We start from the raw sequence: 115,343 nt of genomic DNA, 5'->3' as shown, positions 1-115,343 counted from the left end.
TACCAATGCAATTTCACCATTCAATGTCAATTTCTTTTCGCTCGCCAAATTAAATGACAATCCAAACGTATTTTGTTGCAACGATTCCAAACCATTCAATTGATTTTCTTTGTTTTGGTGTTCATAAAAAACATCCAAACTGGCATTCTTATTGAACAAATACGAAATTTTCGATTCCAACTGTTTCCCTTCGATACTGAAATTACGTGAAGCATAATTTTCTGAAGAATTCCCAGATCTGAAGCTTTTCCCTGCAGCAGAAATCAACCATGTTTTTCGCAATAAATGAAGGTATTGCAACTGATGCGAACTATTTTCTGCTTCTTGAATTCCCGAAGTCTGTAAACTCTGAATTGAATTGGCGATATAAGTATAGGTAACGGAATGCTTTTGTTTCCCTCGATTGAAAAAAAAACTGTTTCGGAAACTCGAATTCAATCCTAGCAAGTCGTCGTCGTTTTTTTGAAACGGATTCAAATCAAAATTATCAGCATCTCTTCTAATTTTTCTTTCAATAAGATACGACGTCTGATTATAGAAGTGCGAAACCAACTTTTTAAATCCTTTTTTATTTTGCCATACTATCGGACTTAAAGTTATCGATTGTGAAAATTTATTCTGATGTGTCTTTACAAAAATCTGATTGGGCAAAAACACTTTGACATATTTTGCCTGATCCGGAAACAAAGCCACTTCAAATTCTTGAATTTCCTGTATTCCATTATTGTTATAGTCATTCCAAGCATATACACCTCGACCAGGCTCTACTTCCAAAAAAGTAAACTCCTGTTGTGGTAAGGTGCCAGAAGTGGTCTCATACGCCGTCGTAGTTTGCAAGAATTGGTTAAAAAAACGATCGTTGTATAAAATTCTGGAATTTAAAGACGGTTCATCACCTCGTTGATCTTTGAATTTTAAGTTGCGATAATTTACAAAAACAGACAAATCACTTTTATCGGTTTGAATCAATTTCGACTTAATATAATACGATTGTGACGTGTTTACCCGTTTCAATTCACCTAGTTGCAAACTATCATTCACTCTATTTAGAAATCCCAGTTCCATATATACTTTGGTTGAATCACCACGTCCTATGAATGCTCCCATTTCGGTGAATTTCTGACTCAAGTCTGACAACAGCTGTGTGTTTTTATCTTTTTGCTGATTGTCTTCTAATCGAAGACTTCCTCCTACCCAATTTTTTTTAAAATGAAATTTGGTTACAGTCTGATTGCGAAGAAAATTGGATTTCATCTGATTGCTCTCACTATTCATCCAGCTACCATCATTCGTGAAAATCCAGTTTTTAGTCTTATAAAAACCTCCAACCACGTGACGCTTACCGGAAAAATTTTCGGAAAAATCCAATTGCTCCAATTGGTATTTCCAATTCGACCTTCCTTCTAATGAAAACTGCAATCCTGTTACAGCCAAACTCTGATTGCCTAATGGATTAAGCAGATTCCAGTCTCTGTCAAATTCAATCGTAAATAAACGTTCAATAGTTTTAAAATTTTTCTGTATCCACTGGTAATTTCCAAAAGCATCCAATGTCCATTTTTTGGTCCATAGCCGTTGCCTGAAGTTAATTTTCCCAGCCAAACCTCGGTTGTCATCATCATCAATTTCAGAGAATAAGTTTTTATCGTTATTACTTACTCCAATTTCAAAATCAGCCATAGTTTTTTCATTGGGATTATATTTGCCCATTACCGTTGCTATCTGAATTTTTGTAGGAGCAATTAAACGAACAACAGGTTCATAATTTCCCTGAGGAACACCAGCGACGGGAGTAACAAATTCGAATACTCGACCGTTGGTTGTCGAATTGGAAATAATATAATTGCCTAAATTATTGCCGACATTACTAAATTTCAAATTGAAAAGCTGATCATTCGGATTGGTAGAATACTCAAAAGCATCTATGCCATCGATAACCACTTTTCGATACAATATTTTATTTTCCGAATACGATTCCTCAATGGCTGAAGATGCCGTCATTAAAGCACTATCATCTCCGGCAGCCGCTAAAATTTGAGCTTGTTCAGAAGATAAATTTTGTTGCACCGGCTGATTCTTGACATCATTTTCTGAATACACATAACCTGCCAAACTCCATTTTTCCTGTTCATGATTCACTCCGGCATAGGTAACAAATCGGGTGTAATTTCGATCCGAATATTGGTATTCGATACTGATTCGCATCTCGGAAGTAATAGGAAATAACGAAGTAAAGATGATTTCACCAGCATTGTAATCGATTACATAATCATTATTTTCACCCCGTTTAAGTAGGATTCCATTCACAAAAACCCGTTCCGAACCCGAAATTACGAGTATGTACAACTCTCCGTTCGGCCCTTTAAGTTTGTACGGTCCTTGATTCCCTTCTTGACCAACAAATGTACTTTTGGCGTATTGGCCTCTCACCAATGCTCCAGAAGCAAAAACTTCTGTCTTTTTTTCTTGCGGTCCAAACACAAAATGGGAAGCTAACCCTTGCACTTTTTTGTTAAAATTGAGGAACTTTGATTTTCTGTTTTCAAGAAACAAATCTCCGGCTCGAATATTCCATCGGTCCGAAAACAATTCAATAAAAATCTGGTCGAATTCATCCAAACGTTGGGAATAGCCTCCTTCCTGTAGCGGAATATTGCTATCCTGAATGGATGCTCTCAAACTCACTTTATCCGATAACTTACCAGTAATTTGCAAATCAAGGTTCGAATTTACCGATGCATTTTGATTGTTCCCAATAGTAATTCCTCTGGAAATACTTCCCGATGTGTTCAGCCCGTCAAAAGGAGTTGATTTGTTCAGCGATCCATTCGACACTTGATACAGCTGACCAATATTGTCTGCTGTGGTAACTACTCGACTTTTATCGTAAATGGTGTATTCTTTGGTTAAAAACTCAGGAAATTTCAAATAACGTACCGTCAATGTATCCGTTGATTTGAAATTGTTTTTAAAAACAAGGAGACCTTTTTGAAAATCCATTCTATAAAAAGTCGTATCAACAATTGCACCTTTGCCGTCCAACAGCTTAAAAAAACTTTGGTTGATACTTACTGTGTCAATTCGAATACTGTCTTTTATCGCTACTATTTTTTTGGAATGGTACGGAGTTTCTTGTGCCAATAGAGGTATCGACCATAAAAAGAAAATAAAAAACGCATAAAAAGCAGGCTTTTTAATCATATAAAAAAAACTCCAAAGAGTCAAAGATATTGCAATTCAGGATAAAAAGCTATTGCGTGGTCTAATTAGAGAGTGCGATATGTTCAATTTTGGAATTCTTTTTGTCAAAGGAAACAATCAACGAACAAGTTCCATTAGTACAAGAATTATTAGAAATAATTTTCTTTGAGGTTTGAGCACTGTTTACTCCGTTTTCTGAAATTCCCCATGAAAGTGAGAAAATATTCGATTCAAAATCCTCTTTGGCAAATGAATTAACCGTAAAATTGGAAAGTAAAAAAGGTTGATAATCTCGTTTATGCAAAGGAACTATTGTCTTATCCTTATTGACAAGTACGGGCTGTAGTATAACCAATGTGTTTTGAGGCAATTCTTCCCAGTCATTCCAATTTACTTCTTTAACAATCCACGATTTTTGATTATTAATTTCAATAAAAAGTAACTTTTCCTGAGCAGGAAAAAGTAACAGATGTTCATTAACCATACTCATCTTATCCATTTCGTTTCCCACTTTGCGCCCAAAAATCTTAATATTCCTATTATTGATTTGAGCGGAAACCATAAAACAACCGGATAACAGAAAAACAAACAACCAACCGAATGTGAATTTAAACCCCATAATTCTCTCGGAATAAGTATTTTGCATTCTAAATGTAAGAAAAATTAAAGAAAGAAGGCTCAAAAAGAGTAATTATTTGACAAAACGAAAAAATCCCCAGAAGATAAAATTGGTATTCAAATCTTCTGAGAATTTAAGGTATCCTGAATTACACTTTATTTCAGGAGAATTTATGTTCTGATATTGCCTTTACTTTGGACACAAAGCTTGGCCTTGAATGCCTACTCTTTGGTAACCACCTGAAGTGTTTCACGACTCATTTGACGCAACAAAACCGTTTTATTTTGCTCCACCATTTTCATCGCTTTGTCATCAAAATGACGAATGGTGTACAAAGACACATTCTCATTGTAAGACACTTTGAATTTTTTAGCCAGGATTTTGTGCATTTCTTTGAAGTTGCCGAATTTATCTTCTACACAAACAGAAAAACTAATTGCCGAATTCTGAATCAAACTCACTTTGATTTTGAATTGATGCAACAATCCGAAAATTTCACTGATATTTTCTTCCATAATAAATGAAAAATCAATCGATGACAACGAAATTAACAATTGGTCTTTCTTAACGATAAAACACGGTAACTTTGGTTCTAAATCTTCTCCTTTGGCAACACTGGTTCCCGGCAATAAAGGATTGATAAATGATTTCACAAACAGAGGAATTTCTTTTCTTTGAAGTGGTTGCAATGTTTTCGGGTGAATCACACTTGCTCCGTAAAAAGCCAATTCAATAGCTTCGCGATACGAAATCTGATTCAGTAACGTAGCATTTTCAAAATAACGTGGATCCGCATTCATTACTCCGGGAACGTCTTTCCAAATGGTTACACTTTCCGCATTCAAACAATAGGCAAAAATAGCCGCCGTATAATCCGAACCTTCACGTCCTAAAGTTGTCGTGAAACCATTCTCATCGGCACCAACGAAACCTTGTGTAACAAACAGCGATTTCTTTTTCGCAATTTTTCCAATCGTCTTTTGGGTAACTTCCCAATTCACATTGGCATCACGATAGGTATTATCCGTTTTAATATAGTTTCGAACATCTATCCACTCTGTTTTTATTCCTTGAGAACTCATATAATGACTTACAATCGTAGTAGAAATAATCTCACCAAAACTCACAATCTGATCGTATACGAAGTTATAATTTGGCGATTTATTACTGCGTAGGAAATATTCCAAATCTGCAAAATGATCACGAACATCCAAAAACACTTCATGCTCTTCATCTTCAAACAAATCAAGTAGAATTTCGTTATGGTATTTCTTAATTTCCTGTACCGAGGCATTCAATTCTGAAGATTTTTCGAAATAGTGCTTTATCACTACCTCTAATGCATTCGTTGATTTACCCATGGCAGATACCACTAACAAAACATCTTCATAACCTACTTTTTGCAAAACGTCAAAAACGTTTCTCACACCGGCAGCATCTTTAACAGACGCACCACCAAATTTAAAAATTCTCATAGTTGTTCAAATTTCAAAGCATACTGACTTTGATTGTTGTTATTAATTATAATTTATTGATGAATACATTAATTCCTTCCTCACTCATTTGGACTACACGCCAGTCGTCCAATATTTTTGCACCCGATTTTTCATAAAAATCAATAGCATTCTGATTCCAATCCAACACATTCCATTCGATGCGGCGCACATTGTCTTTCTTACCTTGTTGGATAATTTCCTTATACAATGCAAAACCGGCACCAGTACCGCGTTTATTTTCTTTAACAATTAAATCTTCCAAATGAATGGTCTTCCCTTTCCAGGTAGAATAACGATAATAGTACAACGCCATTCCTATAATTTCACCCTCATCTTCTGCAATGAAAGTATGAAACAATGGATGCGCTCCAAAACCATCACGTTCCAAATCGGCCACCGTTACCACCACTGCTTCCGGTTCTTTTTCAAAAATAGCTAGCTCTCGAATGAGTTCCAGCACTTCTGTCATGTCATTTTGAGTTCCTTTACGGATAATCATATTATTTTTTCTTTTTAGCCGTTGTTTTTTTCTTCGTTGCTTTCACATACGGTTTATACAAACCTTCCGCCATTGCTCTTTCTTTTGCTTTCAAAGCTCTGTCCTTTGGATCAGGGTGCGAACTCATCATTTTGGTAATAACATTCGACTCTGCTCCTTCATTGAGTTTCGCCAAAATCGTAAATGCAGATTCCACAGCATTCACATTATACTTATTTCGCTTCATGAATTCATACGAATACATATCGGCATCACTTTCCTGTTTACGGCTATGTGCATTGGACAATAAAGCACTTCCAATTTTACCCAATTGCCCATCAGTCACTTTAGCTACTTTATCAGATTGTGAGCCAACTGCATCCATTAAGGCTTCATTACGATACGCAGCCTTAATTGCATCACGCGAATCGTGATTCACCACGTGGCCAATTTCGTGACCAATAACCGCTAATAACTCATTATCATCCATGATATCCATCAAGCCCGAAAAAACTCTCACACTACCATCAGCCGTTGCAAAAGCATTTACTTCTTTTATCTTGTACACTTTGTAATTCAAGACTAATCCATTCTCGTTTTTATGTTTTCCAAACAATTTATTCAAACGAATGGTATACGGATCCTTAGGACCAGCTACAACATTTTCCTTATCCATCTTGTCTACAGCTTCTTTCGATAATTTAGCCGCATCTTCATCACTAAAGGTGAAACTGGTTACCCCTTTTTGTAAAGCTCCAAGTGCCTTATCTCCTAAATTAATCTGAGCCTGTACCGAACAAACTCCAAGCAGTAACAATGAACAAAATAGCGTTTTAGTTTTCATAATCGTCTTTTTTATTGATTAACAAAGATAAAATAACTTAAGGTGATAAAAATAACCTATTTACAAGTTTTTTGTTATTTCACCTCCTATTTTCAGAACGATGAAATTAGAAATCAAGTATGGCTAATCTTTGAAAATAAATTAGGATATTTGTGCCACTAACTACAACGATTTCTTACATGGAAGAACGCAATAAAACCCTTGGTGAATTTATTATTGAAAAACAAAACGATTTTCAATATTCCTCGGGAGAATTATCAAGAATCATCAACTCAATCCGTTTGGCTGCCAAAGTAGTCAATTACAAAGTAAACAAAGCTGGCCTTGTAGATATCGTAGGTGCCGCAGGCGACCAAAACATTCAAGGGGAAGATCAACAAAAATTAGACGTTTACGCTAACGAAGTGTTCATTCAAACCCTAATCAACAGAGAAATTGTTTGCGGAATCGCTTCTGAAGAAAACGACGATTTCATCACCGTAGCCGGATCAGACAACAGCCACAACAACAAATATGTAGTATTAATGGATCCTTTGGACGGTTCATCTAATATTGATGTAAATGTATCCGTAGGAACCATTTTCTCTGTATTCAGAAGAGTTACACCTATCGGCACTCCAGTACAATTGGAGGATTTCTTACAACCCGGTGTAAACCAAGTAGCAGCCGGTTATGTTATTTACGGAACATCTACCATGCTGGTATACACTACCGGACATGGTGTAAACGGATTTACATTGAACCCTGCCATCGGTACTTTTTACCTTTCACATCCCAACATGCAATATTCAGAAGATGGCAACATCTATTCCATTAACGAAGGTAACTATGTCCACTTCCCACAAGGCGTGAAAGATTACATCAAATATTGCCAGCTAGAGGAAGGCGATCGCCCATACACCTCAAGATACATTGGAAGTTTGGTTTCCGATTTCCACAGAAACATGATTAAAGGCGGTATTTACCTATACCCAACCAGCTCAAAAGCACCAAAAGGAAAACTTCGTCTGCTTTACGAATGCAATCCAATGGCTTTTATCGCCGAGCAAGCCGGAGGGAAAGCATCCGACGGATACCAACGTATCATGGAAATTCAACCCACCGAATTACACCAACGCGTTCCTTTCTTCTGCGGAAGCCGCAATATGGTTGAAAAAGCGGAAGAGTTTATGAAAAACAGCAAATAAAGACAAAAGCCGGAAGAAATTCCGGCTTTTTTTATATCCCATGCAAAAAGTAGTAAAAACAAAAAAGCCCTGATTGCTCAGAGCTTTGTTTGTTGGTCCACTAGGACTCGAACCTAGAAAGACGGCACCAAAAACCGTAGTGTTACCATTACACCATGGACCATTTTTTTTTGCTTAATTCTTCAACACCGTCGGCGTTAATTCCTTATTGCGAGTGCAAATTTACGACGTTTTTTTAATCACGCAAGTTTTTTTTCAAAAAAAATTAAAAAAATGTTTTTTAACCTTTTCTTTAGATAAAAAAATAGTTTCTTTGTGTAGCAAATTACAAACCGATACAGGATCATATGTCATTCAATTTCAACAAGTGGAACACCATTCTCGGGTGGATTTCCTTCTTTATTTCTCTTTTAGTTTACTCTTTAACCGTTGAACCTACCATGAGTTTTTGGGATTGTGGCGAATATATTGCTACAGCTGCCAACCTTGAAGTAGGTCACCCACCAGGAGCACCACTATTCCAAATGATAGGTGCCTTCTTCTCTATGTTTGCCATAGGAAAAGAAAACGTCGCTTTGATGGTTAATATGATGTCGGTATTTTCAAGCGCCTTTACCATCTTGTTTATGTTCTGGTCATCCACCATTATTATTAGAAAAATAATTACACCTTACACCGATTTAAACAAAAATAATTCAATTGCCATTTTAGGAAGTGCTTTTGTTGGCGTTATGGCTTTCACATTTTCAGACAGCTTTTGGTTTAATGCAGTAGAAGCCGAAGTATACGCTATGGCAACCTTCTTAATCGCTCTTTTATTTTGGCTTGGATTACGCTGGGAACAGGAAATGGACTCACCAAGAGGCAATAAATGGCTTTTAGTTATTGCATTGGTAGTAGGACTTTCTTTTGGAGTTCACTTTATGGCTTTACTAACCATTCCATCTATAGGATTTTTATATTATTTCAAACACTACAAAAAAATCACCGTAAAAAACTTTATTATAGCCAATGTGGTGGTGGTTTCTGTTTTGATGTTCATCTTCAAACTATTACTACCTTGGATCATGACATTTTTCGGAGCTACGGAAGTCTTCATGGTAAACAGCCTTGGACTCCCTTTTAACTCCGGAACTATTTTCGTTACCATTGTGTTGGTTGCTTTCTTCTATTTCGGATTGAAATACACACACGAAAAAGGAAAAGTTTTCTTCAATACATTGCTATTGTCTGTTTTATTCATATTAATTGGATTCTCAACTTGGTTAATGTTACCAATTCGTGCCAATGCCCAAACTCCTATCAACGAAAATAAACCTTCAGATGCGCGTGAAGTATTAGCCTATTACAACCGTGAACAATACGGCGAGCAAAAACTATTCTACGGACCACAGTTTTCAGATACGTATGCCGGTTTGGACGAAAACAATCCTTATAGCGATGAGAAACCCAACTACGAACGTGATGAAGCTACAGGAAAATATGTAATCGTTAATAATTTCAAAAACGGAAAACAAAATACTGACGATAACCACAAAGCATTCTTGCCTCGTTTATGGAGCAGTGAACACAATGTAAATTATATGCGCTTCACCAAGCCTTTAGAATTTACCATCAATCACCAAGCTTTTGAAGACGAAAGTGAAATGGAACAAATGACACAAATTGTTTCTGAATTCAGAGCTGCATACGCTTCAGGTAAATTAGATATTGAAGATTACGACAAGTTCCTACGATCTTACGGCCAATACCTAATCGTGGAAAAACCATCCACTTGGGACAACTTACAATTCATGTTCGAATACCAATTCGGATACATGTACTGGAGATACTTGATGTGGAATTTTACCGGAAGACAAAACGACAAACAAGGAGAATACGACCTTAAAGACGGTAACTGGATTAGCGGAATCAACGCGATCGATTCGATTCGCTTAGGTTCTCAAGACAACCTACCAGCCGACTGGAAGAACAACAAAGGAAGAAACACTTACTTCTTTTTGCCTTTCATCCTAGGCTTAATCGGTTTCTTCTTCCATGCTAAAAAAGATTTAAAAAGCTTCTATGTTCTTTTGGCTTTATTCTTATTTACGGGTTTAGCATTAAAAATATACTTGAACGAAAGACCTTTCGAACCACGCGAGCGTGATTATGCATTGGTCGGCTCATTTTATGTTTTCGCAATTTGGATCGGAATCGGTGTCTATGCCATTTATGATAGCATCAAAAAATACATCACACCAAATATTGCTGGACCACTTGCTATTGGTGTTTGCTTCTTGGCAGCGCCGGTTTTAATGGCATCTCAAAACTGGGACGATCATGATCGTTCTAACAAATACACAGCAACCTCTTCAGCAAAAGCGTATTTAGATTCATGTGCACCTAATGCCATTTTATTTACCATTGGAGACAACGACACTTTCCCATTGTGGTACTTACAGGAAATAGAAGGCTACAGAACTGACGTCCGCATTGTAAACACCAGTTTATTAATGACCGACTGGTATATTGACGCTATGAAACGTAAAGCCTACGATTCAGATCCGGTACCAATTTCTTTCGAACACAAAGACTACGTGGGCGAAAAACGCGACTATTTGATTTTTGACAAAGCAACCGATGAGCGAATGGACGTGAATGCCTTTTTTAACTTCATTTCCAGCGACGACCCAAGAACATTGGTAGAAATGCGTAACGGACATAAAATTCAATTTTATCCAACAAATAAAATCCGCATTCCTGTTGATAAAAAAGCAGTATTGGCAAACAAAGTGGTCAACCCAACTTTAAGCGACTCAATCGTTCCGTACATTGACTTAGACATCAAAGGTGATGCGATTTACAAAAACCGATTAATGATGTTGGATATCGTTAGAAATAATAACTGGAAAAGACCTATCTATTTCTCACCAGGCGCTTTCGGCGATGACGATTATATCTGGATGAAAGACTTCTTACAATTGGACGGCATCATTTACAGACTAATCCCTGTAAAAACGCCATTGGATAAAGACGCTTACAGCTTTGAAATGGGAAGAATCGATACGGATGTAATGTACAAAAATGTAATGAAATGGACATGGGGTAACGGAGAAAGAAGCGATATCTATCACGATCCTGAAACTAGAAAAAACAGCATTTCATACAGAACCAACTTTACCCGTTTAGCAAACGCACTTATTGCAGAAGGCAAAACAGAAAAAGCAGAGAAAGTGGTAGACTTAGCCATTGCTAAACTGCCTCTCGATTATTACGAATTCTATAGCTTGGTAGATCCGTTGGCCGACAATTATTACAAACTGAACAGAAAAGAAAAAGCACGTAAAGTTTTGAAAGACTTGGTAGCAAAATATCAGGATGAACTAAAATATTTCACCGCTCTAAATCCTTCAGAACAAAATGATTTCGCTGTAGATATCGTTACAGACATCGAAAGATACCGCGGCCTATTAGAAATTGCCAAGGAAAATAAAGACCAGGCTTTCTACAATGAGTTAAAACCAACATTCAACAGTTTTGCGCAACGATTTGAGCGTTACGGTGTTGAATTAGAATAAAACAATCCATAAATTTCACTATAAAGCTTTCGGAAGTTCTTTCGAAAGCTTTATTTTTACATTATGTTTTACTGGATAAAAACCCCCGGAATAGTAAAATGGTTATTTCATAATCAAACGTGGTCTATTCCAAACATCCACAATAAAATCTACCTGACATTTGATGACGGACCAACACCGGGGGTCACAGAATGGGTTTTGGATTTATTAAAAAAAGAGAACATCAAAGCTACTTTTTTCTGCATAGGCAAAAACATCGAGCTATACCCTAACCTTTTTCAAAAAATACAACAGCATGGCCACAACATCGGTAATCATACGTTCAATCACCAAAACGGTTGGAAAACCAAAACCTCTGACTATTTACAAAATATCGAGCAATGCAAAGAAGCGATTGAAACATTTGAAAACACCAAAACAACAACCAAATTATTCCGTCCTCCTTATGGCAAGATAACCACAAAGCAATCTGGAAAACTGCGAAAATTAGGTTATAAAATTATCATGTGGGACGTTCTAACTGCAGATTTCGATACCACAATCACACCAGAAAAATGTTTAGAAAATGCCATTCAAAAAGTGGAACCCGGAAGTATAATTGTTTTCCACGATAGCATAAAAGCAAGAAACAACCTTGAGTATGCCCTACCCAAAGCTATTCGTTTTTTAAAAGAAAAAGGATATGTGTTTGAATTGATTGGATCGGATTAAAGCTGATCTTGAACCAAAGTGATTAAGGTGTTCGCATCCAATTCACCAGATTGACGCCATTTCATCTGACCTTCTTTATAAATCATCAACGTAGGCAATCCTTTAATACGAAGTGCTTCCGCCAATTCTTGATTTTTATCCACATCAATTTTAATGACTTTAGCTTTATCTCCTAACGCCGCTGCCACATCTTTGATAACAGGATGCATGGATTGTGATGATTCGTTCCAATCGGTATAAAAATCGATTAAAACAGGAACATGGGCGTTAATAAGCTCTCCAAATTTTGACATAAGTTTATTATTTTAATTAAACTTTGTTATACAAATATAGTGTTTTTACTAAATTACACTGTATTTTGACCTTTTTTTAACCTAATAACCGTAATTTCCGGCATAATACCAACGCGCCCTGGATAAGCATGATAGCCAAAACCTCGGTTCACATACACATATCTACCCAAATATTCATAACATCCTGCCCATTGTTTGTACATGTATTGGGCTAAACTCCATTTGAAAAAACCCGGTATCTCTATCCCAAATTGCATCCCATGAGTATGACCGCTTAATGTCAACTGATAATGCTTATCGTCATGTTTTACAATTTCTTCCCAGTGACTAGGATCATGACTCATCAACACTTTAAAATCAGATTTAGATAAGCCTTCGGAAGCCTTGACCACATCACCCATAGATCCAAAATGCTTACCCCAATTTTCCACACCAACAATAGCAATCTCCTGATCGTCTTTCGTCAACTTAATATGCTCATTCAGCAATAACTTAAAGTCAATCTGACGATGCAAATCTTTAATCTCCTCAAAATTCTTTGCTTTTTCCTCTTCCGATTTCCAATCCAAATACGCACCGTAATCATGGTTCCCTAAAATAGAATACTTCCCGAACTTAGGCTGTTCCAAACGATTAAAAGTAGCAATCCACGGATGCATTTCTTCTGCTTTTGCATTCACAATATCTCCCGTAAACAAAAGTACATCCGACTGTTGCTCGTTGATCAAATCAATAGCATAATTGATTTTTTCAGCATTGTCAAAACTACCCGAATGAATATCGGAAATATGCGTAATCGTAAAACCATCAAAAGCATCGGGTAAATCAGGAAAGAACAAATTCTGCTTGATTACTTTATAATTGTATCTTCCAACGGTCACTCCATAAATCAAAGACAAAAAAGGCACCGAAGCCAAACCCAATGCAATCTGACTTACAAACTTTCTGCGCGAAGGCAAAAATTCAGTAGCCACTTGATTGTTTTTGGAAAAAAACTGCACTACACCAAAAAACAATCGAAAGACATCTTCAACGAACAATGTGGTCACAATGACCAACTTTGGCAGCAAGAACATCAAAAGCAAACCTAAGGTAAATAAAGAACTTCGCGTTTGTCCAACGCTTCTGTCAAATTTAGCCAGTCCATAAACTATCAATACAAAACTGACTATGGAAACAATCCAATAGGCATAAATCAATAACTTATTCTGAAAAACAGTCTTGAATATTAAAAAAGAAGAATATTCTATAATAAAATAGATTTTTACCACAATCAATACTGTCCCAATTACATAAAACAGCTGAAATACATTTGACAATTCCCGTAGTGAGGGAAAAAATCGCCCTGTAACAATCACTAAAAAAAATAAAGCCGAAGTCGCAAAATAACCAACCAACAACCCTTTGTTATTAAACAATGCTTTGAACGCATTGTAGGCATACACCTCAACCAACAACAATAATACTATATAGATGAATTTAGACATTTTAGAAAAATTTAGACAAAATAACGAAGAAAGTCAACACAATAGGTCTTTGTTAATCAAAATTTAACTATTGAAAAACAAAACAATGGAAAACCACAACACCATTCTTGACACATCCTACACACAACCAACACCAAACTGCTCTACTTTTTTTAAAAAACAGATAGATCTAGCACTGTTGTAGTACTGCAAAGTGTTGCTCAAAGGTTAGACCATTTGATTTTTAATCTTCCCTAAGTTGAGCTTCTTTACCGAATAATTTTCAAACAATCAACATTCAAACAGGACAAACAAGTAGCCATAAACTACAAACGGCAAACCCTATCCAACTTAATAAAAGTTTTGTACTTTTGAATGCTTACAAAATAACAATCATGTCAGATCAAAAACGCCTATTCTTACTTGATGCATACGCCTTAATCTTCAGAGGTTATTACGCTTTTATTAAAAACCCTCGTATCAATTCCAAAGGAATGGACACCTCGGCTATCCTGGGTTTCATGAACTCTCTAATTGATATTATCCGAAGAGAAAAACCCAATCACCTAGCGGTAGCATTTGACAAAGGCGGAAGCGATTACCGACTTGAAATGTATACCGAATACAAAGCTAACCGTGATGAAACTCCCGAAGCCATCAAAATTGCTGTTCCCTATATTCAGGAATTGCTTAGAGCCATGCATATTCCCATTATCGAAAAAGCCGGCTTCGAAGCCGATGACTTAATCGGAACATTATCCAAACAAGCAGAAAAAGAAGGCTATCAAGTGTTCATGGTAACTCCCGATAAGGATTTCGGCCAATTGGTTTCCGAAAACATCTTTATGTACCGCCCTGCCCGTTTAGGGAACGATATTGAAATCTGGGGTGTAGAAGAAGTAAAAGCAAAGTTTGAAGTACAAGATCCGTTGCAAGTAATCGATTTCTTGGCTATGATGGGCGATGCCGTAGACAACATTCCCGGATTACCTGGTGTTGGGGAAAAAACAGCTAAAAAATTCATCGCCGAATACGGTTCTATCGAAAATTTATTAGCCAATACACACCAATTGAAAGGTGCGATCAAAGATAAAATTGAAGCCAACAAAGAACAAGGTATTTTATCTAAGAAATTAGCCACTATCCTACTGGATTGCCCGGTTACTTTTGATGCTGAAGACTATGAATTATCCAAACCGGATGTTGAGAAAACAGATGCTATCTTTCAAGAACTGGAATTCCGTCAACTCAAAGCACAGTTCGACAAATTGTTTGGTTCCGGTAAAGAATACGACGAAATTGACACCAACGGTAATGGAGACTCTTCTAAACCCGCTAAAAAAACAGCTCCTAAAAACGAAAACCAATTCGACTTGTTCGGTTTTTCAGATGAAGACTCCGACGCTCCTGTTTCCCACTCTGCTTATGCTACTTTAGAGAATACGCCGCATTTGTACCAAATCGTTCAAGGTGATTTACCTATCAAATTATTAATTCAAAACTTAACGAATCAACCTTCTGTATGTTTTGATACTGAAACTACAGGAATTGATGCCTTAAATGCCGAATTGGTTGGTATGTCTTTCTCTTACGAAAAAGGAAAAGGTTTCTATGTACCTTGTCCCGAAAACCAAGAAGAAGCAAAAGCTTTAGTTGAAAAGTTCCGACCGTTCTTCGAAAACGAAGCCATAGAAAAAATCGGTCAGAACATGAAATACGACTTGAAGGTTTTAGCGAATTACGGCATTGAAGTCAAAGGAAATCTATTCGATACCATGATTGCACATTACCTGATCAATCCGGATATGCGTCACAACATGGATGTATTATCGGAAACCTATCTGAAATACGCACCCAAGTCTATCGAAACATTAATTGGCAAGAAAGGAAAGAACCAATTATCCATGCGTGATGTCGCTTTAGAAGACATCAAAGAATACGCTACCGAAGATGCCGATGTGACTTTACAACTGAAAGAACATTTCCAGCCTATTCTAGAAAAGGTAGGTACTAAAAAATTATTCGACGAAATTGAAATTCCATTGGTAAAGGTTTTGGCCGACATGGAACGCGAAGGAATCAACCTAGACGAAAACTTCCTAAAAAACATGGCGATTGACATGGAAAAAGAAATTGCCATTTTTGAAGAGAAAATATACGAAACAGCTGGGGAGAAATTCAACCTGGCTTCTCCAAAACAATTGGGTGATATTCTATTTGACAAATTAAAAATTGGTGGTGCCAAACAAAAGAAAACCAAAACAGGTCAATATGCCACTGGTGAAGAGATACTATCCTATCTAGCCAATGACCATGAAATTGTTCGTGATATCCTGGAGTGGCGTCAACTGGTAAAATTAAAAAGTACATATGTAGATGCCTTACCAACACAGGTAGATAAAAAAACCCAACGCGTACACACCGACTATATGCAAACGGTTGCCGCTACAGGTCGTTTGAGTTCCAACAACCCGAACTTACAGAATATTCCAATCCGTACCGAAAGAGGTCGTCAAATCAGAAAGGCTTTTATCGCCCGAGATGAAAACTACACCCTGCTTTCTGCCGATTACTCGCAAATTGAATTGCGCATTATTGCGGCACTTTCTGGAGAAGAGAACATGATTGCAGCTTTCCAAAATAACGAAGATATTCACCGCAGTACAGCTGCCAAAGTGTTCAACGTAGCTTTGGAAGAAGTTACCAAAGAACAACGTAGCAATGCCAAAACTGTAAACTTCGGAATCATATACGGGGTTTCCGCTTTCGGATTATCCAACCAAACGAATTTATCCCGCAAAGAAAGCGCCGACTTGATCGATGCCTATTACAAAACCTATCCGAAGCTAAAATCCTACATGGCCAACCAAGTGGATTTCGCCAGAGAGAACGGTTATGTGGAAACCATTTCCGGAAGAAGACGTTATTTGAAAGATATCAATTCCGCCAATGCCATTGTCCGTGGTGGCGCTGAACGTAATGCCGTGAATGCTCCTATTCAGGGAAGTGCCGCCGATATCATCAAAATCGCTATGATTAACATCCATAAAAAACTGAAAGAAGAAAACTGGCAGTCAAAGATGTTGCTACAGGTACATGATGAATTGGTGTTTGATGTTCACAATTCCGAACTGGAGAAAATCCAACCCATGATCAAACACGAAATGGAAAACGCCTTCAAAATGGCTGTACCGTTAGAAGTGGAAGTTGGACTGGGAAGAGATTGGCTTGAAGCACATTGATATTTATTCACAAACAAATCATGGAACCGGAAGACAACTTCAAACCTCCCATAAAATCGAGAACAACAAGAGATTTAATAGAAATAGCTGCTTATCCTGAAAAATGGAACAAAGCAGCTTTTCAATTGGCTCAAGAAGAATTAAAGTTAAGAGAAGTAGATCCTGATAAAATAAAAAGAAGAAGACGTAGTCTCAAAAAAATGGAAAGAAATGAAAGGCGCAGCATTGCAAACGAACCTTTCTGTTTCTTCTCATTAAATTTTCTTGAAGGTTTTATAGAATGGAGCGAAGTATTCACTTTTCTTTTTTCTTGGGGATTGGAAGAGGACGGGTTAACAAGAAAAGCAGAATTCCAACGCACATATAGGCCGTTTGTGATTGTAATTTTTCTAATTACAATCTTTATACTTTTTTTAGGAAAATTATAGCTTAGGCTTCCTAACCGAATCACGGTAACGCAACTCAGTTTTTATTATAGTCGTTTTATAAACATTTTTCTCCGCTTTTTTCTCAATACGGTCAATGAGGAGTTTAGCGGCTTCGGCACCAATCTGTGGTCCGTGCTGACTGATAGTCGCTAAGCTTGGTGTTAACCTTCTCGACCATGCACCATCGGCAAAACCAACCATTGATAATTCATCCGGTATTTTGATTCCTTTCTTCACGGCCAATTTCATGGCTAAAGTCGAAGCATGTTCATCCAACGCAAAGATGCCGTCCACTTTAATAGTATCAATTAAGTTAGCCAGCTTTTCATCGTATTCTTTTACAGAATTTACCGCTATGATTAAATCTTCATCTCTGGCAATATCATTTGATTTTAACGTATCCAAATACCCATTGATACGCAATTGCGATACACTCAGATTGGCTTCACAAGTTAATAAAGCAATACGTCGGCAACCGGTGGTAATCAAATGCTGTGTGGCATGTACCGCCGAATCATAATCGTCCACCACCACTTTGTCACAATCCACTATATCCGAGATACGGTCAAACATCACAATAGGCACACCTTCTTTAATCACTTCCTTGAAATGGGAAATCTCATTTTTCTTTTGAGTTTCTTCGGCAATCGACAAGATAAAACCGTCCACCGTACCGTTACTCAACAAATCAATTGCCTGTTGCTCTTTGGCAAAAGATTCATTCGATATATAAGTAATCACATTATACCCTTTAGTATTGGCATACTTTTCAATACCACTAAAAACCTTCGCAAAAAAAGGATTCAAAATATTCGGGATAATTACACCTATTGTATTGGTACGCTGTCTTTTTAAGTTTTGCGCCATGCTGTTCGGTTTGTAATTACGGATGGCCGCATATTCTTTGATGCGTATTTTTGAAGCTTCGCTAATTTCCGGGCTGTCACTTAGTGCCTTTGATACTGTTGATACTGAAACTCCTAAGTCTTTTGCTATTTCTTTTAAGGTCGCTTTTGGCTTCATAGACTACATATATATGATGTAAAAGTAACAAATTAATCATTATTGCCTCATTAATAAAACCTATTGAAAAGCAAGGCAGTTTATTCAAAATAATCCAAAACACCTAACCGATTGAAAAGCAAGGAAGAAAGAATTTTTAAAATGCTATTTGCTTTATAAATAAATAATTGTACTTTTGCACTCCCTTAATTGGGAATGGAATGTTTAATTAAAAAGTAATTATTGTGAACACATTAAGCTACAAGACAATTTCGGCAAACAAAGCTACTGCAGATAAACAGTGGATTGTTGTTGATGCTGAAGGTCATAACTTAGGTCGTCTTGCTTCAAAAGTTGCGATGCTTTTAAGAGGTAAGTACAAACCAAGTTATACACCGCACGTGGACTGTGGAGATAACGTAATTGTTATCAACGCAGAGAAAATCAACCTAACTGGAAACAAATTAGATGACAAAACTTACGTTCGTCACACAGGTTACCCAGGAGGTCAAAGATTTTTAACAGCTAAAGTAATGCAACAAAAAAACCCTGCATTATTAGTAGAAAAAGCTGTAAAAGGAATGTTACCTAAAAACAAATTAGGTGCTCAATTATTCCGTAATTTGAATGTAAATGTAGGTCCAGAGCACAAACATGCTGCTCAAACACCTAAAACCGTTAATTTAAACGATCTTAAGTAATGGCAGTTATTCACAAAATCGGTAGAAGAAAATGTGCCGTGGCACGTGTTTACGTATCAGAAGGTACAGGAAACATCACTGTAAACAAAAAAGCATTTAATGCTTACTTCCCTACTGCAACTTTACAGTACAAAGTAATGCAACCTCTTGCTATGACTGAAAACGCTTCTAACTATGATGTAAAAATCAATGTTTATGGAGGTGGTACAACTGGTCAAGCAGAAGCTGTACGTATGGCTATTGCAAGAGCAATGTGCGAAGTTGGAGAAGGAAACAGAGCAATCTTAAAACCAGAAGGATTATTAACACGTGACCCTCGTATGGTTGAGCGTAAGAAATTCGGTCAGAAGAAAGCTCGTAAGAGATTCCAATTCTCTAAACGTTAATATTTATTATTATTTATTAAAACTAAGTTATTGTTGCTTTTCCGCGCTGAGGCCGGAGACTAGTTTAGCATCTAAATGGTTCAGACCGAGACAATCGCTACTCAACCATTGCTAATTCAACAGAACGTAAACTATTACAAAATGGCAAATAAAGTAGAAGTTAAAGACTTACTAGAAGCAGGTGTTCATTTCGGACACATGACTAGAAAATGGGACCCAAACATGGCTCCTTACATCTATATGGAGCGTAATGGTATCCACATTATCAATCTATATAAAACTGCAGCTAAAATTGAAGAAGCTAACGAAGCTTTGAAAAAAATCGCTGCATCTGGTAGAAAAGTACTTTTCGTAGCTACCAAAAAACAAGCTAAAGACATCGTTGCTGAAAAAGCAGCGGCTGCAAACATGCCTTACATCACTGAAAGATGGCCAGGTGGTATGTTAACCAACTTCGTTACTATCCGTAAAGCTGTTAAAAAAATGGCTTCAATCGACAGAATGAAGAAAGACGGTACATTTGATACTCTTTCTAAAAAAGAGAAATTACAAATTGAGCGTCTACGTGCAAAATTAGAGAAGAACTTAGGTTCTATCGCTGATATGTCAAGATTACCTGCTGCATTATTCGTAGTAGATATCAAAGCTGAACACATCGCAGTAAAAGAAGCTCAAAAATTAAACATTCCTGTTTTCGCAATGGTAGATACAAACTCTGACCCACGTCAAGTTGACTATGTAATCCCTGCGAACGATGATGCTTCAAAATCAATTGACAAAGTATTATCATTAGTTACTGCTGCTATTACTGAAGGTTTATCAAACAGAACTTCAGATAAAGAAGTAGAAGCTACTGAAGAAGCAAAAGTTGAAACTCCAACTGCAGCTTCAGAAGAATAAATAAAATAGATTCCAATCTCAATTCCAAGTTCCAACGAATTGTCAAATTTGACGATTTATTAAAATTGGAATTTGGAATTTGAAGATTGGAATTTTTTACTTTTAAAAAAATTTAAAAATTTAAAACACTATGGCAACAATTACTGCTGCAGACGTAAATAAATTAAGACAAACTACAGGTGCCGGAATGATGGACTGTAAAAAAGCTTTAGTTGAAGCTGATGGAGATTTCGACAAAGCAATTCAAGTTCTAAGAGAAAAAGGACAAAAAGTGGCTGCTAACCGTTCTGACCGTGAGTCTTCTGAAGGTGCTGCTGTTTCTTTTATCAATGCAGACAACACTAAAGGAGCTATCATCACTTTAAACTGTGAGACTGACTTCGTAGGAAAGAATGAAGCTTTCGTAGCTTTAGCTAAAGATTTAGTTGAAAGAGCTATCAACTTTTCTTCTAAAGAAGAATTTTTAGCATCTGACTTCAACGGAATTACTGTTGCTGAAAAACTAATCGAGCAAACTGGTGTTATCGGTGAAAAAATCGAAATCGGTGGTTTTGAAATTTTAGAAGGTGCTTTCGTTGGATCTTATGTTCACGTAAACAAAATTGCTGCTTTAACAGCTATTTCTTCTCCAATTGCCAATGCTGATGTTTTAACTAAAGACATCTCTATGCAAGTTGCTTCTATGGGAGCTGATACTTTATCTTACAAAGATTTTGATCCTGCTTTTGTTGATTCAGAACTTGCTGCTCGTATTGCTGTAATTGAAAAAGAAAATGAAGAAGCACAACGTTTAGGAAAAACATTGAAAAATGTTCCTAAATATATTTCTTACTCTCAATTAACTGAAGAAGTTTTAAAACAAGCTGAAGAAGATGCTAAAGCTGAATTAAAAGCTGAAGGCAAACCAGAACAAATTTGGGATAAAATTATTCCTGGAAAAATTCAACGTTTTATCTCTGACAATACTACTTTAGATCAAGAGAAAGCTTTATTAGATCAAAACTTCATCAAAGATGACAGTAAAAAAGTAAGCGATTACGTTAAAGAATTCAATGTTGAAATCACAGGTTTCAAAAGAGTTACTTTAGGATAATTAATATCTTAAAATCATACAAAACCTCAGTCCTCGACTGAGGTTTTTTTATTTCCATAAATCTGCTATCTTTGATAAAAACCTCCTATATGTTCAAAACCAAAAAAGACATAGTTTTTATCATTCTTACCGGAATTTTCATTACGAATGCAATCGTTGCAGAACTAATCGGAGGAAAACTAATTCAAATTGGCCCATTTATAATGAGCATCGGCATACTACCATGGCCTGTAGTTTTTCTCACTACCGATTTAATCAACGAACACTTCGGAAAAGATGGCGTTAAAAAATTATCCTTTATCACAGCTGGACTAATTGCCTACTGCATCCTACTTTTATTCATTGGAACTAAAATCCCAGCATTTGAAACAGGCCAAACCGTGAACGATTCCCAATTTTATGCCGTGTTCGGACAGGGTTTGTTCATTATGATTGCAAGTATTATCGCGTTTTTAGTTTCGCAATTGATTGACGTTTCTGTTTTTTGGATGCTCAGAAATAAAACCGGCAAAAAAATGATCTGGTTACGCAGTACCGGCTCAACTATTGTTTCACAACTAATAGATAGCTTCATCGTATCTGGAATTGCATTTTGGCTTACGGGAAAAGTTACAACAAAAGACTACATCAACATGTCATTCTCTGGATATACATTCAAATTAATTATAGCCATCGCATTGACACCAATGATATACTTAGGACATTTTCTAATTGAAAAATATTTACATTCTGAAGAAAAAAGTACCTAAAAACAGTATTTCTAAAATCACAGATTATCTCTATATTTGCAGGGCAAAATAAACAATCATGAAATACAAAAGAATACTTTTGAAACTAAGTGGCGAAGCACTTATGGGTGAACGTCAATATGGAATTGATCCTAAAAGATTAGGCGAATATGCTGACGAAATCAAACAAATTCATGATTTAGGCGTTGAAATTGCCATTGTAATTGGAGGTGGAAACATCTTTAGGGGTGTAGCCGGAGCTAGTAACGGAATGGACAGAGTGCAAGGTGATTATATGGGAATGCTTGCAACTGTAATCAACGGAATGGCGTTACAAGGCGCATTGGAAGAAAAAGGAATGCTTACACGTTTGCAAACCGCTTTAAAAATTGAAGCTATTGCTGAACCTTACATCAAACGCCGAGCAGTTCGCCATTTGGAAAAAGGTAGAATTGTTATCTTTGGTGCAGGAACCGGAAATCCTTACTTCACTACAGATACCGCTGCTGTTTTGAGAGGTATCGAAGTAGATGCAGATGTTATTTTAAAAGGCACACGTGTTGACGGTGTTTACAATGCAGATCCTGAAAAAAATGCGGATGCCGTAAAATTTGATTATATTTCATTCGAAGATGTATTAAAAAAAGGCTTAAACGTAATGGATACGACAGCATTCACATTAAGCCAAGAAAACAAATTGCCAATCGTGGTTTTCGACATGAACAAAGAAGGCAATTTGCTTAAAATTTGCAAAGGCGAAAACATAGGAACAGTAGTTAATATTTAATGTTTATAGTTTATAGTTCTTCGTTAGGAATTAACTAAAAACAATAAACCAGAAACAATAAACTTATAAAAAATGACTGAAGAAATTAATTTTATACTGGACAGCACAAAGGAATCTATGGAAGGTTCAATTGCCCATTTAGAAAAAGAATTTTTAAACATTCGCGCAGGAAAGGCGTCACCACAGATGTTAGGTGGTGTTTTTGTAGATTATTACGGATCTCAAACACCTTTATCACAAGTAGCAAACATTAACATTCCCGATGCTAGAACCATCACGGTAACACCTTGGGAAAAAAACATGCTACAACCTATCGAAAAAGCGATCATGATTGCAAACATTGGCTTCAACCCAATGAACAATGGTGACAACATTATTATATCTGTACCACCATTAACAGAAGAGCGCCGTAAAGACTTAGTTAAACAAGCAAAATCAGAAGCAGAAGATGCTAAAATCGGTATCCGTAATGCTCGTAAAGATGCTAATACAGATATTAAAAAGTTAGAAAAAGACGGCACTTCAGAAGATATTTGTAAAACTGCTGAAGAGAACGTTCAAAAGTTAACTGATGCTTTCATCAAAAAAATTGACGAGCATTTAGCTATCAAAGAAGCTGAAATCATGAAAGTTTAAGTGTCTTCCGACATACAATGTTAAAAAATCCGCATTTTGCGGATTTTTTTGTTGTTGTATAAATTAATTACTATTATTAACAAAATTTTAATAATTTTGATAGCCTTACAAATGAACCAATAATAAACTGAAAACCCAATGAAAAAGACCAAATTACAGCTATTAACCGTATTTTTACTTGTTTTCCAAACCTACCTATTCGCTCAAGAAAACTTATTTGCAGGAATAGAAATTGGAAGTAAAGGAATAAAAATGTCGGTTTTGGACGTGTATAACATCAAAAAAGGGAGTTATAACATCAAGTCCTATTGGACAGAAAATATTGGAATTGCGAAAGGAATTTCAATCGACGGTAATTTATCCAAAGAAGACATCGACAAAGCTGGAGCTGTCGTATTGGAAAATTACAAAAAATTCAAAAATGAAATCAATGTTCCCGACTCCAACATTTTTATTGTAGGATCATCAGGAGTTGCAATGGCTAAAAACACACAAGAATTAGTCGACAAAGTAAAACTTCTCACCAACAAAGATTTAGAATTCATTGACGCTCAAACAGAAGGGCGAATGTTACTAAAAGGATGTATCCCGCCAGTTGATTATGAAAAATCGATGGTATTGGACATCGGAGGCGGAAATACCAAAGGCGGCTATGTAGATGTTTTTAACAGTGATAATTTTGTTTTCTTTCCATTAAGCTTAAACTACGGAACCGTAACGCTAACGGAGGCTGTTATCAAAAAAACACGAAATGACGAAATTGGAGAATTCAACATCAAATCATTCGGATTCTTACCTACTTTAAGAGAACAAGTAAACGCAATGTATGGCTCTAAACCAGTTGCTTTGGAAAAAGAAAAAGTCTTTATGTCAGGTGGTGCCGTATGGGCTTTCTATACTCTTGCCAATGGTGAAGCCAAAGAACACTTCAACGAGTTCAAATTAGAAGATGTAATCAATTACGACGCTGTATTGAAAAACAATTTCAAACGTTTTGAAGAATTGGCAAAAACAGATAAAAATGTGGATAAAGTATTGAAAACGTATTCTCAAAAATACCTTATCTCTGCCAGCAATATCTTATTGGTTTGTTTAGAAGCCATTCCAGATATCAATGACAAAAAACTATACTTTGCTAAAGAAGGACAAATTGCATGGTTGGTATCTTACATTGCCGATCGTTCTAAAAAAGTAAAAAAGATATACTAAATACAATCTACCATTGCTCATGGTTCCCCCAAGCCATGAGCAATACAAAACCTACGGCATGAAAAAGTACTTAAACTCATACTTTGATAATTTCAAAGGGTTCTCAAGAGAGGTTTGGGTACTCACGCTGATTACTTATATCAACCGAACCGGAGCAATGGTTATGCCGTTTCTCACCAAATACCTCAGCGAAAATTTTTATTTCGACATCACAGAAATAGGCTGGATGCTTGCTTGTATTGGTGGTGGATCATTAGCAGGCTCATGGTTAAGCGGGAAATTGACTGACAAAATTGGCTTTTACACAATCATGCTATCAAGTCTATTTCTCACAGGCTTCGGCATCATCGCATTGATGTTCCTATACGATTTTACAGAACTCTGTATCGGTTTATTTGTTATCACTGCTATAGCTGATATGTACAAACCAGCAATGTATGTTGCGGTTTCTCATTTCACAACCGACGAAACCAGAACTAGAGCATTGACTTTAATTCGATTGGCCGTTAATCTAGGAATCGTGTCCGGTCCAATGATTGCCGGTTTGTTAATTCGAGATAGAAATTACGACCTGCTTTTTTGGATTGATGGTCTGACATGTGTTATCGCCATCTCCACTTTTATGTTACTGATAGATGAAAGCAAAATATACAAAGCGAGAAAGAAAATTCAAAGAAGCAAAAAGCAAAAAGAAATTATCTTAGAAAACAACAAGTATGACAGTAACTTCATCTTGTTCCTTTTTGCTAGTTTCATCACTGCTTTTTTGTTTTTCCAATTGTTTACAACCATTCCGCTTTACAATACACAGAAATTAAATCTAAGCGAGTTTCAGATAGGAATGCTCTTATCCTTAAATGGTTTATTGATTTTCCTTTTCGAGATGCCTCTCATTGGTTATCTTGAAAAAATGAAATACGAAGCAACAAAAATTATTTTGGCCGGATCTATTTTCATGACAACAGGCTTTTTTTGTCTACTCATCTCAAAATCCATTGGGGTTATGGCTATAAGTATTACCTTTATTACCATGGGACAAATTCTTTTGTTTTCCTTTTCAAATACTTTTGCCTTTACCAGAGCCTTAAAAGGGCATGAAGGAAAATACATGGCCTTATATACTATGAGTTTTAGTGTAGCGCAAATTACGAGCCCAAAAATAGGTCTTACTGTCATCAAATCTTTCAGTTATTTTTCCAATTGGCTGTTGATGGGTGTAGTGGGACTAATCGGGATTTCACTCTATTATCTTCTGGATAAAAAAGTAAAAATGGAAGCTATTCAAAAAAATATAACCTAAATTGCACAGCGGTAAAATCACCATAAACCATGTCAAAGAAAACAAGGAAACAAATCAACAATAGTTTCAAGATTATCATTATTCTGTTAACCACTACACTCTTAGGCAGTTTTTTTTACATCTATAAAATATCTGACCGTACGAGAAATATGGTTATTTCCCTAAGAGAACAAAAAATGGAGATTTTAAAGGATTTGGAAAAATCAGAAACGGTACTCAACCAAACTTTGACTTCCAACCATTCGCTTTCCCAAAAATTGGAATCGGAAAAAGCAAAAGTCAAGAAGCTTATCGCCGACTTAAAAAACAAAGACGCTACTGAAAAAACCATCATTGTTTACCAAAAAAATGCCAATGACATTGATGGAAGAATTCAGTTGTTGACCAACGAAATTGAAGAATACAAAAAGAAAATAGACAGCACCAAAACGGCACTTAAAATAGAAAAAATAAAAGCTGACACCTTGGTTAAGGTCAACAAAAAACTGGAAACCAAGCTAACCTCTGCTTCCAAATTGTATTACTATAACTTACAAACAGCTACTTTAAAAGTTAAAAGCTCGGGGAAAAATATAGAAACTCAAAAAGCAAGAAGAGTAGATCTTCTAAAAATTAGTTTTATGATTGCTGAAAATGAATTTGCCAAACCGTCAAAAAAAGACATTTACATTCAAATCATAGACACGAAAAACAACGTCATCGGCACAAAAAAAACAGAAAAATTCGGTAAGGACATCCTAACCTATAGCGCTTATAGCAGTGTAAAATACGAAAGTAAGACTACAAAAATAGAACAAGAAATACCTGTTTCCGAATTGGAAGAAGGCACTTACTTCGTCAATGTTTTCGACAGATCAAAATTAGTTCTCAAAACCTCATTTGTCCTAGAGTAACCCGAAACGTTAAATAATCTGAAATACAAAAGGTTATTTCCTGCAAATACCGTTATATTTGCTCTATAATCCCACATTTTTAATGAGCGTTAAGAATACTACATTTTTTTGGGTACTGCTTGTGCTGGCTTCCTGCCAGATTTCTTTCGCTCAGGAAAGTAAAATTTCCCCAGAGAACATCATTAAAAAATGCATTCTTTCCACCAACCAAAACAACCATAATTTTGAAATACTAGCGTATACCAAACTTATTATTACAGCCGATCCCGAAAAGGTTGAAGGAAAAATTGACTCTATTTTCAAAACGAAAAGAGGAAAGAAAGTCTTGGTTGAACTTGACTCTTCCGATTATAATTTCAAACGAAAAATTAGCAAACAACACCTTTACCAAACCGAAAAACTTTCACGTTTTTACCACGAAAAAAACAAAAACAAAGAAAAGGTTTTAGCCACCAAAATGGCTGGTTTTCAAGAACCCATATACGAATATTTCGCATTACAGCTTCAGCCGTTTTCACCCTATGAAAACAAGTTCACTTTGGCTGAAAAGGATTTTGCCAGTCCAATTTCAAGATCTGGCTTAAAGCAATACGACTATACCTTCGAAGAACTCACCCAATTTAGCGATCGAAAAGTCATCGCCATTAATTTCAAACCCAAATCCGGAAAGAAAAACAATATGCTTACCGGAAAACTATACATTGATGCCGAAAAATTCAGTATTGCCAAAATGCAACTACAATCGGTAGGCATCATCAATGTATACTCGGTTCATGACTATTTTTTCGATACTCAAACTAATAATTGGTTTCCGCTAAAATCATCCTTAACCATCAAAAAAGGAAAAAGCAAAAATCCGGTAAAAATATTAGGCGAAACCATCACTTTTGAAGGCAACAACCCTTTGTTTCTTGCGGAAAACAAAAAAAACGCATCCGATTTTATTGAAATACGTTTCAAGACCAAATTTTACGGCCTTAAAACTGACCATCTTCAACCATTGAAAACCAAAGGAATTTCAGTAGAAATCAGTGAAAGAGCTATTGGTAAAAAAGAAAATCTATGGTACGCCCATCTCAACGACACTATTGATTTGCGCAGCAATCCGACTTATGTCTCAGTAGACAGTTTAGTAGAAGCTAAAAAAATTGAGCGTAAAATTAGAATTGGTCGAAAAATAATAAAAGGATACTACCCGGTTTCCTTTTTTGATTTCGATTTACGTTACCTATTCAAATACAACAACTACGAAGGCATTAGAATAGGTTTAGGCGGCGTTACAAATGAAAAACTATCGAAGTACTATAAATTGGAAGGCTATGCTGCTTACGGAACAAAGGATGGCTATTTCAAAGGAATGCTATCCAATTCTGTTAAACTCAACAAAAAAACTGAAACATGGCTGGGCATTTCTTACAAAGACGACGTTTCCGAAATCGCTAATACGGGTTTTGAAATCGACAAAAAAGTATTCAAAATATACGACCCTAGACCCTTCAACATTAGTACGTTCTACAACCATGAAACCTGGAAAGCATTCATAGAAACTAAATTCGTACCCAAAACCGAAAGTATCTTTCAGATTACACAAAGTTATATCGAACCTAAATTCAATTATCAGTTCGAAAATAACAACCAACTTTATACCGATTTCCGAGCGACAATTTTTACCGCATCCCTACAATGGAATCCTTTCAGCAAGTACATGCAAACACCGAATGGCAAGATTGAAATTGAAAAAAAATATCCTAAATTTACTATTCAGTTTTCGAAATCGATTCCAGGTTTATGGAGAAATAACTTTGATTTTGGAAAAATCGATGTACGATTCGATTTACAGAAAAAATTCAATTCGAACCACAAATTGCTTTTCTTGGCCGAAGCCCAATATACTTTTGGTGATGTTCCTCTAACTCATCTTTACAATCATTCACCAAACAATTTGACCAAAGAAAGACTTTTGCAAAGACTTACTTTTGCAGGGCGTGATAGTTTTGAAACCATGTATTTTAATGAATTTTTCTCTAACAAGCTTGCTTTTTTCCAACTGGAACATCAATTTCCAAAAATAGAAATCAGTCGGCAGGTAAAACCCGTTTTCTCACTCGTAAGCCGATATGGAATAGGAACATTAGACAACAAAGAAAAACATTTGAATATCGCCTTCAAAACACTTGAAAAAGGATATATGGAATCCGGATTTGAATTGAATCAAATCTTTAAAGGAATTGGATTTAATGCTTTTTACCGCTATGGTCCAAATCAACTCCCCAACTTCGAAGACAACTTAGCCATAAAACTAAGTGTTCAAATTAATTTAGGGTTTAATAATTAAGACCGAAGGCAAATTGTCCAGCCACTCACTTTGCGAATCCACTAAATTTTTCCAACTGTCCAAGCTAATCACCATTAAATCTTGTTTGATTAAAAATGGCTTTGATACATTTTCTTCATGTACTAGCGTAATATTATCAGGGTGTTTTTGCTCCAAAGTATCGATAGCACTTTTAATTAAAAAAGTGTTTTCTATCTGATTTTTCACATCCACAACATTCACCTTGGAATTATTATTGAATATAAACTTCTGTATATAATCCACCAGAAAGGCGTCTTCTGATGTAAAGAAAGGCACAAAAACTTTATCTGCGTTGTGAAGATCATTATCCACCAAAATACCAAGTGGCGTTTTATTTTTGGCAATAATCTGACGCGTACGTTCATCAAATATCGAATTGGCAAACAAACCCTCTTTACCAGTCAGTTTATCCAACAAACGATCCGGATTTATAATTCTTGTGGTAAACCCGATAACCTTACCTAAGATAGATCCTTCGAAGATGGATTTCCCTAAACCAACTAAAAGTAAATCATAATCCCCTTTGGAGGCAATTTCGGCAATATCATTTTCAATATCAGTTGTAGCTTTGAAAATAGTACTTATTGGTTGATTCAATGCTACCGATTCTTCGATGATAGGTACAAATGTTTCTTCTTCATACTCTTCAATATTATACCCATGCATTTCATCACTCACCGACAAGTGCATCGCTGTAATTGTAGAAGCCTCTTTTTGCTTTTTCACCATACTATTGGCTAATTTCAACAACGATTTACCCTTTTCGTAATTCCCGAAGGAAATCAAAATTTTGTACTTATTATTTTCGCTGGTAACCTCTTCCGGCAGCACTACTTCTTCCGATCTAAAAATCCAATTGATCAAATCCAAAGCCGGACCTGTCATAAATGTCGTCACTAAGGCCATTATAACCATCATAGTAAAGATCTCCGAAGTTAACACACCTAAATCGTATCCGATATTCAACACCACCAACTCCATCAATCCACGGGTATTCATCAATGCACCAATTGTCAAACTTTCTTTCCAGTTTTGGCCCACAAATTTAGCAGCCAAAGCACTACCTATAAATTTTCCAACAACAGCAACTAGAATAATAAATCCTGTTATTTTCATAAGATACGGATCGTTAATCAACCCGATTTGGGTACGCAATCCCGTAAAAACAAAGAACAACGGTAACAATAAAATCACCGCCACGTCTTCTACTTTTTCGATAAATATATTTCTGAATTTCGAGATATCAGGCATTATTGCTCCCGTCATAAAAGCACCAAACAAAGCATGAATCCCAATAATCTCAGTAGCATACGAGGACATAATTAACGTCAGAAAGAATATCGCCACAACCGGCTTACTCAAATTACCATTGTTCGAATACAAATCCCCTACTCTTTTCAAGAACGGTTTTACCAAGAAAAGCATCGCCACCACATAAATAATAGCCAAGCCAATTACATAAAGCGAACTCACAAAGCTTCCCGCCTTTACGATGGCGATTACAGCCGCCAGTAAGCACCAAGCTGTAATATCATCGGCTGCTGCGCAGGTGATAACGATTGTTCCTAATCGGGTTTTATGAATTCCACGTTCCTGGACAATTCGAGCTAAAACCGGAAAAGCAGTAATACTCATCGCGATTCCCATAAACAAACTGAACGAAAGAAACTCAACACCTTCAGGCGCAAATTGATGGTATATAAAATAAGCAAGACTAATTCCCAATGCAAAAGGAAATACAATACTCGCATGACTAATCACAACAGCGTCGTTCGCTTTATTTTTCAACACTTTCAAATCGAGTTCCATTCCGATAACGAACATAAACAAGATTAATCCTATTTGGCTTAGAAATTGTAAATTCCCCAAAGATTCCTTCGGAAATAATGCCTGTGAAAACTCAGGAAAATAAAGACCAATAAGTGATGGCCCCAAAAAAATACCTGCTATAATTTCACCGATTACAGAAGGTTGGCCTATTTTTTTAAATATCCAGCCAAAGAAACGAGCAACAATAATAATGGTAATAATTTGCGCCAGCAAAATAGCCAATGGATGATGCACATTATGCATCAACGACTCTAAAAATTGATGCCATTCCGTATTTCTGGAAGTCGGTGCAATCACTTTACGTCCTATTTCAAGAGATTTCCCCTGTCCTACAATCCAATACATTAGAGCAATGAATCCACCAGTGAAAACAAAATAAAAGATGGCGTTTTTTAACTTTTTCATAGTTGTGTCAAGTCGAGTCTATTGACAACAAAGATGGCAAAATAACCATTGAAATAAAAACAATCTATTAAATATTCATTATAATTTAAAAAGCATATTCATAGCATTGGAAAAAATCCACTTCAACTTCTTAATTCTTTAGGTTTTACTTACCTTTGTCAACCACTTTGGTTATATGAAAAAATTACTCAGCATAGGTTTTTGGGAACTAATTGCCCGAATCATTTTAAGAAACAGAATTATTATTTTACTTGGTGTTCTTTTGATCACGTTCCTTTTTGCTACACAGTGGAACAAGATTCGATTTACCCAATCGGAAGCCAATCTAATCCCCGCAGACGACAAAGTTAATGTAGACTACGATAAATTTCTGGACAAATTTGGCGAGGAAGGCAACCTAATTGTTATTGCTACTAAAGACCCCAACTTATTTACCCCAAAAGTATTTAAAGCTTGGAACGAATTAATGCAGAGCATCAACAGCCATAAAGAAGTAGATTTAATCATATCGGTAGATAATCTTAAAACACTGACCAAAAACGACACACTCAAATCGTTTCAGTTAACTAATTTAGTCGACTCTAATAAAATCAATGACCCGAACTATTTACAAGAAGTTCGAAAAGAATTACTCAACAACCTTCCCTTTTACGAAGGACTGCTTTTCAACAAAAAATCAGGAGCCATTCGCTCGGCCATTTACATCAACAAGAAAATTGTCAACACCAAAGCTAGAAAAGAATACATTCTAAACTCGTTGATTCCTGAAATAAAAAATTTCAAAGACAAGACCAATATAGAGCTTCATGTCTCTGGAATGCCTTACATCCGAACATTGAATGCCAAAACAATCATTGACGAAATCGGATTGTTTATTGGTGCCGCATTACTTATAACCGGACTAATATTCTTTTTCTTTTTCCGATCGGTAAGAGCCACTATTATCTCTTTAATCATAGTAATTATTGGTGTAATGTGGTCTTTTGGGCTTTTAGGATTACTAGGTTATGAGATAACTGTTTTAACCGCCTTGGTTCCTACTTTGGTAATCGTAATCGGAATTCCAAATTGTATTTTCCTGATCAACAAATACCATCAAGAATACCAAAAGCATTCCAACAAAGCCAAAGCACTTCAACGTGTAATTACCAAAACCGGAACGGCAACCCTAATGACCAACCTAACAACAGCATTAGGTTTTGCTACTTTTATAGCCACCAACAATGTATTATTAACAGAGTTTGGTGTCGTAACATCAGTGAACATCATTACGCTGTATTTATTGTGCTTGGTCATTATCCCTATCTTCTTTAGCTATATCCCAGCACCTATCCCAAGACATTTAGGACACTTGGAAAGAGAATATCTAACCTCATTTTTCAAATGGATTGTCAATACTGTAAAATACAACCGTGTAGGCGTGTATATCGTAGCTATTTCGTTATTGATTATCGGAATGATCGGCATCCACCGCATGAGAATATCCGGAAGCATCATTGAGGATATGCCCAAAAAGACTGCCTTTTTCGAAGACATCCGTTTTTTCGAAAAAGAATTCGATGGCGTAATGCCTTTAGAAATCATGATTGACACCAAACGTAAAAAAGGGGTTATGAAATTATCAACCCTGAAGCGTATGGAAGAATTGGAAGAAACCATCATGGAAATTCCTGAGTTGTCCAAACCACTTTCGGTAGTGAATTTGGTAAAATATTCCAAACAGGCTTACTACAACAATAATCCTGATTTTTACGAATTGCCAACAGCACAAGAACAAGCTTTTATCTTATCTTATGCTAAAAACGCAACGCAGAATTCAAAGGAAAACCTAATGAAAAGCTACGTCGATTCTACTGGACAATATGCTAGAATCACGACTTTCATCAAAGACGAAAATGGCGAAAAAATGGAAGCAATCGAAGCGCAAATTCGCGCCAAGGCAAGCAAACTATTCCCATCACCTCGTTACGAAGTAATCATCACAGGAAAACCATCGGTATTCCACAAAGGCACTAAATACTTGCTAGACAATCTTCTTTCCTCTTTGCTTATGGCTTTTGGATTGACCGCAGCTTTGGTTGCCATCATGTTCCGTTCTTTTAAAATGGTTCTGGTATCAATCATACCGAATCTATTACCACTATTAATGACAGCCGGTTTAATGGGCTTTTTGAACATTCCTTTAAAACCTTCTACTATTTTGGTTTTCGGTATCGCTTTTGGAATGTCTGTAGACGACACACTCCGTTTCTTAGCACAATACCGTCTCGAATTATCGCGTAACGACTGGAAGATAAAAAAATCGGTATTCGCCACTTTCGATGATGCCGGCATTAGCATGTTCTATACATCAATTGTACTGTTTTTCGGATTCTCAGTATTTATGCTCTCTAGCTTTGGAGGAACAGTCGCACTTGGAGGATTAGTTGCGTTAACGCTATTCTTCGGAATGCTTTCTAATCTGGTTTTATTACCTTCGTTAGTCCTTTCACTAAACAGAACTTTAGCCAACGAACAAGAATTCATCAAACCAACCATAGACATTCTCGAACCTAGCGACGAAGAAGTCGAAGCAATAGAAAAGAAAGAGAAGTAAAAAATCTATACTTGTTCAAATAATAAAAAAGCACCAAATATTTTGGTGCTTTTTTATCTAAATTATATTCTTACAATACGATTAAACTAGATATTTGACACGACTATATTTCAAAAAAAACGAGAAACAACAATTGAAGCCAAACTATCGTGATGAACAAAAACCAACATTACAACCAAACAAATTGAAACAAAAAAAACACCGATGCTATCGGTGCTTTTTTCTATATTAAAAACTATTAATTGAAAAACGAGGCGTCTAATTCATACTTGAATACTCCATTATTCAATTGAAATGGTCCTACTAATTCATTTCCGCTCTCAACCATATAACTAAAAGCAAATGTCCCTTTTACAATCTTAGTAGCCAGATCAAATTCGGTTATTGTCAAAGTTCCGGAAACAGACTTGGTTTTCTTACCTTCACCAATGTGAACCAAACCCGCAACAATATCAGTTCCGTTAATTCCGGTTGTAGTCTCATCATAAATTGAGTACGTTCCTACTGCCCATTTCGACTGAGGTATTCTGATATTGATTACAACCGAATTACTCGATGGAGTATCTGCTAGAGTGATATCCGAACCCTGAAGCAATAAATAATTATAATCTAAAGTTGGATTCTTTTTGTAATTTTCAACAACAGTCTGAAAAGAATTGGCATCAACATACGTTTGAGGCTTCAAATTGGTATAAGCAACATTGTTAATATCTCCCGACATAAAGGTAGGTTCAACTATGTTTTGGTCATCCGCAGGTTCAGGACTACATGATGATAGCAATACTATCATTGAGGTAAAAATTAGGGCTAAATTTTTCATTTGTAGACGTTTATATTTTTTTTACAAAGATAAAGTCCAAACTCCGCTAGAGATATTTTCTATTTGTTAAAAAAACGTTAATCGATGAATAATTATCAATAACGTAACGAAAAATCGCATTTACTTTAAATAAAATTCATAATAATTTTTTATTTATTAAACATTATTTAACAAAAGTGCAAAGTTTACTCAAAATAGAACAATTCAATATTCTTTATGTTTTTTCATAATTCGCTGACAAATAATCAATTAAATCCAAACTAGGATGCAAAAAAAACACACAAAAATCACAACTATCTGAAAATCAATTTTTTAGTGTTTTGCATTCCAAATCAGAAAAGAGCATAAAAATACATCTGTAGCTCTTTCATTTCTACCTTTCACTTTTCACACAAATCCACTATATTTGCTGATTATTAAGAAATTGTTTTTTAGATTCAGCCTCCTGAATTCTAATTTTTTAAATTCCTATTTTAAATGAGACATACAAAAGTTAAAGACTTACTAAACAGTACGAAGACATTACAAGAAGTAACAGCTAAAGGATGGGTAAGAACTTTTAGAAATAATCAATTTATTGCGTTGAATGACGGTTCAACAATTCATAATATTCAGTGTGTAGTCGATTTTGAAAACACACCAGAAACCACGCTAAAAAGAATTACAACCGGTGCAGCAATTTGCGTAAGCGGTGAGCTTGTAGAAAGCCAAGGCGCAGGTCAGAAATACGAAATCCAAGTAAAAAAATTGGAAATCCTAGGAGATTCTGACGCAGAAAAATTCCCGATGCAACCCAAAAAACACTCATTGGAATTCTTACGCGAAAATGCACACTTACGCGTTCGCACCAACGCTTTTGGCGCGATCATGCGTGTACGTTCCGTATTATCGTTTGCTGTACATCAGTATTTCCAACAAAAAGGGTTTGTTTACGTTAACACACCAATCATAACAGGTTCGGATGCTGAAGGTGCAGGGGAAATGTTCAAAGTTAGCGCATTACCGTTTGATAATACGCCACGAACTGAAGACGGAAAAGTAAACTTCAAAGAAGATTTCTTTGGAAAAGAAACTAACTTAACCGTATCAGGCCAGTTAGAAGCTGAAACCTATGCTATGGCTTTAGGTCAGGTATATACCTTCGGACCAACATTCCGTGCTGAAAACTCCAACACTTCACGCCACTTGGCGGAATTCTGGATGATCGAACCGGAAGTTGCTTTCAATGATTTGGCAGACAACATGGACTTAGCCGAAGATTTCATTAAATATGTAATCAAATACGCTGTAGAGAACTGTGCAGACGACTTAAAATTCTTAGAAGGTCGTTTGGCAGACGAGGAAAAACAAAAACCTCAAGCGGAACGCAGTGAAATGAGCTTGTTAGAGAAATTAAACTTCGTATTAGACAACAACTTCAAACGTGTTTCTTATACTGAAGCTATCGATATTCTAAAAGACTCAACACCGAATAAAAAGAAAAAATTCCAATACCTTATTGAAGAATGGGGTGCCGATTTACAAAGTGAGCACGAACGATTCTTAGTGGAAAAGCATTTCAAATGCCCAGTAATTTTATTTGATTACCCAGCTAAAATTAAAGCGTTCTACATGCGCCTGAACGACAATACCGAACCAGGAAAAGAAACCGTACGCGCTATGGACATCTTGTTCCCTGGAATTGGTGAGATCGTTGGTGGCTCACAAAGAGAGGAACGCCTTGATGTATTAATTGAAAAAATGAAAGCATTAGGTATTGACGAAGAAGAATTATGGTGGTACTTAGACACACGCCGATTCGGTAGTGCAGTTCACTCTGGATTCGGACTAGGTTTTGAGCGTTTGGTTTTATTTGTTACAGGTATGGGTAATATCCGTGACGTAATTCCTTTCCCAAGAACACCACAAAACGCAGAATTTTAATAGTACCGTTCAATGTTTACAGTTTTTTGTTAGTGGTTCTTCCACTAACAAAAAACACAAAACAACAAACACAATAGAATGCTTAAACAAAACTTACAATTCAAATTATCACAGAAGCTTTCTCCACAACAAATTCAGTTGATGAAGCTCATTCAATTGCCTACTCAGGCTTTTGAACAACGCTTGATGGAGGAAATGAATGAGAATCCGGCATTGGAAGGTGGTGATATCGATAGCGAAGACAAGTTTGAGAAAGACGAATTCGACAACAATGATGAGTACGATGATTTTGATGATAGCGACAGCATTGACGCCAACGAAATCAATATCGACGAATACTTAAGCAACGACGAAACACCTGATTACAAAACACAGTCCAACAACTATAGTGACGATGACGAAGACCGCGACACGCCTTTTGCAGCACCGGTTAGTTTCCATCAAGACCTAATCAATCAGCTGAACACGTTCATCCTAACCGATGAACAAAGAGATATCGCCGAGTTTTTAGTCGGAAGTATCGACGACATGGGCTACATTCGCCGCAGCATACAGGATATTGTGGATGATATGGCGTTTACTCAAGGCATTTATACCGACGAGAAAACCGTCAATAAAATTCTATCCATTGTTCACGAATTGGAACCTTCAGGTGTAGGCGCACGTGATTTACAGGAATGTTTACTGCTGCAGTTGAAACATAAAACACCGACAGAATCTGTAGAATTGGCCATTAAAGTCATCGAAGATCAATTTGATGCCTTTACCAAAAAACACTACGATAAACTATTGCAAAAGTTCTCGATTACCAAAGAACAATTGAAGAAAGCGATTGATGAAATCGAAAAACTCAACCCAAAACCGGGTGGCTCTTTTGCAGGTAGTTCCAAAATAACCGAACACGTAGTTCCTGATTTCGCCATCAGAATCGTAGAAGACGAACTGGAATTAACCCTTAACGGACGTAACGCTCCAGAGCTTCACGTTTCCAAGGATTACCAGGACATGATGAAAACCTACAAGGACTCGAAAGACAAATCGAATGCCCAACGTGATGCAGTACAATTCATCAAACAAAAACTGGATTCGGCAAAATGGTTCATCGACGCAATTAAACAACGCCAGGAGACGTTATTTGTTACCATGAATGCCATCATGCACTTCCAACAGGAATATTTCCTTGACGGCGATGAAACCAAGCTAAAACCAATGATCTTAAAAGACATTGCCGATATGATTGGTCTGGATATCTCTACTGTTTCTCGTGTAGCCAACAGCAAATATGTAGACACGCCTTACGGAACCAAGTTATTGAAAGACTTTTTCAGCGAAGCCATGGTCAACGATCAAGGTGAAGAAGTATCCACAATCGAAATCAAAAAGATACTGGAACAGGTTATTGCCGAAGAAGACAAAAACAAACCATTGCCCGACGATCAGTTGGCAGATATGTTAAAAGAACGTGGTTACCCAATTGCCAGAAGAACAGTAGCCAAATACCGCGAACAACTGGACATACCGGTAGCAAGGATGCGGAAGAAAATATAATAGCTAAAAAGCCCTGCAAATGCAGGGCTTTTTAGCTATTTCTATTTACAGCCTTTTAAATCCTTATACTAACGGTAAATCACCACTAATAATTGACTACTCTTACCAAGGACTAAGGACTTGCAGCTATAATTACCGCTTCAATGCAAAATGTCCTTTCAAAATACGGCCATCAGTCAATTCTACGGTATACCAGTAGTCGGCAGCCGGTAATGGATTCCCAAGGTAAGTCCCATCCCAACCTTGACTTTGCGGGCTGATTTGTTTGATAAGCTTACCAAAGCGGTCAAAGATTAGGATCTTAGCATTCGTTCGCTGTCCAAGTCCTTCCATATTCCAGTAGTCATGATAACCGTCACCGTTTGGTGTAAAGTAATTCGGAATGCCCAACACACTGATTTCCATAGTCGCCGTACCGCAGCCGTTCAAGTCCTGAACATACAAAGTATACACATCAGCCGGGACATGATCAAAGGTAGCGGAGGTTTGGAAATTTACACCATCCAAACTATAAACATAATTCCCATTGCCCGACACAGTCACTACAACGGAATTGTTGGCAGACAAATCACGCACTTCTACATTGGTAATAGCAGCCAAATCAGAAGCCACTACAGTAATCGTTCTCGTTCGTGAACAACCTTCTGCATTGGTCACTGCCACAGTATAGCTTCCTTCCTGATTTACATTCAGCGTATAGCCAGTTTCGCCAGGAATGACAACACCATCTTTAGACCATACATAGGTATAATCGGTAATCGGAGTAGCATCTGTAATCGCTGCATCCAAGGTTTTGGTAATCGTCAGTTCGTTACATACAATTTCATCACCATTCAAATTGATAGCAGGCAGAGGATGTACAACAAATGGAATCGTATAAATCGCCTTGCAACTGGTGTTTGCCGGATTCACCACTTCTACGCGTACATTTTGGGTTCCGGTAACAAAAGGATTAGGTAACGGACTCGGCAGCGGAGTATTGTTCTGATCGAAGTAGTACACTGTCATTCCAGTTTGACTTCCCAATAGGGTATTCTGAAACGTAGAAGTATCAAAACCATACTTTCCGTCCTGACTGGCCGGATTCACTTCATCATCACAAACAGTAGTCAATGAAGTTGGAATAGCAAAGGCTTCCGGCAAATCATCCACGATAAACTGAATCGTCGTGCTATAAGTACAAGCAGTTGGCGTAGCATTAGTCACCACCGCACGTATGGTTTGTGATGCTGTAACAAATGGATTCGGTAACGGGCTTGGTAACGGATTGTTGTTGGCATCAAAATAAGCCACAGTCACATTCGTTAACCCATCCAATAAATCACTCTGCAAATTCGTAGTATCAAACCCAAACTGTCCGTCCTGATTGTCATCACAATTTTGCAATACTTGCGGCTGCACAATCGGAATACGCTCCACATTCAAAGTAATATGCTGTCCCAGTCCCAAACAATCGTTATTTACAGCACTGTCCACGCGGATGTAAATGTTCTGGGTAGTCGGATAGCCTATATTTCTATAATTCGCTGTATCGGTAATCGGATTTTGTTCCGCCAACGCATCAGCCAGATTACGGTAATACGTAATAATCAATTGCTGACCCACCGGGAAAATTCCCTGTATCTGACCTGTTACACTACTAAAATCAAAACTACTGATGCCATCGGTAGTAGTTCCTTGAACCGCATCGTCACACACTGTAAAATTACGGGTGAAATTCGGTGGTATTTGTGTAGTGGATACATTCAGATTCAGTTGTGCCACTCGGAAACAACCAGAAGTATTCGTTACTTTTACATAAACGATATCATTACTCACCACTTGGTTAGTATAAGCCGTAAAGTTCGTAATCGGATTTAAATTATTTTGCGCATCCGCTGCCGTTTCAAAATAGCTGAATGTTTCGTTTTGGTAATTGGCTGAAACCAAGGCATTGGCTTCCGCTAAATTAAAAGCACTGAAACCGTCGGTATTGTCATCGCATTGTTTTAAAGAAACAAGAGGAGTAACTGTTGGCAACGAAAACACTTCGATAGCAAAAGATGTGGTTGCAAAACAGTTGGGATTATCAGCATTCACAACTTTCACATATATTGTTTCGGTAGGATTCGTATTTACATAGTTATTGGGAGCAGCAACAATATTCGTCATTCCCGCATCGGTATAATAAGCAATACTAAATTGCGATGCAGACTGTCCATTTAAAATTGCAGTCGCTTTTTGCGTCAAATCAAAGCGAACGCGCCCGTCGGTATCGGTTCCAAAACTAGTAGTATCGCATGAAGCCAAGGGAGCAATTGTTGCTGCAGGTCTTGGCGTATCAAACACATCAATAGCAAAAGTTGTTGTGGCTTTACACTCCGGATTAGCCACATTATACACTTCAGCAATAATCGTCTGTTGTTGGTACGCTGTGGTAATAGGATAAGCATTCGGGGTAGCAATAGGTACATTATTCGCATAATCTGTCGCATTAGCAAAATAACGAATCAAATATTGATTGGCATCCTGTCCATTTAGAATGGACGCATTTCTTGAAGTCAGATCGAAAGTAAACAATCCATTGTTGTCGCTGTCACATATCAACATATCTGTCGGTTGCGTAGCGGTTGGCACGGCAGAAATAACAATTGTTCTACTTTTGGTTCCTGTAGTTCCCACATTGCTCGTAGCGGTTACGGAAACAGTATAAGTACCGGGAGCGACATAGGTATGATTCCCAGCAATACTGTTTTGAGTTGGTGACCCATCCCCAAAATCCCAAACGGCATTCACTAACGTCTGATTGGTAGTTAGTGTAAATTGGGCATTGGCTCCCACACAAGCATTGGTTAAATTAATGGCGGGTGTAAAGAAAAAAGACTGATTGAAAGCCGGCAAACCAGATTTTGACAGTCTTCCTGCCAAATCAACATTATCCAAAGCAACATTACAGCCTACACCAACCACATCTGGATTTTGAACAGAACTGAGTTTATTAGAAAGTAATTGAGCGATATAAATTTTCTTATCTGGCCCTAACTGTAAAGCCCCTAATCTATAAGGGAATTGATATAAAAAAAACTGGGTAGAATCAATATTGACAGCCGTTAGATCAAATTGATAAAGAGATTGTGTACCTTCAACACCAACATACAACACTTGGCTATTTGGCGAAAATTCCACACCATACACATAATTGGAATCGTTCATTACCGTAACCGGGTTGGAAATCACTCCTGTGGCATTGTTAAAGTCAAACAATTCCACAGTATTCAAAAACATATTACAAGCAGCCAATTTAGATCCATCGGGAGATATTTTCATATACCCCATAGAATTGTAATCATTGGAATTGCTGACAAAAGACCCCGCATTACTTTGAATCGGAGTTGTATTCAATCCACCAGGAGTAAGCTGATAAGAAAAAAAAGTACTACTGTTCCAGCCATGAGTGACAATCCAAAAATCGATATTATTGGCATGGCGCACTACGGAAATTTTCTCACAGGAAGGCACATAAACCAGTACATTTTTAGCAGAAGCAACCACATCGCCCAATCCACCATTTAAATTCAAGTCAACTATAGAATAGCGAAAACCACCAATACCGGTTACAATGTCAAGCGTAAAAACATAATACAAATGGGTGGATCCCGGTAGCGGCACTATGGTTGCTGATTGTGTAGAGGAATTATGTCCTAACAAGCCGGTACCGTTTGGCATAATCTGATGGTTTTTATTATAAATTGTTCTCCCGTCAGTATAAAGTAACAACTGCCCACTACCATTAGAAATAGTCGCACACCCTTCTAATGTGTTTAATTGTCCATCAGTCAAAGCAACCGGACTTCCGGAATTAAAATCCAATCCGGCCTTGTCACCAAAATACCAGATATTGGCTTCCCCTTGGGAATACGCAATAGACACTGTTAACAACAACAATAGGGCAATTTTCAATTTCATAGGGTAATTTTCTTATAAAAAAAAACTCTGTAACAAAATGTTACAGAGTTTAACGGTGCAAAGGTATCATTATTTTTCCACGAAAATAAAGCCTTTGTCATTATTTAACTTAAACAAGGCAAGTATTGCAATAGGATAGAAACCAAACGTCACGCTCTTTTACCAACCTGTCTTCTTTCTAGTTTAATCTGCTTGAATTTATGATTTGTCAATTTAGCAATACAACTAATTGTAGTCTCAATCATAAAAAAAGCTATAACTTAAGTTATAGCTTTTGTTTTTATTCTCTTGACAGGCATGGAAATCATTCATGCGCTATTGGGTTTGTAGTTTTTCTTTCCTTTTTTTGGGGACGGATTCCTCTGGCTGTCGCTGCTCTCGAGTGCAAATCCTCGCTATCGGTTTGCATTGTTTGTCCTCTCTTACAATTTGTGGCAAAAAAATAATTTTTAAAATTCAACCACGGATTTTGTTGCAAAAACTTTTTTTAAAAAAAAAGTGCCACAACAAAACTTGTGGCAAAATAGTTGAAATAAAAAAAGTGCCACAACTTTTCAGTTCTGAAAGAGAGACAGTAAAGAAATTCCCGAAAGCGTTGGATTTACAGTCTGCATTCATGACTTTTACTTTCAATCGCACTAAGCCTAAAAGCTTACTTTTCAGCAATATACTCCCATTTTTTACTTGCAGTCAATGCAACAGCAATTTTCTTTTGCCAAAACAATTGCTTTTTCTCATTGTAATGAGTTTCACTGTCATATAAATCCTGATACTTATCCCAATTGTTCAAATGCATGTTAAAGACTTTTTCATATTTCATTACATCAACAATCCTTTTCACGTACAAACTGTCAAAAGATTTACGGATCTTCCTTGCAAAAAGTTCAGATATATCAAAATGAAGCTGCTCATGTGATAATGAAGAGCTGTCATTCACAATGTGCCATGATTTATTCTTAAGAAAATAACACCCAACTTTATACATACGAATACTGTCTTTTAAATAACTACCTTCTATTTTGATTTCAGCGTAAGTCATCGCTCCAATAAAAACATTAGACGTGTCAACAACTCCTTTAAAATCACTCCATGTTAATTTTCTATCAGATGACCATAGAATAATTTCATCATCTTGAAAACTATTCTTGGAATCAAAAGAACTAATCAAAAATGTAAACAAACAGAAAATTATAATAATTTTGAATCTCATACATTTTTTTTGTATTAGTTAATCTAAATGTGGTCATAGGTAGTTGACCGTCTCTCTGTATAATACCTCTTTGCAAAATTATCTGATTTGCATTTACACCCGCTAGGCAAAATCTGCCTGCTTTGAGTTTTTTCAAATATAATAAATCACTTTTTTTAATAAAAAAGCTACAACATTTCTGTTATAGCTTTTTGTTTTATTATTGCTCAAAGTCAGGAGACTTTGCGCAGCGGGGGGATCTCAGCACTCTCTTTATTTAATCAAATCTTTTAATTTTTCATAATCTCCACATTCACCAAAATAATCCCAATTTTGTTTTGAGCCAACTATATGAGCCATCCTACATTCAAAACATACTTTCGCAACACCTATTATTTTTCCTTTTTGTTTAAAAATAAAGATATCTCTATAAATTGGAATACATCCACTGGTTGTTAATTCTATACAATCATTTTTACTAAATACTTGATCTATTTGATTGTATTTTGATTTTTCTAATAGCTTCTTTTGATAACCAAACTTAATTATATCGGTGATAAATTCCTTATCATTCAAATTTGAAGGATACTCATTTTCAACTATTTTTAAATAATTTTCATTATAATTAGCAGATTTGGATTTCTCATATTCAGCCAAAATGGCATTTTGAGTTATGTTCTTATGGTAATATTCTAATTCATCAAAATCAAAGTAATTCATATTACCTTCATCTTTCTTATTACAAGAAGTCATTAAAATCAAACCAAATAAACAATTCACAATATAAATTAATTTCATAATTACGGTTTTTGTACCCATCCAATTTTTGAACCATTAATAAACATATTATAACCTGCATCTCCTTGTATACTACCATCATACATCCAATATGCACGAGGTGCATAAATAAGCATCCCTCTTCTCAAATGTGTTAAATCTTCTGAGATCGTCCTAAATCCACCTTGACTATAATTACCTGTATTACAAGATTTTAAATACATAGTCAATTTACCTCCATTTGACACAAAATTGCGATACATAGCACTATCATTCAACATTAAAGCATCAACATCAGTAACACTATCAAGGAAATTAAAATTATGAGTATTTCCATGACCGTATACCGACAAAACATTATCTACTAAAGGTTCTGAAACCGCTTGTTCATATAATAGTCTATCTTTCCCTGATGATTTAAAATAAACAAGTTTCTCACTTGTTACATTTCCATTTTTATCAGTTCTCCACTGTCTATGTGAATAATTTTTTTTAGAGGTTTCCCCTCCATGCAATCCATGATTTAATGCACTTACCATTAAACCAGTTACTGCTCCTTTCCAGAAATTACCTCCCGTTATTTTTGCAGCAGCTCCACCAGTAATTGTACCAAACAATATAGTACCTGCTCCATTTTGTAATCCTATAGCCCCAGAAATTCCTTTATGGACAAATTCTTCCGTGAGATCACCAGTAGTTTCAAAAGTACTACCACCACTCCAAGCACTTGAAGCGATACTTGCCAAAGCTCCGCTCGCAAAGCCAACCCAAAAGTTCCCGCCTTGGATGCCACTCATACTTCCTTGAAAGAAGCCATGAGCCAAAGCCTGCATTGCCGCCCTTGAATAAAAATTGGTAATGGTATTTTGCGCCCATTCACCAATTCCAAAAGTAACCAAACCACTCAAACCTCCAATAAAAGTAGCTTTAGCCGCGCCCATGAAGGTAAACGGTTGGTGGTTCAAAAAGGCAGTCACAAAATACGAGCCCAACCCGACAGCAGCACCAATTAATATCGGCGCCAAAATTTCGCCACTTGGGTCCGTATATTTCAACGGATTGTTCAAAACATAACCGTAACGGTTATAATTCTGGGTATTATACGGGTCTTGTACATAATTGTCCGGTTGCAGGAATCGGTGCAATTTCGGATCGTACAATCGACCATTCATGTGAATCAAACCTACACTCTGCAAATGCTCGTGTCCGGTATATCCTCTATCCAAGAACGTTAATTTGGTCAAGATATTGCCTGCCCCATCTTGCACTTTAGCTACCGAGCCCCAAGCATCAAAATGACGTTTTTCTACAATCGCACCCGTTGCATTGGTTACCGCTACGATACTCCCCTGATAATCACGGTGAAGGTAAAAATAATTTTGAGTCGTTCCATTACTTTTCAGCACAATTGGCGCACTGTAAGCATTACCACCCACGTAGGTCACCAATTCTACAACACCATTGTTATAATTGATTTCCATACTACCATCGGCACTATAATAACGACGGTTCGGACGTGACAGCTTATCGGTAGCTGTACTACCATAGTACATGGCACTGCGTCCCAACATCCCATTGTAAGCAAAACTCAGCTTGTCTTTCCCGATTTCTTCTATTTGTACTGGTGCTTTGAAAGCATTGTACGTGATATTCAGATTGCCTCTTGCTTCAAAATAAGCCTTATCTTCGGCACTCATCGATTTGATACCGGTATTCTGATATGGATGCGCCGTATCGGAATACGTATAGGTTCCTGTTCCGTTTTGAGTAATACGACCACGGTCATCATACTGTTGCGTCACCACACTGGCTTTCTCCAGTTTGAAATTATCAACATAGAAAGTTGTATTCGGTAGAACCATACCACCACCGTTGGTGCCTTCTGGGCTAGACTCATCCACTACAAATTTTATAGATAGCAATGGATTCGGACTAACAAAATTACTCACCGTATAATTCTTATCAAACGATCCGTTTTCAATCGGGCCTAAATAATATTCCGCCCAACTGTTGGCATTATTCGGATCGGTCTCCACCATGATTGCATTCACAATCACACCACTTGTTCCTGTTTTATTGGTAATCGTCGCTTTAACATTCACAATATCATTGGAAACAAATCCTGTTGGCAAAGTACGCTGTGCCGCCACCCATGGGTTTTTCAATACCACTTTTAAGGTACCTGCCGAATTACTTACCGAACCTGTCGTACTGGTACCGTTGAATGTAAAGCCATCCGTAGTCGTATTGAACGGTAAAGTCAGGATATTCACATTAGCACCGTTCCAGGTCACCAAACGATCCAAGGTATCATACTCAAATTTTTCGGTCAAATCAAACAAACTCGTGTAACGCTGAGTCAGGTTTCCTTTCTTAACATCATACACATTGTTCAAAGTCATCACATTCACTGGGTTTGTAGTACCCAAATCATGTTTAATCTGCGTCGGGAATCCATACTGGTCATAGGTATTGGCAATAGTAATCCCGTTACCTAAAGTAGCTCCCGTCAATTGTCCTCTGGTATTAGCCGTATTGGCCTGCCAGATCACAGTTGTACCGTCGAGCATTTTCCATTTGGCACCATTCTTATATTCGTGTTTGATGGTTTTTGCACTGGTTTTCCCGTGTGCCACACCAATCGTTTCTTCGGTAGCTACTCTTCCAAATCCGTCAAAAGTCAAATTCTTAGTAAAAGTCGCATACGGTAAAGTCTCTATCGATTGCTTTAACTGTTTCGTAGTAGTATCATAGGCATACGCATAACTACTGTTTCCGTCATTCGGATTCACCACATCAATACGGGTCAACCATTTGTAAGTTGGATCGTAAGTATACGTATTGGTTATATTGGTAGCCTCCGCAGCTGTTGCTCCCAACACCGTTTTAGTGATCGGTTTACCTACAGCATTTAGCACATAAGCCGTATTTCCCTTAGGCGTGGTTTCTTTCAGTAGCTCTCCAAAAGCATTGTATTCATAAGTATACAATCCTGCTGAAGTATCGTTCAAAGATGTTCTTCTTCCCCAAACATCAAAAGTGGTTGTTATTTTTATCCCCGCATAATCCGATTCGATTTGATTACCCAAGGCATCGTATTTAAATTGTATTGTTCCTCCCGGTGTATCTGTAGTGGCAACCACATGACCATTAGCATTTACAGTCTTCGATTTAGCCATCACTTCATCGTTTACCGTTGTCGTCAATCCCGAATAAGTCGTCGCAATCACTTTACCGGTTGGCTGTGTCACTTTTACCGGTCGCTGGTACTCATCATACTCGTAAGTAGTCCACAAATTCGCTGATGTCGAATAAGGCTCACTCACTTTGGTTTGTTTCCCTAAATAATCATACTCGGTGGAAGTATAAATCCAATTACCATTAAGATCTTTATATCCCTTTTTGGTTACTCTGGCTAAAGCATCACTTTCAACAATAGCACCGCTACCGTCATCTGAAGTTTCGTTAGTTATATAAACATTACCCGTTCTTGTATATCCATAGATTATACTTTTACCCAAAAAGTCTGTTGACTTAGTTTTTTTACCCCAATTGTCATACTCATGAGTCGTGATTTGCCCTAAGCCACTTGTCTGACTCAAAACCAATCCAAATAAACTATGATACGTATTATTTGTTGTCACCAATCCTTCCGGATCTGTTATTGTCTTCACAAAACGATTGGTCGCATCATAGGTATACGAAGTAGTCCTTGGCGATACAGCATTTTGAACCGTGGTACCCGTGGCACTTATCGTTTTGTTTTTAAGCAATCCATTGTTAAAATATACAAAGTCTTCCACAATGACAACAGAAGAACCTGTTATTGATTTTTCTGTTTTGGTCAAATTAGCCCCAGTGTACGTAAATTTATCAGTACTGATTTTTGTATCACCATACGCAGTTGTCGTTTTCGTAATTTCTTTTGGCTTTCCAAGCGTGTAAGCACTACCCGCTCCACCCACATTGGCTGGATGAAAATCCGAACTAACATTTGTTGTGCCTTGAAGAGTACTACCTAAATAATTCTTTGTGGTTACACTAGTGGGTAAAAAATAATCCGTCGAATACGAATCATTTACAGTTTCCGTAATCACATTCGTCAGAACATCGGTATTTTTCGTTTTATTCAACAACAACACATACCTTTTGGTCACTGGATCTACTGTTGGTGGATAATATGTATTCTCGACTTTAGTCAACAGATTGGTAGTGGCGTCCGAAAATGTAAATTCCGTACTCAACAACTGCGTATACGTCTTCTTATTGGCGCCTCGTAATAAAGGGTCAATTTCAGAAACATTCCATAATTTCTTATCTCCAAGTTTATACCAACTACTTCTGGCTGTCTTCAAAAAGCCCAAAGGTCCATTTCCACTTAAATCTAAAGCGTAACCGTGGTAACGGTAATCTTGTAATTTTTGTACACCCAAAGAGGTATTGGTTACTTTTGACACCAACAAACTGGTTGGAATTCTTTTCAATTCCACTAGCGGATAGTACAAGCTTTCAGTAGAAGAATAAAAATCATTCTGAGAACCCAAATCGTTAGTTCCTTCAGCAGGAACCATAGATTTATATTCAATCTCATCTACAATCGCACCATTGGATTGCGTTACTTTCTTCAGAAGGATCTCTTTTGAGTTGTCTTTATTAAAATCAACAAAATAAACTTTCTTAGCAAAAGCATCATGCTCTCTCACTACGATCAAATCACTCTCCAATCCGCCATTTCTAAAATTGGAAGCAATCGGAATAGGAAACGTATTCTGTTCATCTCCTTGTACGGGATTAATAGGGGTTACATAATCTTCTGTAAAAGTATTTGTGCCGTACCCTAAATTATTAATATAGCCGTATGCTCTCCATTCGGTATCTTTATCCATGTAACAAGTCTCACACGGAATATATAAGCGCATCCAAACTTTTACAAGGTCAGACTTTCCATCTTTATTAATATCCAAAGCATAATAAGTCGTTCTGTGCCACTGAGAAGTATAATCACTATTATCAGTATAAGGTCTATAAGAAATAGTATTGGTTATCGTTTCCTTTGTAAATAAAGATCCTCCTGCCGGGTTTGGATTACTGTAATAAATATGCCATGTTGTACAACTATCACATCCTTTTCCATCGGCATCCGGCATCATGATATCTGTCTTACCGTCACCATTGAAGTCCCCAAAAAGTTTGGCTTTTTGAACACTGTAATTTTCCATGGATCCGAATCCCAAAAGTTCAAACTCAATCCAAGGCGCAGATGTCAATTGTTTCAGTCCAAAAACTTTATAACTCTTATCCTTGTTTATCACAAGAATATCTGATTTGCCATCCGAATTGAAATCGGCCACAAAACGTTCACCCGAGCCCAAAATCAAACCGTTAGGAATACTTAAATTCCCAACAGAACCTAATACAGAACTGGTATTTGGATTAAAATCCACCAATCGAACTTCTACTGGATAATCCGAAGTAGAACGAGTCCATTGACATCCTCCAGGAGGTTGATCAATCCTATTTTGCTGATCTGAACCTTTTTTTACTTCTCCAACTTTTAAGCTGGGCTCGTCAGGATTGTATGCATCTAATTCCAGAAAACTTAAAATCAACACTTCCGATATTCCATCACCATTAAAGTCCCCTTCTAAATAACGTGTACTGGTTTTCTTTTGAGGAACCACACCTTGACATTGTGAAACCGGATAACCCGGGCCAACCAATATATTCCCATCGATATCGTATTCAAATACGGTACAATTATCAGAACATTGTGTACTATTGTCTATATCAATAGTCTTATTGTATGAATTGACAAACGATCCATTATCCAAGTTGTGCACTTTAAAAGTGGTAGTACCAAGAGTTTCATCAACACTCACTATGGATTGTTTTTGATTTAATTTACCATTACTTAAAGTAGTTGCAGCAAACTTATAACTATTCTCTGCATAGGCGGGTAAAGTATAAATTAAACTATTATTTTCACGAAACAATTGGCTAAATACATTTTTACCATCAACAATATCCATCCGTCCGTCTCCGTCAAAATCACCTGTAACGTCTGGCTTCTCATTCAAATCAAGCTCAACACTGTCATTATAAGGAGTAGTAACAACCGTCGCTCCTGAATTCGTCGTATTGTATTCAAACTGTACTGGATTGGCTGCCTCCAAAGCTCCATTAAATTCCTGTATCTGAGATACACGCTGATACCCCTGAGCATCTGTCAAATGAGTAAGTACATATCGCTTGAAAAGCTGGTTATTAGTATAAACTTCAATTTTTCTTAAAATCTCGGCTTTTTCTACCTTGATTCCTTTAACAAAAGCATTTTCTTTTCGAGTCAAGGGATCATAAGTAAAAACTATCTTATTCAAAGTAGTGGGATTAGTAATCGTATTTCCACTAAATTGTATTTCTGTAACACAAAGGGCTTTATTTTGAGGTTTCCCATATACATAATTCATGAAGTTACCATTGGCATCCTCAAAGCGTACTACATAAAAAGCAGTAGCATCCGTTGCATCCATTCCTCCATAATTCCCATACCACGTTCTCGAACCGTCTGGTGTCGTCACGATAAAATAAATCGCTGCACCATTTTTTTTCAATTCAATCTTGGTATTCGATTGCACTTCGGTCTCATATATTGAACCATCTGCCCAATAGCTACCCGATTTCAACAACAAACGCTGGCCGTCTAAAGCCAGTTTATCATTGTCATCAAAATCAACACCATCCTTAAACCCATCTATATCCTGACGTGTTGCCATTCTGGCAATTGTCGAAATACTATTGATACTCCAGCCTTGTCCGGCTATACCACTGGGTTGACCACTAGCATAGATCAAATTAATCACTGGTCCAACATCAGCAATACTTGGCGGCATTGCAATGGGAAGGGTATACATTGCTTGCCCTCCAGATGAAATCTCAAGTTTTCCTTGAGTATCATGGAAGCTCTGTGCAAAAATCAGGTTGGTAAACAATACTACCAACGCTAGTAAACGTAATTTCATTCTTTAATTCTTAGTTTTGATAATTTTGATAGGCTCTTGTTTCCCATTGGTATACGTTAAGTTTAGAGTATAAATACCCTCCGGTAACATCTGAAAAGGAAAAAGATAATGGTCGGTATTCTGAAGATTTTTTACCGACTTGATCAATTGACCGTTGCTATTGTATAAGTTAATTTCCATCATTCTCTTATCATCCACAAGCGACCACTTTAAGTACAATTGCTCCTGAACAGGGTTTGGATAATACGATACGATGTCTTCCGGATGGAACTTCTCCATATCCTCCTCTGTAATGTCATTCAAATCTTTGGGAGCATCTCCCCCTGACATTTTCCCTGGACAAAGTGCGCACCAAGTTCGCATAATTTGATTTCCAGCAGCATCATAACTAAAGCTAACTGACTGAGCGTCTGCAGTAACTCCTGACAAAAACAGCAGGAAAAGTAAAATATATTTCATTTGATTTCAAAAAATTAGCCGCAAAAGTACCACTATTTCACAGTTCAAGAACTATTTAGTTAAAAATTTAACAATAAAAATAATACACATTGATAATCAATGACTTAAGAAACAAAAGCGAAAATAAAACCTACTAATTTTTAACTATGACTGTTTTTACCTAATAGTAATAAGTAAAAAGAAGCTACTGAAATAGAACAGAAAGTTTGTAAAACCAATCACTTTGCATACTTTTTTTAGAAATACCCCAACAACATCATGTGGTCAACACGAATAATCCCAAAGTCAGTATAAACATTCTGCTATTGTCAACCACTGCATATTGAATTTGCTACATACATTAGTAGCCATTTTCAGGAATACTTCTATTCTTTTTTAGTAGTAGAAACACTCAACTTAGTAAAATTATGTTCCACTGCAACTAGAAAAACAAACCCAAATAATGCGACACTTGCAATTAGGCCTAATGCTATGATTTGACCATTTAAATTGGAATTTTCAGTAACCAAAACGGTTCTATTTTCTTCTACAAAACTATTTGTACCAATTGGAACGTTGTAAACTTCATTGGTGTTGTAACTTTTCGAATGCAAACCCGAATAATAGAAGAGTAAAAAGACACTCAACACAAATACAAATACCAGAGCTCCTTTAAGGATAGTCATTTTTTTCATTTATAAATTATTTACATTAAAATGCATACTGTTATGCGCAATTCTGACTTCGCCATACCTAGTATTTCCCGATATTGAGCTAAAAAATCATCTGATCAGAAGTTAACCTCAAAAAGGTTCCCTTTTGAAAACTAGTACAGAGCTAATGCTCTCTTTAGTACTATCATTGATACGACCATAAAAAAGAGAGAGATTAAAATATATAAAAACAATAACCACCCATGAAATTTAACTTTACTAGAGGGCATAAAATGGTTCAATTCTTCTTTATTGATGAATTTCTTTACTACATACATCCCTACCACGAATAAAACAATTAAAATTGAACAAGTGTAGATTCTATTCTTTAAAAAAATTGTCCTAGCTGCTATAGACCAAAAAAACAATGCTATTAAAGTACAATTGATGTAAATCAAAAATAACAAACAAAGTAAAGACCTATCGTAGGCAATATTCCTTTGAGTTAAATTGGAATGATACCGAAAAAAAGATAAGCTATATATTTCATCGTAAACACTATTTATTTAAGTTGCTAAACAAAATACCGAAATACGCTAACCAAAATTTGATTAAGATGATTCTAGGATCTCCCGACTTTGATCCCTTCAATCAATTAACTTAAACAAAAGGAACAAAACAATGGCTAATATCTTGCAAACTCATATAGAAAAGCAAACTGCCACCTTAAAATGGTAAAGTATAATTTCTGAGTTGGTACAAGCAGCTAAAAGCTTATGAAAACCCGAGAAAACAAATTACTACTTCATTCTATCTGAAGATTCTTTTTTGTTTTTACCCAAAATATAAATATCATAAACTAAAGTTATTGTAAATCCCAAAGTGATCAGAAGGCCAAACATAGCGTAATTAAAACCATAGCTATAAATATCCCTACCTTCAACAACCATGGTTATCTCCGATTTGCTGGCAATCCATCCGAAAGTGAAAGCTACAATAAATATTAAAAAATAAATTTTAACCCGGATATAATTGTTTTCTTTCATATTATTTTTAATCGTATTAATGGTGTGATAGCTATATTTGATGTAATTCCTACTGTACTCTTTCCAACAACAGTAAAAGAAATAATTACTTTAATTATAAGTTTTCATTTCAACGTGGAATTCCACTGCACATTGAGTCAATCGTACCTCTCCTGAACCAACTACAAAAGTACTCGAATAGTTGGGATGACCAATAACAAAGAATTCACCACAAAGAGTACAACATCAAAAAAAATGGTAACTTTGGTCAACTAGTACCAACAGCCTTGAAAAAGATATTGCCATTCTTCTCCTACGCCTTCCATCCGATATTCATTTCGGTCATGGGTGCCCTATTTTATTTTTTTACAACCCATGGTTACTTCAACTATGAAACAATTTATTTGTGCCTCGTACAAATACTCATCGTTACTGTATTTATCCCATTGGCTTGTTTCTACCTATTGGTTTCTTTACAAAAAATAGATTCGATTATGGTGACAAAGGTAGAACAACGTAAGATCCCGCTTTTCTTGCAGTCGTTACTATTAAGCACACTTATTTTTAAAAGCGTCACAATAACCACATTTCCGGAATTATTCTATTTCTATTTGGGAAGTATTCTTAGCACCTTTCTAGCGTTGGTTTTGGCACTGTTTCATAAAAAAGCCAGCTTACACATGTTGGGCATCTCATCATTAACTGTATTCTGTATTGCTTGTTGCATCCACTTTCAGTTCCGAATGCAATTGCTCATCGCTGTTATTTTGCTACTAAATGGTGTAGTAGCTTCTTCCCGATTGTACATGAAAGCACACACCCTATTCGAATTAACGTTGGGATATATCATCGGAGCGCTACCGCAATTAATTTTACTGCTGTTTTGGTTATAAAATATAAAACATCAAACCAATATTGATGGTACTCAAGTTTAAAGGTTGTCCGTTCAAAGAACCATTCTTGAAAAGATCTTGAAAACCATAATAAGCATACACATTGAAGGTATTGTATCCCGCACTCACATAAGCACCATAATGAAACTTATTCAAATCCGGGTTATTGGATACAGAAAATCGATCCGTAGAAGAAACAAACTTCGATTTACTGGCTAGTAAATAACTCATCTTAACACCAGTGTAAATCCTCCAAAACTTATGTGAATCGAAGGTAGAAGTACGCCAACGAAATTCAATCGGAACGTCTACAAAATACAAACCTAGCTTGTTATTATCAAAATCGGTTGTCGGTATAGCTGTATAGGTAATTTCATTATTGTTCTCTGCAATCACAATGTTACTCTTGTAGTTATTGAATGTAAACCCTAAACCTGGAGCAATAGCCACAGTACGTTTCTTATTAAGAGGGAAATCACGTAGAAAGCCAAAATTCAATCCTGCAGAAAACGAGTTTTGAGACACCGCCTGAGGTTTATCATTCAAAATATTATACGTAACCCCAAAATAGAACTGATCTTCTCTGTACAACGAATCAATAGCCTCAAAATCGGGTACAGTCTGAGAAAAGCAAGACAAGCTGAAAAGACAAGTAAATAATAAGAAAAACTTCTTCATAAAATTTGTTTGGCTAAAGGTAATAAAAAAGCCTTTCTTTCGAAAGGCTCTTTAGTATTGTATGTTAGGAGTGGTGTAACTCTTCCTCACCTTCCTTCATAGGAACAGTTTGAGGTACGAAGTCATCATCATGACCAGGCTTACTGTAATCGTAAGGCCATCTGTGAACTGTTGGTAAATCACCAGGCCAGTTACCGTGAATGTGCTCTACTGGAGCAGTCCACTCTAATGTATTCGATTTCCATGGATTTTGAGGTGCTTTTGGTCCTTTGAAGATGCTGTAGAAGAAATTCCACATGAACACCAATTGGAAAGCAGCTCCGATTAAAGCGAATGTAGTAATCAATACGTTAACATCAGCTAAATCGTCAAATAATGGGAAGTTCGAGTTCGTATAGTAACGACGTGGTAAACCAGCCATACCGATGAAGTGCATTGGATAGAATACACCATAAGCACAAACTGCAGTTACCCAGAAGTGAATATAACCTAAAGTTTTGTTCATCATTCTACCGAACATTCTTGGGAACCAGTGGTACACCCCAGCGAAGAATCCGTACAATGCAGAGATACCCATTACTAAGTGGAAGTGAGCCACTACGAAATATGTATCGTGAACGTTAATATCTAATGTACTATCTCCAAGGATGATACCTGTTAAACCTCCTGAAATGAATGTTGAAACCAATCCAATTGAGAACAACATCGCAGGATTTAACTGTAAGTTACCTTTCCAAAGCGTAGTAATATAGTTGAATGCTTTTACCGCAGAAGGAATCGCAATCAATAATGTTGTAAATGTAAATACCGATCCTAAGAATGGATTCATTCCAGACAAGAACATATGGTGACCCCATACAATCGTCGATAAGAATGCAATTGCTAAGATAGAAGCAATCATCGCACGGTAACCGAAAATTGGTTTACGGGAGTTAGTAGCAATAATTTCAGAAGTGATACCCAATGCCGGTAATAATACGATATATACCTCAGGATGACCTAAGAACCAGAATAAGTGCTCAAACAATACTGGAGAACCACCTTGGTAGTGTAATACCTCACCAGAGATAAAGATATCAGATAAGAAGAATGAAGTACCAAAACTTCTATCCATGATCAATAACAACGCAGCAGATAATAATACCGGGAACGATACAATACCGATAACTGCAGTAATGAAGAAAGCCCAAACAGTAAGTGGCAATCTTGTCATTGACATCCCTTTAGTTCTAAGATTGATAACTGTTACTACATAGTTCAATGAACCCATCAAAGACGAAGCAATGAAAATAGCCATTGATACCAACCATAAAGTCATACCTGTTCCAGAACCTGGAATTGCTTGTGGTAAAGCTGATAATGGTGGATAGATTGTCCAACCTGCAGAAGCTGGTCCAGACTCAACGAATAAAGAACAGATCATTACAACAGACGACAAGAAGAACAACCAGTATGAAATCATATTCATAAAACCAGAAGCCATATCACGTGCACCAATCTGTAATGGAATTAACAAGTTACTAAACGTACCACTCAAACCAGCAGTTAATACAAAGAATACCATGATAGTACCGTGGATAGTTACCAAAGCAAGGTAAATATCATTTCGCATTACTCCTCCTGGAGCCATTTTCTCTCCCAATAAGAATTTAAAAATCCCGAAAGACTGCTCTGGCCAAGCGATTTGCATTCTGAACAATAACGACATCACTACCCCAACGATTCCCATGATAATACCTGTAATCAAGTATTGCTTAGCAATCATTTTGTGATCAATACTAAAAATGTATTTAGTGATGAATGTATCTTTATGGTGATGTGCGTGATCGTGATCGTGTGCGTGATCGTGGTCGTGTGCTGCTGCTCCCATATTATTTATCTAAATTTAAATTTAATTATTTTTTTTCTTCCTCTAATTTGTCATCTGCCGTAGCAACTACAGTTGAATCAGCTACTTTAGCTTGTGCTGGTACCGCTACTGGAGCAGGATTCTTTTCAGCTTCTTTAGCCGCTTTATCGTCTTTTATAGCTTTGACAATAGTTCCTTTATCTTTCAACCAGTTTTTGAATTCTTCAGGAGTATCCACAACAATTTTCATTTGCATGTTGTAGTGAGAAGCTCCACAAATTTTGTTACATAATAACAAATAGTCGAAAGTATATGGATCAAGAGGTGTTTTACCTTCTGCAACTAACTTAGCGCTGTTAGCAGAACGTATTTTGTTGATATTGTTAACTTTCTCAACAATAGCAGGATCTTGACGCATTTCTTCAGTTGTCAATGTTGGTGTGAATGCAAATTGAGTCACCATACCAGGCACACAGTTCATTTGCGCTCTAAAGTGAGGCATATAAGCTGAGTGAAGAATATCTTGCGAACGTAATTTGAATAATACTTTTTTACCTTTTGGTATATGCAATTCAGAAACAGCGATGTCATCTTGAGCATTTGGATCGTTTACATCCAGACCCATTGTATTTACCCCTTCGATTAAACGAACATTAGCTTTACCCAACACGTTGTCTTTACCAGCGTAACGCGCTTCCCAGCTAAATTGTTTTGCATACAATTCAACAACAATAACTTCTTCATCTTCATCAACAAACATAATGTTTGTCCAAGTGTACAATCCGTAAAGAATCAAACCTGCCAAAACAATTACCGGGATGATAGTCCAGATAAATTCTAATTTATCGTTATCTGCATAGTACAATGCTTTTTTCCCTTTTTCACCTCTATATTTGAAAGCGAAGTAGTGTAATAACAACTGAGTGATAGCCTGAACAAAGAAAATGATACCAAAAGAGATATACATCAAATTGTCATAATCGGTACCGTGTTCAGAAGCTGGTGTACCTAAAACTAAGTGTCCCCATTTAAACAATCCATATATCGTGAAGATATAAAGGAATGCAAGAAAACCGAACATTAAATATCCCTGTACATTATTATCATTATCAGTAGCGATTTGCGAGTCATCTTTAGAAACGCCTACCTGAGTTAAGTCGAAAATTTTAGTCATTTGCCAGATTGCAATTGATAATAAGACTAAAACTATAATAACCAACAAACTTGTCATCTGTTTTCTTGTTTAAATATTAATAATGGAAATGCTTACTTTCTTCAATTAGCGGATTTCCTTTTGCCAATAATGGTGCTTTAGTTAAAGCGTTGAATACAACAAATAAGAACAATCCTGCAAAGAATGCAACTGAACCAATTTCAGCAGCACCAATAAACCAATTTTCACCAACTGTTGCAGGGAAAATCATGTTATGGAAGTCTAAATAGTGACCTGATAAAATGATGATACCCGCCATAGTGATAATCCAAGGTACACGTTTGAAATCTGTATTAATCAAAATTAATACTGGGAAAATGAAGTTCATAGCCACCATTCCGAAGAAAGGCAAGTTATAGTGCTCAATTCTAGTTTTGAAATAGGTTACCTCTTCAGGGATGTTAGAATACCACATCAACATGAATTGAGAGAACCATAAGTAAGTCCAGAAAACTGAAATACCAAACATGAATTTCGCTAAATCATGGAAGTGACTATTATTGATAAAATCTAAATAACCGTTTGATTTCAAGTGTAAAGTAATCAACGCAATTACAGTGATACCACTTACAAAGAAACTTGCAAAAACATACCATCCAAATAATGTACTGAACCAGTGAGGATCAACAGACATTACCCAGTCCCAAGCCATCATAGACTCAGAAACTAAGAAGAACGCTAAGAATCCAGCAGATGCTTTGAAGTTCTTTTTATAGAAAGACAAATCACCAGTTTCATCTAAGTTGATCGAGTTTTTACGAGTGTAAGTACGGTATAAAATCCAACCTCCTAAATAGATTACAGCTCTAATTAAGAAGAAAGGTACATTCAAATACCCTGATTTTCCTTGAATCAAGTGATCATTTGCTACAACATCTTTATCAGACCATACAAACAAATGATTCAATTGATGATCTCCAAAATAAAGTGTTGACAATACCAAAATCACAAACACAATGATACCTCCAGGTACAATATATGCGGTGATAGCCTCCATTACTCTGAATAAAGCTGGTGACCAACCTGCCTGTGCTGCCCATTGAATAGCATAGAATGCCAATACTCCTAAAGAAATCAAGAATACGAACAATGCTCCTACGTATAATGCAGACCAAGGCTTATTTTTTAATTGAGTAAATACATGCTCAACATGTTTTTTATGCTCATCAGCATGTGCATCATGATTAGCTGCCACTTCGTGACCTTTCTCAGCATGTGCAGGTGCAGCATGAGCTTCTGCATGAGTCTCTTCGGTAGGTGCTACAAGTGAGTCAGTTACATGAGCTACTTCTTTAACTTCAGCTACAGAAGAATCATGAGCAGCTTCTGTTTTGTGTTCAGTTTCAACATGAACTTCTTTTGCTTCAGCATGAGCCTCTTCTTTTTCTTCACCGTGTGCTACAACAGCTTCACCATGAGCATCAGCTGGAGCAGTTTCATGTGCAGCTGCAGCACCATGATGTCCACCATGAGTATCAGCAGCTAATATTTTTTCTACATCTTCAGTATTCTTCGGTGCACTGAAAAAACCATATCCAATACCCAATAGTCCTAAAACCATAAGGAAAATTGAAAGGTTTTTTATTTTGCTTGATAATGTATACATAACTTATATATCGTGTGTTTTACAATTATAATTCAGACTTAAGCTTCATTACATATTCTGCAACTTGCCATCTTTCCTTCTTAGACAATTGGTTTGCGTGAGAACCCATCGCATTCAGACCATAAGTCTCAACATGGAAAACGCTTCCCACTGTTACAGCTCTGTCTTTATAACTAGGTACACCTAAGAATTTTTCTCTTTGAACTAATTTCCCTTTTCCATCACCTTTTTCACCGTGACAAGAAATACAGTAAATATCAAACAACTCTTTTCCTTTTTCAAGGTTAATAGCTGAAGGCTCAAGAGGAGAAACAATTGCTTTTGAAGCTTCGTAACCAGCAGGAGTGTTCGGTAAATCATAAATTTCAAAACCTCTCTTGATAGTACCTTGAGCAGGTAATTGACCTTCTTTACCTACCAAACCATTTGGCGATTTAAAAGCATCTGATTCTGAATAAGTTTCATATGCAACCGATTCATACATGTTCGGGAAGAACTGATAGTTCGGTTTTTTATCATTTTTACATGAAACCATTAATGAAGCTAACCCCATTAAAGCTGTTAATGAATATACTACTCTTCTCATAATCTAATTAATGCTTTTCAACTACTTTAACTTCAACTGCACCTGTACTTTGTAGGAAAGAAGTTAATTCGTCTTCATTATTATTGACAGCGATCTCCATTAAAAAGTGATCATCTGTTGTACGAACATCTGGATTTTCAGCTTCTTTGAATGGCCATAATTTACTTCTCATATAGAACGTAATTACCATTAAGTGTGCTGCAAAGAATACAGTTTCCTCAAACATTACCGGCACGAAAGCAGGCATATTTTGAATATAACTGAAACTTGGTTTACCACCGATATCCTGTGGCCAATCACTAATCATGATATTATTCAATAACCATGTTGCAAATGACAAACCAGTAAGACCATATAAGAAAGCACAAATCGCAATTCTTGTTGGTGCTAACCCCATTGCTTTATCTAAACCGTGAACAGGGAATGGAGTATAAACCTCTTCAATATGGTGATGTGCTTTACGAGTTTGCTTTACAGCATCCATCAAAACATCATCATCAGTATATAGTGCATGTATTACTTTATGACTCATGACTTCTTAGTGATTATCGTGATTATGACCGTTTTTCTCTCTATCTGCTTTGTAGTTATCTCCTGAAGTTTTCAAGATTGTTTTAACCTCCGCCTGTGCAATTACAGGGAATGTTCTTGAATACAATAAGAATAATACGAAGAAGAATCCAATAGTACCAACGAAGATACCGATATCAACGAATGTAGGTGAGAACATTGTCCAAGATGATGGTAAGTAATCACGGTGTAACGATGTTACGATGATTACGAAACGCTCAAACCACATACCTATGTTTACCACAATTGAAATGATGAATGAGAACATGATGCTAGTTCTTAATTTTTTGAACCACATGAACTGCGGAGAGAACACATTACATGTCATCATCGCCCAGTATGACCACCAGTAAGGACCAGTTGCTCTATTCAAGAAAGCATATTGTTCATACTCAACTCCTGAATACCAAGCTACGAATAACTCGGTGATATAAGCACATCCTACGATTGAACCCGTAATCATGATTACAATGTTCATTAACTCGATATGCTGAATTGTAATATAGTCTTCAAGGTTACACACTTTTCTCATGATGATAAGTAAAGTATTTACCATCGCGAATCCTGAGAAGATCGCTCCCGCAACGAAGTATGGCGGAAGGATTGTCGTATGCCATCCAGGAATTACTGAAGTAGCAAAGTCAAAAGATACAATAGTGTGTACTGAAAGTACCAATGGAGTAGCTAAACCTGCCAATACAAGAGAAACCTCTTCGAAACGTTGCCAGTCTTTTGCTCTTCCTGTCCATCCAAAAGAAAGGATAGAATAAATTCTTTTTGTAAAAGGAGTTACTGCTCTATCACGTAACATTGCGAAGTCGGGTAATAAACCAGTCCACCAGAAAACTAATGATACTGATAAATACGTTGAAATAGCGAATACGTCCCAAAGTAACGGTGAGTTAAAGTTAACCCATAATGATCCGAATTGATTTGGTATTGGCAATACCCAGTATCCTAACCATGGACGACCCATGTGGATGATTGGAAACAAACCTGCTTGAACTACCGAGAAGATAGTCATCGCTTCTGCAGAACGGTTAATCGCCATTCTCCATTTTTGACGGAATAATAACAATACAGCTGAAATTAGCGTTCCGGCGTGACCGATACCAACCCACCAAACGAAGTTAGTGATATCCCATGCCCAACCAACTGTTTTATTTAATCCCCATGTTCCAATACCTTCGGTAATTGTGTATAACATACAGCTTAAACCCCATAAAAAGGCTGCAAGTGCTATATAAAATACTGTCCACCATTGTTTATTAGCTTTACCCTCTACCGGACGGGCCACATCGACAGTAACATCGTGGTAGCTTTTACTTCCAAGTACTAAAGGTTTTCTGATAGGTGCTTCGTAATGAGACGACATAATCCTTTATCTTATTTCTTATTAATATTAATTTCTAACTTTTACTTGGTAAACAACATTTGGTTTTGTTCCAATGTGCTCTAATAAATGATACGCTCTATTATCATCAGCCAATGCTGCCACTTTAGATTCTTTATCATTTACATCACCAAATACCATTGCTCCAGAAGTACATGCATTTGAACATGCTGTTTGGAATTCACCATCTTTCACTAAACGTCCTTCGTTTTTAGCTTTCAAAATAGTCGCTTGTGTCATTTGGATACATAACGAACATTTTTCCATAACCCCACGAGAACGAGCGTTAACATCTGGATTCAATACCATACGACCTAAATCATCATTCATATGATAGTTGAATTCGTCATTGTTGTTGTACAAGAACCAGTTGAAACGACGTACTTTATACGGACAGTTGTTTGCACAGTAACGAGTACCCACACAACGGTTATATGCCATATGGTTTTGACCTTGACGACCGTGAGAAGTAGCAGCAACCGGACAAACAGTCTCACATGGAGCGTGGTTACAGTGCTGACACATTACTGGCTGGAACACAACTTGAGGATTATCTGAAGCAGATTCCAATTCAATATATTTATTTCTTGAATCTAATAATCCAGAAGCAGATTCTTTTTTCTCAAGATCTCCTTTGAAACTTTCTTCAGAAGAATAGTATCTATCGATACGCAACCAGTGCATATCGCGACTTCTTCTTACTTCTGATTTACCAACTACTGGTACGTTGTTTTCTGCATGACAAGCAATAACACAAGCTCCACATCCAGTACAAGCATTCAAGTCAATCGATAAATTAAAGTGGTGACCTATACTACGATCAAAAGATTCCCATAAATCAACCGACTCAGCCGGAACTTCTTTATGATCTAAAGAAACTACTGGCATGATATTCCAATCGGCAGCATCTTTAGTATTAAAAATTTCTAAAGTAGTCTCCTTAATGATGTCTCCACGACCCATTAATGTTTTTTGCAACTGTACACAAGCAAATTCATGCTCACCATCTGCCTTAGTAACAGAAACCGTTTGTACATTGTTGAAATTATTATATAATTTGTAAGCATTAACACCTACTTGCATTTCTTCTTTCAAAGCAGCTTTACGTCCGTAACCCAAAGCTAAACCAACAGTTCCTTTTGCTTGACCAGGTTGGATCATAACCGGAACATTTTCCAATTTAGCACCGTTTACTGATAAAGTAACCAAGCTACCGTTCAAACCACCGTTAGCAACATTCCAGTTCTCTAAGCCCCAAGCCTCAGCATCTGCTTTAGCTACAGTAACATAATTATCCCAAGAAGCTCTGGTGATTGGATCTGGAAACTCTTGCAACCATGGATTGTTCGCTTGCTGCCCATCACCCATACCTGTTTTAGTATACAATACTAATTCAGTACCGTTTGATTTTGCATTTCCTAAAACAGCTGCTGCACCATTGAAATCAGCACCAGCACCCGCACCTGCTCCAACCTCAGTAAAAGCAACACCATCATGTACTAATTGGTTCCAAGATTTTGCTCCTGCCCAAGAAGAACGGATATAATCATAGTACGTTTGAACATTACCAGTCCAAGACAATAATGCATCTTGGAATTGTACTGTATTAAATAACGGACGAATTGTAGGTTGAGTAACCGCGTATTGTCCTTTCACAATACTTACATCACCCCAAGATTCTAAATAATGTGGAGTTGCAACAGCAATACTAGAAACCAAAGCCGTTTCATCTTCTTTCATTGAGAAAGCAACAGAAAGTTTAGTTTTCTTTAATGCTTCAGCAAATTCAGCACCATTAGGTAATGAATATACTGGATTTACACCACTCATAATTAAAGTATGTACAGAACCCGCTTTCAAATCTGCAATTAATTGCTTCACTTCAGCAGCATTTCCTTTTCTGATTTGACGTGAATTAGCCGGATTAAAAGCCTCACTCGCTAAAGCGCGGTTGATCGCTAATACAACCAATTGAGCATTTTTATCTTCAATACCCGAAACCAACACACCTTTGCTACCAGCAGCTTTCAACTGTTGTGCTGCTTTAGTTACTGCATCTTCTCCTTCAAACTTAGAAGTGGAAACTGCAGCACCAGTAACAATACTATATATTTTAGCTAATGCTTGTTTTTGAGTCGCAACATTCATCGGCACACGCTTATCAGCGGCAGCACCAGACAATGTCATGTTTGCTTCGAACTGGAAGTGACGAGACATTTTTCCATTTTGAGGAATACGTCCTTGTGCATAACCAGCATCGAAGTTTCCACCTTGCCAGTCTCCTAAGAAATCAGCACCAACAGAAACAATTACATTTGCTTTAGAAAAATCATAATCTGCTAAAGCTCTTTCACCATAAACTGTTTGGAAAGCATCCAAAGCTTCTGTTGAAGAAACAGCATCATATACTACATGTTTTGCATTTGGATTTGCAGCCAAGAACTGACCAATTAATCTGTCAGTTGAAGGCGATGCAGAAGTATTAGTCAACAATACTACTTTTCCTCCTTTAGCTTTAGCCTCAGCAACGCTAGCTTTAATTTTAGCATTTGCCTCACTCCAAGAAGCATCTTTTCCTGCAATTTTAGTGTTTTTCAAACGTAAGCTATCGTATAACGATAAAACTGACGCGTGAACACGAGCATTTGCATGGAAATTAGCTCCCTCAATTTTATTATTTTCAATTTTGATAGGACGACCTTCACGAGTTTTTACTAAAATGTTAGCAAAATCGAAACCATCAGAGAATGATGTAGCATAATAATCTGCTAAACCAGGGATGATTTCTTCCGGTTGAACTACATAAGGAATTGACTTATGCACTGGACCTTCACAAGCAGCTAAAGTAGCCGCTGCAGTACTGAATCCAACATACTTAAGAAAATCACGACGTGTTGTGTTAGAAGATGCCAACGATGCAGCATCACCTAAAAATTCATCCGTTGGAATTTCTTCCACAAACTCGTTATTTCTAAGCGTCTCAACAATAGAGCTATTTTCGTTTAGCTCCTCAACACTTTTCCAGTATTTTTTGTTTGATGACATATTGTATATAAATATTAGCTTCTTAATAAATAATTAGTAGTGACATTTACCACATTCTAAACCTCCCATTTGCGCTGCAGTCAATTTGTCTACACCATATTTTTTAGAAAGTTCTGAGTGAATTTTTTCGTAGTAAGCATTACCTTCTACTTTTACATTCGTCTCACGGTGACAGTTCACACACCATCCCATAGTTAATGGAGAATGCTGCTTCATCACTTCAAAAGTCTCAACAGGTCCGTGACATTTTTGACACTCAATTCCTGCAACCGAAACGTGTTGTGAGTGGTTGAAGTAAACGAAATCCTGCAAGTTGTGAATTCTCACCCATTTCACAGGCTTTTCTTTACCTGTATACTTTTGAGCTGTTTTATCCCAACCCACTGCATCGTATAATTTTTGGATTTCTGCAGTGTAGAATTCTTTAGTATACTCTACATAGGTAGAATCTTTATCTCCTTGGAATTCTGAAATATTTTTATGACAGTTCATACAAACATTCAACGAAGGAATACCTGCATTTTTACTAACACGCGCTGCAGAGTGACAGTATTTACAATCGATACCGTTATCCCCAGCGTGAATTTTATGCGAATAATGAATAGGCTGAATTGGAGCATAATCTTGATCTACACCTACCTGCATTAAGTAGCCATAAGCAAAATAAGCACCTATCAACAACATTAAAATCGTTGAAACCAAAACCAAGAACTGATTCTTAACAAAGGCATTAACAACAGGCAATACAGTAAATTTCTTTTCCGCTACCTCTACTCCATTAGCTTTAGCAATTTTAGACAACACATTGTTCACCATGAACAACATACCAACTAAAACAGCCAACACTACAGCCAACAAACCTAAAACCATGTTGTTAGACAACCCACCTTCTGAAGAAGCACCAGCTTGAACATCTTGTCCAGTTGTTACTTTTGGCTCTTCTTTTCGCTGAGAAGTATACGCTAAGATATTATCAATATCCGCTGCAGACAACTGAGGAAATGCTGTCATTGGAGTTTTGTTGAACTCCTCAAAAATTTTCACTGCATCAGCATCACCAGAAGCAATTAACTGAGCCGAATTGTTAATCCATTTCCCTAACCATGCTCTATCACGACGTTCAGCCACACCCCTCAAGGCAGGACCTGTCATTTTAGCATCTAACTTGTGACAAGCCGCACAATTTGCATTGAACAAAGCTTTACCCGCAGCCACATCACCACCAGCAGCAGGAGCCGCAGCAGTTTCCGAAGCCGGAGCCGCCTGAGCAGGCTCTTGAGCAAATGAACTTAAAGAAACAGATAATAATAACGAAAGACTTAACGTTACTATTTTAAAGATCGATTTATGGTTTCCCACCTTTTTCATATATTAAATGATTATCATCTAAATTCGGCATGATTTTTTCAGTAGTTGAACACTGAATACAATATGCCATTTAAAAAACTCCGACAAAAATACGACTTATGAACTATTCTCAAAACCTTAAATATATCTTAATTATTAATTTATAATTATTCTAAATAACTTTTTATTCACACAGTATTCCTGATTCCATTACTTTTGTACAAATTTACATTCATTATGAGATTTTTAGATTTTTTTAAGAAACCACAATACCTAGTCTTAACCGTTTTGTTTTCAGCTTTTTGTTATGCACAAGATGGAAAAACATCTGTAAAACAAGATCCAAGATTTGAACAACTGCTCGCAGAAAAAAGAAAAGTCAACAGTTCATTAAATGTGAACGAACGATTCAAAATACAAATCTTTACGGGAGAAAGCGAACCAGCAAAGAAAACATTGACCGAATTCCGAAAGACCAATAAAAACACAGATGCAACAATTGTTTTTAACACACCTATCTACAAAGTTTGGGTTGGGAATTACAAAACGAGAATTGAAGCTGAGAAAAAACTTTCAGAAATCAAGAAGAAATACCCCAATGCATTTCTGGTAAAACCCAATAAATAGTCCGAAACTTAGTTTCGGATTTTTTATTTCAAAATCATTATATTTGGTAATCAATAACAAAGAAAATGAATTCAAAACACAGCATCATCGCAATAGCAACAGCATTCTGTCTTCTTTCTTGCAAAGAAGAACTACAACCTCAAGCCGATTCTTCTGCAGTAAGAGCAGAACAAAACCAAACACCATCGACGCCTAAAACAACTACAACTCAAAACACACAAACAACACCAGCAGCAACTACAACACAAGCAAAAGGACCGGTAAATCCAGCACATGGGCAACCAGGCCATCGATGTGACATTGCAGTTGGCGCTCCATTAAACAACAATACACCAAACACGTCACAAGCACCCGCAGTCACCAACAAAACTGCGACTCCTCAAAACGTAAAATTCACACCACAAATGACAACCACTCAGGTAAAAACCGCAAAAGGCATGAACCCGCCCCACGGTCAACCTGGTCATCGTTGTGACATTAGTGTTGGTGCTCCTCTTAACTCAAAACCCAATACAACTACAACCACAACCAATAACAACACCAATTCATCTTATACCGTAACACCCAGCACACCACAAGGCACCACCCCTAGCCTTTTAACACCAACTACAGCAACTCCTGCTGCTTCAACAGCAACCGCACCCGGAATGAATCCTCCACATGGACAACCAGGCCATGTTTGCGGTATCGCAGTAGGCGCACCATTGGATAGTCAGAAAAAAGAGGAAAAGAAAACAGAATAAAAAAGAGCGCCAATGGCGCTCTTTTTTATTCTGTAAGACATGAAAATTTTTAATTAATCATATCCTTATCGTTCGTTTCAATTTCTTGAATCTTTTTATAGTCATCATTCATTTTTTGCTCTAAGTCCTTTTTATCCTTTTCATTTTTAAGGTACAAAAAACGAACAAGAAAAATAACGAATATTAAAGCTATTGCTATGTAAAAATAGTTGCTCATACTAATTGATTTATACTACTAAATATACACACAATTTAGCATATAAAGGTTATGCTAAGGTTAAATAAACAAAAAGTTGCAAAAGTATCATAAAGCAACTATTTCAACCATCTTTAATCATTTCAATTTTAATAAAATCAGAACAACTTCGTTTTATAACAAACGACATACTATACTACCTATCCGATTATTAAAAAAACTTTCAATTGCATCATAAATTAGAATTAGCAACTTAAAGAATTTGACTATTCAACATGACAACCAAAGAGAACATTACACTAAATGATACATAATAATTATAACTTCATTTCCAACAAACCATAAACAAACGCCGTTTGACGCAACAATTAATTAAAAAGGCACTCTTACAGAGCGCCTTTTTAATTAATTAATTTTCTTTTCTAATTTTTCAATCCTTTGATTTTGTTCTTGAATTAACTTATTCTGAGCTTCAATTTTTTTATTTTGCTCTATAGTATAAAGCGTAAGCTCTTCGATTTTTTGTAATAATTTAATTTGGAATTCACCTACATTTACACCTTCTTTTTCCATTTGTTTGGCAGAAGCAATTTCGGGTAAATGTTTCTTTTCCTTGATATGTTTTTCTACATCTTCCAATTTGGGAAGATTATAATCTTCTTCAAAAACGAAATCGGCAGTAGGCGTATTAGTTACTTTAATTTCTTTAGCTTCTATTTTTGCATCGACTTTCATGTTATCACTAAAAGAAGATTTACCTATAACATCAAGTTTAACAGAAGGCGTTGTTGTACCAATCCCAATATTCCCATTGTCTTTCACTACGAATTTAGCCGGTTGATAATCTCCTTTTGAAATTCTCCATTCTTCTGTTCCTACATTACCGAAAAACCAGTTATTCGTTCCATCAAGTAATTGTGTCTGAATACCCTCAATATATCCACCTGTAGTTGTATTTCTTTTCAATGTCAACATAGGAGAATAACTCTGAATAGTATGCGCTTCTGAATAAGAATCCCCAACAACATGTAATTTATAAGTAGGAGACACTGTTCCAACTCCAACATTACCATTATCAATTATTTTCATTCTATTTGTCCCAGCTGTTAAGAAATTTATGGAACCAGTTCCTCCGGTACTGTAGGTGGAATTAATTTTCGCCCCATCTGTATCCGCAAAAAGTTCAATTCTATTATTTCTTGTACTATTATTATCAAATAATGAAATCTTACCACCTGAACCTTGGGTCGTTGAAATATTACCATTAACATCAAGCTTAGATCCAGGATTTGTAGTTCCAATACCAACATTACCAGTTTCTCTTACAGAAAAATATTCGTTTAGCGACACAGTTGTACCGTCAGCTACAGCTTGATTAGCAGGATTAGCATACACATGAAACCCTCTGAAATCAGTAACAATAGCAGACTTAGCAGGTGTAATAGGTGTACTAGATGCCCAAGCACCTGCAGTTCCTACTTTTGCTTTCACACCATAACCCATAAAAGCACCACCAGAATCACAAAGCGCGCCCCAATTCACTACCGTACCATTACTATATCTTCCCGACAATATATTTTGTCCTTCCGGAGTTCCTCCAGCACCGGCAAGGATAGTACCTCCTAAATCAATATTTCCAGCATCATTTGTTACTAGCAACTGTCGCCAAGTGCCCCAAGCGGCATCCTGCGGATTGGCATTTCTGTAAAATATCCCAGTATTATTAAAATTAAGTTGGTGGTTTTTATTACCGGTATTATCAGACCAAGGCGCAATGGTAATATTTGTTCCATAGGATCCTGTTGCAATACCATTCAGACCAACAGCCGTGATAGTCTTGAAATCTGCTCTAAATTTAAAAGGACTAAAATTAGGTGCGTCAGTTGTAGTTTCCGAACCACTGTTTATCCCTAAAGCAGTTGGTGTTTGAGCATTTGAAACAATGCAAGACAATGTTACAATAGCAACGAGTAATTTTTTCATGAGAAGTAATTTCTTATTTTTTTAGATATAATAAACCAAGAAAATTCGCAAATTGTATTCATAGTCGTAAGCACACAGCTATGATCAATCAAACTGATAAATTATTGATATAGTATACAAGGGAATAATTCGGGTGCAAAAATAGTTTTTTAGTCAATACTAGAAACTAAAATCAAAAAATAATTTTGCTTTTTGGCATTCCATTTATTGATTGGAATATTTTCATTTATTCTCCATTAGCCAATAACACTGCTCAACTGAAACATTGGTAAATACATTGCAATCAACAAAACAGCCACCAACCCACCAACAATTAAGATAATGAGCGGTTCAAGCACAGTTGACAATGTTTTGGATTGCGTTAAAAGCTCTTGACTGAACTGCTCATTCAATTGCTTAAAGACATATTCCGTTTGATTGGTTTCTTCTGCTACTTTTACTAGAGAAATAATTCTGTTGTCAAACAACATCTCTCCTTTCATACTTTCGCTCAAAGAATTCCCCAAGATAATCCTTTGTTTGATCCTTATGAGAGATTCTTGCAAAGGCACAAATCCTATCATTTCTGAAACCATTTCAATACTAGTCAACATAGGTACTTTGGAAGCAGTTAAGAGTGCAACAGCCTGAATAAATTGCGCCATATAAACTTTAACTACAAAAGTTCCTGCCAAAGGGGTTTTAAGTAAAACATTATCAGTGATTTTTTTATAAACTGGATTATTCGCAAAGAACTTTACAGAAAACAAAAAAGACAAAATCAATACCAAAAAATAAAGACCAAACTCTTTTAAAAGATAGGATAAGCGAACCACCATTTTAGTCAAAAATGGCAACTCCATATTATTTTGCCTGAAGATATCTTCAAACATCGGCACTACATAAGTAAGCATAAATACAACAACCAACATGGCGGTACACAACACGATAGAAGGATAAGTCAAAGCGGCAATGATCACTCTGTTTTGTTCATTTTTACGAGCATAATAAACCCCTAACTCTTCACAAATCCTGTCAATATTACCCGTTTCTTCACCAATTTTCAATGATTGAACTTCATATTCAGAGAATTGACCCGTCTTTTTCAAAGAATCAGAAAAAGATGCTCCTTGTATCAAATCATTCAAAACACTTTCGATACGTTCTTTGTCATTTTTCTTTTTAATGGATTCCGATATAAGTCCCAAACCATCTTTAAGACTAACCCCTGCTTTTAGCAATACTGCTAACTCCTGATAAAAATATTGTTTCTTTTTTGAACCGAAGCTCTTACCGAAAATTTCAATTTCTTTCTTTAGAATACCATCTAGTCCACCATCAAAAGATTTTCCACCCGATACTTTTGCTTCCGTGTTTTCTATTTTAAAAGCCATCTATAATCTCCTTTCTTGAAAAAACCAAATCATTCTTCTTAAACACAAATATCTTATATCCTTTTATCTCATTTTCACAAGAAACCGAAACAGCATCAATTGTACCAGTTCGAGTGGTAACAGATTCAAAGAAAACATTCTCTATGGTTGCCTTAACGCGAATTGTATCTCTATTTCTAAGCACAAAATCTTCTTTAAAGTCATATACAACACTATCCAATTCTGACTTCATCTTCAATTGTCTCAAGTGTGTTGTTTCAACGATTTGCATACGATTGAAATCACTCCATAACATTTGTTCAAGAAAAACAACTTCGACAGCTTTCTCATTATCCTTACCAATAACTTCGATTTGTTTCTGAATGATGCGCAATACTGAAAATGCTAAACCGACCACAATACCGGTGATAATCATTACGACTATCAATTCAGCCAACGTAAAAGATTGTAGTTTCTTACTCATAAACTCTCTCCCTCTTTACTTCATTTCCTTTGGCATTAACAGCTATAATTTCATACGTGGTAATTCCATTTATAATTTTGCTATTAATCACAATTTTCCAACCTTGATATTCCTCACTATACGGAACAGGTCGTTTATGATTCTGCAGCTCATATTCTAAAACATTCAACCGATAATTCACAATAAATTCCTTTTTAGAATAGGTATTCAGAACAAGATTATTCAAAATAGTACTGGCCACCATGAAAATAACTACAATTAACACCGTTGCTATAAGAGCTTCTACAAGCGTAGCCGAACGTAATTTCCTCAATACAACCATTTCACTACTCCCTTCTTTTGTTTCGCAAACAATAAACCAGAATATATCTCCGGAATAGTTACATTTTCGATAGTCCCGTTATTTATGTGATTTACAAAAACAGAACCTGCCTCATTCACCACAAACTGATTTACAAATGCAGCTCCTGATATCTTCCCTCTAATTTCAAGATTTCCATTACAAAAAACATGACCGGTTACCCTTACCCCTTTTTCAAAAAGCACATTAGTCCTAAAATTACTCATTTGCTCATATTGCTTCAAAAAGCAAACATTCCCGTTTACTATAGCATTTTCAGCCAGTTGGAGAATTGCTTCATTTTCATTACTATCACTAACTGCATTATCATTAATTAGGACTAAAGCAGATGGGTACTCTAATTCAGCACCTCGTCCAATTCTAATTGTACGGGAAGCAATAACTTGAAAACATCCTTTAACATTATCATCAATAATTACTTCAGGAGCAATGATAATAATATCTTTTAGTTTCGCTGATGCTTTTACATGCACTACTTTATCAGATTTGAGAATGAAATTACCCGTAACACTTACATTGTCAATTATAATTTCCGAATTGGAATACAAGAGGCGTGTAGCTTTTCTGAAAGAATTACTATGTATACCTTGAATAAGATTTCCTATTGGTTCAGAAGGTTGATTCGTAGTAAAATAACCTTTTAATACTTTAATAAAATCAACATTAAACTCCGGAAGTTTTGGCCCATTAACCTTAACTGTTCCATTAATTAATTGTCCACCATAAAAGCTGTTGCCGTTAATATATCCCGGCTTGACACCTTGTGATGGCAAAAAAACATTTCCTTTTATTATAGTTTGACCCACAACCGTTAACGGATTATAGTTTTCTTTAAGACATAATGTTGGTGATGTTTTGGCGTTAAAAATACCGGAAATAAGAGCTACTTTTTCAAATACCTTTTTTCTGTTGCTTGTTCTGACAAATGCTTTTTGAAAACTACCCCATTGTGAAAGATAAGATTCACTAAGAAAACCATGTTCTCTAAGTTGAACTTTAGCAGTATCGGTAGATATTTTTTCCTGATATAGCAATGAGGCAATCCCATTATTTGCCAACTGCAAATTTTCGATAGAAGCTTTGGATTGTTGTTTGAAATACCCAAGAGTATAAGCATACAAAATCATTCCCGACAGCAACAATGCGATAAGTACCGCAATAAAAACCGTAAACTGAAGAGCACCTGATCTTAACCTTTTGAAAATCATTTTCATTCTTCAATTACGAACAAATTGACTTCATTTTTATATTTCACATCAATGGTTTCACGGTCACCTTCAATCAAAGTAACCTCATTCTCAGTTGAGCCAATCTTCATCAAATAAGTACGCCCATTGATAACAAGCATAAAAACCTTATTCTTGTTTTTCGTATCAGAAACAATTCCTTTGTATTTGATCTCTGGCCAAACCAAAGGTTCTTTAATTTTAATCTGTGGCTTCACCTTTTTAGCACTTTTAACGGGTCTACCATTTGAAGAAGTTGAATTTGTTGATACAGACTGATAACTCCCTCCAAGAAATGGGTCTCTGAAATTAACATCTATTTCACTAGTATCGGCTGCAAACTTTTTAATTGGAGAAAGATTTACAGGATGAACCGACCCAGTGTTTAACTGTTCTTCCTGCTCTGAGAATGAAAAGAATTGATATAATACGCTTCCCCAGATACCTAGTACCAGAGGCAACAATATATAAATACTTTTCTTGTTCTTCATTTTAATTGATTATTAAACTATATACAGTACTTCTGTTTCCTTCATTACCTGCAACATCAAATCCTTTCACAAACCAATAATACGTCCCTGATGGCAATGTAGTAGTATATCCACTAGTCGCCTGTGTTTCAGAATGCAAATCGGTTAAAGCACTATTCTTATAAATATAAATTGTATCATATTCGGCACTGCCAGAAATATTCGTTCTTGACCAGCTAAAGGTTAGACTGGTCCCTGAAGTGGAACTTGCATTTGCTGGCGCTAATAAAGTCGGAGTATTGGGTACAGTTGTATCTACTTGTATTGAATTAGCACTATACAAAGTATTTTCTGAACCATTACTGGCTCTTACCCTCCAGGTAAAACTACCATCATGAAAAGAATAGTTAAAATTAGTGGCGCTTAAAGTCTGATTCGTTACAATCGTGTTAGTAGAATCATAAATCTGTAATTGATAATTTGTAGCACCAATAACTGACTGCCATTGAAGATTGTGAGTGGGTACTTTGGTAATAAAATTATTGGCAGGTGATGTTAACAACACAACATTATCCTGAAAATTAGAATTATCTGCTATAGTAATAGTTCTGGTCTTAAAAGGTGTTGAAGTATTTCCGCTAATTGCTCTTACCCTCCATTGATAGGTTCCGATATTCAACTGAGTTGTGAACGTAAGCGTGGTCACCTCGGTATCCACCAAAATTTGGGAAGGAGCATCGAAGTTAGGCTTTGCAATTTGGATTTGGTATTTTTTGGCATATTGAACAGCCTCCCAATTCAAATTCACAGTTGTTGTATTAAACTGTGCGTTATCCTGTGGTGCCACCAAAACGATTTCTTCTTCTGAAATATCATCTTCCAATAAAATTTCTTCGCATGAAAGAAAAAGAAAAGAAGTAAAAAAAGCCAACAACCTAACAAGCAATTTCTCTTTGTTAATCATCATTACATTTTAAATAAACTCTCTTCTCTTTTGTCTTCCTTGATTTTTGAAAAGCTCTTCCCTTGGCAAGAGCTTCCGGAATTAACCACATCGGCAATATACCACTTCCCTTTAGCATTCGAAGACCAGCAAAATGAACCGGATTGATACCCTAATACACGATCCTGCTTCAATTCGAGCGTTCCGGTCTTTTTCCCTTCATTAAACAACGCAACCGTATATTTCTTGTCCAGATTATTCACCAGATAAAGAGCATCAGCCTGTTTGATTTTTAGTAAATCTTCATTGGAAAGGTAAACTGCTATGGAAGAAACCACCTTAACATCCGAAGTATTCGACAATAAAGTAAAAACCTTTTCATTATAGGTTTCATTCAATTCGTTGACATAACCCAGTTTATCGGCTATTTTAAGAACCACCATTTCAGGTTTCACATCTAAACTATCAACATAATTCAACTTCGCGGTATTCTGATTGTATTTATTTTTCTTAAGATAACTTTTGGCCGTCTTTTTGGAAAACGGAATTATTTCAACACTTAAGCGGATTTTATTTTCCAATACAGGAAAAGCAGTACTTTCAAAGGTATTTTTAGTAAACGACGATTTTACCGAACCAATACTTCCCAATTCAACAGTGCTGTTGGTTACATCGTAATTTTCCTTATTGATTTTTATAGACTGACAAGCCATCAGCAAAACAAGCAACAAACCGGATGCTATTTTTTTCATTTTTAAAAATTTGGGGGTAAAAGTACGGATTAAAAGGGATAACGCAAAACTATCGTTTCAGGACTGAACATCATCAAAACCTAGTCCAATATCTTTTCTAATACAAGCAACCTACATTGAACAATAATCTGAAAAATACCCATTAGTTGGTAATAGTGTAGGGAAGAAAAATCAGTAAAAAGAAAATGCAATCGCTTTTTGGAATTTTTGGGTTGTATTCCTGTTTATATAAAAAACAGCAACTTTCAAGTTGCTATAGTACTTAATTTTATTACTTTATTTTTGAGTTTAAAACATTTTACGATTGTCCTAAAACATATCTTATTCAAAATCAACGCTTTGAACACAATAACATCTTAAAGACGCTATCCATCCGGCAAAACAAAGGAAATTAGATTGTAATGAGAAGTAAAACTGACAGCAAAAATAAGATTTTGGAATTCTTAAGCACTATTCTTTTGTGAAAAAAATTCTTTCTTTTTCAATCTACTTTTGGATTAATTCTCATAACAAAAAAAACACCCGCTTAAAAGCGGGTGTTTTTTGTTTGATATAACATCTCTCAAAGCATGAGATTTTAAAATTTACTTAATTTGAGGCAATCCTTTCCAAATTATAATTAATTGTGAAATAGTAGCTATTATATAGATCAAAACAAGTTCCTTTTTAAGAAATCCTTCCATATTAATATTTAATTTTTCTTTAAAAACATTTATCATTTCAGACTCAACACCCTTAATAAAATCTAACAAAATCAAAGAAAAACTGACAAAACACAAAATCAAAAAAGTCCCTTTATCAATTAAAAAAAATTTGATTAAAATATTATTATAAAAAAATTTTACACAAAATAACATTCCAATACAAAATAATAAAACAAGAAAAAAAACAATTTTATTTTGTCTTTTTTTGTTCAAAAACATAAACAAAAAATAATTTAAAGCAATAAAAAAAAACGAAACAACAACACTATTTATCATAAATTTCTATTTTTTAAAATATTCATAAAATGCTTTAACTGGAACTTCTAAAGCGGCATCTTTATGCACACCAATTCCAAAACCAAGATTAAAACCCCCTTTAACAACAAGATTACCTGTACTATTATCATAATAAAGCGCTCTTGATATCCCAGCATGTGCAGACATGAGACTTCCTCCTTGTGTATAACTTACCTTTACTCCTAAAATTGTTGTACCCATAACCCAATCACCTTTAGCAATATAAGCTCCTGCATTTCCTTCCGATGCAAAACCATACTTCCCTCCTTCTCCAACAAGTATTCCTGTTGTAGTATTGGCCTCTAAACAACCAATACATCCACTAAACTCATCGTAGGTATTAAAATTTTTCGAACCAGCTCTCACAGTTGCTTTGCCTTTCAAAAAAGAATAATCAGCCCCCAAATCAGCAGAAAGCGGACCATATAAAATCCCTCCTTTATTAGTATTATTGAAAAAATTAACTTCATGAAATGTAGCCTTCCCATTAACTTGAAAGAATGACCTTGTATAATCAAAATTCATACTTCCTACAGCTCCACTAAACGTACTACCTTCATACTCACTCATAGGTCCGTAAGTATTAAAGTAATTGTGATTAGCTACAGCAATTTCACTCAGCACAGTTGTATGATTCCAAATATTATTATACTGACTAAAATCACCACCACAAGGTATACTATTTCCTTGCGCATCATAACACCATCCCCCATCAGGATCTATCATTTGAGCTGGATTGTTCCCCATACCGACATATGGACTTGAAAATTGTCCTTTAGGATCAGGATTCAACCATCTTCCTATACGACCGTCCCACAAACGCAACTGAAAAGCTTCCATATTGGTTTCACCATCCATTTCCTGTCCTTGGTAAGCATAACGGTATACTCCTGTTATATTATCACGAGTTGGCAGTTTTTCACCAAACGGATAATAGTCGGCATACATATACATTGTACCGCTTACTTTCTTCTGTGCCAATGCTCTTATATTTCCTAAATGATCGGTAATTTCATATTTCATAAAATCCCCTTGGCTGTCTCTCAAATAGACACCTAAACGAGCCAACCCATAAATAGGCAACTCTTTCTGCACAACGTTTCCTGCTGCCAGTTTATTATAAATCGCCATAGATTGCCCTGAGAAATCAAGCACATAATAGTCTGTAAACTGTAATATCCCTGAAGCATCGAAAGACTCTTTTTTAACACGTTGTCCACGCTCATTATAATAGAATTTTACACGAGTAACTCCTGATTTTTTTACTTCAGTAGTCAATCCTTGAGTATTATAAAAGTACTCCAAATTTTCAGTGGCATTTTTCTCCAATTGTCCAATGGCATTATATACATAAGCCGTATTCCCTTCTAAATCCAAATTATTTGAAGATGTAGCAATCCCTGTATCATTAACACTATTCAATTGGTTATTTCCAGCAACATAACTGTAATCCAGGACATCCACGGCCTGAGAACTATTGTCTGTACGCAGAAGACTTTTAATATTACCGTTGGCATCATAGGTTAATGCCCCTTCTTTAAACATCCCTGAAGGTGTAATAGCACCTGTATTATCAGTACTGCCAAAAGTAGCATCAGTCAACCATCCGTTTCGGTTATAATTGTATGTGTAAGCTTTTTGACTGGCCACACCTCCGGTTATATCATCTTTGTTAGCCCAGCGCATCGCCTTGATGTTCCCGTTAAAATCCTGATTAGCTCCGGCAATAGTAGGTGAAGACGCAATACTGGTATTAGATCTCTGATAATCTCCGTTGTGATAGTCCAAAATAACCCCAAATATATCATTTGCATCATGTCCAGGATCTTTGGCCTGCTCCAAGCTTGGGTGATTAATACTTTTAAGTTGACCTCCCAATGTATACACATAATCCAATCCCTGTACTCCCTGACCAATATTAGTACGTTTTAATTCACCCGATACATAATACTCGTAATCAGCATGGGCAATAAAACTGCTATTATCAGTAGATGTTTCTACTTTAGTCAACATATTGTTTAAGTTATATGTACAACGGTGCGCAAAAAATTCAGCAGCTTTATCTTTTTGAAAAATCACTTTACTCACATTCCCCTTATAATCATACTCATAATGTATCGTTTTAGCTCCTAATCCATCATTATATTGCACCATCCAGACTACACGACCGAAAGTATCATAACTGTACCATGTCATCGTATTAATGAATGAGCTCACCTTACTAAAGGCAATCACTACATTACCTTCTAGATTTTCCTGAACATAATTAGCCACATTAATCCCTTCAGCCGTTAATACATTTAGCAAAGACAAGCTCGACGGGATCATAACAGAAGTCCGGTTATTCTCTGGATAATCATAAACAATCCCTCTCAGTTCAGATACTGTCCCAGAAATTAAAATCTGGTCATCAGTTTTTAGCAATGCTTGCATCCAAATACCCTGTGTATCTGTTACCACACCGCTTTCTACTACACGGGCATATTCATCATAATTAGTATAAGAAACTTTAGTATCGGCCTGCATCTCGCTTTGCGAATAACGGATTTGTCCGTCTTTACGGTAAGCAAACTTGCTAATACCTTCATCAGGGCTTTCCACCTCTTTTAGTTGACCTTGATCATTATAAGTAAAAGTCGAAATAAATGCCTTAGTCAAAGGATTCATATGTAACGGAACATCTTTAACAACTGTATTAAGTTCATAACCGTTTGGTTGCACACTTTTCATCAATTGTCCAGTTTTGTTATACACATTAACCGCATACTCATAATAATTCACATTATACGATACTCCTTTAGCACCATTATCGTAAGTAATGGCACCTCCAGATGGAGTTTGCTCTATATATACTTTAGGATCTGCCGTTGGGATTGTCGTCGCCTCAACACGGTAGCCATTACCCGATGCCAAAGTCGTAGGTGTTGGGGTAATCTGCAAACCGGTTTTCAAATCAAACACTTTATAATCTGCAGTAACATTACTCCCAAGAAGAACACCGTCAGGAGCTCCTGCAGGAATATGTACATCCACATACCCTTGGGTTCCAATCAACGAATATACCGGATAACTGGTTGACCCTCCCGAACGGGCAGTAGCTAATCTTTTACCCTCTCCATCAGTGAAAGCCACATTCTCCACTCCGTTAGCATCCACACTCACCGATTTGAAGAATTTAGTAATCACTTCTTCTTTTCCGTTATTGACCGCTCCGTCATAATAATTATAACCGTATACATAATACATTTCCTGTGCCGCAGGAATCGTATACGAATAACCGGTCCTCCATTCATTGTCAATCTTATTTCCTCCAACAGTATTGATTGTATTACCTGGATTCAAATTGTTATCATAATTGATTTCTGAATAAGGCTGTTGCGCTGTGGCTTGATGCGTTTCGTAAGTATTATTATCACTGTAATATTTATCCACAAACTGTGATTTGTATGTGGCATCCGACAAATACTTCACATTATCAAACCCCATACAGGTTGGTGCAGGAAATGATTCTTTCCATCTTCTCCCAAAATCATCATAAACCGTTTCGGTTCCCCAAGTCAGATTCGTTTGAAAATCCTTAGTCACTGACACTTTTGGCTTGCCCAAATCATCAAAATAGGTTTTGGAATGACCAATTATACTCCCGTCTTTAATATCAAAAGCGAAGGATTCGGTATTGTTATCATTATTGGGATTCACAAATGTGGTTGAAGTCATATTGGGATCCAATGGCATCAAGGGAACTGCAACTTGCGGGCTCTTACCCGGTGAAGCCGTAGCTACAGCAAAAGTTGTTGTTCCTCCAGCATAATAACCCTCGACAGTCGAGCGGTAAATCGCTTTTCTAAGATTATCGTCAATTCCCGTATAAGTTCTGTTTCCGCTACCATCCAATATATAACTTCCGTCAGGGTTTCGCGCTGGGATACCTCCTAAGGGGCCTTTAAAAACTCCTCCGTCATCATTACTCAAGTAAGGACCAATTTCAGCCCGGTTAGCATCATCATAACCTACATGCAAGTTGTTAACTTGATCTTGTTTATAATAAACCTGGTCCACAAGTTTCCCGTTAGGAGCATGAAGTGATACTTTATCTTCCAGATTGAACAAAACCATCGTATTTTGCAACACTATGCTGTTGGCTGTATTATAGCCACTTGTCGTTAGTACATCAGGGAACAATTCTTCGAATTTAGCCCTGCCACCAATGGCATTCGGCGCTCCACCTGCTGTCTGTCCCGGATATTGATCTGACATTGCTCCATACCACTTGAATCCACCATAAGTAATGATCTTATGTCCGCCCGGCGGAATAATGAAATCCCCGTTAACAGCATCAGCCGTGAGGGTAAACTCCGTATGGTTATCCTTGATAATCCAACCTGTTAAATCAATTGGTGAAGTTGAAGAATTGAACAATTCAATATATTCTCCGAAATAGTGGTACTTATCCTCAATACGTTCATTAAAATGCGTATCAAAATGAACTTCCGAGATCACCACTTTACCATATTGGTTACACAACAAAGGATTACCTGTCGAACCTTGGTTATTAATTCTCGCTATAAAAGTAAGGTTCGGATTGGTTATCGCACTGGCTCTGAAACCGGGCTTCATACTAACCGTTTGTGCGTCCTCTACAGTTTGCGACCAGGTAACCGGCGTAGTAAGAACGGTTTGGGCGTGAAGACCGAAACTTAAAATGGATAACCCTGCTAGTAAAAGTTTTTTTATCATAAAAACAACGTCTTTTGTTGTTGATTGTTAGTTGCTATTTTTTAATTTCTCTTTTGGACAAATTGATCCTTCGGATTGAATTGTTTCAATTGTGCCAGGATCCTTCCGCTCTGCTCCCTGTCCCCTGCCGAGTGGTACACTTTGTAAAGCAAATGGTACAACGGGATTTTATGCTTGAACGATTCCTTTTGTTTCTTCTCCGAAAGGGTTTTCAGTTTTGTGAAATTGGTTCTGGTAACTTCTCCTTCCTTAAGTCCGATCTCCAATACTTCCCTCGCCTTCTGCAAATTACCCGAAGCCAATAACACACTTGCATAACGGTAAATCAATTTGTTTACCACAGCCGGTGAGTTAGTCGTTACAATTGAAATGGTGTTCTCCAGCATGCTGATGGCTTCCGTATAATTTCTTTGGGCCACATATAATTTACCCAGTTTATCCATTACGTCAACTGCTGTCTTGTCTACCAGGTTGTAGTTCTCCAGAATCATTTTCGCGATCGAAACACCGTTATTCAAAGATTCAGCCGTTACTTTCCCTTTTCCGTAAGCCTCCTCGATGGCATCCACCACTCCAAGGTAACTGTAAACCGAAGGGTGTTTGTCAGCGAACTTCTGACGCTCTTTGATCAGTTCAAAGTACTTCCCATTGGCATGGTAAGCCTTCTTCAGGTGGAAAAACGACAGGGAGTCTGATGGGTCCAGATCAAAAAGTCTTTGCGACAAAACAAGGCTTTTCGAAGTATCTTTCTTATGTCTGTCCAATAAAACACGCAAGTGTTTCTTTTTTTCTTTGGTGATATGGAAGGCTCTTTGTGTTTGTTCCGAAGCCATATAAAGCGGGATCCTTCTTTTGCTATCCAACTTGGCAATCACAGCCTCGATTTCTGCATCGGTCTTAACCGCTACAGTTGCTTTGATCTTCTGGTTAACCTGTTTGGCATGCGCATGTTTTTGCTTTGCAGCTTCCTTAGGCGCGACTTTAGCTGAAAGGGATTCTTTGGCTTTGGCGATCTTCGAAGTTCCTTGGGTCAAATAAGGCTTGACACCTTCAAGGGAAACTGCCTTGCGGTATAATTCTTCGGCATCGTTTACAAGCGACACGCTCTTCTTATTCTGTTTTTTGAATATTTTGGCCTGTTTCTGGTTCCCTTGTTCTAAACGCACCAATGAACGCGCAGCACGGTCATAGAATTGTCCTTTACTTGGGTTTTTCAAAACACCCTGCCTGAAGAGTTCGGCCGCAGCCAAATGGTTATTTTTAGTACCATATACATTGCTCAGCGCATCGTAAAACTGGATATAATTAGGCGCAAGTTTAATACACTCCAAGTATAATTCCTCGGCTTTCTTATAGTCTTTTTTATAGAAAAATTCTTTGGCCTGTTTTGCCAATTGCTGTGCTTCTTTAAAACCTCCTTGGGTAGGAACGGAATCTGCACTGAAAACACGGTTAATCGCGCCCAGTTCCGAAACCGGTAACATCGCTGCTATAAATCCCCATGAACTTAACTTGATAAAATCTTTCCTGGAAAGATGGTCCATAATTATTTATGAATTGAGGAAAGAAAAGGAGAAGAGCTATTTTGTGAAAAACAACCAACCTAACATCGGGTGATAAGCTCCTTAACTACTGTTTTGGAATCTTCTCCTTGAACTTTCAAAATTAATATATCTTTTTTATTTACAAAACTATTTTTATGTTTTTTATAAATTTTTGTAATGTATCTTGTTCTCTGACGAAAGTTTGAAACCACCGGTCAATCCATTAGACTGATCGTCAAACACTTCCACATAGGTCTTAACCAGTCGGCCGGCTGCATCGTATTCGAATCGGGTCGCGATACCATTATTTCCGATGATATGTGTCATCTCATCCCATTCATTATACACATATCCCGTTACCGATGAAGCAATAGGACGCAGCATGATGTCGTCATAATATACTGTCGCCCCCGCTTTGGCAATAAGCGAAACAGTAGTAGCCGCAGTGGTCATATCAAAATAATGCGTTTTCAAAATCCAGTCACCTGCCTGTTTGCTAGGACCGTTAAAACTAACTGTAGCACCATTAATCAAGAGTCTTGCATAACCGGCATTATCCTTATGCACCCAAACATTCAGCTTATACCTTCCGGCTTTGTGCTGGTTGTCTTTAAGGTCAATATTAAGTTTACCCGGACTGTTTACCGCCAAACTGTATTTTCCTGAATGTGATTTTGTAATATCACGGGTGGCACCGTTAAGACTCATCCCCGGTTCCAGCCAAACACCATCAATATTTTCAAGGCCAGAATAATACAATTCATTGTATTTAGCGTTACCCACAGCAGTAATCTTTGTTTCTTTGTCACCCATTTTGGTCGCCGCATGGTTATTATTGACATCTTTGGCTTCCAATGTCATCGAATAGTGGTCATATTTAGTTACCTCTGAAATTTGCTTCCAATTAGACGATTGCCCAACTCCGATATTCCAATTGAAATCGTCATTGAAATTTCGGAAGATACCATCATCCTTTTGTCCGTTCCAGATAAACATTTTATGTTTACGCCAGATCTTTTCCTTATCGGCCGTTGGTGTTACCAGGTTACCCTGTATATCCTGATACGTCCATTCATTGCTCCAGGTAGTAATCCCAACACCGGTTTCTTTCCATACATTGTTATCTAAAATATAAGTAAACTCAGCTGCTTCCTGAGAAAGCATGTTACGATTATTAACATTTTCGGTCTTTGAACCCATTGCGCTGTATTTTGTATAGGCAGGGACAACTTTGGTTTTAAATATCTTACCGTCACTTGTCTCTTTTCTTGTTTCCAATAGTTTACCGCTCAGGAAATCATACTTATCATAATATACAGTGGAAGACTTTCCATTTTCAAGAACCGTAACAGATTTTTCAAAACTAGGATAATCTTGCAAACTTAATAAATGCACATATATACCCTGCCCTGTTGTACTATGGGAAGTTGAGCTAAGGAACGAGGATTCTTTAACTCCAGTTTCATCAGTCCCATTTCCACCTATCTTATTATAACAAACACTTCTTTCGGACAAAACCTGTCCCTGGTTATTATAGATCTTTAATCTTTTTAATGCACCCAAAAGACCATAATTTGATTTAAGCTCTCCATAATGCCCCGTCATATTATAAGTATCTTGAGATCCATTCTCAGTACGATAACTGACAAATGTTTTTTGATACCCATTAGCATATAAAATATCTCCATAAGAAACACCACTAAAAAACTGGTTATTTTCATTGGAAAGACCAAACCAATAATTAGCCGGCTTGATAACATTAAACTCATAAAGATTTTTCGATACTAGTTCATCATTACCATTTTTTTTACTAACCGTAACATATTGATAATTGACCCCAGGCGCAGGCAAAAAGGTCAACATCGGAATAAATTTATATTCATCAAACGGAGTATAGGAAGTTATACCTGAGATTTTCCCACTATATGGATTTAAATAAGAATAATCTTCCTTGGAAATAATCGCATTGGAACTCTTATCTCTTAGTGAAACCGACTTAACCCTTAAGCCTCCACCAGGCTTACCATTTGAAGAATAATATTCAGGATTACCTGTTCTGGAATCCGGGGTAGTATAGGTATCAAAAGGGATAATCAAACCAACCATATCCAATTTTGGCGGATCAGTATTTATGTTCGCATAATTATAATTGGAAGGATAGAAATCCTGTTCCATCATTCCATAAAACAATGTGTTTTCAGTTTGCTTTAAAGTAACTTCAAACTTCGAATCAAGCCCTTGTCTAGTAATTTTATAATCTTCTACTTCATAACGATCAAAATACCTTTGAGTACCTTGCTTAAACTCTAAATTAACTTCTTTATTTTTATGAAAAAAAGTAGAAAACCCATTACTTGGATCGTAACTTGTATTTGAAGTTATATAAAGCTTACCATCTTGCTTAATAAAGTCAGTTATTAAATAACCATAAGATTGGGGTTGTGAAGTTTTTTTAAAACCATACGGTCTGTTTACAATGTTAGATACATTTGGCTTTTCATCGATAATAGCCTGACGTCTATAGGAATCATTTTCATATTCGAAATTAATTTCACCCCCTGTAGGTGTCTCTATTTTACTCAAGCTCCAAATCTTCGAATTAGTTTTATGATAACCCCAAACATCTTCATCTGATTTATTATAAACCAAGTTTTTATCGTGGTAATCAAACTTATAAGCAGGCATATAAGAAACATCATTCTTATCATGAAATTCTATACGCTCTAAAGCTAACCTTCCTTTTTGAGGCGAATTAGAGTTGACAGTTTGCTTGGCCAATTCATAATTATGGATAAACTTTAAGTTCTTACTTGATTTCCCCTCAATATTCAACCCTTCAATATCTTTCTCATCCAATACATTCTGGTGTAGGTTGGTTTTAAAATAGCTCAGATTACCACTTCCTGTATCACTAAATAAATCATTGATATTCATTATAAAAGAATCTTCTCCTAAATATCCTTTTACATTAGTATAGCCATAGCCTTCATAGGTATATCCTTCAGAATTCGTTGTTAAATTCCCTCTGCTTTTATTTACAAGATCTAAATCCTTATTCTTAATCAATAAAACTTTATCCAGGGCTAACGAGTAAGTTTTAGGTATATCCAGATAAGCATACTTACCTCTTTTCCCTTTAACCCTGTTATGAGCAACTGTATATGAAGTCCCGTTAGCATAATAAAACACATCTCCCTTACTACCGAACTTCAAATCGGTTCTTTGGGTGACGTACCTTGAACATTTACTTCGGTCAAATTCAGTAGCATTATTAATTTTAGAACTATAAATACTCAACGTATTACTCTCGTCATCCTGCCTCATTTTTTTCACAAACAAAGCACTATGTGTTCTGGTTTTTATCACATCCAGATAATAGACTTGCTTTCTTCCCCAGTAATACCTGTAAGTAGGATCTTCCGTTGGATTTTTAGAAGGAGTTTCTTTATAACCAACATGGGGAGACCTCCACAAATAACCATCAGACCACTTACCGTATTGAAATTCGACCCAATACCCATAATCCTGGTCGTCTACCTGTCCATTCAAATTTGAATCAATATAATCCGGTCCGGTTATTGCCGTCAACAACCAATGAGTAGCATATTTATATTTTTGCGAAGACTCATAAAATTTAGAATTCTCGTTGTTTTTATCACTCAAACTTTTAAAATGGGACTCCATCTGATAGACCGGAAGCGAATAATGATAAGTCTTTCCGTCAACTGTAGTTACCCTATAAGCACCAATTCCTTTAAGCTCCGAAGTAAAATCAGGATTATCAGACCTGCTAATACTTTTCGCTTCAATAAAACCGGGAGCATTTCCGGAAATAATCTGTTCGTTTGTAAACGTTTCTACAAAACTACCTTCTCTTAACCTGTTCCCATTCTTAATTAAGTCTCCTGAAGGAGCTACAGTTTGACTGTAGACACTGCCTTGTCTGGGAAGATTTGGAAGATTACCAGCAAAAATCTCATCCCGTATTGCATTAAAAGCGGCTTGATTAACAGTTCCGTTTGAAATTAATTCCCGTTTGTTGTTTCTTAAAAATGAATTAATGGAACTTGAGAATCTAAAATTAATTTTCCCTCCTAACAAATTGTTATTATCTATAGTAGGGCTTACATTGTAACCGGGTCTTGAAATAAATTCCTCACTTAAATTATAAGGGATTATTTGCCCTGACATTCCCTGGGCATCAACTCTATAACCATCATAATTAGTAATCAATCCAAAAGCTCCAGAACCAGTATACCCTTCATATTGTGTATCAAAACCAAATGAATAACCTCTTCCCAACGAAGTCATTTCAGTATCGGTCTTAAAATCCCCAGATAGCGTTGGTGAAAAGACATTATTATATGTTTGTCTCAATGTTTCATCAGGAAAGCCTATTTTATAAGCCTCAGGGTAAAGTGATCCCGATTCCGTAAAATTATTGATATCAAAAAGAGAGTATTCAACCCTTCTATGTCCATAATTAAACCAGAAAATCCCCAAATTAACTCCTGTTTCACTATTCGAAATTTTAACATCATACTGTCCCTGTGTGGAAGTATTTGTACTTTTTGAAATTCTTATATTAGAGTTGCTACTCGTTTCTCCTGTGGTAAATGACGTATCCAAACTATAATTAAATATCCCCGTATTTACACCAACACTACCTTTTAAATCATTATTGATCACATCATAATTTAACGCTACATTAAGGCCATAAGCTCCAGCTGATCCCAAACCTACGTCTAAACTAGCCCCGTTGGTTCCGATATTAAACCCACCTACACCTACACCCCATTGTCCATTTGTCCCTATTGATCCAGTTAATCCGCCATAACCAAGCATAACATTTCCACCAAATGCCTGATGACTACCCCAGGAAGCTCCTAAACCAACAGTTACTCCATTCCCAAAAGTTCCACCAATTGAAAAAGAGAATGAATCAACAGTATCACCTGCATCGTAAAAAAAGTCTGAAGTCTTTTTCTGAAACCAGTCATCTGGAGTACCATTTACAGATCTGTTAATTGCCCCAGGATTCAAAGTCCAGCCCAAACCTACCCACGAAGCCTCCTGTTCCATGGCAATACCAGCATGATAGGATAACGCTAACGGATAGCCTCCTTCCGGGCTGGGCACATTTATTAACGGCATCACATAAGACATGTCACCTGTTGCCAAGTTGACCATATCAGTAGCATCCACAGGTTCAAAACTGGCTGCCTCAGGAGCTACAGGCCCATTGTTATTTGCATACAAATTAGCAGGCACTAACGTTGGTAAAAAAATCAATAAGAAGAACGTAGCAATCGCCCTTCTGAATTTATGACTCGTATTCATATAATATATTAAAATCGTAATTGGGGTTCGTCTTTCAGCTCGCTGGTTTTGACTTTGAATTTTATTTCACCGGTATCCAGTCCTAAATCTTCAATCGTGAAATTCAGGTACTCTTCTTCCATGAATTTTTCATCTCTCGGATACACAATCATCAAGGTAGTAGCATCAGTCATACCATACATACGCGGATAAATGAAATCGGCCATGGCTAATGTATCCTTCTTAGGGGTAAACAAATGAACTTTCTCCTCCATCCCGAATGCAAGATCATTAACCATCTGCCCGAAGCGTTCTTTATCACGCGCCAGGCCATTAAGAAGTTCCTGGTTGTTTTTCGACATCGACAAATTGAAATAAAGGTATTTCCCGTATTGGGCACGAAGTTCTTCTACCTGTTTATCAGTATACTTATCTGACAACTCTTGCTTAACCAGTAAATCGGTAGGACGGTATTGCAATGTATAATCAACTCCGTTCACCGTTTTTTTGTACTGATATCCGTTATCTTCATCAGTGATAAAAGCAGTCATTTCTTCCTGCGAATCAAATGATTTTCCGCAAGAAGAAATGAATAATACGCAAAGAAAAAGTAAAATACTATTTTTTACCTTCATACTCTGCATTCAAACCTTTTAATACATCTTCGGTCAAATCACTTGACTCATCAGCATACATGATGTTTCCTCCTCCGCTTGCTCCAAAAATGATTTTGTAACCGTGTTTTTTTCCGTATTCTTTCACGTAATCATTGATTTCATTGATTACGGTTTGTGTAATTTTCTTATCCTCTTCTTGGATTTGTTTTTGGATTGCTTCCTGATATCCGTTGATTTGCTGTTGCTTGTTACCTAACAATTCCTGCTTCAACTTCAATTCTTTTGGAGATAAAGAGGCACGCTCTTTTTCGTAAGCTTTCAATTCATTTTGCCATCCGGCTACCAAAGAGTCAATATTAGCCTTCATGGTAGCTGCTTTTTTATCGAATTCAGCTTTGGCACCAGCCGTTCTTTTATATCCTTGGATCAATTTATTTACATCAACATAAACTAAATCCGAACTGTTATAACTCTTGAACAACCCGAATAAACTCAACAATAATGCCGCTGCACCTAAAACAACCGGTAATCTTTTCCCTGTCATCAATCCTTTCAGAAAGCCTAATTTTTCCATTATACTATTTTTTGCGCAAAACTAGTTCTTATAAAATTCATTCGCAATGGCATGATTGAATATTTTTATTAAAATTTCCTTACATCATGAAAAGAAAAAAGCAAGATTTTACCTCTTGCTTTTTAATTATAATATTAGTCTGGAAACCATTACATTGCTATCCATTTCATAGGAAATTTTGATTAAAAATCAAGACCTGATTAAAAGCCTTACCATGGAAGGATTAACATTTTTTTTAATTTCTTGTCAACAAATATAAATTGAACAGAAGAACTCCCTTCATCATCAACAATTGAAATTGTATCAGAAAAAGAATCTTTCTTATTAACTTTAAATAAATTTAAAACTTCATCTTTATTCATACCTATATCAACTCCGAACTTTAAAGTCACAAAACTTTTATCAGAAACATTAAGACTGTCCAACATCACTTTTTCATTAGTTTTATAAAACCTTGCAGAAGAGTTTCTTTTTTGAAAAGTAATTAACGTATCAATACCATCTGTATATTTATTGACTGTCGTAGTCTTGTGCACATCATAGGTGCCTTTAAAAAATGAAGATAAATTTTTATCAAAAAAATCAAACTCTCCTAAAGGCGCATTTGCAAATTCATTATTTATTATCTCTGTTTTTACAACAAGACTATCAGCAGATACAACCTTATTATTCAATGATTCTTTGCTTTTCACGGGCGATAATTCTAGATTTTTTTTATTTTCGGAGTTATTATTACAACTAACTAGAAAAATTAAAATCATCACTGTTCCTAGTACTTTCATATCTTTTATCGTTTTGGTAAATTATCAACAAATGGATTGTTGCTGGATTTGGCCTATTATTACTATTTCCCTTTTTCCAAATTTCATAATGTAAGTGGGGTCCACTACTTTTCCCTGTAGAACCCACTCTGCCTACTTACAGACGCATATACATTGGCTCCATTTATCTGACCTCCAAATTTACAAACTATATCTAATCCATTATGATGTCGCGCTTGCAAGTCACCCCAATCATCTGTTAGACACATTTCTCCATATACAGACGCTCCATAAAAACCATTATCTGGCTTTACATTAGTAACTATAGCCTCTTGAGCAACAGGATAATAACACCCGCTTTCTTATTACCCATCCATTTGATATCTCATTGTGTAACTTTCCCTGAATCACTGTTACCAAAAGCTATCACATTATTATAACTATCTTTAACTGAATAAGCTGATCCAATATTATTGTAACCATCAATTTTATCGCTACCATTAAACCAAACGATTTCTCCTGTAGGATTACCATCAGCATCTAATTTCTCATAGAAGTCATCTGTATCACCACCATCCGGATCAATCTTACCTACCGGGTTATTACCCATCCCTAAATAAGGCGAAAAATACTGCCCCATAGGATCCACAGTCAGCCATCTCCCAAATCTTCCGTCCCATAATCGCAACTCAAAAGCTTCCATCTCTGTTTACCTCACAGACTCTTATTTACATAAGTGTTCGGTGAGTGCTTCGCAATTCAGGGTCTTTCTCCTGTCCTTGGAAAGCGTAACGGTAATTGGCATCGGTGATTTACTGGTTGGACAACGACATCCCGAAAGAACGTAAAACAAAAATACTTTTTTTACAAACAATCCTGACTACTTAACAGAATATATTTAATTTCATTAAAAGACTTTTTCAGGTAGCTGTGTAATACAATTTTGTTTTCAACATCCTCCTTTTCAAAAAAGTGAAATACAAAAAACATTAACTAAAAGATAGTCTCAAAAAAATTATATTTGCAGCCAAATTTACCGTCATGAAAAAATCATTCAGAAAAGTCGCTTCTTTCAACCTACAGGAAATGCTTATTGTACTGGCTATCATAGGAATACTGCTATTGATTGCCCTGCCGAATCTTATGCCACTAATCACTAAAGCAAAAAGTGTTGAAGCACAAACGCAGTTGAAAGCTATTTTCAATGCTGAAAAACAATATTTTTTCATGAACTCAAAATATAGCACTAGTCTAACTGAACTCGATTTCGAAACGCCCAAAACAGTAAAGGAAAATGGAAGTGCAAACTACCATTATGAAATCATTCAGGCCTCAAACACAAGCTTTAAGGCACGCGCTACTGCAGTTACTGATTTCAACGGCAACGGAACGTTCAATGTTTGGGAAATTGATCAGAACGGAAATCCAAAGCAAACCTTAAACGATTAATGGTATTCGTCAAGATCTTCATAGTAATCTGTTTCACGGGAATACTCGTCCAGGATTACAAATCCAGATTTGTGTATTGGTTTTTGTATCCATTAGTTGGTATAGCCGCTTTAATACTCCATATTGAAAAGAACGGAATAGAAATCACATTATTGAACAGTGCTTTAAACCTAGGATTCATTACAATACTACTGTCTATAGCTTTCCTATATGCTCACTATATAATGAAGGTCAATTTTCTAAAAGAAGCTTTTGGAATTGGGGATGTATTGTTTTTTATTTCTATGGCATTTGCATTTGCACCGTTCTCGTTTGCAATTCTTTTAGTATTCTCCATGTTATTCTCATTGGTAATCCATTTCTTTCTGAAAACGAAACAAAAACACAACTCTTCTATACCATTAGCAGGCTACATGTCCTTATTTTTTGGAGCACTATATATATTGAGTTTTTTCACAAACCTTGCTGTAATTTATGCATTTTAAAAATGAAAGAGAATTTAATACCTGTCGAACTCCTGCAGCTCGTATCTGTTGACCAAGCATACCATTACAGAATTGTACCATACAAAAAAGAAGGTGATAAAATCACTTTCAAAACAGACGCCATTGATTTAAACCAGTTACAATCTGAACTTGAAATCATATTTGGACTCAAGGTGATTCTTGATGAAGAAACCACCGAAGCCATCAACAGGAACCTATCATTAAACTACCGAAAAACAACGGCAGATACCGTGTCAGAAATGCACTACTCAACTGATTTCCTGGAAAAGATATTAATGGAAGCCAAACAGATTGGAAGTAGTGACATTCATTTTGAACCTTTTGAAAAATCAGCCCGTATCCGCTTCAGACTCGACGGAAAACTAAAGGAACACTACCTCATTCCTTCAGAAGAATATCCGGTACTAATTAACAAAATCAAAATCAGAGCACATCTCGATATCGCAGAAAAACGATTACCTCAAGATGGTAGAATAACAATCAATACACCTAATGAAGATTTTGACATCCGTGTTTCGGTACTACCTTCTTTGCATGGTGAAAAAGTAGTACTGAGAATTTTAAACCGCGATGCCAATCATATCAACCTATCTTCATTAGGATTTACAGAGGAGGAATTGACACTTTATAATGAAGCCATCCGAAAGCCGAACGGTATTCTCTTGATTTCTGGACCAACCGGATCAGGTAAAACAACAACGTTATACGCCACTTTAAAAGCACTCAATCAACCCAATGTAAACATTCTGACGGTAGAAGATCCTATCGAATACACCCTTGAAGGAATAACTCAAGTACAATTAAAAGAAAACATCGGACTTGATTTTGCCGCTACGCTGAGAACTTTTCTTCGTCAAGATCCGGACATCATCATGGTAGGAGAAATCCGCGATGCCGATACCGCCAACATGGCCATAAGAGCTGCCTTAACTGGACACTTAGTTTTATCCACCATACATACCAATTCGGCCTGGGCGACAATCTCGAGATTGATTGACATGGGAATCCCTCCGTTTTTGATTGCCGGCACACTCAACATGAGTATTGCTCAACGATTGGTCAGACAGTTATGCAACCACTGTAAAGTGAAATCAGAAGTCTCAACGGATATTTTCCCTAAAAGCTTCAACATTCCAAAATCACTCACACATCATTTTGAACCAGTGGGTTGTGAACATTGCCATCAAACAGGATACACTGGAAGAAAAGCAATTTATGAAATACTACCCGTCACTGCTGAACTTAGTAACGCGATAAAAGACAATCAGTTCTCAATTGAAAACTATGTCATCGAGAAAAACCTAACCACATTGCAAAAAAATGCAGTGGAACTTATTAGTAACGGAACGACTTCAATTGATGAAGTTTTTTCATTACTTCTATAATTCAATTATATTTGCCGACTTTATACAAAATTTATGAAAAAAATAATAGGGCTTTTACTTTTGATTTCTAGCCTAAATGTCTTTTCACAAGACGCAAGAATTCAAAATATAAAGAACAATATTGAAGCAATTTCAGCCGACTCTCCAGGATTGACCGAGAAAGTTAACATCAATATCAAAGAAACCACTTTGACAAGCTTTCTATTGGCAGTTTCCGAAGTACATAAAATAAACCTGAGCGTAGCTCCTCAATTGAACCAAATCAACATTGTCAATAACTTTACCGATGTGACCGTGGCCGATCTTTTGGTGTTTTTATGCAAGGAATACAATTTAAGTATCGACTTTACCGGAAATATTCTTTCTATAAAGACCTACGAAAGACCGGTTGAAAGACCAACAATAAAACCAATTCTTGTCGATTACAATGCACAAGAAAATCTATTGTCGGTTGATCTAAAAGACGACAAATTATATGATGCATTCAAGAAAATAATGGATGCAAGTGGAAAAAACCTGGTTTTTGCACCCGGACTTGAAAACAAGTTACTAACCAGCTACATCAAAAACATGCCTTTTGAAGCAGCACTGAATAAAATTGCCTATGGTAACAATTTGGCAGTAACAAAATCAAAAGATAACTTCTACCTAATTGATGAACTAGAAGGCAATTACAACTTCGACCAAAATACAGAAAAAGGAAACACTACAGCTGCCAGACAAAACAAACCAGTACGCTCTAGAAAATCCAATTTCTTCTTTAATGTAATCGATCAGGATAAAAAACTATTAGAAGTAGACTTCGAAAACACGCCGGTTTCAAATATTATCTATGATATCGGAAATGAATTAGGTATCGACATGTACATCTCCAACCCAATGGAAGGCGCAGGTAACGCTACTTTCAAAGCAAAAAACATTACTTTCGATAACTTATTGACTAAATTATTTGAAGGAAGAAATCCTGCATCTTCAAACCAGTCGGGCAGTGAAGACAATTATGGCTTCAAGAAAAACGGCCTTCTGTATTATTTCGGATTGAAAAATCAGTTAACCCTGAGAAGCATCCGTACGGTTCCGCTTATGCACCGCTCTATTGAACTTTTAGGCAATCCGGGAGGTTCTGACGGCAGAAGCTCAGGAAGACTTAGCAATAATTCGGGCAATTACACCAATTACTACGGGAACAGCAGTAACAGTCAAAGAAATTCCGACACAAATTCATCCTACAACAATACCTCTTCCTATGGTAACAATCCGTCAAATCAAAATACAAATTACGGTAGTTCTTCAGGAGCATCTGGTGGTTCTTCTTCATCTGAATCGATCATATCCATCGTTCCGGATGAAATTAAAAAGGATTTGGATATCCGGGTAGACAAAGAGCTGAACAGCTTTATCGTAAGTGGACCGGAATTGAACATCGCCCGTTTTGAATCGTTTGTCAAATATATCGACAAACCAGTTCCTGTAGTACTAATCGAAGTAATGTTACTTGAAAACAATAGAAACGCAATAGTAGAAACTGGAATCAGTGCAGGTATTGGTGACAAACCGGTTACTACTAAAGGTAGTGTTTTCCCTGGAGCAGACATTACTTTAGGTGCTGAGACAATCAATAAAATAATTAATAATTTTGATGGATTCGGATCACTTAACATCGGCAGTGTAGTCCCTAACTTTTACCTTAGCCTTAAAGCATTGGAAGCAAACGGAAATGTAAAAATCAGATCCACTCCAAGACTTTCTACTTTAAACGGTCATAAAGCCTTTTTATCTATTGGTGAAACAACTTATTACGTAGTAACTAACCAAAATTTCTATGGCTCGCAAATACCTCAGGCTTCGGAAATTAAAAATTACCAGCCTATCGATGCAGAACTCTCCGTTTCAATCATGCCTTTGGTTTCAGGTGACGGACAAATAACCATGGACATCAAAGTAATTCAATCTAGCTTTAACGGCCAAAAAGTAGACAAAGACGCTCCCCCTGGTATAAATTCAAGGGAATTCACTTCGATTATCAGAGTGAAAGACCAGGATTTAGTAGTATTGGGTGGTCTTGAAGAAAAAGTGAAAAACGACTCAGGATCGGGCGTTCCTCTATTGTCAAGAATTCCAATTATAAAATGGTTCTTCAGCTCAAGAAAAAGGGAAGACTCTAAGAAGAAACTAACAGTATTAATCAAGCCAACTGTTATTTATTAATGAAATCTAACGGATTAAAAAAAAGCTTGCTTGGCAAAAAGTATATAGGGCTCGAGCTATTTTCTTCTGATGCACAGGAGAAAATAGCCGTACTTGAAGTCGTGCAGAAAAAAGACGAGTTGTCTATCTTTAAAGAAGACATGAGAACTTTTAACGACACTACTCTAAAAAGTCTCGACAACAAAACGCCTTATTTCCTAACAATCAATACCAATTTAGTAATCCAAAAGGAAGTAGCTGACAATGACCCAAACGATTCTAAATTACTTCAAAAGCATTTTCCCAACTTAAATTTCAATGAGTTTTATTATCAAATATGGCGCTTAAAAACCAAGAGCATCATTTCGATAGGTAGAAAATCACACATAGAAGAGATTCTAACGACTTTCAAAAAAAACGATATCCCGATCATTCATCTGAGTCTAGGAAATTCCAACATGCAGCTAATCCAAAAATATTCAGAGGCTACCAGCATAACAACCAACATTCATACAATTGCTTTGATTGGTGAGGACAACATCTTGACTAAAATAGCCAAAACAACCGCTGTATTGTATCATCTAAACGGACTAGAAATCAGAAACACGCAACTATTGTCTTTTGCAAGTATTGTAAGTTACTTATCAGCTACCGCCAATTCGGGTGAATTACAAATTAAAAACGGAGAACTGGAAGACAACTTCCTTCAAAGCAGACTGTTCCGAAAAGTACTAACCGGAGCGGTATATTTTCTTCTGGTAGTACTATTGGTGAATTTTCTGGTCTTCAACAGCTATTTCAAAGCAAACTCAGAATTGGACAAACAGATAGAAAGTACAAACTCCTCAAATCTGAACACCAGTCAAATCAAAAAAAGAGTGGCGCAAAAAGAACTTTCAATTGAAGAATATTTCCATAACGCCACGGTAAAGAAATCTGGCAAAATTGCTTCAATCACCAGACTGGTGCCGGGTACAATAGCACTGACTACTCTGCATTTTAATCCTATGGAAACAAAAAATGAGGATCCCACCAATCTTCTTTTCAAAGAGAATACTATCAGCATTTCGGGGACTTCAAACAGTACTGCCGATTTTACAAAATGGATCGGAAAATTGGAAAGTCTGGATTTTATCTCAAAAGTCAATATCTCCAAATACGGGAAAAACGAAGAAAACAAAACACTTTTCGAACTACAAATAGGAATCGATGAAAATAAACAATAAAAATAAAATTCTTTTTTTGGGTGTTTTCACTGTCTTTTATCTTGCTTATCATTTTGCAATTTCAAAGACAATGGATTCCCGTAAGGAAAATAAAGAAAAGAAAGCACTGGTGGAAAACGCACTGAACGGAATTTCTGTAGAGCAGTTACTGCAAAAGGAAAAACAGGCAGACGCACTGATTCAGCAATTCAAAATTACCGGAACTAAAAAAGAAAACTTCCAGAATTTCCTCCTGAAAGAGATTGATAGATTATGTCTGGAAACCAGAATAAACATTCATGATTTCAAGGAACCCACAGCAACCAAGGACAACAAAAACACCTTCTACTATATCCTGACTGTTGAAGGGAAGTTCAACAATACCCTGAAATTCATCAACAAACTAGAAAACAACCACAATGTGGGCAAAATAAAGAGCATCGCATTCTCTAAACTATCCGATTACAACACCAAAAGCGAAAAACTTTATACCGAAATTGTACTTATAAACTAGCACATATCTGCTTGTGTACAACTTATACGAAAGCGATAATTCTTTACCTATATTTTTATTGATTTGTTATCAGTATAAAGATTAAAACCCGGCTTTACTGATTTCATCCTGATCCGTTACTTCCTGATCTAAAAAAATCCTACAATACTTCGGGTGCTTTGAAGAGAATTCAATTTTGAAATATTTATTCCGATAGTCTTCACCCTCTTCATCGGAAGGCAATGTCTCACTAAGTTCATACATCAACCTTTCATGAATGACATAATATTTTATATTGTCATTCTTGCCTTTTTTATCTATGGCAAAAACCATCCCCACACTGCATACCTTATTCTCCTGGATTTCTTTTTGAATTCTGTCGCTATGCTCACGCATTAAAAAATAAGCAAAATAAAGAATCCCAAAAACTAAAATAAGAGATATACTTTTTTTAATCATTTCCACTTAAAAAATTATAAATTTATTGATTGGCAGGATCCGTCAAAAAATCCCGATAGTGCTGATTTACTTCATCAGTTCGCTTCACTCGGATGTAATCCGTGCTACTTCACAAAAAACCGATAACGCTGATTCATAATTCTTAGTATCGTTTTTTTTAGCTATGGAAACAAATCAATCTCCTGCTTGTTTAAAATCTCGTTCATACTGAATCCAGCTTTTAATAGTTCTGTAGTATCCGTCACTTCTTCACAATACATCGGACGTACACTTCTGGGATCCACCTCTGAATACAAAATTCTGAAAAATTTCCTAATACTGCTATAGTAAAAACCATTAGGACCGTCCCCACCATCAGCTCTGTATTTTGTGCCATTTATATAATATGAAAAGTAATTGGATGGGTTTTTCCCAGATCTGTCACGGGCAACATATTTACCTATGGTGCACTTTTCATTTTTGCCTGCCTCTACGTTGCAGTAATCTTTTTCTCCAACAAACATAAACATAAAAATCACAAGAAGACCAGCTACAATTTTATCAGTATATTTTTCCATAATACATTTTACTTTTACAAACTTTATTGTAATGAAATAAAGATTCTTAATTCATTCTTTTGAGGAGTATTCAGAAGAGACACTAAAAGATTCAGTATATCGCTCTCAGCACTCTCCAGTTGAGTTACATCTACAGATACTAACTGGCTCCTAAACAAATTCACATCGACAACCTCCCGCTCATCCTGATCATACCAGCCACCTACCGAAGTGTTATAAATCGAAAAAAGAGTATTGGGCAAATGCATGTAATCCTGAACTTGAATTGCTTTGATAAGATACCCGAAATAGGTTTCCCACATCCTGAAAGCAACAATCTCATTCCCGTTAACAAATGAAAGCACAATCTCATTTTCACCTTCAAAACCACTATGAAAATCAATTACCTCCATCAAATTCAAATCCATTCCTATTGAACAATTCCTGTATAACAGACTCTCATTTTTTTTCCGAATTAAAGAACAAAACTAAACAAACAATGTAAATTTAAATCAGTAGTAAAAGAAAACTTCAAACCTTAAAAACCTCTTCTTTCAAACCTCTTCTTTTTATTCTTACTCTTAAAATAGTCAACTGCATTACCTCTCTAGTAAATCTGGAATAACAGTAACAGACAAGTTTGATATATGTCGTGTATATGCCATGTATGCAAAACAAAAACACACACTGCAAGCCTTACCTCCATTCCTAGCAAATACAAAACCATTCATGCCCCATAGCCCAAAACACTTAAAGTAAAACATTCCAATCAGGAAAACAAAAAAGCCTGACAATTACGTCAGGCTTTCACTTTGCAGAGAGGAAGGGAGTAACTACGTTCATCCCTGAAAAAGTAAAAAACACAAAGTCAAAACAAGTAGCTTTTTCAAAGCCACCAACTTTTTTGTTCCCTGGATGCTTTATAAAGTAAAACTTTCATCGCATTCCGGAAACAAAAAAGCCTGACTGTTACGTCAGGCTTTTACTTTGCAGAGAGGAAGGGATTCGAACCCTCGATGCAGTTACCCACATACAAACTTTCCAGGCTTGCTCCTTCAACCACTCGGACACCTCTCTATTATGGGATTGCAAAGAAATCTATTTTTTTTCAGAAAAAAAAGGACAAAACGAATTAATTCATCTCACCACGTAAAGAAGTTTCAAATATGGTTTTAAAAACCGATGGCGCTACATTTTGCCCTAACAAGTACATCAACTTCGTAATGGCTGCTTCTGTAGTAATATCTTGACCAGAAATCACACCAATTTGTTTCAATTGAGAACTGGTTTCATAATGCCCCATGTTTACGCTACCACCTGAACATTGTGTTACATTAACCACATATATTCCTTTGCGGATTGCATCGGCTAACAAATCTACAAACCAATCTTCGGTTGGTGCATTACCTGCACCATACGTTTCCAGTACAATTCCTTTCAGGTTTTCGGCAGAAAGTAGTGCTTTCATAACATTTTGATTGATTCCAGGGAACAACTTTACCACCGCAACATTATCATCAAATTCCGTATGCACATCGAGTGGCTTCCCATTGGCCTTCAACAGAATTTCTTCATTTACTTTCAAATGCACACCTGACTCTACCAAACATGGCAGATTGGGCGACGTAAATGCATTAAAATGTTCGGCACTGATCTTGGTAGTACGGTTTCCGCGATAGAGTTTGTATTCGAAATAGAGGCAAACTTCAGCAATTACTGGTTTTCCCTTATGCTGTAGCGAAGCCACCTGTATCGCAGTAATCAAATTCTCTTTGGCATCGGTACGCAAATCACCAATAGGCAATTGTGAACCGGTAAAAACAACAGGTTTACCCAAATTTTCAAGCATGAAACTCAAGGCCGAAGCTGAATACGACATCGTATCAGAACCGTGAAGCACCACAAATCCATCGTATTCGTTATAATTGGTTTCAATAATCGAAGCTATCTTCACCCATTCCTGAATATTCATATTGGACGAATCAATTGGTGTATCAAAAGACACCGTTGCAATTTCACAATCCAACAACTTCAGTTCCGGAATACTTTTCAGTAATTTATTAAAGTTGAATGCTTTTAAAGAACCTGTTTCAAAATCCTTAACCATACCAATGGTTCCACCGGTATAAATCAATAAAATAGTTGGATTAGAGGTTGTCATGGTACTTTAATTTGTTGACAACAGGATTCGCATACATCGCTAGGAAACTTTCATACATTTGTTGATTCTGTTTGTCGATACGCATATCCAAACGACGTTGGAACAACGACTTTTCCTGGTCTGTATATTTATCTTGGAAACGAGTTGTATTATTTAAAATATCGTAGGCGATAAAATTGGTAGGCCATAAACGATACGATTGTAATATAGAGTCGTCAATCAATTGGACTAAAGACTGAATTTGTTTATTTGTATTCAAATGTTCTTCCTTAATAGCATCCAACTCCTTATCCAAAACATCACCAACATGGATATGAATTCTTCTTTTTTGACCTAAGACACCACGCAAGATATTATTAAAGTCTTCATTGGAACTTTTGATATACACTTCATTATTCGCTTCTGCCATTAACTGTGGCATTTTTAATGCATCGGTAGGATCGTATTCGTACGAAATGGAAATCGGCACAATCTTAATTTCCTTAAAATAATCAATCACATCTCTACCGGCAGCAGCCATGGATAACATTTTTAAAACTCCCGAATGTGTGGCATCGTTACCATCTTTCGTTCTTCCTTCACGTTGGGCAATCCAAACCGAACGGTTTTCACGAAGCAACAATTGTTCGATATATTCCGACATTAAGTGAGAGCTTTGTAGTAATTCTCTTGGTGACAAACCACGTTGCACTACAAAGTTTCGGTTCAAGCGGGACAACGAACGTAAGAAGTCCTTTTTCACCAGATTATCGCCAATAGCTGAAGCCGTCATTACCAAACCGTAATCGAACAGTGCGATATTGAGTAACGAAGTATCCAATATAATATCACGATGGTTGGAGATAAACAAATAAGCGGTATTCGGTTCCAGTTTTTCGAAGCCTGAAGTAGTTAAACCGTCAGAACTTTTCTGTAGTACTTTTTGAATGGATTCATAAATAAAGTTGCATTGAAAATCGCGTATTGAGTGTGTTTTTCTCAACTGCGCTTTCCAAACTTCTTCATCAACATCAGGGAACGTGAACTGCATCATCGCTTTCATGATAGGATGATTGATTCCGTTTTGAATGGCCTGATTTACTTCGGCATCATAATAAGGTCGAATGGCATCGAATTTTGACATTTCCAGAATAATTACTACTACAAATGAACGAATAATTTTTGAAACCTTTGTAAAGGCAGCGTTATATTCCGAAAACGGCTTTTGCGTTTTCGGTAGTGATTCGAGCGATTTCCTCTATAGGAAGTTGGTAGATTTCGGCCAACTTTTGCGCCACCAAAGTTACATACGCACTTTCGTTGCGTTTCCCGCGGTGAGGAGCAGGAGCCAAGTAAGGCGAATCGGTTTCCAGAACAATATGCTGGATATCGATTTGCGCTAAGAACTGATCGATTTTACCGTTTTTAAAAGTCACCACACCGCCGATACCCAACTTCATTCCGTAGCCAATCGCTTTTTGCGCCTGTTCCAAATCGCCCGAGAAACAATGAAAGATTCCGAACAAATCGTCACCTTTTTCCAGTTCCAGCACTTCAAAGATTTCGTCAAAAGCATCACGGCAATGAATATTAATAGGCAGTTTGTATTTTTTCGCCAATTGAATTTGGCGTTGGAAAGCAATCTTCTGTATATCCAACGTTGTTTTATCCCAATACAAATCAATTCCGATTTCACCGACGGCAAAAAACTTTCTTTGAGCGAACTGTTCCTCTACGAAAGCCAGTTCTTCCAGATAATTTTCCTTTACATAACAAGGATGCAGCCCCATCATCAAGAAGACATTATTAGGATATTGCGCTTCCAAGTCGAACATTCGTTGCGCATAAGAAGAATCGATGGCTGGAATAAAAAAGCGAGTAACTCCTTTATCGATGGCATTCTGAATCATTTCAGCACGGTCATCGGCAAATTGAGAAGAATATAAATGGGTGTGTGTATCGGTAAGAATCATGGTGTATTATTTGAGCCACAAAGGTAAATTGAAAGATTTGAAAATGAAAATTGGGTTAAAATTACTCGAAATCAGTAGTCTACCATTATTTTTATCAAACAAAGTTGTCTATATAATAAAAAGTTGTATATTTGCGCACTTAAAATTTTAATAAACATTATTGTTATGTACGCAATCGTAGAGATAGCAGGGCAACAATTCAAAGTAAGCAAAGACCAAAAAGTGTATGTTCACCGTTTGGCTAGTGAAGAAGGTTCAAAAGTTTCTTTTGACAAAGTTCTTTTATTAGACGATAACGGAAACGTTACTTTAGGCGCCCCAGCTATAGAAGGTGCTTCAGTAGAAGCTAAAGTGTTACAACACTTAAAAGGAGACAAAGTAATCATCTTCAAAAAGAAAAGAAGAAAAGGTTACAAAAAGAGAAATGGTCACCGTCAATCATTAACACAGATTATTGTTGAGGGTATCGTAGCAGCAGGTGCTAAGAAAGCAGCTCCTAAGAAGGAAGCAGCTCCAAAAGCAGAAGCAGTAACTGAGGAAGCAGCAGCTCCAAAGAAAAAAGCTACTAAAGCCAAAAAAGAAGATACGCAAGAATAATATTAACTTATAAAACCAAAACATCATGGCTCACAAGAAAGGTGTCGGTAGTTCGAAGAATGGTAGAGAATCAGAATCGAAACGCTTAGGTGTTAAGATTTATGGTGGTCAAGCAGCTATTGCTGGAAATATCATTGTAAGACAAAGAGGTTCTAAACACAATCCAGGTGAAAATGTTTACATGGGTAAAGATCACACTTTACATGCTAAAGTTGACGGTGTTGTGAAATTCCAGAAGAAAGGTGATAACAAATCATTCGTTTCTGTAGTTCCATTTGAAGCATAGTCTTTACAGAACATAAAGTATAAAGCGTCCGTATTTGCGGACGCTTTCTTTTTTTATACCTTTGCATCAATATTTATATCATGAGTAAAATACGTATTACCAAGCAGTTCAATTTTGAAACCGGTCATGCCCTATTCGGTTATGACGGTAAATGTAAAAATGTACACGGTCACAGTTACAAACTATCGGTAACGGTAATTGGTACTCCTATAACCGATCGTACGAATGTAAAGTACGGAATGGTAATTGATTTTTCAGATTTAAAGAAGATCGTTAAGGAAGATATTGTGGACGTATTCGACCACGCTACGGTATTCAATGCTACTACTCCACACATTGAATTGGCCAACGAATTAAAAACACGCGGACATCATGTTATTTTAGTGGATTATCAGCCAACCAGTGAAAACATGGTGATTGACTTTGCTGCAAAGATTCAGAAAAGACTTCCGGAAAGTGTTAAGCTACATTCTTTACGTTTACAAGAGACCGAGACTTCATTTGCGGAGTGGTTTGCTTCCGATAACCTGTAGAAGTTATGAATTATGAGTTATAAGTTATGAGTTCATAACTTGTTTTGGTTCTTAAAAACAAAGAAAATAAAATGCGTGACTTACTGCAATTAGAACAAGACAAAAGAGATCTACAGGAAGCGTTAGCACAACATAAAGGAACTAAGTACAAACTCCTGATTAAATTGTTTGTTGCCCTACCTATTTTTATTTTCACCACCCTTCTACTTTCTATTATGCCAAGCAGAGGCAGAGGTAAGAGCATCCCTGAAACAGTGGGCCGGGAAAACTATATTTTTTTTGTAGGCACATTCTTTTGTATCATTTTTATTTGGGGCGCGTATAAGGAATACAACAATTACAAAAACACGATTTCTGATATTGAATACGACATTGAAGTTATTGATTCTAAAATAGCGAAGCTGAAAGAGGAAAACAGGAATTGAGTGACTAGTGATTAGTAAAGAGTACTTAGTACTTAGTGCGTAGTAACGAGTGATTCGTAATTAGAGGCTCCACAATAAAATACATTGGCTTCACTAACGGCAATATTGTCTCCACAACAGACAACCGAGGCTCCACAAGCAGCAATATTGATTCCACAAGCGGCAATCGTAGTTCCACAAGCAGTACTATCCATTTCACAAGCAGCAATCGAGACTGCACAAGCAACAACATTGGCTCCACAAGCAGCAATCGAGGCTCCACAAGCGGCAATATTCACTTTTCAAGAAAATTACAAGGCCAAACAACAACCGAATATATTTCGGCATAAAACAACCTATAAAAAAAAAATCTCCCAAATACTATCAGTAGCACAGGGAGATGCATCACAATCAAATAAAAATGTTTAAATCTTCAGTTTTTTGACCAAGTTATATTCGCTTGAATTGAAACCATATTGAGCCTTTACATTTTCTTTAATCATAGTTGCTGTTTTGGATATAACCTCATAAGCATCTACCCTTATGTCATTATTACGGATAAACAGTGAATAAGCATCCATTACAGCATTATTGGTGTTAACTGCATTTTCATACAATCGGTTAAGATTTACGATGGATAGTTCGTTACGGCTTGGCGCATAATTATTTTCGAAGGTCGAAAGATTTGCAATCAAATCGGCAAAGAACTGAATTTTAGAGTTGTACGACTGCTGGGATTGGCTTACAAAATTCCCTTCGGTGCTTTTTATTGTTCTGCTGATAGAACCTCTTATTTTAGCAATGATACCAGCAACGTTAGTCGCCTCTTTAGCTTCTTTACCAAAATTTACTTTCACGGTGGCATTGATAGGAGAAAGAATGCGGCTTACAGAAAATTGGTCTTTTTCGAAGATTTTAACTCTGGCTTCGACCGCCAGGGAGTAATTTTGTTTGTGGATAGCGATTTGGGTGTTTTGGTTTTTGAGATCGTTAATTAGGTTTCGGAAGCCTTCGATACTCAATTCGGGTTTGGGTGATTGGTAGTTGTTGAAGCCTTGTAGAGCGGTTACTAAACTTTCCGCATTCCCGATTCGGGCTCCATAACTGTTTTCTGTTGATGATTTCATAACTAATAGTTTTAAATTAATAGATTTATGAGCTAACCAACATTGTGCCAAAATTCTTACAAAATACCATTCGCTACCTATAATCGGATGAAAGGCAAATAATTTCGATGGGATGCAAGAAAAATGAAAACACAACAATCAAAAAGGCTGTCTGAATTACTTTCAGACAGCCTTGATTCAATTACACCATTACTTGACTACTTTAACAGTATAAAGTTTGCAAGTAACGCATTGGTTAGGATTTTATGAAATCTGATCGAATTTATAACAGCAGAAATCAGCACCTTTGATGTAACCCGGAGGACAAACTCTTAATGGATTCGAGCTACAACCTGCTCCACCCATGATTCCTTTTTGAGCGTCATTGTTTAATTCCTGAGCTCCTTCTAATTTTAAAATGCTTTTTAACATGTTTTTTTAGTTTAAATTTTACAAACACCCAATCTATTTAAAGACATTTGGGAACTATGTCTGATCCTTGGCCTGGAATATTTTTATGATTCAAGCAGCGAACTGCTATGAAAATTGTACAATCTAATTACTACTAACTTGTATTCAATCTTTAAAAATAGCTGATAACAATGAATTAAGGATTGCAATACTGATGTCAAATATTTGATCTTTTTAGGAGATAAAAAAACGGTAGTTGTGACAATTTGTAAATTGTATACTCCTGTTTTGTATTGTAAGAAGCCGCTTACAAGCGGATTGAAGAAAAAATAGTCGTTTCCCAAAAAGCCAGGTAAAAGCACTAGAAGGAAACATTAGAATGCGATTATACTGGTAGGATACAAACGGAAAAGTCACTTTTTACGAAAAGAGACATAAAAAACAGGTGCGATTGACTGATCCAAAAGAAAACAAAAAGCCTCTTTCTATAGAAAGAGGCTTTCAATAATCAATAACCTTATTATACAATTAACATTGCATATTAGTCACCACAAGGATAGTTGTATTTGCTTATAGGTGCACAAGGATCGTACGATCTATCAGCATTACACCATTGCGCTGGTTCTGCACATAAAGAATAAATTCTTCCTGCACCAGAGACATTCAATTGTTCTTTTCTAGACAAGCCTTCAGCTCCGTCTAATTGTAAAATGTTTTTTAACATAGCTTCCAGAATTAACAAGGATAATTAGTTGGAGAAAATGGTGCGCATGGATCGTATGTTCTTTCATTAGAGCAAAGTAGTAGTGGTTCTGCACATAAAGAAGGAGGTGTTTTACCAGCACCAGAGATATTCAATTGTTCTTTTCTAGACAAGCCTTCAGCTCCGTCTAATTTCATGATGTTTTGTAACATAATTAGTTCGTTTTAATTGGTTCAAACTCCAAACATTTAAAGACACTTGGATGTTATGTCTGCCTTGATCAAGAGATTTTTTTTAAATGAATTCAGATTTTTAAAATGCCATTTTGTTTTGAATTCCAAGGCAAATATTGGTGAGTTTAACAAGAAAAAAAAAGGAGCATTTCAACTTTTTATAAATTATAACTCCCATAATTTATAAATTAAAACAGGCTCTAAAATAGCGCAATTCACTGAAAAACATACTAGTAACAAAAAAAGAAAATGTACGAAAAGACATATTGATTCAATTGCAGATTACAAACAACAATTGCGTTACATTTGACACATTAAAACTTATTCCGATGAACAAAAAAAAACCAACCTTATCCGACTTTACTACGGCGGCAGTAAACCGGTTAGCAATGCTTCATGTTAGAGGAGGAGGCACGACTGTACCTCCACAAGGAGACCCTGGAGACACTAACGATCCAACGGCACCACAAGACCCACCACCACCACCAAGAAAAGGTTTTATAGATCCGACACCGGATTTTATTACCAATCCATAATTAAACGTAATAATCAGATTCAATTTTATCTGCAAACTGAACCGGAGTTAATCCGGTTCTTTTTTTGAAAGAAATTGTAAAAGAGTTTGCTTTTTTAAAGCCGGCACTTTCGGCGATGGCTTGTGTAGAATATTTGCGATACGTTGGATTAGTGATCAATTCATTAATCACATAATTAATTTTCAATTCGTTGGCATACTCGCTGAAACTTTTTCCAAAACGTTTATTGACTACATGAGACAAATAAGCCGTATTTGTTTTGATCTTTTTGGCCACAAATTGCAGCGTAAAATCTTGGTTTAGGAACACTTTTTTCTCTTCTAGTTCCGTCAATTTTTTAACGATCAAATCTTCTTTTTCCTCATCTATACTTAATGTAGCGCTTTCTCTTTTGGGAAGCACCTCCTTTTCAGATTTATTTTGACTCTTTTCGATTTGGCGTTTGAATTCTTCGATAAGCAACATTGCCTTCTGATTGTCCTTTTTCTTTTGGTGGTTTTTCCAAATCAGAAAACCGATTAAAAGAATAACCAACATTACGGTTAAAGCAAACACTATTCTTTTCCAAAAGATATAATTCCCATTATTGCGTTCGATTTCCTGAATTTCTTGAATCGATTGCTTTTTACCGACACTAAAATTAACCTCCAAGGCTTCCTGCAACAATTTCGATTCGGTAGCATCATAATTGACTAGAAAAATCTTGGAATGTTCCAATGCTTTTTCATGATTCTTCAAAAGATTATAGATTTTCGCCTGAAAATAATTAGAACAATTGAATGCTACAGGACTGTTAGCGTTGATGACATGCACTGAATCTACTTGTTGGAAACATCTTAGCGCTTCTTGGTATTTTTTTTGCTTAAAATAAAGCTCTCCCAGATTCAAGTTAAGGTATTTGAAGTTATCCTGAGTTAAGCCCACTTTGTTCATTTTCAACAATCCAAGGTATATTTTTTCAGCTTGAATAAAATCGCCTTTGTAGTTATAAATTTTACCCAAATTTAATTTGGCAGTCGTATTATTGGTCACTGTATGATCAGAATACACCAATGTACGTTTGTAATAATACTCGGCTGAATCCAGCAAAACACGATTATTTTCATGAATAAAGAACTCATTATCATAGAAAGAAGCTAGTTTATAACTTACGGTTGTTTTGCTCTGATTGTATTTTTTGGTATCGTAAAGATGAAAATTAGCATCGGTTAAGCGATCGGATTCTCTTGCTGTTTTTATGGCAAGCCGATAATTTTTGATATCATTATAGATAGAAGAGATATTGTTATAAAATTTGATTTCCTGAATGATATCGCCAATTTTTTGGGACAACTTTTTACCTTGATAATACGAAAGTAATGCCTCATTGAGGTTGCCTCTTTTCCATTCGGAAAGCCCTTTATAATTTAAAAGGTAACTTTCGAGTCTGTCCTTTTCAATTCCAGCCGGTACACTTTTAAGATACTTGAAAGCAAGAGAAGCATTGGCTTTGGAGGCAATACTATCCCCTTTATATTGTAGCAAATAGGACTTTGCACCATAAGCAAATGCCTTATGGGCACTGTTATTTGATTTTTCCATTCTGACAGCATAGACGAATGCGCTATCCGCACTAGTGTTTAACATACCTTTGATCTTATCTCGCAAGACAAGATATTCGGAATGATTCAGCGTATTACTTTGAGAAAAAGCTACAAAAGGAATACATAAGAAGGCGAATACTACAGAAAGTTTCATAGGAAAATTTTGGCAAATATACATTATCATGTTAAAAAAGTAAATATTCTATGGCATGGGAATAAAAAAGGCGCTCAAGGAGCGCCTTTAGAATATTTAAAATAATATTAACCTAGTAAATTGTAAACAGCACTTGGATAAACACCAATTATTAATGTAGCTGCAAATGCGATTACCGCAACGATATAATAAATTATAGGCATCGGTGCCATTTGACCTTCTTCTTCTTTGGTATACATTGCTAAAATGATTCGGAAATAGTATCCCACACTTATAATAGAGGCTATAATAGCGATGATAACTAGTACCAACCAACCCGTTTGCACCAATTGATTCAACAAGAAGAATTTTGCGAAGAAACCAGATAAAATTGGAATACCTGCCATCGATAACAATGAAGCAGTCATTACTAAAGCTAATAATGGATGTGATTTCCCAAAACCATTAAAACTATCAATTGTTTCATGTTTCTTTTCGCTTGTTACATATAAAAGCACCGCAAAGAATGCTAAACCAGCAATAGTATACGCTGTAGCGTAATAGAATAAAACATTGGCGGAATCGTTTGAAATCAACAAGGTTGACACCATGAATCCGGCATGAGAGATTCCTGAAAAGGCAAACATACGTTTCACATTATTCTGACGAAGTGCCATGATATTCCCGACAATCATTGATAACGCGGCAACCACAACAATAATCAATTGGAAGGCATACGTTTGAGAAGGCAATAAAATTACGACCAATTTGTAAAGCGCTGTCATAGCAACTACTTTAGCCAAAGTACTCATTGTAGCCGTGGTTAAAGCAGGAGAGCCTTCGTATACATCCGGAGCCCAAAAATGAAAAGGAACTGCGGCTATTTTAAATAACATACCAATTAACAACATGGTGATACCTAAGTAATACCATAATGGAAAGGTTGTTGAGTGCGTAATTTGATAGATTGACATTACATCAAAAGTACCCGTTGCACCATAAATAAGTGTTATACCAAAAAGGATGATACCTGAAGCAAAAGAACCCATTAAGAAGTATTTCATTCCTGCTTCGTTACTACGTAAGTCCATTCTTTTGCTTGCTGCCAGCACATATAGAGCTACCGATAAGATTTCGATGCCTAAAAAGAACATCGCCAAGTTTCCGAAAGACACCATTGCTACAGCACCTGCCAACAAGAATATTTTGATGGCCACAAAATCAGAAATAGTTGTTGGCCTGTCTTTGTAAAACTCTTGACTCAACGCAATCAAGAAAACAGTGATTACAATAAATAAACTTGTAAATGCGACAGAAAACTTATCAACAACTATCATGTTGTTGAAGAAAAAGCCATACGCATTCTGTTCACAAACATTGTATCCTAAAATAGCTAACAACCCAACAATTGCAACTGGAACAATAATTTTTCTCCCGTTAAAAATTTCGGCTATAAGGCTGATGACTCCTAATCCTGATATCGCTATTAATGTATTCATTCTTTCTCTATTATAAATCTGAATTCACTTCAGAAATTACATATTTAAATTAAAATTAATCTTGGCTACAATTTCCTGTAAAGCCGGTGTAATCAAGTCATTGATTGGTTTTGGGTACAAACCGAAAAACAATAAAACAGCAATAATTACAACAAACACTACAGTTTCCTGAACGGATATTGATGCGAAAGGTTTCGCATTCGCTTCACCTAACATTACATTTTGGAACATTTTCAACATATAAACAGCGCCAAGAATGATCGTAGTTCCGGCAATTACTGCGAACCAAATATTCACATTATACAAGCTGTACAACAAGGTAAACTCACCAATGAAATTGAACGTTGATGGTAAAGCTACAGAAGCCAACATCACAATCATAAACATAGAAGCGAATTTATTGTCTAGAATTCGGATACCGCCCATTTGAGCAATTTCTTGAGTATGCAATCTTCTTTCAATCACTTCTACAGCAAAGAACAAACCTACCACTACAAAACCGTGAGCAATCATTTGTAGAACTGCACCTCTCAAACCGTCAATAGACAAAGTATAAGCACCTGCTGCAATCAATCCAACGTGCGCCAAAGAGGAATAGGCTAATAATTTTTTTAGGTTATGCTGTTTTAGCGCAACGATTGAACCATACACCACACCAATAATACTTAATGCCAAGAAAATATTCATATAGGTTTTAGCAGCCAAAGGCGCTAAAGGCAATTGCCAACGAATTACGCTGTACAATCCCATTTTCAACATAATACCCGACAACAACATGGTACCTACAGATGGTGCCATTTGATAGGTATTGGCTTGCCAAGTATGGAAAGGGAAAATAGGAATCTTAATGGCATAAGCTAAAAAGAAAGCACCAAAAATCCAGAATTGTTCTTGCTCTGTTAACTGTAATAAATACAAATCACCTATCATCAAACTACCCGCTTTTTGGAACAGATAAATGAAAGCTACTAACATGAACAAAGAACCTGCCAATGTGTAGATAAAGAATTTAATGATTGCTCTTTTTCGTTCTTCTGCATCGCCATTACCCCAGATTAGAGCGATAAAGTAAATAGGCAATAACGCCAATTCCCAAAAGATATAATACAAGAATGCATCTGCACTAATAAAAGTTCCAACCATTGCAAAGGCCATGAACAATACTAATGCGTAGAATGTTTTACTGTTTTTGTATTGATTCCCGAAGGAAGACAATATAATCAAGGCGGTTAGTGCGGTTGTAAGAAGTACCATTGCAATAGACAATCCGTCTACTTTAGAAGCAAGGAAAATGTTTGGGTTTGAAATCCAATGGAAAACAAAGTTAGAATTGACACCGGCATTGTGTTGATTCAAAATAAGTATTGAAGCAGCAAAAGCAGCCAAACTTACCATAAAAGCTACCGATTTAGCCAATTTGTCTCCGGAAAAATACGTTGCCAGAGCTCCAAACAATAATAAAATGAGTATAATTGATACGTTCATTATGCGTAATTATTAAACTAAAAATAGACAAATTAAAATCGACGCTACTCCAATAACAAAAGCCAAAAGGTAAAACCCGATGCTTCCGTTTTGAATTGCTTTCCCTTGTGTTCCCATTGCGGCTGCAATTTTACCGAATCCGAAGACCGCTTCAGAGAACGCTACTTCGAAGTAGTTTCTAAAGAAGTGTGATAATCGTTTCAATGGAGTAACAAATAAAGCGTCATACACTTCATCTACATAGTATTTGTTATATAAAACCGAAGCAATTCCTTTGATATCTTCGTCTTTAGCCGGAACCTCTGCTTTTTTGATGTATTTCGCATAAGCAATTCCAATTCCGATTAAAGCTCCTACAGTTGCAATACCCATTAAGGCATAAGCTGTTCCATCCAAATGATGCGCCTCATGAGCTTTTTTGAATAAAGGTGCTAAATAATGATTCAACCAACTATTCCCAGGTAGGCTGATTAATCCACCTACTGCAGCAAGGATTGCTAAAATCACCAATGGAATCGTAATTAAAGCTGGGCTTTCATGCAAATGATGCTTCTGTTCTTCTGTCCCTCTGAATTCTCCGAAGAATGTCAAATACATTAAACGGAACATATAGAAAGCCGTCATGATAGAAGCGATTGAGCCCACTACCCATAACACAGTATTTCCGTGGTAGGCTGTCATTAAAATTTCATCTTTAGACCAGAAACCAGACAATGGGAAAATACCCGAGATTGCCAAAGTGGAAATCATCATTGTCCAAAAAGTGATAGGCATTGCTTTACGCAAACCACCCATGTTACGCATATCCTGTTCGCCGTGCAATCCGTGGATTACCGATCCGGAACCTAAGAACAAACAAGCTTTAAAGAAAGCATGCGTGATTACGTGGAAAACGGCAACTTCATAAGCTCCCAAACCTAAAGCCAAGAACATTAACCCTAGTTGAGAAACGGTAGAATATGCCAATACTTTTTTGATGTCGTTTTGAACCAATCCAATCGAAGCCGCTAACACAGCAGTTGCTGCTCCTATGATGGCGATGATGTCTTGAACTTGTGGTGCCAAATCGAATACGAAGTGCATTCTTGTCACCATAAAGATACCTGCTGTTACCATCGTAGCAGCGTGGATTAACGCCGAAACTGGGGTAGGTCCCGCCATCGCATCAGGCAGCCATGTATATAAAGGAATTTGAGCCGATTTACCTGTTGCACCAATGAATAAACAAAGTGCCGCTAATGCAATCAAACCTTCATTATTTGCAATAATTTTAAGATCAGAAGCATTTGCAGCGATCACGTGATAATCCAAGCTACCGAAAATGAATGCTAAAATGAATAAACCGATTAATAGACCTAAGTCACCCACACGGTTCATGATGAATGCTTTTTTAGCCGCATCATTATAGTCTTGGTTTTTATACCAGAATCCGATTAATAGATACGAGCATAATCCAACGCCTTCCCATCCGATGAAAAGAATCAACAAATTGCTTCCCATTACTAACGTAATCATGAAGAATACGAATAGATTAAGGTAAGCAAAGAATTTGTGCATGTTTTCGTCATCATGCATATAACTCACCGAATACATATGGATTAAAGTTCCGATGCCGGTTACGAATAATAACCACAATACCGACAACTGATCCAACAAGAAAGAAAAGTCAACATTGAATTTTTCCAAAGTAATCCATTGGAATAAATTTACCACTATGGGCTGACCCGGATTTGCATTAAGTTTGGAAAAGAAAAACAGAGTGGCAAGAAACGAAACCAAAATGGATACGGTTCCTACTACACCTACAATACCTTTTCCAGCTTTCTTTCCTACAAAAACATTGAATAGAAATCCGAATAACGGCGCTAACAATAATACTAAAGCTACATTTTTCTCCATTAGTATTTATCCTTTTAAATTCTTTAAATTATCAACATCAATCGATCCTGTATTTCTGAAAATAGAAACCAGAATTGCTAAACCCACTGCTACTTCTGCAGCAGCCACAGCCATGGAGAAGAATACGAACACTTGTCCTTCTGCATCCTGATGTAAAGTAGAAAAAGCCACCAACAAAAGGTTTACGGCATTCAACATAATTTCGATTGACATAAACATGATGATTGCGTTACGTCTGTATAATACTCCAAATGCACCTATACAAAACAATAGTACACTCAAAAAAATGTAATTTTCAATACCTATCTCATTCAGTATATTTCCCATGTTACTCTACTGTTTTTTGTTTTTTAGACAATAATACCGCACCGATCATAGCTACTAATAACAAGATGGAAACGAATTCGAACGGCACCATGTATTCATTCAACAATACTTTACCCAAAACTTTAATCGATTGAAAATCTTGTCCACTAGACTGATAGTTATCAATCTTAGGCATAGCATTGATGAAAGCTTTCAACATTACGTAGCATAAAATACCGAAAGCAACTATGGCAGCAAATACTGAGGCTTTGGATTTAATGGGTTCATTGTCTTTGTTAAGATTCATCAACATGATTGTGAAAAGAATCAATACCATGATTGCTCCTGCATAAACGATAATATGCACCAATGCTAAGAACTGAGCGTTAAAAAGTAAATAATGCCCTCCAATACTGAAGAAACACATTACCAAATAAATAGCACTATGAATTGGATTTTTACTGATTACTGTCATAAATCCGGTAGCTAAAGTTACCGCAGCCAGTATATAGAATATAGTTAGTAACGACATATTAGTGAACTGATTTAGAATTTTTAATCGCCATTTCAAGCGGCATTACTAATTTATCTTTTCCGTAGATGAAGTCTTCTCTGTTCGATGCCGATTTCACAATTACTTTCGATTCGGTTAAGTAAATAGCATCCTTTGGACAAGCTTCTTCACATAAACCACAGAAAATACAACGCAACATATTGATTTCATATACCGAAGCATATTTCT

General features: G+C 36.5%; 94 protein-coding genes and 2 tRNA genes (2 of these 96 only partly in view). 34 read left to right on the top strand and 62 right to left on the bottom strand.

The features are described from left to right. From ACS8MM_RS15250 to ACS8MM_RS15230, 5 genes are all read right to left on the bottom strand, one after another. Positions 1-3,201, bottom strand: partial view of a hypothetical protein gene (locus tag ACS8MM_RS15250; RefSeq protein ID WP_379718544.1) — the 5' portion only. It extends 207 nt beyond the left edge of the window; 3,201 of the gene's 3,408 nt are visible here — the first part of the coding sequence; its start codon is at positions 3,199-3,201; its stop codon lies beyond the left edge, outside the window. Between the two features lie 61 nt (positions 3,202-3,262). After that, entirely contained in the window at positions 3,263-3,847 is a 585-nt protein-coding gene (locus tag ACS8MM_RS15245; RefSeq protein ID WP_379718541.1) for a hypothetical protein, read from the bottom strand. 194 nt (positions 3,848-4,041) lie between these two features. Then, complete coding sequence (locus ACS8MM_RS15240) at positions 4,042-5,295, bottom strand: aspartate kinase (RefSeq protein WP_379718538.1); 1,254 nt, start codon at positions 5,293-5,295, stop codon at positions 4,042-4,044. A 46-nt stretch (positions 5,296-5,341) separates the two neighbouring features. Continuing rightward, entirely contained in the window at positions 5,342-5,815 is a 474-nt protein-coding gene (locus ACS8MM_RS15235) for a GNAT family N-acetyltransferase (protein WP_379718535.1), read from the bottom strand. Between the two features lies 1 nt (position 5,816). Next, positions 5,817-6,638: a M48 family metalloprotease gene (locus ACS8MM_RS15230; protein WP_379718531.1), complete on the bottom strand. Its 822-nt coding sequence runs from the start codon at positions 6,636-6,638 to the stop codon at positions 5,817-5,819. Between the two features lie 179 nt (positions 6,639-6,817). Here ACS8MM_RS15230 and fbp point away from each other — a divergent pair, with 179 nt between their 5' ends. Further along, a complete protein-coding gene (gene fbp, locus ACS8MM_RS15225) occupies positions 6,818-7,825 on the top strand; it encodes a class 1 fructose-bisphosphatase (protein ID WP_379719042.1) in 1,008 nt (335 codons plus the stop codon). A 92-nt stretch (positions 7,826-7,917) separates the two neighbouring features. On the opposite strand, the gene ACS8MM_RS15220 is transcribed toward fbp, so the two are convergent. Further along, positions 7,918-7,988: transfer RNA gene (locus tag ACS8MM_RS15220), tRNA-Gln, on the bottom strand. A gap of 184 nt (positions 7,989-8,172) precedes the next feature. On the opposite strand from ACS8MM_RS15220, the gene ACS8MM_RS15215 reads away from it, so the two are divergent. Both ACS8MM_RS15215 and ACS8MM_RS15210 read left to right on the top strand, forming a co-directional pair. After that, a complete protein-coding gene (locus tag ACS8MM_RS15215) occupies positions 8,173-11,385 on the top strand; it encodes a protein O-mannosyl-transferase family (RefSeq protein ID WP_379718528.1) in 3,213 nt (1,070 codons plus the stop codon). Positions 11,386-11,445: 60 nt separating this feature from the next. Further along, entirely contained in the window at positions 11,446-12,096 is a 651-nt protein-coding gene (locus tag ACS8MM_RS15210) for a polysaccharide deacetylase family protein (protein ID WP_379719039.1), read from the top strand. Here the strand turns inward: ACS8MM_RS15210 and ACS8MM_RS15205 are convergent. Further along, positions 12,093-12,389: a thioredoxin family protein gene (locus ACS8MM_RS15205; RefSeq protein WP_379718525.1), complete on the bottom strand. Its 297-nt coding sequence runs from the start codon at positions 12,387-12,389 to the stop codon at positions 12,093-12,095. The genes ACS8MM_RS15210 and ACS8MM_RS15205 overlap by 4 nt on opposite strands. A 53-nt stretch (positions 12,390-12,442) precedes the next feature. Beyond that, a complete protein-coding gene (locus tag ACS8MM_RS15200) occupies positions 12,443-13,876 on the bottom strand; it encodes a metallophosphoesterase (RefSeq protein WP_379718522.1) in 1,434 nt (477 codons plus the stop codon). Positions 13,877-14,250: 374 nt separating this feature from the next. On the opposite strand from ACS8MM_RS15200, the gene polA reads away from it, so the two are divergent. Continuing rightward, on the top strand, positions 14,251-17,097 hold the full coding sequence (gene polA / locus ACS8MM_RS15195; RefSeq protein ID WP_379718519.1) for a DNA polymerase I: 2,847 nt from the start codon (positions 14,251-14,253) through the stop codon (positions 17,095-17,097). 20 nt (positions 17,098-17,117) lie between these two features. Then, complete coding sequence (locus tag ACS8MM_RS15190; protein ID WP_379718516.1) at positions 17,118-17,525, top strand: hypothetical protein; 408 nt, start codon at positions 17,118-17,120, stop codon at positions 17,523-17,525. Here the strand turns inward: ACS8MM_RS15190 and ACS8MM_RS15185 are convergent. After that, a complete protein-coding gene (locus ACS8MM_RS15185; protein ID WP_379718513.1) occupies positions 17,520-18,548 on the bottom strand; it encodes a LacI family DNA-binding transcriptional regulator in 1,029 nt (342 codons plus the stop codon). The two genes, ACS8MM_RS15190 and ACS8MM_RS15185, sit on opposite strands and share 6 nt — an antisense overlap. Before the next feature lie 224 nt (positions 18,549-18,772). On the opposite strand from ACS8MM_RS15185, the gene rplM reads away from it, so the two are divergent. The 11 genes from rplM (at position 18,773) to ACS8MM_RS15130 (ending at position 29,495) form a co-directional block, all read left to right on the top strand. Further along, entirely contained in the window at positions 18,773-19,228 is a 456-nt protein-coding gene (gene rplM, locus ACS8MM_RS15180; RefSeq protein WP_136667823.1) for a 50S ribosomal protein L13, read from the top strand. Further along, positions 19,228-19,614, top strand: coding sequence for a 30S ribosomal protein S9 (gene rpsI / locus ACS8MM_RS15175; protein ID WP_379718508.1), 387 nt, complete (start codon positions 19,228-19,230; stop codon positions 19,612-19,614). Before rplM ends, rpsI begins: the two co-directional genes overlap by 1 nt. 141 nt (positions 19,615-19,755) lie before the next feature. Then, positions 19,756-20,514 carry a 30S ribosomal protein S2 gene (rpsB, locus tag ACS8MM_RS15170; protein ID WP_379718505.1) on the top strand — a complete coding sequence of 253 codons (759 nt, stop codon included), beginning with the start codon at positions 19,756-19,758 and terminating at the stop codon, positions 20,512-20,514. A 130-nt stretch (positions 20,515-20,644) separates the two neighbouring features. Beyond that, positions 20,645-21,607 carry a translation elongation factor Ts gene (gene tsf / locus ACS8MM_RS15165; RefSeq protein WP_379718502.1) on the top strand — a complete coding sequence of 321 codons (963 nt, stop codon included), beginning with the start codon at positions 20,645-20,647 and terminating at the stop codon, positions 21,605-21,607. Between the two features lie 89 nt (positions 21,608-21,696). Beyond that, positions 21,697-22,356, top strand: coding sequence for a queuosine precursor transporter (locus ACS8MM_RS15160; protein ID WP_379718499.1), 660 nt, complete (start codon positions 21,697-21,699; stop codon positions 22,354-22,356). Between the two features lie 58 nt (positions 22,357-22,414). After that, positions 22,415-23,122 carry a UMP kinase gene (gene pyrH / locus ACS8MM_RS15155; RefSeq protein ID WP_379718496.1) on the top strand — a complete coding sequence of 236 codons (708 nt, stop codon included), beginning with the start codon at positions 22,415-22,417 and terminating at the stop codon, positions 23,120-23,122. 72 nt (positions 23,123-23,194) lie between these two features. Next, on the top strand, positions 23,195-23,758 hold the full coding sequence (gene frr, locus ACS8MM_RS15150; protein ID WP_379718493.1) for a ribosome recycling factor: 564 nt from the start codon (positions 23,195-23,197) through the stop codon (positions 23,756-23,758). A gap of 138 nt (positions 23,759-23,896) precedes the next feature. Then, positions 23,897-24,967 (top strand): Ppx/GppA phosphatase family protein, encoded by a 1,071-nt coding sequence (locus ACS8MM_RS15145; RefSeq protein WP_379718490.1) that lies wholly within the window; start codon positions 23,897-23,899, stop codon positions 24,965-24,967. A gap of 58 nt (positions 24,968-25,025) precedes the next feature. After that, entirely contained in the window at positions 25,026-26,267 is a 1,242-nt protein-coding gene (locus ACS8MM_RS15140; protein ID WP_379718487.1) for an MDR family MFS transporter, read from the top strand. 29 nt (positions 26,268-26,296) lie between these two features. After that, complete coding sequence (locus ACS8MM_RS15135) at positions 26,297-27,160, top strand: hypothetical protein (RefSeq protein ID WP_379718484.1); 864 nt, start codon at positions 26,297-26,299, stop codon at positions 27,158-27,160. Between the two features lie 82 nt (positions 27,161-27,242). After that, positions 27,243-29,495: a DUF5686 family protein gene (locus ACS8MM_RS15130; RefSeq protein ID WP_379718481.1), complete on the top strand. Its 2,253-nt coding sequence runs from the start codon at positions 27,243-27,245 to the stop codon at positions 29,493-29,495. Here ACS8MM_RS15130 and ACS8MM_RS15125 read toward each other — a convergent pair. After that, positions 29,478-31,751 (bottom strand): cation:proton antiporter, encoded by a 2,274-nt coding sequence (locus ACS8MM_RS15125; protein ID WP_379718478.1) that lies wholly within the window; start codon positions 31,749-31,751, stop codon positions 29,478-29,480. The two genes, ACS8MM_RS15130 and ACS8MM_RS15125, sit on opposite strands and share 18 nt — an antisense overlap. 175 nt (positions 31,752-31,926) lie before the next feature. On the opposite strand from ACS8MM_RS15125, the gene ACS8MM_RS15120 reads away from it, so the two are divergent. Next, a complete protein-coding gene (locus ACS8MM_RS15120; protein ID WP_379718474.1) occupies positions 31,927-34,347 on the top strand; it encodes an efflux RND transporter permease subunit in 2,421 nt (806 codons plus the stop codon). A 238-nt stretch (positions 34,348-34,585) separates the two neighbouring features. Here the strand turns inward: ACS8MM_RS15120 and ACS8MM_RS15115 are convergent, their stop codons facing one another. Next, positions 34,586-35,167 carry a hypothetical protein gene (locus tag ACS8MM_RS15115; protein ID WP_379718471.1) on the bottom strand — a complete coding sequence of 194 codons (582 nt, stop codon included), beginning with the start codon at positions 35,165-35,167 and terminating at the stop codon, positions 34,586-34,588. A gap of 477 nt (positions 35,168-35,644) precedes the next feature. Between ACS8MM_RS15115 and asnS the strand changes: the two genes are divergently transcribed. Both asnS and rpoN read left to right on the top strand, forming a co-directional pair. After that, positions 35,645-37,090, top strand: coding sequence for an asparagine--tRNA ligase (asnS, locus tag ACS8MM_RS15110; protein ID WP_379718469.1), 1,446 nt, complete (start codon positions 35,645-35,647; stop codon positions 37,088-37,090). A gap of 78 nt (positions 37,091-37,168) precedes the next feature. Further along, positions 37,169-38,638 (top strand): RNA polymerase factor sigma-54, encoded by a 1,470-nt coding sequence (rpoN, locus tag ACS8MM_RS15105; RefSeq protein WP_379718466.1) that lies wholly within the window; start codon positions 37,169-37,171, stop codon positions 38,636-38,638. A 132-nt stretch (positions 38,639-38,770) separates the two neighbouring features. Here the strand turns inward: rpoN and ACS8MM_RS15100 are convergent, their stop codons facing one another. From ACS8MM_RS15100 to ACS8MM_RS15070, 7 genes are all read right to left on the bottom strand, one after another. Beyond that, a complete protein-coding gene (locus ACS8MM_RS15100) occupies positions 38,771-42,583 on the bottom strand; it encodes a T9SS type B sorting domain-containing protein (protein ID WP_379718463.1) in 3,813 nt (1,270 codons plus the stop codon). A gap of 652 nt (positions 42,584-43,235) precedes the next feature. Then, a complete protein-coding gene (locus ACS8MM_RS15095) occupies positions 43,236-43,793 on the bottom strand; it encodes a DUF922 domain-containing protein (RefSeq protein WP_379718460.1) in 558 nt (185 codons plus the stop codon). Between the two features lie 252 nt (positions 43,794-44,045). Then, complete coding sequence (locus ACS8MM_RS15090) at positions 44,046-44,570, bottom strand: hypothetical protein (protein WP_379718457.1); 525 nt, start codon at positions 44,568-44,570, stop codon at positions 44,046-44,048. A gap of 2 nt (positions 44,571-44,572) precedes the next feature. Beyond that, entirely contained in the window at positions 44,573-51,568 is a 6,996-nt protein-coding gene (locus ACS8MM_RS15085) for an RHS repeat-associated core domain-containing protein (protein WP_379718454.1), read from the bottom strand. A 3-nt stretch (positions 51,569-51,571) separates the two neighbouring features. Further along, positions 51,572-52,027 (bottom strand): T9SS type A sorting domain-containing protein, encoded by a 456-nt coding sequence (locus ACS8MM_RS15080; protein WP_379718451.1) that lies wholly within the window; start codon positions 52,025-52,027, stop codon positions 51,572-51,574. A 365-nt stretch (positions 52,028-52,392) separates the two neighbouring features. Beyond that, entirely contained in the window at positions 52,393-52,701 is a 309-nt protein-coding gene (locus tag ACS8MM_RS15075; protein ID WP_379718448.1) for a hypothetical protein, read from the bottom strand. A gap of 758 nt (positions 52,702-53,459) precedes the next feature. Next, entirely contained in the window at positions 53,460-53,705 is a 246-nt protein-coding gene (locus ACS8MM_RS15070) for a hypothetical protein (protein WP_379718445.1), read from the bottom strand. 266 nt (positions 53,706-53,971) lie between these two features. On the opposite strand from ACS8MM_RS15070, the gene ACS8MM_RS15065 reads away from it, so the two are divergent. After that, positions 53,972-54,577: a hypothetical protein gene (locus ACS8MM_RS15065; protein ID WP_379718442.1), complete on the top strand. Its 606-nt coding sequence runs from the start codon at positions 53,972-53,974 to the stop codon at positions 54,575-54,577. Here the strand turns inward: ACS8MM_RS15065 and ACS8MM_RS15060 are convergent. The 9 genes from ACS8MM_RS15060 to ACS8MM_RS15020 form a co-directional block, all read right to left on the bottom strand. Beyond that, a complete protein-coding gene (locus tag ACS8MM_RS15060; RefSeq protein WP_379718439.1) occupies positions 54,572-55,255 on the bottom strand; it encodes a porin family protein in 684 nt (227 codons plus the stop codon). The two genes, ACS8MM_RS15065 and ACS8MM_RS15060, sit on opposite strands and share 6 nt — an antisense overlap. A gap of 64 nt (positions 55,256-55,319) precedes the next feature. Further along, positions 55,320-57,125 (bottom strand): cytochrome c oxidase subunit I, encoded by a 1,806-nt coding sequence (locus tag ACS8MM_RS15055; RefSeq protein ID WP_379718436.1) that lies wholly within the window; start codon positions 57,123-57,125, stop codon positions 55,320-55,322. A 25-nt stretch (positions 57,126-57,150) separates the two neighbouring features. After that, the gene (locus ACS8MM_RS15050; RefSeq protein WP_379718433.1) at positions 57,151-58,335 is read right to left on the bottom strand and encodes a cytochrome c oxidase subunit II; all 1,185 of its coding nucleotides are present in this window, start codon (positions 58,333-58,335) and stop codon (positions 57,151-57,153) included. A gap of 19 nt (positions 58,336-58,354) precedes the next feature. After that, positions 58,355-59,923, bottom strand: coding sequence for a quinol:cytochrome C oxidoreductase (locus ACS8MM_RS15045; protein ID WP_379718430.1), 1,569 nt, complete (start codon positions 59,921-59,923; stop codon positions 58,355-58,357). Positions 59,924-59,948: 25 nt separating this feature from the next. Further along, the gene (locus ACS8MM_RS15040) at positions 59,949-60,509 is read right to left on the bottom strand and encodes a c-type cytochrome (RefSeq protein ID WP_379718427.1); all 561 of its coding nucleotides are present in this window, start codon (positions 60,507-60,509) and stop codon (positions 59,949-59,951) included. A gap of 7 nt (positions 60,510-60,516) precedes the next feature. Beyond that, positions 60,517-61,041: a DUF3341 domain-containing protein gene (locus ACS8MM_RS15035; protein ID WP_379718423.1), complete on the bottom strand. Its 525-nt coding sequence runs from the start codon at positions 61,039-61,041 to the stop codon at positions 60,517-60,519. 6 nt (positions 61,042-61,047) lie between these two features. After that, positions 61,048-62,454, bottom strand: coding sequence for an NrfD/PsrC family molybdoenzyme membrane anchor subunit (nrfD, locus tag ACS8MM_RS15030; RefSeq protein WP_379718420.1), 1,407 nt, complete (start codon positions 62,452-62,454; stop codon positions 61,048-61,050). Positions 62,455-62,481: 27 nt separating this feature from the next. After that, positions 62,482-65,517 (bottom strand): TAT-variant-translocated molybdopterin oxidoreductase, encoded by a 3,036-nt coding sequence (locus ACS8MM_RS15025; protein ID WP_379718417.1) that lies wholly within the window; start codon positions 65,515-65,517, stop codon positions 62,482-62,484. A 33-nt stretch (positions 65,518-65,550) separates the two neighbouring features. Further along, positions 65,551-66,885 carry a c-type cytochrome gene (locus ACS8MM_RS15020; protein ID WP_379718414.1) on the bottom strand — a complete coding sequence of 445 codons (1,335 nt, stop codon included), beginning with the start codon at positions 66,883-66,885 and terminating at the stop codon, positions 65,551-65,553. A 216-nt stretch (positions 66,886-67,101) separates the two neighbouring features. On the opposite strand from ACS8MM_RS15020, the gene ACS8MM_RS15015 reads away from it, so the two are divergent. Next, on the top strand, positions 67,102-67,491 hold the full coding sequence (locus tag ACS8MM_RS15015; RefSeq protein ID WP_379718410.1) for an SPOR domain-containing protein: 390 nt from the start codon (positions 67,102-67,104) through the stop codon (positions 67,489-67,491). A 65-nt stretch (positions 67,492-67,556) separates the two neighbouring features. After that, positions 67,557-68,234 (top strand): hypothetical protein, encoded by a 678-nt coding sequence (locus ACS8MM_RS15010; RefSeq protein ID WP_379718407.1) that lies wholly within the window; start codon positions 67,557-67,559, stop codon positions 68,232-68,234. 49 nt (positions 68,235-68,283) lie between these two features. Here ACS8MM_RS15010 and ACS8MM_RS15005 read toward each other — a convergent pair whose 3' ends face one another. From ACS8MM_RS15005 to ACS8MM_RS14925, 17 genes are all read right to left on the bottom strand, one after another. Then, complete coding sequence (locus ACS8MM_RS15005; RefSeq protein WP_379718404.1) at positions 68,284-68,451, bottom strand: hypothetical protein; 168 nt, start codon at positions 68,449-68,451, stop codon at positions 68,284-68,286. Positions 68,452-68,835: 384 nt separating this feature from the next. Next, positions 68,836-70,413: a hypothetical protein gene (locus ACS8MM_RS15000; protein WP_379718401.1), complete on the bottom strand. Its 1,578-nt coding sequence runs from the start codon at positions 70,411-70,413 to the stop codon at positions 68,836-68,838. Between the two features lie 236 nt (positions 70,414-70,649). Beyond that, positions 70,650-71,786, bottom strand: a complete 1,137-nt coding sequence (locus ACS8MM_RS14995) for a type II secretion system F family protein (protein ID WP_379718398.1) — start codon at positions 71,784-71,786, stop codon at positions 70,650-70,652. Continuing rightward, positions 71,776-72,249: a type II secretion system protein gene (locus ACS8MM_RS14990; RefSeq protein WP_379718395.1), complete on the bottom strand. Its 474-nt coding sequence runs from the start codon at positions 72,247-72,249 to the stop codon at positions 71,776-71,778. Before ACS8MM_RS14990 ends, ACS8MM_RS14995 begins: the two co-directional genes overlap by 11 nt. Continuing rightward, positions 72,242-72,571, bottom strand: a complete 330-nt coding sequence (locus tag ACS8MM_RS14985; protein ID WP_379718392.1) for a hypothetical protein — start codon at positions 72,569-72,571, stop codon at positions 72,242-72,244. The genes ACS8MM_RS14990 and ACS8MM_RS14985 overlap by 8 nt, the downstream gene beginning before the upstream one ends. Continuing rightward, positions 72,559-73,818: a hypothetical protein gene (locus ACS8MM_RS14980; RefSeq protein WP_379718389.1), complete on the bottom strand. Its 1,260-nt coding sequence runs from the start codon at positions 73,816-73,818 to the stop codon at positions 72,559-72,561. The genes ACS8MM_RS14985 and ACS8MM_RS14980 overlap by 13 nt, the downstream gene beginning before the upstream one ends. Before the next feature lie 2 nt (positions 73,819-73,820). Continuing rightward, positions 73,821-74,327 (bottom strand): hypothetical protein, encoded by a 507-nt coding sequence (locus ACS8MM_RS14975; protein WP_379718386.1) that lies wholly within the window; start codon positions 74,325-74,327, stop codon positions 73,821-73,823. A gap of 1 nt (position 74,328) precedes the next feature. After that, positions 74,329-75,273, bottom strand: coding sequence for a hypothetical protein (locus ACS8MM_RS14970; RefSeq protein ID WP_379718383.1), 945 nt, complete (start codon positions 75,271-75,273; stop codon positions 74,329-74,331). Further along, positions 75,273-76,001, bottom strand: coding sequence for a hypothetical protein (locus ACS8MM_RS14965; protein WP_379718380.1), 729 nt, complete (start codon positions 75,999-76,001; stop codon positions 75,273-75,275). The genes ACS8MM_RS14970 and ACS8MM_RS14965 overlap by 1 nt, the downstream gene beginning before the upstream one ends. A gap of 584 nt (positions 76,002-76,585) precedes the next feature. After that, on the bottom strand, positions 76,586-76,981 hold the full coding sequence (locus ACS8MM_RS14960) for a hypothetical protein (RefSeq protein WP_379718377.1): 396 nt from the start codon (positions 76,979-76,981) through the stop codon (positions 76,586-76,588). A 6-nt stretch (positions 76,982-76,987) separates the two neighbouring features. Then, positions 76,988-81,739: a lamin tail domain-containing protein gene (locus ACS8MM_RS14955; RefSeq protein WP_379718374.1), complete on the bottom strand. Its 4,752-nt coding sequence runs from the start codon at positions 81,737-81,739 to the stop codon at positions 76,988-76,990. 41 nt (positions 81,740-81,780) lie between these two features. Next, complete coding sequence (locus ACS8MM_RS14950; protein ID WP_379718371.1) at positions 81,781-83,283, bottom strand: tetratricopeptide repeat protein; 1,503 nt, start codon at positions 83,281-83,283, stop codon at positions 81,781-81,783. Positions 83,284-83,445: 162 nt separating this feature from the next. Further along, positions 83,446-88,623: a hypothetical protein gene (locus tag ACS8MM_RS14945; RefSeq protein WP_379718368.1), complete on the bottom strand. Its 5,178-nt coding sequence runs from the start codon at positions 88,621-88,623 to the stop codon at positions 83,446-83,448. Positions 88,624-88,631: 8 nt separating this feature from the next. Beyond that, positions 88,632-89,237 (bottom strand): hypothetical protein, encoded by a 606-nt coding sequence (locus ACS8MM_RS14940; RefSeq protein WP_379718365.1) that lies wholly within the window; start codon positions 89,235-89,237, stop codon positions 88,632-88,634. Beyond that, positions 89,221-89,793 carry an OmpH family outer membrane protein gene (locus ACS8MM_RS14935; RefSeq protein ID WP_250601657.1) on the bottom strand — a complete coding sequence of 191 codons (573 nt, stop codon included), beginning with the start codon at positions 89,791-89,793 and terminating at the stop codon, positions 89,221-89,223. Before ACS8MM_RS14935 ends, ACS8MM_RS14940 begins: the two co-directional genes overlap by 17 nt. 209 nt (positions 89,794-90,002) lie before the next feature. After that, positions 90,003-90,575, bottom strand: a complete 573-nt coding sequence (locus tag ACS8MM_RS14930; RefSeq protein ID WP_379718362.1) for a hypothetical protein — start codon at positions 90,573-90,575, stop codon at positions 90,003-90,005. Positions 90,576-90,939: 364 nt separating this feature from the next. After that, complete coding sequence (locus ACS8MM_RS14925; RefSeq protein ID WP_379718359.1) at positions 90,940-91,257, bottom strand: hypothetical protein; 318 nt, start codon at positions 91,255-91,257, stop codon at positions 90,940-90,942. A gap of 338 nt (positions 91,258-91,595) precedes the next feature. Between ACS8MM_RS14925 and ACS8MM_RS14920 the strand changes: the two genes are divergently transcribed. The 6 genes from ACS8MM_RS14920 to ACS8MM_RS14895 all read left to right on the top strand — a co-directional run bounded on the left by ACS8MM_RS14920 (position 91,596) and on the right by ACS8MM_RS14895 (position 97,800). After that, positions 91,596-92,003 (top strand): type IV pilin protein, encoded by a 408-nt coding sequence (locus tag ACS8MM_RS14920; RefSeq protein WP_379718356.1) that lies wholly within the window; start codon positions 91,596-91,598, stop codon positions 92,001-92,003. 71 nt (positions 92,004-92,074) lie between these two features. After that, positions 92,075-92,488, top strand: coding sequence for a hypothetical protein (locus ACS8MM_RS14915; RefSeq protein ID WP_379718353.1), 414 nt, complete (start codon positions 92,075-92,077; stop codon positions 92,486-92,488). A gap of 2 nt (positions 92,489-92,490) precedes the next feature. Next, positions 92,491-93,894 (top strand): GspE/PulE family protein, encoded by a 1,404-nt coding sequence (locus tag ACS8MM_RS14910; protein WP_379718350.1) that lies wholly within the window; start codon positions 92,491-92,493, stop codon positions 93,892-93,894. Between the two features lie 33 nt (positions 93,895-93,927). After that, complete coding sequence (locus ACS8MM_RS14905; RefSeq protein WP_379718347.1) at positions 93,928-96,102, top strand: type II secretion system protein GspD; 2,175 nt, start codon at positions 93,928-93,930, stop codon at positions 96,100-96,102. Continuing rightward, positions 96,102-97,307, top strand: a complete 1,206-nt coding sequence (locus ACS8MM_RS14900; RefSeq protein ID WP_379718345.1) for a hypothetical protein — start codon at positions 96,102-96,104, stop codon at positions 97,305-97,307. Before ACS8MM_RS14905 ends, ACS8MM_RS14900 begins: the two co-directional genes overlap by 1 nt. Beyond that, positions 97,291-97,800 carry a hypothetical protein gene (locus tag ACS8MM_RS14895; protein ID WP_379718342.1) on the top strand — a complete coding sequence of 170 codons (510 nt, stop codon included), beginning with the start codon at positions 97,291-97,293 and terminating at the stop codon, positions 97,798-97,800. Before ACS8MM_RS14900 ends, ACS8MM_RS14895 begins: the two co-directional genes overlap by 17 nt. 81 nt (positions 97,801-97,881) lie before the next feature. Here the strand turns inward: ACS8MM_RS14895 and ACS8MM_RS14890 are convergent, their stop codons facing one another. The 7 genes from ACS8MM_RS14890 to ACS8MM_RS14860 all read right to left on the bottom strand — a co-directional run bounded on the left by ACS8MM_RS14890 (position 97,882) and on the right by ACS8MM_RS14860 (position 102,887). After that, on the bottom strand, positions 97,882-98,175 hold the full coding sequence (locus ACS8MM_RS14890; RefSeq protein WP_379718339.1) for a hypothetical protein: 294 nt from the start codon (positions 98,173-98,175) through the stop codon (positions 97,882-97,884). A gap of 224 nt (positions 98,176-98,399) precedes the next feature. Further along, positions 98,400-98,795 (bottom strand): hypothetical protein, encoded by a 396-nt coding sequence (locus ACS8MM_RS14885; RefSeq protein ID WP_379718337.1) that lies wholly within the window; start codon positions 98,793-98,795, stop codon positions 98,400-98,402. A 23-nt stretch (positions 98,796-98,818) separates the two neighbouring features. Next, a complete protein-coding gene (locus ACS8MM_RS14880; RefSeq protein WP_379718334.1) occupies positions 98,819-99,202 on the bottom strand; it encodes a hypothetical protein in 384 nt (127 codons plus the stop codon). A 562-nt stretch (positions 99,203-99,764) separates the two neighbouring features. After that, positions 99,765-99,851, bottom strand: a tRNA-Ser gene (locus ACS8MM_RS14875). A gap of 55 nt (positions 99,852-99,906) precedes the next feature. Then, positions 99,907-100,935, bottom strand: coding sequence for an asparaginase (locus tag ACS8MM_RS14870; protein ID WP_379718331.1), 1,029 nt, complete (start codon positions 100,933-100,935; stop codon positions 99,907-99,909). Further along, the gene (locus tag ACS8MM_RS14865) at positions 100,922-102,058 is read right to left on the bottom strand and encodes a 1-acyl-sn-glycerol-3-phosphate acyltransferase (protein ID WP_379718328.1); all 1,137 of its coding nucleotides are present in this window, start codon (positions 102,056-102,058) and stop codon (positions 100,922-100,924) included. The genes ACS8MM_RS14870 and ACS8MM_RS14865 overlap by 14 nt, the downstream gene beginning before the upstream one ends. A 61-nt stretch (positions 102,059-102,119) precedes the next feature. Beyond that, entirely contained in the window at positions 102,120-102,887 is a 768-nt protein-coding gene (locus ACS8MM_RS14860) for a TatD family hydrolase (RefSeq protein WP_379718326.1), read from the bottom strand. A gap of 165 nt (positions 102,888-103,052) precedes the next feature. Between ACS8MM_RS14860 and rplU the strand changes: the two genes are divergently transcribed. From rplU to ACS8MM_RS14835, 5 genes are all read left to right on the top strand, one after another. Next, on the top strand, positions 103,053-103,484 hold the full coding sequence (rplU, locus tag ACS8MM_RS14855) for a 50S ribosomal protein L21 (protein ID WP_379718324.1): 432 nt from the start codon (positions 103,053-103,055) through the stop codon (positions 103,482-103,484). Positions 103,485-103,509: 25 nt separating this feature from the next. Further along, on the top strand, positions 103,510-103,770 hold the full coding sequence (gene rpmA / locus ACS8MM_RS14850; protein WP_023573269.1) for a 50S ribosomal protein L27: 261 nt from the start codon (positions 103,510-103,512) through the stop codon (positions 103,768-103,770). Positions 103,771-103,850: 80 nt separating this feature from the next. Next, on the top strand, positions 103,851-104,303 hold the full coding sequence (locus ACS8MM_RS14845; RefSeq protein WP_379718322.1) for a 6-pyruvoyl trahydropterin synthase family protein: 453 nt from the start codon (positions 103,851-103,853) through the stop codon (positions 104,301-104,303). A gap of 71 nt (positions 104,304-104,374) precedes the next feature. Further along, positions 104,375-104,728, top strand: a complete 354-nt coding sequence (locus tag ACS8MM_RS14840) for a hypothetical protein (RefSeq protein ID WP_379718320.1) — start codon at positions 104,375-104,377, stop codon at positions 104,726-104,728. 84 nt (positions 104,729-104,812) lie between these two features. After that, complete coding sequence (locus tag ACS8MM_RS14835) at positions 104,813-105,136, top strand: hypothetical protein (protein WP_379718318.1); 324 nt, start codon at positions 104,813-104,815, stop codon at positions 105,134-105,136. Here the strand turns inward: ACS8MM_RS14835 and ACS8MM_RS14830 are convergent. The 4 genes from ACS8MM_RS14830 to ACS8MM_RS14815 all read right to left on the bottom strand — a co-directional run bounded on the left by ACS8MM_RS14830 (position 105,133) and on the right by ACS8MM_RS14815 (position 107,139). Beyond that, positions 105,133-105,834 carry a hypothetical protein gene (locus ACS8MM_RS14830; RefSeq protein ID WP_379718316.1) on the bottom strand — a complete coding sequence of 234 codons (702 nt, stop codon included), beginning with the start codon at positions 105,832-105,834 and terminating at the stop codon, positions 105,133-105,135. The two genes, ACS8MM_RS14835 and ACS8MM_RS14830, sit on opposite strands and share 4 nt — an antisense overlap. A gap of 243 nt (positions 105,835-106,077) precedes the next feature. After that, entirely contained in the window at positions 106,078-106,245 is a 168-nt protein-coding gene (locus ACS8MM_RS14825; protein ID WP_379718314.1) for a hypothetical protein, read from the bottom strand. A gap of 520 nt (positions 106,246-106,765) precedes the next feature. After that, positions 106,766-106,948: a hypothetical protein gene (locus tag ACS8MM_RS14820; protein WP_379718312.1), complete on the bottom strand. Its 183-nt coding sequence runs from the start codon at positions 106,946-106,948 to the stop codon at positions 106,766-106,768. An 11-nt stretch (positions 106,949-106,959) separates the two neighbouring features. After that, positions 106,960-107,139 carry a hypothetical protein gene (locus tag ACS8MM_RS14815; protein ID WP_379718310.1) on the bottom strand — a complete coding sequence of 60 codons (180 nt, stop codon included), beginning with the start codon at positions 107,137-107,139 and terminating at the stop codon, positions 106,960-106,962. A gap of 410 nt (positions 107,140-107,549) precedes the next feature. On the opposite strand from ACS8MM_RS14815, the gene ACS8MM_RS14810 reads away from it, so the two are divergent. Beyond that, positions 107,550-107,696, top strand: coding sequence for a hypothetical protein (locus tag ACS8MM_RS14810; protein ID WP_379718308.1), 147 nt, complete (start codon positions 107,550-107,552; stop codon positions 107,694-107,696). On the opposite strand, the gene ACS8MM_RS14805 is transcribed toward ACS8MM_RS14810, so the two are convergent. From ACS8MM_RS14805 to ACS8MM_RS14775, 7 genes are all read right to left on the bottom strand, one after another. Then, complete coding sequence (locus tag ACS8MM_RS14805) at positions 107,697-109,433, bottom strand: helix-turn-helix domain-containing protein (RefSeq protein ID WP_379718306.1); 1,737 nt, start codon at positions 109,431-109,433, stop codon at positions 107,697-107,699. It lies immediately after the preceding gene. 107 nt (positions 109,434-109,540) lie between these two features. Continuing rightward, positions 109,541-110,911 (bottom strand): NADH-quinone oxidoreductase subunit N, encoded by a 1,371-nt coding sequence (locus ACS8MM_RS14800; protein WP_379718304.1) that lies wholly within the window; start codon positions 110,909-110,911, stop codon positions 109,541-109,543. Positions 110,912-110,947: 36 nt separating this feature from the next. Continuing rightward, entirely contained in the window at positions 110,948-112,396 is a 1,449-nt protein-coding gene (locus ACS8MM_RS14795) for a complex I subunit 4 family protein (protein ID WP_379718302.1), read from the bottom strand. Positions 112,397-112,408: 12 nt separating this feature from the next. Beyond that, a complete protein-coding gene (gene nuoL / locus ACS8MM_RS14790; RefSeq protein ID WP_379718300.1) occupies positions 112,409-114,295 on the bottom strand; it encodes an NADH-quinone oxidoreductase subunit L in 1,887 nt (628 codons plus the stop codon). 6 nt (positions 114,296-114,301) lie between these two features. Next, positions 114,302-114,622, bottom strand: a complete 321-nt coding sequence (gene nuoK, locus ACS8MM_RS14785) for an NADH-quinone oxidoreductase subunit NuoK (RefSeq protein ID WP_379718298.1) — start codon at positions 114,620-114,622, stop codon at positions 114,302-114,304. 1 nt (position 114,623) lies between these two features. Continuing rightward, positions 114,624-115,133, bottom strand: a complete 510-nt coding sequence (locus ACS8MM_RS14780) for an NADH-quinone oxidoreductase subunit J family protein (RefSeq protein WP_379718296.1) — start codon at positions 115,131-115,133, stop codon at positions 114,624-114,626. A 1-nt stretch (position 115,134) separates the two neighbouring features. Further along, on the bottom strand, positions 115,135-115,343 hold the end of the coding sequence (locus ACS8MM_RS14775) for a NuoI/complex I 23 kDa subunit family protein (protein WP_379718294.1). Its footprint extends 331 nt past the window's final position; 209 of the gene's 540 nt are visible here — the last part of the coding sequence; its start codon lies beyond the right edge, outside the window; its stop codon occupies positions 115,135-115,137.

This window comes from Flavobacterium sp. MAHUQ-57 (genome assembly GCF_051908335.1).
GTDB lineage: Bacteria > Bacteroidota > Bacteroidia > Flavobacteriales > Flavobacteriaceae > Flavobacterium.
Note: the sequence above shows the minus strand (reverse complement) of the source record. Positions and strands in the feature narration are given on the sequence as shown.

Excerpts from the sequence above, each read along its gene's own strand:
- ACS8MM_RS15245 (WP_379718541.1), bottom strand. The coding sequence starts at position 3,847 with ATGCAAAATACTTATTCCGAGAGAATTATGGGGTTTAAATTCACATTC.
- ACS8MM_RS15240 (WP_379718538.1), bottom strand. The coding sequence starts at position 5,295 with ATGAGAATTTTTAAATTTGGTGGTGCGTCTGTTAAAGATGCTGCCGGT.
- ACS8MM_RS15235 (WP_379718535.1), bottom strand. The coding sequence starts at position 5,815 with ATGATTATCCGTAAAGGAACTCAAAATGACATGACAGAAGTGCTGGAA.
- ACS8MM_RS15230 (WP_379718531.1), bottom strand. The coding sequence starts at position 6,638 with ATGAAAACTAAAACGCTATTTTGTTCATTGTTACTGCTTGGAGTTTGT.
- fbp (WP_379719042.1), top strand. The coding sequence starts at position 6,818 with ATGGAAGAACGCAATAAAACCCTTGGTGAATTTATTATTGAAAAACAA.
- ACS8MM_RS15215 (WP_379718528.1), top strand. The coding sequence starts at position 8,173 with ATGTCATTCAATTTCAACAAGTGGAACACCATTCTCGGGTGGATTTCC.
- ACS8MM_RS15205 (WP_379718525.1), bottom strand. The coding sequence starts at position 12,389 with ATGTCAAAATTTGGAGAGCTTATTAACGCCCATGTTCCTGTTTTAATC.
- ACS8MM_RS15200 (WP_379718522.1), bottom strand. The coding sequence starts at position 13,876 with ATGTCTAAATTCATCTATATAGTATTATTGTTGTTGGTTGAGGTGTAT.
- polA (WP_379718519.1), top strand. The coding sequence starts at position 14,251 with ATGTCAGATCAAAAACGCCTATTCTTACTTGATGCATACGCCTTAATC.
- ACS8MM_RS15190 (WP_379718516.1), top strand. The coding sequence starts at position 17,118 with ATGGAACCGGAAGACAACTTCAAACCTCCCATAAAATCGAGAACAACA.
- ACS8MM_RS15185 (WP_379718513.1), bottom strand. The coding sequence starts at position 18,548 with ATGAAGCCAAAAGCGACCTTAAAAGAAATAGCAAAAGACTTAGGAGTT.
- rpsI (WP_379718508.1), top strand. The coding sequence starts at position 19,228 with ATGGCAGTTATTCACAAAATCGGTAGAAGAAAATGTGCCGTGGCACGT.
- rpsB (WP_379718505.1), top strand. The coding sequence starts at position 19,756 with ATGGCAAATAAAGTAGAAGTTAAAGACTTACTAGAAGCAGGTGTTCAT.
- tsf (WP_379718502.1), top strand. The coding sequence starts at position 20,645 with ATGGCAACAATTACTGCTGCAGACGTAAATAAATTAAGACAAACTACA.
- ACS8MM_RS15160 (WP_379718499.1), top strand. The coding sequence starts at position 21,697 with ATGTTCAAAACCAAAAAAGACATAGTTTTTATCATTCTTACCGGAATT.
- pyrH (WP_379718496.1), top strand. The coding sequence starts at position 22,415 with ATGAAATACAAAAGAATACTTTTGAAACTAAGTGGCGAAGCACTTATG.
- frr (WP_379718493.1), top strand. The coding sequence starts at position 23,195 with ATGACTGAAGAAATTAATTTTATACTGGACAGCACAAAGGAATCTATG.
- ACS8MM_RS15145 (WP_379718490.1), top strand. The coding sequence starts at position 23,897 with ATGAAAAAGACCAAATTACAGCTATTAACCGTATTTTTACTTGTTTTC.
- ACS8MM_RS15140 (WP_379718487.1), top strand. The coding sequence starts at position 25,026 with ATGAAAAAGTACTTAAACTCATACTTTGATAATTTCAAAGGGTTCTCA.
- ACS8MM_RS15135 (WP_379718484.1), top strand. The coding sequence starts at position 26,297 with ATGTCAAAGAAAACAAGGAAACAAATCAACAATAGTTTCAAGATTATC.
- ACS8MM_RS15130 (WP_379718481.1), top strand. The coding sequence starts at position 27,243 with ATGAGCGTTAAGAATACTACATTTTTTTGGGTACTGCTTGTGCTGGCT.
- ACS8MM_RS15125 (WP_379718478.1), bottom strand. The coding sequence starts at position 31,751 with ATGAAAAAGTTAAAAAACGCCATCTTTTATTTTGTTTTCACTGGTGGA.
- ACS8MM_RS15120 (WP_379718474.1), top strand. The coding sequence starts at position 31,927 with ATGAAAAAATTACTCAGCATAGGTTTTTGGGAACTAATTGCCCGAATC.
- ACS8MM_RS15115 (WP_379718471.1), bottom strand. The coding sequence starts at position 35,167 with ATGAAAAATTTAGCCCTAATTTTTACCTCAATGATAGTATTGCTATCA.
- asnS (WP_379718469.1), top strand. The coding sequence starts at position 35,645 with ATGAGACATACAAAAGTTAAAGACTTACTAAACAGTACGAAGACATTA.
- rpoN (WP_379718466.1), top strand. The coding sequence starts at position 37,169 with ATGCTTAAACAAAACTTACAATTCAAATTATCACAGAAGCTTTCTCCA.
- ACS8MM_RS15100 (WP_379718463.1), bottom strand. The coding sequence starts at position 42,583 with ATGAAATTGAAAATTGCCCTATTGTTGTTGTTAACAGTGTCTATTGCG.
- ACS8MM_RS15095 (WP_379718460.1), bottom strand. The coding sequence starts at position 43,793 with ATGAGATTCAAAATTATTATAATTTTCTGTTTGTTTACATTTTTGATT.
- ACS8MM_RS15090 (WP_379718457.1), bottom strand. The coding sequence starts at position 44,570 with ATGAAATTAATTTATATTGTGAATTGTTTATTTGGTTTGATTTTAATG.
- ACS8MM_RS15085 (WP_379718454.1), bottom strand. The coding sequence starts at position 51,568 with ATGAAATTACGTTTACTAGCGTTGGTAGTATTGTTTACCAACCTGATT.
- ACS8MM_RS15080 (WP_379718451.1), bottom strand. The coding sequence starts at position 52,027 with ATGAAATATATTTTACTTTTCCTGCTGTTTTTGTCAGGAGTTACTGCA.
- ACS8MM_RS15075 (WP_379718448.1), bottom strand. The coding sequence starts at position 52,701 with ATGAAAAAAATGACTATCCTTAAAGGAGCTCTGGTATTTGTATTTGTG.
- ACS8MM_RS15070 (WP_379718445.1), bottom strand. The coding sequence starts at position 53,705 with ATGAAAGAAAACAATTATATCCGGGTTAAAATTTATTTTTTAATATTT.
- ACS8MM_RS15060 (WP_379718439.1), bottom strand. The coding sequence starts at position 55,255 with ATGAAGAAGTTTTTCTTATTATTTACTTGTCTTTTCAGCTTGTCTTGC.
- ACS8MM_RS15055 (WP_379718436.1), bottom strand. The coding sequence starts at position 57,125 with ATGGGAGCAGCAGCACACGACCACGATCACGCACACGATCACGATCAC.
- ACS8MM_RS15050 (WP_379718433.1), bottom strand. The coding sequence starts at position 58,335 with ATGACAAGTTTGTTGGTTATTATAGTTTTAGTCTTATTATCAATTGCA.
- ACS8MM_RS15045 (WP_379718430.1), bottom strand. The coding sequence starts at position 59,923 with ATGTATACATTATCAAGCAAAATAAAAAACCTTTCAATTTTCCTTATG.
- ACS8MM_RS15040 (WP_379718427.1), bottom strand. The coding sequence starts at position 60,509 with ATGAGAAGAGTAGTATATTCATTAACAGCTTTAATGGGGTTAGCTTCA.
- ACS8MM_RS15035 (WP_379718423.1), bottom strand. The coding sequence starts at position 61,041 with ATGAGTCATAAAGTAATACATGCACTATATACTGATGATGATGTTTTG.
- nrfD (WP_379718420.1), bottom strand. The coding sequence starts at position 62,454 with ATGTCGTCTCATTACGAAGCACCTATCAGAAAACCTTTAGTACTTGGA.
- ACS8MM_RS15025 (WP_379718417.1), bottom strand. The coding sequence starts at position 65,517 with ATGTCATCAAACAAAAAATACTGGAAAAGTGTTGAGGAGCTAAACGAA.
- ACS8MM_RS15020 (WP_379718414.1), bottom strand. The coding sequence starts at position 66,885 with ATGAAAAAGGTGGGAAACCATAAATCGATCTTTAAAATAGTAACGTTA.
- ACS8MM_RS15015 (WP_379718410.1), top strand. The coding sequence starts at position 67,102 with ATGAGATTTTTAGATTTTTTTAAGAAACCACAATACCTAGTCTTAACC.
- ACS8MM_RS15010 (WP_379718407.1), top strand. The coding sequence starts at position 67,557 with ATGAATTCAAAACACAGCATCATCGCAATAGCAACAGCATTCTGTCTT.
- ACS8MM_RS15005 (WP_379718404.1), bottom strand. The coding sequence starts at position 68,451 with ATGAGCAACTATTTTTACATAGCAATAGCTTTAATATTCGTTATTTTT.
- ACS8MM_RS15000 (WP_379718401.1), bottom strand. The coding sequence starts at position 70,413 with ATGAAAAAATTACTCGTTGCTATTGTAACATTGTCTTGCATTGTTTCA.
- ACS8MM_RS14995 (WP_379718398.1), bottom strand. The coding sequence starts at position 71,786 with ATGGCTTTTAAAATAGAAAACACGGAAGCAAAAGTATCGGGTGGAAAA.
- ACS8MM_RS14990 (WP_379718395.1), bottom strand. The coding sequence starts at position 72,249 with ATGAGTAAGAAACTACAATCTTTTACGTTGGCTGAATTGATAGTCGTA.
- ACS8MM_RS14985 (WP_379718392.1), bottom strand. The coding sequence starts at position 72,571 with ATGGTTGTATTGAGGAAATTACGTTCGGCTACGCTTGTAGAAGCTCTT.
- ACS8MM_RS14980 (WP_379718389.1), bottom strand. The coding sequence starts at position 73,818 with ATGATTTTCAAAAGGTTAAGATCAGGTGCTCTTCAGTTTACGGTTTTT.
- ACS8MM_RS14975 (WP_379718386.1), bottom strand. The coding sequence starts at position 74,327 with ATGAAGAACAAGAAAAGTATTTATATATTGTTGCCTCTGGTACTAGGT.
- ACS8MM_RS14970 (WP_379718383.1), bottom strand. The coding sequence starts at position 75,273 with ATGATGATTAACAAAGAGAAATTGCTTGTTAGGTTGTTGGCTTTTTTT.
- ACS8MM_RS14965 (WP_379718380.1), bottom strand. The coding sequence starts at position 76,001 with ATGAAAAAAATAGCATCCGGTTTGTTGCTTGTTTTGCTGATGGCTTGT.
- ACS8MM_RS14960 (WP_379718377.1), bottom strand. The coding sequence starts at position 76,981 with ATGATAAATAGTGTTGTTGTTTCGTTTTTTTTTATTGCTTTAAATTAT.
- ACS8MM_RS14955 (WP_379718374.1), bottom strand. The coding sequence starts at position 81,739 with ATGATAAAAAAACTTTTACTAGCAGGGTTATCCATTTTAAGTTTCGGT.
- ACS8MM_RS14950 (WP_379718371.1), bottom strand. The coding sequence starts at position 83,283 with ATGGACCATCTTTCCAGGAAAGATTTTATCAAGTTAAGTTCATGGGGA.
- ACS8MM_RS14945 (WP_379718368.1), bottom strand. The coding sequence starts at position 88,623 with ATGAATACGAGTCATAAATTCAGAAGGGCGATTGCTACGTTCTTCTTA.
- ACS8MM_RS14940 (WP_379718365.1), bottom strand. The coding sequence starts at position 89,237 with ATGAAGGTAAAAAATAGTATTTTACTTTTTCTTTGCGTATTATTCATT.
- ACS8MM_RS14935 (WP_250601657.1), bottom strand. The coding sequence starts at position 89,793 with ATGGAAAAATTAGGCTTTCTGAAAGGATTGATGACAGGGAAAAGATTA.
- ACS8MM_RS14930 (WP_379718362.1), bottom strand. The coding sequence starts at position 90,575 with ATGAAAGTACTAGGAACAGTGATGATTTTAATTTTTCTAGTTAGTTGT.
- ACS8MM_RS14925 (WP_379718359.1), bottom strand. The coding sequence starts at position 91,257 with ATGGAAGCTTTTGAGTTGCGATTATGGGACGGAAGATTTGGGAGATGG.
- ACS8MM_RS14920 (WP_379718356.1), top strand. The coding sequence starts at position 91,596 with ATGAAAAAATCATTCAGAAAAGTCGCTTCTTTCAACCTACAGGAAATG.
- ACS8MM_RS14910 (WP_379718350.1), top strand. The coding sequence starts at position 92,491 with ATGAAAGAGAATTTAATACCTGTCGAACTCCTGCAGCTCGTATCTGTT.
- ACS8MM_RS14905 (WP_379718347.1), top strand. The coding sequence starts at position 93,928 with ATGAAAAAAATAATAGGGCTTTTACTTTTGATTTCTAGCCTAAATGTC.
- ACS8MM_RS14900 (WP_379718345.1), top strand. The coding sequence starts at position 96,102 with ATGAAATCTAACGGATTAAAAAAAAGCTTGCTTGGCAAAAAGTATATA.
- ACS8MM_RS14895 (WP_379718342.1), top strand. The coding sequence starts at position 97,291 with ATGAAAATAAACAATAAAAATAAAATTCTTTTTTTGGGTGTTTTCACT.
- ACS8MM_RS14890 (WP_379718339.1), bottom strand. The coding sequence starts at position 98,175 with ATGCGTGAGCATAGCGACAGAATTCAAAAAGAAATCCAGGAGAATAAG.
- ACS8MM_RS14885 (WP_379718337.1), bottom strand. The coding sequence starts at position 98,795 with ATGGAAAAATATACTGATAAAATTGTAGCTGGTCTTCTTGTGATTTTT.
- ACS8MM_RS14880 (WP_379718334.1), bottom strand. The coding sequence starts at position 99,202 with ATGGATTTGAATTTGATGGAGGTAATTGATTTTCATAGTGGTTTTGAA.
- ACS8MM_RS14870 (WP_379718331.1), bottom strand. The coding sequence starts at position 100,935 with ATGACAACCTCTAATCCAACTATTTTATTGATTTATACCGGTGGAACC.
- ACS8MM_RS14865 (WP_379718328.1), bottom strand. The coding sequence starts at position 102,058 with ATGTCAAAATTCGATGCCATTCGACCTTATTATGATGCCGAAGTAAAT.
- ACS8MM_RS14860 (WP_379718326.1), bottom strand. The coding sequence starts at position 102,887 with ATGATTCTTACCGATACACACACCCATTTATATTCTTCTCAATTTGCC.
- rplU (WP_379718324.1), top strand. The coding sequence starts at position 103,053 with ATGTACGCAATCGTAGAGATAGCAGGGCAACAATTCAAAGTAAGCAAA.
- rpmA (WP_023573269.1), top strand. The coding sequence starts at position 103,510 with ATGGCTCACAAGAAAGGTGTCGGTAGTTCGAAGAATGGTAGAGAATCA.
- ACS8MM_RS14845 (WP_379718322.1), top strand. The coding sequence starts at position 103,851 with ATGAGTAAAATACGTATTACCAAGCAGTTCAATTTTGAAACCGGTCAT.
- ACS8MM_RS14840 (WP_379718320.1), top strand. The coding sequence starts at position 104,375 with ATGCGTGACTTACTGCAATTAGAACAAGACAAAAGAGATCTACAGGAA.
- ACS8MM_RS14830 (WP_379718316.1), bottom strand. The coding sequence starts at position 105,834 with ATGAAATCATCAACAGAAAACAGTTATGGAGCCCGAATCGGGAATGCG.
- ACS8MM_RS14825 (WP_379718314.1), bottom strand. The coding sequence starts at position 106,245 with ATGTTAAAAAGCATTTTAAAATTAGAAGGAGCTCAGGAATTAAACAAT.
- ACS8MM_RS14820 (WP_379718312.1), bottom strand. The coding sequence starts at position 106,948 with ATGTTAAAAAACATTTTACAATTAGACGGAGCTGAAGGCTTGTCTAGA.
- ACS8MM_RS14815 (WP_379718310.1), bottom strand. The coding sequence starts at position 107,139 with ATGTTACAAAACATCATGAAATTAGACGGAGCTGAAGGCTTGTCTAGA.
- ACS8MM_RS14810 (WP_379718308.1), top strand. The coding sequence starts at position 107,550 with ATGCTTCATGTTAGAGGAGGAGGCACGACTGTACCTCCACAAGGAGAC.
- ACS8MM_RS14805 (WP_379718306.1), bottom strand. The coding sequence starts at position 109,433 with ATGAAACTTTCTGTAGTATTCGCCTTCTTATGTATTCCTTTTGTAGCT.
- ACS8MM_RS14800 (WP_379718304.1), bottom strand. The coding sequence starts at position 110,911 with ATGAATACATTAATAGCGATATCAGGATTAGGAGTCATCAGCCTTATA.
- ACS8MM_RS14795 (WP_379718302.1), bottom strand. The coding sequence starts at position 112,396 with ATGAACGTATCAATTATACTCATTTTATTATTGTTTGGAGCTCTGGCA.
- nuoL (WP_379718300.1), bottom strand. The coding sequence starts at position 114,295 with ATGGAGAAAAATGTAGCTTTAGTATTATTGTTAGCGCCGTTATTCGGA.
- nuoK (WP_379718298.1), bottom strand. The coding sequence starts at position 114,622 with ATGGGAAATATACTGAATGAGATAGGTATTGAAAATTACATTTTTTTG.
- ACS8MM_RS14780 (WP_379718296.1), bottom strand. The coding sequence starts at position 115,133 with ATGTCGTTACTAACTATATTCTATATACTGGCTGCGGTAACTTTAGCT.